This window comes from Sagittula sp. P11 (assembly GCF_002814095.1).
Taxonomy (GTDB): Bacteria; Pseudomonadota; Alphaproteobacteria; order Rhodobacterales; family Rhodobacteraceae; genus Sagittula.
In genome coordinates, this window is the sequence record NZ_CP021913.1 from 2,390,001 (window position 1) to 2,502,058 (window position 112,058).

Here is a 112,058-nt window from a genome sequence, read left to right on the forward strand (position 1 = left end):
TCGGGTTTGGCCAGACCTACACGGTGAACTTCGGAAACTCTCCGCTGTTTGCCGAGCTGCACGCGATGCCTGGTCTCTACTTCGATAACGGCGGATACGACCTCGGCGGACCGATAGAGTTCCGTTCCGGGATCGAGCTGGGATACGAAAACCGGAAGGGCTGGCGCTTCGGCCTCAGCTACGATCACCGCTCGAATGCGGGGATCTACGACAACAATCCCGGGATCGAGACCGTTGCGTTCCACGTGAGCATTCCAACCAGATAACGGTTGTCATCAGTGTCCAGTCTTGTGACGGCGTACCTTTTGTATAATGGGTCATCGACTTGGTCTATCTAGCAAGCTTAAGCCGTTAGGTGTAGGCGCAGCGAAAGCGAGTCTTAATAGGGCGTCGAGTTAGATGGATCAGACCCGAAACCGAGTGATCTAGGCATGACCAGGATGAAGGTAAGGTAACACTTACTGGAGGTCCGAACCCACACCTGTTGAAAAAGGTCGGGATGAGTTGTGCCTAGGGGTGAAAGGCCAATCAAACTCGGAGATAGCTGGTTCTCCGCGAAATCTATTTAGGTAGAGCGTCATCCGAATACCCCGGGGGGTAGAGCACTGGATGGGTAATGGGGCCCCACAGGCTTACTGATCCTAACCAAACTCCGAATACCCGGGAGTACTAGATGGCAGACACACTGCGGATGCTAACGTCCGTAGTGAAGAGGGAAACAACCCTGACCTCCAGCTAAGGCCCCCAATTCGTGGCTAAGTGGGAAAGCAGGTGGGACGACCAAAACAACCAGGAGGTTGGCTTAGAAGCAGCCATCCTTTAAAGATAGCGTAACAGCTCACTGGTCTAATCAAGTTGTCCTGCGGCGAAGATGTAACGGGGCTCAAGCCACGAGCCGAAGCTGAGGATGCGAGAGCATGGTAGCGGAGCGTAGTGTGATATAGCACTTATCTTTACTATCGCACTCGAGGTTGCACGGGCATTCGTGTCCAGGTGGCCGATAGGCGGTAGCACAAGATAAAGTGCTTTCTGTGAAGCCGGCGCGTGAGCGATCCGGTGGAGAGATCACTAGCGAGAATGATGACATGAGTAGCGACAAAGAGTGTGAGAGACACTCTCGCCGAAAGTCCAAGGGTTCCTGCTTAAAGCTAATCTGAGCAGGGTAAGCCGGCCCCTAAGGCGAGGCCGAAAGGCGTAGTCGATGGGAACCAGGTTAATATTCCTGGGCCAGAAGGATGTGACGGATTGTGGCGGCGTACGTCCCTTATCGGATTGGGGCGTATCCAAGACAGTTCCTGGAAATAGCCCTTCATGAGACCGTACCCTAAACCGACACAGGTGGACTGGTAGAGAATACCAAGGCGCTTGAGAGAACGATGTTGAAGGAACTCGGCAAAATACCTCCGTAAGTTCGCGAGAAGGAGGCCCGGTACATGAGTGCCGGGGGCACAAACCAGGGGGTGGCGACTGTTTATTAAAAACACAGGGCTCTGCGAAGTCGCAAGACGACGTATAGGGTCTGACGCCTGCCCGGTGCCTGAAGGTTAAAAGGAGGGGTGCAAGCTCTGAATTGAAGCCCAGGTAAACGGCGGCCGTAACTATAACGGTCCTAAGGTAGCGAAATTCCTTGTCGGGTAAGTTCCGACCTGCACGAATGGCGTAACGACTTCCCCGCTGTCTCCAACATCGACTCAGCGAAATTGAATTGCCTGTCAAGATGCAGGCTTCCCGCGGTTAGACGGAAAGACCCCGTGCACCTTCACTACAGCTTCGCACTGGCATCAGGCACAACATGTGCAGGATAGGTGGTAGACTTTGAAACCAGGACGCCAGTCCTGGTGGAGTCATCCTTGAGATACCACCCTTGTTCTGCTTGATGTCTAACCGCGACCCGTTATCCGGGTCCGGGACCCTGCGTGGTGGGTAGTTTGACTGGGGCGGTCGCCTCCTAAAGCGTAACGGAGGCGCGCGAAGGTTGGCTCAGAGCGGTCGGAAATCGCTCGTTGAGTGCAATGGCAGAAGCCAGCCTGACTGCAAGACTGACAAGTCGAGCAGAGACGAAAGTCGGCCATAGTGATCCGGTGGTCCCAAGTGGGAGGGCCATCGCTCAACGGATAAAAGGTACGCCGGGGATAACAGGCTGATACTGCCCAAGAGTCCATATCGACGGCAGTGTTTGGCACCTCGATGTCGGCTCATCTCATCCTGGGGCTGGAGCAGGTCCCAAGGGTATGGCTGTTCGCCATTTAAAGAGGTACGTGAGCTGGGTTTAGAACGTCGTGAGACAGTTCGGTCCCTATCTGCCGTGGGTGTAGGATACTTGAGAGGAGTTGCCCCTAGTACGAGAGGACCGGGGTGAACGATCCACTGGTGGACCAGTTGTCGTGCCAACGGCAGTGCTGGGTAGCTATGATCGGAAAGGATAACCGCTGAAGGCATCTAAGCGGGAAGCCCCCCTCAAAACAAGGTATCCCTGAGGGCCGTGGAAGACCACCACGTCGATAGGCCGGAGATGTAAGTGCAGCAATGCATTCAGTTGACCGGTACTAATGGCCCGATAGGCTTGATTTGATCCAGTAACAGCAAGGTTCATTACCCAATGTTACGGACAACAAGCATACACTTCCAAAGTGTAACTTGGACAAACGCCGCAAAAAAAATGCGGGTTGATTGTCACGATGTTTAGACAAACATCGTGGTTGGTTTTTACTCGGTTTGGTGGTCATAGCGTGAGCAAAACACCCGGCTCCATTCCGAACCCGGCCGTTAAGTGCCACCGCGCCAATGGTACTGCGTCTCAAGACGTGGGAGAGTAGGTCACCGCCAAACCTAGCAAAAACCAACAAATCTATAATACGAATGCAGTCGTCACAGAGACACGTGAATTGGCGCGGGGTGGAGCAGCCCGGTAGCTCGTCAGGCTCATAACCTGAAGGTCGTAGGTTCAAATCCTACCCCCGCAACCAAAATTACCAACAAGATATCAAACACTTAGGCCGCCCTCAGGGCGGCTTTTGTGTGTCGCGTCGTGTCGCAAGCCCGTCCCGAACTCTTCCCAAAGATTCCAAAGGCTTACGACCAGCCCCGATTCCTCCGTGCAACACGGATGCGACACGGGACAGGGGCCTTGTTCGCGGGACGTTCGCTGTTAGATGCCGCTGTTCCGGAGGCGGCGATAGGTCGCCTCCCGATCCGCGTCGATACGCGGTGGCGGATAGGGAAGCGCATCTTCATAGCCTTCCGCCACCGCTGCGCCGTCAGCGCGGAAGCGGTTGTAGACCTCCAGAAGCTCTCGACCGACATGATCTGGCAGAGGCTGTCGCCGCGACCGAAACTTGCTGGCGAACTGCGCGACAGGGCTGCCGCGCCTGACATCGTTGATCATGTGGATGAGGGTCGGAACGTCGGAAGCACCGTAGTTGTTCACGAACGTCGGGGCGCTGTCATATCGCAGCGGCATGGCCGATGGCTCCCAGGTGGCCTCGCCGAACATGCCGTGGTGAAGCATCCTGACTGGTGGAGTGACATGGACAAGCTTGATCCCCAGCTGGCCATTTTGGGCAAACGCGAACCGTGCGCCGTTGTGCTCGGTCAGCTTCTTCGGGTTCATCAGGTTCTTCCAATGGCATCCTGTGCAGCCAAAGCTTCCGAATTCCCACAGGGGATCCGTTCTCATCTCGTTCGGATCATCGAGCCGAGGCTGTCGGAGAATAACGATGACGATGCGATGCTCAGCCATCTGCAGCGGTCCCCTGAAATCTCGAGATGACATATTCGCACCACCGAGCGGCTTCATCCCGTTCGCCTGCATCAGCGATGAACTCCTGCCCTCGAGCAGCCACGTTCAGTCCGTCAGCGCCTTCCCAGCGATCCGCCCGCGCGTGATAAGTAAGGCCGACCTCTCGAAGCCATCCTGGGACTCGCCAACGACTAACCGGGCCTCCAGGCCGCGTTAGGCGAAGCTCCTCGTGCGCTGCGCTCGTGACCTGCCCGCGACCGAGATACAACGTGTTGTTGGGGTTCCATTCTCCGAGCGTGTGAGGATGACGCATCGCGAAGCCGCGCGGCTGATCATCCGCGACCGGGTGCGCCCCCAACGAGATCACATCCTCAACCTGCAGGTATCCGAAGAAACGGTGGTGTCGATCCCCGCTACCTGGCTCTGCAAACAGCCCGAAGAACAGAAAGACGTCGCCAACCCCTACGGCGTTGTTTGCGAGATGGGCTTGTGCGGCTCCGGTCTGCCCGAAGGCGCACCGGCCCTGTTGGAACATAGGATCATGATGGCAAAGGCTGGTGCCTGCGATCCGCCCCCTCGTCACGGCTTCGACAATCTCCGAAAGCCCGAGATCTGCGTACGTGGTCTCGGAGCGATGCTTGGTCGGGATGGGCAGACTGATCGGTCGGCCGTCGATAATCGGAGACGGGGCGCCGCCCGCCCCGCTGTCGAAACCCTTCCTGCTGAAAATGATCCTCACGACAATTGGCCGCCGTCCAAGTGCTATCGCAAATAGTCTCTTGGAAAAGCGGCCTGTTTGGCAACGCAATCTTCGCAGCGCTATGCCGCCGCCGTCGCCACCCCATCCAGCCGCACCGCGACGCTGGTGACGCCATTCCCGGCGGCCTCGACCGCCACGCCAATGGGGAAGCGCCCCGCTGCCGGGGTGGCCACTTCCTTCGCCGTGTTGTCCCACGCCACGCGCGCGCCGACCGTGAGCACCGCTGCGCTGGCCTTCGGCAACTGGAACATGCCGGTGGTGGAGAGCTCGACCGGGTCGCCCTCGGCCGAGGAATAGGCGGCGATGCCGAAGATGCTGCCGACGATCAGTGCATCGCCCGAGGCGATACCGCCCGCGGGCGTGGTGACGCGGACGATGTGGCCGTTCTGGAGGTAGTTCTTCATCTCAGAGCCCTTTCGAGGATTGGATGCGGACAACCGAGACGCGCCCTGCGCCGCCCGCGATCTGCCGGTTGAGGTCTGCGAGCGCGGCGGCCATTTCGCCGTCGCTCGCGTAGGTCACGCGCTTGCCGTCGTATTCGACAGTACGGATGCCCTGATAGCGCGCGGCCATCAGGGCGTCCCGCCAGGCGGTGAGCTGGGCGAGGTCGGCCATGCTCACGCCCCGGCGTTCATGAACCAGCCGCGATGGTCGATGAAGCCCGCGCCGAAATCCAGGATCACCCGGATCTCCACACCGTCCACGTCCCAGCCCGAGCGGCTCTCGACCTGCGGGCCCTCAGCGCCAGAGAGATAGGCGAACTCCAGCCCGTCGATCTCGCCGGGATCGGCGGTGACGTACCAGCGGGAGGCAGAGCTCAGGCGCGGCTCCACCACCAGCGACAGCGATCCGGAGAACGGGTTCACGTCGGCGGCCGTCGCGGGCGCAATGGTCGCCAGCCACTTCTCTGCGGTGGTCTCTAGCGCGGGCGGGACCAGCAGGTTGCGGGGCGTCACGCGGATCGTGCGGTCCTCGATGCCCTTCTGCGTACGCAGGGCCAATCGCGCCGCCGACAGCGTCGCATCGGAGATCGCCGCCCCGGTGCCCGCCTTGTTGCCGTGATCGGCATGGAACAGCGTCTTGCCGTCCCACAGGGTCGGGCCGTTGCCGCTGCCCGCCTCGAGGAGGGTGACGAGGATGCGCGCCTCGGTCTCGGCCGCGGCCTGGCCCATGCGCCGCGCGAGGTCCGCGAAGGCGCCAAGATCGTCGTTCACCAGCACTTGCCGCGTGACGCCGATCTTCCGCGCCCAGGTCTCGACCTTGTAGGCCTCGCGCGCCTCGGCCATGGTCCCGGCCTTGATCTCGCCGTGCTCGTTGAGCTTCTCCAGCAGCGGCGCCTCGCCCAGCATGATCTTGTTCACCGCGCGGAAGTCCCTCGCCGTCGTCTGGCGGCCGAGGCGGCGGACGCCCGAGGGTGCGGCCTGGTAGGCGTCGCGCAGCACGCGGCCCACCGTGTCCCCGAGGATGATCGGGAAGTCGGACGTGGTGTGCAGCGCGCGGGTGACGAGGCTCGCGGGCGACAGCGCCATGGTGGACTCGCCGCGCAGCGTCAGCAGCTCCTTCGCCATGTCCACCGGCGTGGAATAGGCGTAGCGCCGTGCGGGCTCGGAAAGCTCGTGGCGCGGGTTGATCCGGGCGTAGAGCGCCTCGCCCATCTGTCGGGCACGGAGCGCGGGGTCGTCCTCGCTCTCGCCCATCTCGACGCTGACCTGTTCCGTGCGGATCGAGGGTGCACTGCGGCTGGCCAGCGCCTCGAAGGCCGCGCGGCGGGCGGTGTCGGGATCGGCACCTCCGTCGATCTGCCCGTCGATCCAGGACTGATCGAGCCCGGCGATGCGGGCGATGGAGCGGATCTCGGCATTCGCCGCGGCGCGGATTTCGGTCTGCGCCTTAGAAGGGGCCGTGGTGGTGGTCGTGTCGGTCATCTCTGTCTCCATGCGAATGTGGGCGCCGGGGTCGGCGGGCGTCGGCACCAGGGAAATCTCGTGCGGGGTCCAGCGCACGGCAGTCAGCACGCGTGCGCCGTTCTCGGTGGTCTCGGCCCAGTCCTCGACCGAGTAGCCGACCGAGACATGGCGAAGGATACCCGTCAGCACGTCCTGCCAGACCGGCTCCACCTCGGGCCGGGCCGAGAACTGGATCAGGGCCGTGCCGCGCTTGCCGTCTACGGCGGCGCTGCGCACGGAGCCGAGCACATCGCGCACGGCGGTCTGGCGGTGCGCATCGAGGACGCTGGCGCCTTCGAGGCGCGACAGGTCCACGGCCTCGGGCGCGAGGCTCAGCCGCTCGATGTACTGCCCCGCCATGTCGCGGCGGCGCACAGGTGCACCGGTGGACCAGACCACCTCGACGGTGCGGCCTTCCGGATCGGCGGTCGCGGGCGCGAGCGTCGCGCGGCGGGTGAGCAGGCAAACGTCGTCATTCCCGACGTTTGAGCGCGTCGGTGCCGGGGTGGTCGCTGTGTCAGCCATCGGCGGCCTCCTTCTGCTGCGGCGCAGCTGTCTGGCCGAAAGCGAGCCCCAGCCCCTCAGCGCGCGCGCAGTCGGCGGCGATCTCGGCGTCTACCTGTTCGGCGTCATAGCCGCGCTCGGAGATCGCCTGGGACCGGCTCTTGAGCCCCGCGCCGATCGCAAGGATCTCGGCCTGCACGTCCTTGATCGGATCGACGTAGTCGAACTTCGGCGGCAGCCATTCGCACCCCAGGTAGGCGTCGGGGTTCCGGTCGAAATCGCGCGCGGGCAGGTCGCCGGTCAGCACCGCCAGCCGAACGAACCGCTCCCAGACCGGGCGGCAGAACAGATGGACCACAACGTTGTGCTGCAGCTGCTCGACCCGGCGGCGGAACTCGATCAGCCCCGCCCGGATCGAGGAATAGGTGACGCCCTCCAGGTCGCCCGAGACCAGCTCGTAGGGCAGGCCAAGCCCCGCCGCGACGGCGCGCAGATGGTTCTTCACGAAGGGCGCGTAGGCGTCGTGCTCGGTCGGGTTCGAAAAGCGGATGTCGGTGCCGGGCGGCAGCGGGATCAGGCTGCCGGGCTCCATGCCCACGGTCAGCGCGCCGCCGGTGTTGGTGCCCGAGAGCCCACCCGCCGTGCCGTCGGGATCGGTGATGAAGCCGGTGAACAGCGCCGCGACCTTGGCCTTCACCAGCGCGGCGTCCTCGAACTGGTCAATCTCGTGCAGCCGCAGCAGCACCGGCGCGAGCCAGGTGATGCCGCGCAGCTGGCCCGCGGCGAGCGGCTTGAACAGGTGCAGGCAATCGGCGGCGGGGACGCGGAGAGGGTCCATGCGGAGAGACCCGAGAGGATCGCCCGGGCGGGAGGACAAGACCCGGTAGGCGACCCGGCGACCGGCAGAGTCGAACTCGATGCCAGCACGGATACGCGCCCCGCCGCCGATCTCGCGGTGCAGGTCCATGGGAACCTGCTCGCGATCCAGAAGCTCGAGGTGGAGGGGGAGGCCGCTGGCGTCGCTTGCCATGCGCAGCCTGGCGAAGCTCTCGCCGCTCTCGACCATCGCGCGCACGGCCATGGCCTGCAGCCCGTAGAAATCGGCCAGCCCGTCCGGGGCGGTGTGATCGGTCCAACGCAGCCAGAGCGCCTGCAGCCGCTCCCGCACCGCGCGGTCGGGATGGGTGGATTGCGGCTTGATCCCGGCGCCGACGACATTGCCGACCAGGCTGTCCACCGCCGCCGCGACCCACGGGTTGTTCCGCGCATACCACCCGGCCCGACGCGCCGCCGTGGTCGCGCCCGCGAGGATCGCCGCGTTCAGCCCATCGACCGTCCGCGCCCCCTCCCAACGCCGCCCGCCACCCGCAGCGTCGAAGCCGCGAGCGCGCGCGAGGGCGAGAAGTCGATGGAGGAAGCTCCGCATGGGCGGGAGAATCGCCCGAAAGGGGCCCTCAAGCTATTGGGAATGTTTGGGAAGCTTCCTCGGACAACTCCGTGTCGCGTCAATCGAGGCGGCGCTTCGGCGCCGCCTTGTTCAGGCGGCGATCAGGTCGGAGTCGATCAGGGCTTCGTTGACCCGCCGAAGGACGGTCAGGACTTTTTCGCGCTGCGCCGACAGGCCACCGGCGACAGCGTCGGCATCGGTCGCGCCGCCCAGTATCACCCGAAGCCTCGGCCGCATGTCCGCAACAGGGCCCGGCTCGTCCCTTGCGGCCTCAGAAAGCCAGTCGGCGATCCAGTTCTGGGCGTCGACATCGCCGAATAGGGCACGCGCCACCAACGTCAGGGCTTCGAGCTTCGGGGCGCGGTTCGCCATACGGGCAAGAAGTTCGGCGTCTTCGTCCCCCAACGCCTGTTCAAATGCCGCCGGCAAGCTGGCAAGTTCCACCTCTTCCGCCGCCCAGATGCCAGCCCGTACGGCCAGCAGCTGCGCGTAAGCGAAGTCGGGTTCTTCGGCCAGAAATGCGGTGACCTCCGCGACGGTATCGTCGTCGGTGCCGGCAGAGAGCCGATCCGCAAGCGCATGGGCTTTCGCCAAATCGCGCAGCCGCACAACAGTGTCGCTGTCGGACCCCGCGAAATGAGCCGATCCATTCGAGTCGCGTGCCAGCGGATGGCGTTGATATCGCACGGCGGTCAGCCAAGGCACCTGGTCGCGGCCAAGCATCTCTTCGTAGTCGGTCAGGAACCGGCTCTCCGGAAACTCTTGCACCGCACTCACCACCGCTTCTCTCGCCGCTTCGATCCCGTCAAGATGCGCGGCAAGTCGGATACGGAGCGCATGCACGGCATCGGTCAACAGTCCCTCGGCAAAACACCGATCAACGACCGTCCGCGCCTCCGTGCAACGGTCCAGCGCGATCAGCATCTCAGCGAGCTGCGCGCGAGCTTCAACACTGAACGGCAGGCGCCGCACTTGCTCCCATCGCACGATCTCCGACGCTGAAACCGCACCACGCGCTTCTAGCGCATCGGCCCAGAGCGTCCACAAAAGAGTATCGAACGGCTGCCAGTGCAGGGCGACGCGCGCGAGTTCCTCCGCACGGACGCACGCCGCCTCGTCGCGCGTCTCGGCCAGAGCTGTGCCAAGTTGGTGCACCGCGGCGACCAGGTGCTGGCTTATCCCCGTCGCCCGCGCAAAGCGGACATGCGCCTGCATGAAGGTCTCGATCGCCGGCGCCACCTCGCCATAGGACGTACCTTGCAGCCGGTCGATCAGCGCCCGGCATTCGTCCGGCATCGGCGAACGGTAACCGTTCGCCGGCTGAAAATTTGGCCTACCCATAACCGCCATTTGCGGGTCGCACGACCACCAGGCCGGCGGCTCGATCTCGGCGTCGTGGTATTGCTTGGTGCGAAGCAACGCAGAGATTTCCCTCCGCCATTGAGCGGGCTGACGCGGATAGACCCGTTTTAACGCCAGCCATTCCGCCGCGAACTCCTGCTCGGACGGCTCCCGTGCCATCGCCCACTGGGCCAGCCCCGCAAGCCACGGCGCCTCGGAGGTCTGGTGCTCCATCTTCGGCAATCGACGCAGGCCCATCAGCCCGACGTCCAGGTATTCTCCCGGCAAGGCCCCACCGGCCTCGCGGCAGATATCCATCCAGAGCCGTGTCAGGTCCTCACCATCAACGACGGGCTGCGTGACCGCCAAGGTCAGAAGGAACGCCGCTCGTGCATCCCGTGCCGGCGATTGGACCAGCCGCGACGTCCAGTCCAGAAGTCGGATGCGGTTGTCATGCACCCACTGCGCAGCCCCGTCCGGCTCCAGCATGCGGATGATCTCGAAGCTCTCCGAAACTTCCCGGATCAGTCGGCCGCGCCGGCGCCGGTCAGCCGGGATCGGCTCGCGCCGGCGCGCATCTAGCCAAGCCGTGATCGCGGTGCCCAGCTGTGCGCGTGCCGGATCGTTAGCGGGCAGCGGGCCGAATATCATGCGCGCCGCGTCCGGTGCTTCGGCGCGCTCATAGGGCGCAATATCTGCGTAGCCGCGAATGAAGCGGTCATAGGCCGTAGCTGGATCGGCCTCGAATGCCGCGATCCACGGATGGCGCGCGCCGCCTGCCATGTCGGACGCCACACCCATCAGGGCATATCCTCGCCGAATTCAGGGCGCCCGTCCGCGGCTGGCTCGTCCAGCAGCGCCAGCCGGACCTTCAGCAGGTGATGGTTGCGCAAATTCTTAAGCTCCTCAGGCCCCCAAGGCCGTTCTATCAACGCCATAGCTTTAATGTGGCTTCGTTTATACTCTATTTTCGTATGTAGCAGCTCTGGCTGCAAGCTCTCCTCGCCCCCATCGGTTCGGAGAGCCATCGCTCGCCCGTAGGGGATCTCCTCAGGAGCCGGGAAGTAATACTCCCAGGGCCTGGAATCCAGCACCGTCGGACAGGTCATCGGCACGGCGTCTGCACGCGCTGCCACCGTGACCTCCTTCACCGTGTAGACCATCAGGGCCACCGGGATCGGCACGCCCGGCTGCGGCTGATAGTGCGCGAGGCCCAACCGATCTCGCAGCAGATGCTGCCAGTCGGCGTGCTCGGCGTCGTCTCTTAAGCCGTCGAGAAACGCCGCGAAAGCCGGCCGATCGTCTCTCTTCCGGTTCCATGTCGCCAAGAATTTGCTGAAGAGGGCGTTGTCCTCGGGGCTGTTGCTCCCCCACGCTGCCTTCAGCGTTTCATAATGCTCCAAGAGAGCATCGATCTCGACGGGTTCCGGAAAACCGAAATGCGCCAATAGCGGGCCACGCAATCCCTCAATGCGGACCAGCTCCTGCGCTTCGTCTCTGTCGCCCGTTCCAGAAGGCTCAAGGTCCACGCGAAACGTGTCCGGCGTCTCGCCATCGATCTCGATATTCTCCTTTACGTAATCGACATGACCGTCCAGCAGCGCTCGAGAATCTGCACAGTCGCCCAAGAGCGCCTCGAACGCCGCTTTTCGCTCGGCCGAGACTGCCTCCTCAAAGACGTAATTGTCAGCCCTCGCCCGGTCCTCTTGTGGTGTGCACAAGCGCAACGTGTCGACAGCGCTCTGGAGTGTTGTGTTGTCGAATCGCAAGGTCTCTTTCAGCCTTCATAGGAAAACGCCGTTCCGACCACTAACACGAACGTGTCCCCATTCGGAGCCCTGATCAAGCCGATGAACGCTTTGGCAACGCGCCCGCTGGCTCACGTCGTTCGCCCTTCTGTCTTCGCCCTCAACGCGGCCGCAGACTCTTGCGAGTGCCGAGCCACTAAGCCATCCATGCCGACCGGATCACGCGCCCGGCGTCGTCACCAGGCCGCACCGGCACCGCGGCCATCCCCTCCACCTCCTCGTTCAGCCTGAGCCCCATGCTGATCAGCCCATGCAGGGCGGCGTGGGCGTAGACGAAGGTGTCGAGGGCCTCGTTGCGTTCGCCGTCGCGCTTGGGCTGCCAGGAGCGGATGGGGCGTCCGCGCTCGAAGCGGGTGACGACGCGCTCGGCGGTGAGTTGGCGGAAGTAGTCGGCGTCGAGGCGGCGCGGGAAGTGGATCGCGCCGGGGCCGGGCTCGGCCAGGCGCAGGCGGGCGTAGACGGCGTCCTTCACCGCGTCCACGCCGACGATGAAGAGCGGGATCTTGCCCTTGTTCGTGCGCGTCGGGCGGCGCGGCCAAACCGGGATGCCGGGGCCGCCGCGGCCCTTGATCGCCCAGATGCGGCGGGCGAGGCGGGTGCGGCAGAACTCGTAGGCCATCTTGGTGTGGTGGCCGCCGGTGTCGATGGCGGCGGCGCGTACGGGCAGGTCGTGCCCGGCGGGATGCGGGAAGGTCGCCTGCAGCACCATGTCGAGGTCGGACCAGAGACGCGGCCCGGACGGGTCGCCCCAGAGCACGCGGTAGTCGATCACCCACGCCTCCTCGTCGCGGCCCCAGCCGAGGATCTGCACCTCGATCCGGTCGCCCTGCACGTCGACGCCCGCGGTCAGCACCGCAACCGAGGCGGGCAGCGCCTCGCCCCAGTCCTCGCGCCGCGCCATCAGCGGGTCGGCCGGGACGGTGTCGCCCGCCTGGTCCTCCCAGGACTCGCCCAGCTTGGTGTTGACCCAGACCTGCAGGCGGGGCGGGTCCTTTCGGACGCGGCCGTGCTCGGCGGCGATCTCGGCCCATGCCTCCCACGGCGAATAGAGCGCGGAGAGGTGGAAGCCCGCGGTGCGGCCGTCGCTCTCGGCGGTCGGACGCCATTCACCGGCTGCCAGCAGGCGGGGCTTCTCGTGCTCGTGATGGATGCCGCCGCAGGCCTCGCAAACCAGATGCGCCTGATCGCGCCGCCCCTCGGGCCAGCGGATGCGCGCCCAGGTGATCGGTGCCATGTCGCCGCAATGCAGGCAGGGGACGTGATAGAGGCGCCGGTCGCTGTGCTCGAAGGCCGCCTCGATGCGGGAATGGCCCTTCAGCGTGGGCGTGGAGACCATGTAGATCTTGCGGCGGCCCCGGAAGGTGGCCGTGCGCTGGATCGCCAGATCGACCGGATCGCCCTCGCCATCTGCGTCGCCGGGATAACCGTCCACCTCGTCGAGGAACAGGTAGCGGACGGGCGTGGACCGCAGGCCCACTGCGCTGTTCGCGCCCGTCATCACCAGTTGGCCGCCGGGGAAGGACTTGCGGAACAGACTGTTCCCGGCGTCGCGGGAGCGGGGATCTGCGACCAGTTCGCGGAGCGTGGGCGTCGCCTCGATCAGCGGGTCGATACGGACGGTGGTGTTCCGGCGCACCATGTCGAGCGAGGGCATGACCAGCATCGCGATGCCGGGCGCGTTCTGGATGATGTAGCCGAGCCAGTTCAGCCCGGCCTCCGAGCCGCCCGTCTGCGCGCCCTTCATCAGCACGACCCGCTCGTAGGGGCTGGCGGTCGAGAGCGCGTCCATCACGGCGCGCAGGTAGGGCGTGCGATCCGTGCGCCAGCGGCCCGGCTCGGCCGAGGTGGGCGGCAGGATGCGATGCCGGTCGGCCCAGTCCGAGACCGGGATCGGCGGTTCGGGGCGGATGCCGCGCCGCCAGGCGAGGTCGATGTCAGTCACCATCGCCAAAACTCCCCAGCGGCAGGTCGGCCAGGTGTTCGAGATGCTCGCGCATCATCCGGTCGAGGGCGGCGAAGGTCGCTCGCGGGTCGGCGCCAAGCTCGGCCGCCAGCAGGGGCGCCGTGCGCTGGACCCACGCCAGATGCGCGTCGCATTCGGCACGGGCGCGCGCGAAGACCGTGCGCCGCGCCTCGTCGGCGTCGATCAGCTTGCCCTGTTCGCGCTCGAATGCCAACCGGGCGCGCTGGACCTTGACGATCTCGTGCAGCCGCTTCGCCTCGGCCAGCGTGGCAGTGCGGGTAGTGGCAGAGGGCGCGCCGCCCTTGTAGCGGCGGGCGGGATCGAGATTGGTCTCGATCCAGGCGAGCCCCTCGGCCACGTCGATCCGCCCGTCGCTGCGCACCGGCAGCCCCTCGGCCACCAGCTGCGAGATGCGGCCCTTGGTCAGCCCGACGCGGGCGGCGAAGGCGGTCTTGGTCTCGGTCCCGTCGAGTTTAGGCATGACCGGCCCTCACGCTGGCGACGCAATGCGCTGCGGGTCCCCACATACGGATCGGCGCAGGAGGAACCGCCCGGCGACCCGCGATCCGGCAAGCCCGACCGTTCCCGACGGTTCTGAAGTTCTCGCGACCCGTTCCGGGCGTCGCCGTCCGTTGACGAGTCGTCTGGTGGGTTTGGTGGAGATCAGGGGTTTGTTTCGGTCCGCACCTGAAAACTGTCACGTCATGCGTCGCGGCGTGATGCATAGCGTCACGTGTCGCGACCTTCCACGTCGCTGACACTTCGGGCGACAAACACAGATATCGGCCGGGACAAATCCACCAAAGCCACCAAACCCACCAGACGGATCGGGAATGAACGTCACGCATCGGCACGGCTCCGGAAAGTTTCAGAACCGTCGTTGACCGGCGCGGCGTCCGATGCCGCGTGTTCCAGCTGCCAGCGCGTGTGCCCTGCCGACACGCCCGCGTTGACGAGACGAAGCCCGCCCACAATCCGGTTCTGGTGCGACCCGATCCACTTCCCGAGCCGCCGGCCGTTGATCGCGCCGCCTTCGCCAGCGACCCGCAGCAGGGCCTCGCGGAACTCGGGATGCACGAACTCGGCGCGGCCGTAGAGCTGCGGTCGCTGCTCGGTTGCGCGCTCGATCACGTCGCGGACGTTGGCTGGTTGCAGGCCGATCACCTCGCGCCAGCCTTCCAGGACCGAAGTCAGCGCCTCGAGTTTCGGGTCGGCGCCGCGCAACTCCTCCATCGTGTCGCAGGGGTCGGCCTCGCCCAGCCAGATCAGGGCGTCGCGGACCCAGCGCGACCAGTCGGTGAAGGAGCCGAGCGGCGCGCGCTGCTGCGGTCGGCCGGCGATGTGGAAGGCGCGCAGGACAGTCAGCCCGGCCGAGACGTAGTCGCCGCGCCGCTCGGTCACCATGGCGAGGGGATCGCGGTCGAAGGCGCGCAGCTCGGGCCGCTCCACACCGGCGTCGAGCGTGGCGCGGAGCGCGCGGCGGGTCATGTCGCCCTCGAAGGTCAGGTTGTTGCCGGTGGCGAAGATGGCCGCGTTGCTCGGCACCTCGGCGTTGATCGACGTCCCGAGGATGCGGACCTTGAGGCTCGTCTGCGTCATGGTCTGGCAGAGAAGCTCGCCTCCCAGCGGTTCCTCGCAGTTGTCGATGGCGATCAGCACGTCGCCCGCGATCAGCGCCGCGCCCAGCCGCTTTTCCATCTCCTCCTGGGACTTGCCCTGTGCGATCACCGGCGCGGGGCGGCCGGTGGCGATCAGGCTCGCGAGGTCCACGAGCATGGACTTGCCCGTGCCCGCCGTCGGCGCGTTGAACCCGTGGAGCGGCGCCGTGGGTAGCGAGCGGCGCACCAGCGCGGTCAGAATGGCCGAGAGGGCGACGGCGCGATCTCCTTCCGTCACGAAAGGAAAGGTCGAGATCAGCTCCTTGAGGTAGGCCAGCGCGCGCAGCGCCATGTCCCGGTCGGGATCGCGCGGGAGCACCGGGAACTGGACGTCCTGCGGATCGAACAGCAGCCCGGTTTGCGCGTCGTAGTCCGGCAGATCGAGGATCGAGCCGTCGGCGCGCAGCGTGGGCGCATTGATGATCCCGGTCAGCACGGGCAGGCGCCATAGCCCTTCGCGGGCAAGGAACGTCTCCGCGATGCGATGCGGGCAGTCGGAGTTCACCCACTTCTCGGCGCGCTTGTCGAACCGCTTGAAGCAGACGACTCGCGTGAACGCTTCGGCCATGTGATGCGCCTTGACGTGGACGAGCCGCGGCGCGTCGATCTGGCGCCCGTCAGATATCGAGACCGGCACCATCGCCGGCCGAACGACCATGCTGCCGCGCTGATAGAAGCCCTGCTTCGCCTGGAGCAGCGCGCTCTCCGACATGTCGATGATGGAGGGCATGTATCCGGCGAAGAGGTAGACGATCGGCCGCCCGTCGTCGTCGTGCGTGGGCAGCTTGTCGTCCTCTTGCGACGCGGCAGCGTCACCATCTACAGCAGTTCGGGCGCGTTGCGGTTTCGCGGCCCGCCATCCGTTCTGCCGCGCGAGCCAGAAGAGCGTGCCCACGGTCACGCTGCGGACACCGGCGAAGCTGTCCCATTTCTCGGCAGTGTATTCCGGATCGTTCTTGTCCGCCCGCGCCGACCATCCCTCCCACAGGTCGCGACCGTCCGCTCCGAGAGCGGCGTAGAGTGCGAGCCCGACCTTGATCCAGTCGTCGTAGGGCAGGTCGTCGTTGGGGATGTGGGCGACGGCCTCCTCGACCAGCGCGCGCGACGGTGCCTGGTTCCGCTTGAGCCCTGCCGCCTTGCGGCCCTCGCGCTCGATCTCGCGGCGGTCGGCGCTGCTGTAGCCGCCGACCTTCCGCAGATACTTCTCGGCCGCGGCGATGAACGCCGCGCACCGCTCCTTGGTGACCGGCGGCAGCGCGTGCAGCGGCACGTCGAGCGGCGAGCACTCGGGCCAGTGATAGGGCGCCTTGGTGTCCGGGTGGATGCCGAAGGCCACGAACTGCTGCCCGGTCGCCAGCACCTCGACCCGCGCCACCGTGCCGTCGAGCATGTGGAACTCGGGCGACTGGATCTTGTCGAAAGGCTCGTCCGTCCGGAACGTCAGCAGGATCTTCGGCGCGCGCCCGATCCGGCAGGCGGGCGTCATGCCGAGCATCTCGGTCGCGATGCAGGTCACCCGGTGGGCGTGCTGGTGGTCGAGCACGTCGATGTCGATGCCGACCAGCGTCCCGCAGAGCAGGCCGGTATTGGTGCAGTTGCGCTGCGCCTTCGTCCAGCGCGCGATCTCGGCCTCGTCGGCGCTGGCGCAGACGGTCTCCCAGCCCTTCATCATCGGCCGCTTGCCCGCGGCCTTCATGGCGACATGCGCGCCCAGCACCGGCACCGGGCGATAGCCGTGGCGATGCAGCTGCAGGCGCAGTTCGGTCGGATCCTCCGGCGCGGCCGGGGCGGGCGCCGCGGTGGACGCATCCGCCGGTGCCTCGGCGCTGGCACTGTCCTCGGTCGTGCGAATGGCGTGCTCCACGGCTCAGTCCTCCAGTTCCCAGCCCGCGAAGTCGTCCAACTCGCATTCCGCCTCGCTGGCCAGGCAGCCCGAGACATGCGTCTGGCCGGCGTAGATGTGCGGGGTCAGACGCCGCGGATCGCGCCGCAGAGACCGGGTCGTCTGGAGATGGCAGTCCATTTCCGAGCGCAGACGATCCACCGCGGCAATGGTCTCGCGCGCGATCCGGCTGGTTTCGCTGTCGGGCGGGGCGGCGGCCAGAAGGCCCATCATGGCCCCGCGGCATGCCCGCAGCTTTTCGCCCAGCACGACGTGATCCCAGGGCGTGAACCGATAGAGCGGGTCCGTCATCGCGCGGCCTCCTGACGTTCGATCCAGTCGATGAGCTTCGATTTCCGCGCGCAGATCACGTTGCCCATGCGGAACGTTGGCATCCGCACCTTGGCCTCGCTGGCGTAGTAGTAGACCTTCCGCCGCGCCTTCGCGTCTCCGAAGACGAAAAGCGCGATGGCGTCCGCGCCCCGAAGCAGATCCTCGGCCAGCGTCGGGCAAACCTCTTCCGTGGCGGGTCCAGCCCGCAAATGCTCCTGCATGTCCTGTCCTCCTAGGTGCGGATCAGCGCGCCGAGCGCGATGATCGTTCTCTGACTGACGGCGAAGCTGATCATCGCGTCGCCGCCCTCGTGAAATCCGGATGCCTCCATCAACCTTCGCAGCTGCCCCTTCGGCGGGGCAAAGCTCGCGATCAGCACGGTCCTGTCGGGCATCAGCCCGTCGCTGGACCCGGCGAGGGAGACGGATGCGGTGTGAAACCGCCGCTCGACCTCGATCTTCATGAAGGGGAGCATCACGCCGCCGAGCGCCGCGTCGAGCGCCCCATCCCGCGCCGCCGCGATCAGCCCGGCCAGCATCTCCCCGAACGTCTTTACCTGCGTCAGCGCCCGCATGGGCTCGGGCAGCGGGAGCCAGGCGTCCTGCTCGTCCTCGGGCATCGTGTCCTGGCTGTGGAGGTCCTCGACGGGGAACTCCCAGAACCGCTGCGACGCCTCGACCGCGTCCTTCACCTGATCGGCCGCCATGATCGCGAGCAGCAGCCGGGCGCAATCCTCGGGCGTCATGTCGGCGGCGCCGGGCCCGCGCCCGCCGGTGGAGATCAGCCGCTCCTTCCGCAGCGCGCGCGCGATCACCGACACCGTCTGCTCGGGCATCGGCAGCACCTGCGCGAGAGTGGGGATGAGGTCGCTGAGCTTTGCCATCGCGGCGGGGTCTCCTGAGTCTGTTTCGGACTTTAGGTTCAAAACCTCTGGCGCACAAGAGAGTTTCGGACTAAAAATCCATTACTGGCTTCCGAGGCGGTCGGTTTCGCCTCGCTATGCCGGAAGAAGAATGGCAATGCGGAAGGCTGACGATGCCCAACGCATTGTTAGGGATAGGGAAAGTCGGATGGCCACGATCCGGAAGAGAACGCTGCCCTCGGGCCTGGTGCGCTGGCAGGTGGATTTCACTGACCAAGCCGGCAAGCGCCGCTCGAAGCTGTTCCCGCGCCGGAAGGATGCCGACGTCTATCTCGTCAAGGTCCGCTCGCTCGTCGCCAACAACACCTATCTGGCCGACAGCGAGAGCATCACCGTGGCCGACGCCGCCAAGGCGTGGCTCGACCACTGCGAGGTGCGGTGCAAGACGGGGCGGCGGATGGAGCGGTCCACGCTCCGCGGCTACAGCGACTATGTTCGGCTGCACATCACGGTTCCCGAAATCGGGATCGGGGACAAGCTGATCGTCCAGCTGACCCGCCGCCATGTGAACGAGTTCCGCGACCGGCTGCTGCTGAACGGCCGGTCCGAGCATCTGACGCGGCGCGCGCTCTCGGTGCTGAAGCTCATCCTCGACCACGCCATCGACAACGGCCAGCTCTTCACCAACGCTGCGCAGGGCGTGCGGGTGATCAAGTCGAGCCGGATCGACTACAAGGCGCCGGTGCCGTCGAAGGAGACGATCCGCGCGCTGATCGAGGCGGCCGACGAGGACTTCAAACCGCACCTGATCGTCTCGGCGCTGACCGGCCTGCGCGCCTCGGAACTGCGCGGCCTGCGCTGGCGGGACGTCGATTTCGACAAGGGCTTCATCCACGTGCGCCAACGCGCCGACGCCTACAACCAGATGGGCGAGCCGAAATCGCGCGCGGGCTATCGCGACATTCCGGCCGGGCCGATGGTGCTGAACGCCCTGCGCCGCTGGAAACTGCGTTGTCCGAAAAGCGACCTCGGACTGGTGTTCCCCGCGCCGCGCGGTGGCGTTCTCCAGCACACCAACACGCAGTCCCGGTTCCGCAAGCTGCAGGAGGACATCGGCGTGAAGCTGCGCTGGCACGACCTGCGCCATTTCGCGGTGTCGCTCTGGATCGAGCAGGGCTTCTCGATCAAGGAGGTGATGACCTTCGCAGGCCATTCCTCGATCCAGATGACCATGGAGCGCTACGGCCACCTGTTCCCGTCGCCCGACCACCAGAATGCCATGGCCGAGGTCGAGGCCAAGCTGCTGGGGTGATCGATTCCGAGTGGCGGCTGCTGGATGCTTCGCCCGGTGCACCCGTATGGCCGGGATCGGCCCTCACCAACGCCCCTGTGGCGGGGCTTGGGGCCGCTCTACCGAAATGGCTCAGGCTCATAGGCCGCCTTAGCCACCACCTTGCTGGCATCCCCGCGGGATCGATAGCGGCCAATCATGTCGCCGCTGGCGGCGTCGTCGACCTCCTGCACCCGATAGAGCGTCAGGCTCTTGTCGCTGTTTCGCTTGAGCTGGAAGACCCGGCCATTCTTGCGGCAATAGAAGAATTTCGAGCCCTTGATCTGGGTCCATGGACAATCGGCGTAGGACAGGAGCCGCCGCTCCCGCTCCAGTCGCGCCTCTTCCGACCGCCGCTCGGTCTCCGCACGCTCCTCGTCGCGCAAGCGCTGCCACTGCGCGCCGACATAATCCGATATGCGCCCGATGATGGCGGGCACTTCCGTGCCAGCCTCTTTCTCGGCCTGGTAGATGGCCAGACATTCGGCCTCGAGCTTCGGTTCCGGATCTCCGAGGTATTCCTCCTCGATCATGGCCTTCATGCGCTGCTCGAGATCGGTCATCGTCAGAGCCGGACCAGGAAGGCCATTCAGGAAGGCGAGCATGTCGTCCTTCGGGATCCAGCAGTCTATCGCCGAGGCCAGGACCTTGTCCCGCGGGCCTTCCCACTTCCTCCAGACGGAGCTGTCCTGATCGAGTTTCGTGACGATCTCGAGGGCCAGTTTGGCGAGGGACCGCTGCTCTCGCATGTGGCGCAGGGAGGGGCTGCGCACGTAATCCGCCAGTAGGCTGAAAACTTCCGAGGTTCGCTGATTCATGAACATGCGGCTTTCCCGTTTCTTCCCAATGATTTGCGTCCGCTCCGTGCGACACGACGCCGACGTCGCCCACCCAAAATCTCTCTAAATATTTGCTTTTGAAAGACTATTCCGGCCCCCTCGGGTTGCCTCATAACCTGAAGGTCGTAGGTTCAAATCCTACCCCCGCAACCAAATTCAGAATGCCAGAACATCAATGAAAGCCTCCTTCGTGAGGCTTTTGTGTTTTGTGCAGCCCCATATACCGAAACCAGTGGCTATCCGCGCCAGATTTTTTCGCGACGCGGTTGACCTGCCACTGAACTTTCATCCAGCCACGACCGGAGCCCGGTTAGTGTTTACGCCGGTTGGCGCAGGTTGAGCAATCGCCCGGCGCGCGGAGCTTTCATCTCGCGCAGCGGGGCGGGCGATTGCGGTGGTCAGGGTCCGCGCGTAGGCAGCCGGGGTCTGGTAATCCAAGGCCGAATGGGGGCGCTCGGTGTTGTAGTCCGTAGCCCAGGCTGCGATCACGATCCGCGCATGGGCCAGATTGCGGAACATGGTCTCGTTGAGCAGCTCGTCGCGCATCCGGCCGTTGAAGCTTTCGACGAAACCGTTCTGCATCGGCTTGCCCGGCGCGATGTCGTGCCATTCGACCCGGTGCTCGGAACACCACCGCAGGATCGCGTTACTGGTCAGCTCCGTCCCATTATCGCTGACAATCATGCCGGGCTTGCCGCGGCGCTCGATCAGGGCCGTCAGTTCACGCGCGACACGGCGCCCTGAGATCGAGGTGTCCGGGATCGCCGCCAGGCATTCCCGGGTGACGTCGTCGACCACGTTGAGCACGCGGAAGCGCTGGCCGTTGGCGAACTGGTCATGGACGAAATCCAATGACCAACGGGCGTTCGGTCGCGCCTCGACCAGGATCGGTGCCCGCGTTCCGACCGCCTTGCGCCGCGCCTTCCGCTTGCGCACCGTCAGCCCTTCTTCGCGGTAGAGCCGATAGATCCGATTGATCCCCGAGGGCTCGCCCTCGCGGCGCAGCAGCACGAACAGGCGCCGGTAGCCGAACCGCCGACGCTCGTTGGCCAGGTCCCGCAACCGGCCGCGCAGAACCGTGTCCGGCGCGCGCTGAGATCGATAGCGGATCATCGTGCGATCCGCGCCGACGATGTGGCAGGCCCGCCGTTCCGACAGGCCATGCTCAGCCTGAAGATAGGCGACGACTTCGCGCTTCACCGCGGGCCCTACCACTTTTTTGAAACCAGATCCTTCATCGCCGCCAGATCCAGCATCTGTTCGGCCAGAAGCTTCTTCAACTTGGCGTTCTCATCCTCAAGCGCCTTCAGCCGCTTGGCCTCTGATACCGTCATGCCACCGAACTTGGCCTTCCAGTTGTAGAAGGTGCCTTCCGACATGCCGTGCTTGCGGCATAGATCGGCGCACTTCGCGCCGGCCTCATGCTCGGCCAGGATGCCGATGATCTGCTCGTCCGTGAATCTCGTTCGCTTCATTGTCCGTCCTCAGGTTGGGCCGGACTCTAATCGACGGTGGAGGAAAAATCCCGTGGCAGGTCATGCCACACGTGGATGACAGGCTGTCATTGCGCAGGGGCCGGACAGGCTCTTCTCGATCTGCGCTTGCAGCGAATGGCGACTTCGCTTCCGATCCCGAAACAGCTATGGAGCCGCGTATGGCACCACATGGCGCGTTTGAGCACACAGGAGGTGTACTTGCTGAGGAAACTCGCCCTTACAGTGGAGCCCGTTGACCGCGAGACGCTCCCGTCGCTGTTCTCGCGCATGGCAATCCTGAATGGAACAGACGCTGCCAGCTTCGCCCTCGATCTCGGGACCACCTTTCGGCGTATCCTGGAGCAGGACGAAGAGGCCGTCGCGATTTTCTCAGAACGCGCAGGGCTGTCGGCCACGCAGCTCGCCGAGTTGCTCTCCTGGACAGGTAAACGCATCGGGGACGTCCGGATGCGGTTTCGGAAGGAGGTCTTCGTCTCGCGGGCCCTGCGAAACCCGATCATTCGGGGCTGTCCACTTTGCATGCGTGAGCATGCAGCCGATCAGCCCCATCCGTTGCGGCAAATTGCCTTGCGGGGCGACTGGCTCTGCAGAGGTGTTGATATCTGCCACAAGCACCTCCATCTCCTCGTTCCCTTGTGGTCCAGCGCGCGCCCCATCGAACGGGATGATATTGGAGCGAGATTGGCGGAGATCCTGCCAGACCTGCGAGCAGGATCATTTGACTGCGTGCGCATCGATCCTACCGACTATGACCTTTGGCTTGATAAGCGTCTATCGCAGGGTATCGCTGCGGACAAAACATGGCTGGCCTCACAGCCGGTGTTTCCGGTGATCACAATCTCTGAGTTTATCGGTGGAGCCTTGCTGCGCAAACAGGGTGAGGCCCCGGACGACCGGCGCGCCAAGGCCACGGGCTTTACCTTTGTCTCGCAAGGCCCTGATGGGCTCCGAGCGGCTCTGGACATCCTTATGCGCTCTCAGGACGGTGGCTACATCGTGAATCAGGGCGAATTGGGTCCGCTCCTCCGACACCTTAGGGGCAGCTATCTTGATGACGATGCCTTTGCGGTCTTTCGCGAAATCCTTCGTGACTATTTTCTGGAAATATGGCCGTTGGCGCCAGGTGATGAACTTCTCGGACATACCGTCACAGAGCGGCGTCTCCACTCCCTTACAACAGCATCCAAGGAAACCGGCATCGGGCCGGCTGTCTTGGATGACCTCCTGAAAGAAGCAGGCGCGTTCGCGCCCAGTGACGCGCGTGCCGATGCCCGCAAGACCTTTGACGCGAAGGCCTGGCAGCACATTCTTGATGAAATCCCGACATTGGTAGGCCCACTTGCGCTACGACGAGCCATCGGCGCGACCCTGGCCGAATTGAACGGGTTGAAGGCAGACGGTGTCCTCGTCCCGAGGACCAAAGTTGCAACGATCAAATCGCCTTGGCGTATTGCGGATGGCCAAGCTCTTCTTGAGGAGTTGCAGGCCTATGCGCAGCCGGTTGCCCCAGATGAGCCAGGGTGGGAGACGATCCAACTCGTTCACAAGCGGCTGGACCTTCCTGTTGGAGAGATCATTGCGGCCATCCGGACGGGTTCTCTGCGCCTTGGTCAGCGTCCTGATGTGTTCGGTTACCACGGGCTTGTGGTGGAAATCACTGAAGTTACTGCGCTCAAGGCGAAGGTCGCCCCGAAGCGCAAGCCATCGACCAACCAGGGAGAGATGACAGCAGCGGCCTTCGCCCGGTCGGCGGGTATTCGGGGGAAAGCTCAATTCCTGGCTCTGATCGAAGGTGGCCACACGCCTGCGATGCTGGTTGTGAATCCTACGACCAGGCGTCGAGAATGGCGCATGAGCCGCGACGACATCGCTGCGTTTGAGGCCAACTACACGACACCATCGATGCTGTCGGCCGAAACTGGTGCGCATTTGAACACAATTCGGGCCGTTTTGCAGAGCGAAGGTATCGAGCCGTTCCGACCGAACGGCCTGAATGTCGGACCGGTCTATCTTCGCAACGCTGTCGAGCCGGTTGTGGCACTCCTGAAATCTCAGGAGCGAAAGTGACCGCTAGCCACCGATTATGCTGAAACACCTGTCTATCTCAGTGTGCTAGCAGAAACCTTCGATACGTCACCCCAAGCCTCTTGACAGGGGGTGTGCATGAAAGCCGCCGCAACGTGCAAGCTTATGGTGCATTGGCACCGCGAAGACAGACAAGTGGCGATCCCTGAAGGACTCGAACCCTCAACCTGCTGATTAGAAGTCAGCTGCTCTATCCAGTTGAGCTAAGGGACCGCTGCGATGTCTTTAATCCGATTGCGCAGGCAAACTCAAAGCGAAATCGATAGGGAGATGGACGATATGTCGTTCCGCGCCGGGCGCCGTCAGAAGGCGTGAAGCGTGGTGCGGGCGGGCTCCGTCCGGGCGACGACCTTGCCGTTCGAGATGACGGCCAGCCGGGCGGGGCGCAGGCGCAGCGCCTCGACCGGGTCGGGCGCGTCGAGCACGACAAACGAGGCGCGTTTGCCCGTCTCAAGGCCGAAGTCGAGGCCCATGATCTCTGCCGGCGTGTCGGTGACCATGGTGAAGGCCGCGCGCATCTGGTCCGGCGCGGTCATCAGCGCGACGTGCAGGCCCATGTGCGCCACGTCGAGCATGTCGCCCGATCCCAGCGGATACCACGGGTCCTTCACGCAGTCCTGCCCGAAGGCAACGGTCACGCCGGCGGCGCGCAGCTCCGGCACGCGGGTCAGGCCGCGCCGCTTCGGATAGCTGTCCATGCGACCCTGGAGGGTGATGTTGATCAGCGGGTTGGGGATCGCGGCGACCTGCGCCTCGGCGATCAGCGGCAGGAGCTTGGCGACGTAGTAATTGTCCATGGAGTGCATGGAGGTCAGGTGGCTGCCCGCGGTGCGGCCCTGCAGGCCGAAGCGGATAGTCTCTGCCGCCAGCGTCTCGATATGGCGGGAGAGGGGATCGTCGGATTCGTCGCAATGCAGGTCCACCCGCAGGCCCCGTTCGGCAGCGAGCGTGCAGGCGGCGGTGACGGAGGCGGCGCCATCGGCCATGGTGCGTTCGAAATGCGGAATGCCGCCCACCACGTCGACGCCCGCGTCCAGCGCGCGGACGACCTGATCCTCGGCACCGGGGGTGCGGTACCAGCCGTCCTGCGGGAAGGCGACCAGTTGCAGGTCGAGCACGTCCTTTACCGTCTCGCGAACCTCCAGCAGCGCCTCGACCGTGTTGAAGGTTTCGTCGGTGACATCGACGTGGGAGCGGATGGCGAGGACGCCCTTGCCCACCGCCTCGCGGCAATAGGTGAGGGCACGGGTGACGATGCCCTCCTTCGACTGGAGGCGCTTCAGCTCGCCCCAGAGACCGATGCCTTCCAGCAGCGTGCCGGAGGCGTTCACCCTTGGCCGCCCGTAGGACAGCGTGGCGTCCATGTGGAAATGCACGTCGCAGAAGGGGGCAGAGACCAGCTTGCCCGTGGCGTCGATGATCTCTCCCGCCTCGGCGGTGATGCCGGGTTCGATGGCGGTGATGCGGTCGCCGGTGATCGCGATGTCCGCCTGCGTGCCGTCCGGAAGGGTGCCGCCCCTGACGAGAATGTCCATCGGCGTCTCCTTATGCCGTGATCGTGTGGGCCGCGTCCGACGGCCAGCTCAGCCAGAAGCGCTGGCCGGGTTCGGGAGAGAGCCGTTCCAGCGCCTCCTCCGAGACCTGCGCCTTCAGCTCCTGGCCTTCCGCCCCTTCGAAATAGCAGATGATGCCGGTGCCCGCGAACTCCTCCGACAGGAATTCGGCAGGGATGGAAGGCGCGTCCGGCTGTGTCGCGCTGACTTGCATCCGGTCGGCGGCGACGACGATCTCCTGTCCCGGGGCGTCGCCCGGCAGGATGTTGTTGCGGCCCACGAACTCTGCCACGAAGCGGGACCTCGGCGCGCGGTAGACCTCTTTCGGCTGGCCGATCTGGGCGATCTCGCCGTGGCCCATGATGACCACGCGGTCGGCCATGGCGAAGGCTTCGGACTGCGAGTGCGTCACGTAGACGAAGGTGATGCCGAGTTCGCGCTGGAGCCGGGTCAGCACGCCCTGCATCCGGATCACGAGGTGTGCGTCGAGCGCCGAGAGAGGTTCGTCCAGAAGCAGGATCTTCGGCTCGGTCACGAGGCTCCGGGCAAGGGCGACGCGCTGGCGCTGGCCGCCGGACAGTTCGTCGATGCGGCGCTTCTCGAACCCTTTCAGGCCCATGCGGTCGAGCCAGAGCATCGCGCGCCCGTGCCGGTCCTGCGCCGTGACGCCGCGCATCTTCAGCCCGAACTCGACGTTTTCCTTCACGTTGAGGAAAGGAAACAGCGCCAGCGACTGCCAGACCATCGGCGTGTCGCGCTCGTGCACGGCCACGTTGTTCATCACCTGCCCGTCGATGGTGATCGTTCCCTCGGTCGGGGTCTCCAGCCCGGCGAGCATCCTGAGCGTCGTGGTCTTGCCACAGCCCGACGGCCCCATGATGGCGACGAACTCTCCGCGGCCGATGTCGAGGTCGATGCCTTTCACCGCCTCGAAGCCCTTGTAGGATTTGCGGACGCCGGAGAAGCGGACAAGCGGATCGGTGGTCATGTGCGGCTTTTCTTCAGGATCAGGAGCTGGGCGGCGATCACCAGCGTCATGGAGGTCAGGAAGACCACCGTGCCGATGGCGTTGATCTGCGGATCGACGTTGCCCTGCAGGATTTCGAGGATCATGACCGGGACGGTCTTGTTCAGGCCCGAGACGAACCACGACACGACGAATTCGTCGAAGGATACGGCGGCGGTCAGGCAGAAGGCGGAGATGAGTGCGGGCAGGCAGAAGGGCACGACCACGGTCTGCATGGCGCGCCACGGCGAGGCGCCGAGGTTCCACGCTGCGGATTCAAGCGCCGGGTCCATCTGTTGCAGGCGCATCCGGCAGATCGCCATGGCAAAGGGCGCGCCCATCACGGTGTGGGCGATGACGATACCGGGAAGCGTGCCCGACAGTCCCATCCGCCCGAGCCACGCCAGCATCGCCAGCCCCATGATGACAAGCGGAATGGTCGGCGGCAGCAGGGCGAGGGCGATGTAGGCGGGTTTCCAGCGGAAGTTGTAGCGGAAGTCGGTGTAGGCAGTGGCGAAGCCGAGGACGGTGGAAAGCGCCGCGGCGGACAGCGCCACGATCAGCGAGTTGCTGAAGGCCGTCCAGACCTCGGGCCGCGAAAACGCGGTCTCGTACCAGTGTGTCGTGAAGTGGCCCAGCGGCACGGTCGGGAAGCGGTCCGAGTTGAAGGAGAAGATCATCGAGGTGACGATCGGTGCGAAGACGAAGGCGAAGAGCGCCGCGAGGTAGAGGCGGGAAAGGATGTCGCCGGGCTTCATTTGCGCCTCCCGTAGGCGGCGCCGACCGCGGCGAAGGCGACAGTGAACAGCGTGACGATCATCATGATCGCAACGACGGCGGCGCGGGGCCACTGCTGGCCGGACTTTGTCGTGTCGATGATGAGGATCGACAGCGTGGGCGGCTTCGATCCGCCGAGGTAGAACGGGCTGACGAAATCGCCGAATGACAGGATGAAGGCGAACACCGCGCCGACGATCAGGCCGACCTTCGCCGCAGGGAGGATCACCTGCGTCAGTGTCGCGCGTGGTGAAGCGCCGAGGTTGCGGGCGGCTTCGATCAGGTTGCGGTCGATGGCGGCGAGCGAGAAGGTCTGCAGGATCACGACCAGCGGCAGGACGAGCGTGAGGTATCCCACCATCGCGCCGAAGCCGGAGTTGAGCATGGTGAAGGGGCCAAGGCCAAGCCCGCCGATGATGGCATTGAGCGGCCCGCTTTCCGCAAGCAGCACCTGCCAGGCGTAGACCCGCACGAGGTAGGAGGTGAAGAACGGCACGATCAGGAAGAAGACCGCCCAGCGGCGCGTCGTCTCCGAAACGCGGAAGGCCAGCGCGAAGGCCGCGGGGAAGGCGATCAGCGTGGAGAGGACCGCGGCGAGCGTCGCCCTCCAGAGCGTGACCCAATAGGCGTTCCAGAAGTAGTCGCGGCCCAGCATCCGGTCCCAGTTGTCGAAGACGAAGGCCGGCTCCATCCGGTAGTTGCGGACCAGCCAGAACGACATGGCGACCATCAGGACCAGCGGGCCGAGGAAGAACAGTCCCTGCCAGATCAGCAGCGGCAGGCGCCAGACGTAGGGATAGACTGCGGGTTTGGACATGGGGATCAGGGGCCGGTTCCTGTGGCGGGCCGCGGAGGGGGCGCTGCCCCCGCCCTTCGGGCCCCCCGAGGTATTTCGGCCAAGATGAAGGCCGGGACGTGTGCGACGGTCGGGTGCGCGCGCCGGGAAGGAGAGACCGGCGCGCGCATGCGGCCCTGCGGCCGCGTGGTGGTCAGGCGGTCTTGTATTCCGACCAGAAGTCGTTCCAGTCCTCGAGACTTTGCTGGCGCGGGATGTCGCGGAAGAACAGGCGGCCTTCCTCGAGCAGCCGGATCGGCGACTGGTCGGAGCCCTCGATCAGGCCGGAGCGCTCGGCCTCGGCCATGTTGGCCTCCTGGATGGCGGTCCAGCCGGATTTCGTCGGCGAGAGGCCGGGGTAGGCGGCCATCTGGATCGACTTCACCTGGCCCTCGGGCGAGAGCATGTACTGGATGAACTTGTTGATGATGTCGTGCTTCGTCGTGCCCTTGCCGATGGAATAGCTTTCGGTCCACTGGATGCCGCCCTCTTCGGGGATGACGGAGGCCACGGGGGCGCCGTCCTTTTCCAGCACGCCGGTGATCCAGTCGCCGATGCCGCACATGGCCAGCATCTCGCCGTTCTTCAGGGCAGCGAAGGTACCGCCGTAGTCGAAGTAGCCGCCGACCTGCGGTTTCAGGGAAAGGGTCTTTTCCTGCACCGCTTCCCAGGCTGCCTCATCGATGTCGTAGGGCGAGGGAGCGCGGTTGCCGTTCAGCAGCGAGATCTGGCCGAGGCTGGGCAGGTGCCAGTCGAAGTGGCCGACCTTGCCGGTGACCTTGGGGTTCCAGAAGGCATTGTAGGACATCGCCTCTTCGCGGGTCAGCGCCTCGGTGTTGTAGGAGACGCCGAGCAGGCCGTAGCGCACCATCACCGACCAGAGCGTGTCGTCCGTCCAGTGGCCGGGGAATTTCTGGTAGGCGGGCCAGAAGTCGTCGAAGGGGTAGAGCGAGGGGTCCATTTCCTCGATGTAGCCGGCGGCGTTGAGCTGCTGCACGAACTCGGCGTCGGAAAGGATCAGGTCGTAGGTCCCCGGGGGCGACTGGGAAATCAGGGCCAGCATGTTGTCGCCGCCCGCGTAGTACTTCGGCACGAACTTGACGTTGTTGGCGGCCTCGAACTCGGCCACGATGTCGGGCTCGGCGTGGCCGTACCATGCGAGCATGTTGATCGTCGTCGGTTCCTGCGCCCACGCGCGGTTCAGCATCGGCGCGGTCAGGGCAGCCGCGGCGGCGGTGCGCAGCAGGCTCCGGCGCGTCAGGGTGAGTGGTTTGGACATGTGTGACCCCCTTGTCGACAGGCCTTTGCGGCCGTTCTGGTGGGGAAAGCATAGGGCCGCCATTTTCGGCTTGGGAAATTTCCAGTTGGTATGGCTGTATTTGCCTGGCTTATGGAAAGCCGTTCTGACCGGATTTCCGGATATGCTCCATCAGGTGTTGGGCCAGCCCGTGCCCGGCCTTGCTGAGGGCGGCGTGTTTGTAGAACAGCCCGATGCGGAGGGGGGCGAGCGGCGGAAAACCCTCGTCTTCGCGCGCGATGCGCATGCCGGGCAGGAGGGTGGCGGGGGTCAGGGCGGTGGCTCCCAGGCCTGCGCGCACGGCGGTCTGCAGCCCGGACACGTCGCGCGATACGAGGGCGGTGCGCCAGCCTCGACCCGAGACCCGGAGGGCATTGCGCATCCGCGCGGCGTATTCGCAGGGGTCGGGGTGGCGGACGATGGGCAGCGGCGCCTTGCGGTCGGCCTGGAAGGTGTCGCGGACTACCCAGAAGGGTGTCACGGCGGTGCTTTCCACGAGGTAGGGCACGTCGCCGTCAGGCACGATGGCGGTGCAGATGTCGAGGCGGTCGGCGGCCAGTGCCTCCCGCAAGTCCTTGGACAGAAGGCTTTCAAGCTCGATCCGCACGTCCGGATGGCGGGCGGCGAAGTCGGCGATCGCGTCGAGCAGGAAGGCATGGGAGAAGTCCGTCGGCACGCCCACTCGGATCCAGCCGCTGAGCGCCGCTTCGGCGAAATGTGCGAGGATGTCGTCGTTGAGCCGGAGCATCTGCCGCGCGTAGGGGCCGAGCGCCACCCCGTCGTCGGTCAGCGCGAACTGGCGGCCCGAGGTGCGGATCAGCTTGGTTTGCAGAAGATCCTCCAGCCGTCGGATCTGCAGCGAGATGGCGGGCTGGGTGCGTCCCAGCGCTTCGGCGGCGCGGGTGAACCCGCCGAGGTCGACCACGGTGACGAAGCTGCGCAGGAGGTCGGTGGGGATGTTGCGGGCCATGCCGACATTTTCATTCCTTATGCAGGCATTGCCAGAATGAATTTCCCCAATGCTCGGGCTGTGCCTATCCAAGCGTAAATAAATCGGAGGATCGGCATGGATCGCCCAAATTTTGATCGACTGGTTAAGGACGGCCTCCCGGCGGTCACGCCGGTCATTCACGTTCTGGATGTGGGGCAGGCGCTCCGCAATATCGATACGGTAGAGGGGGCCGGTTGCCCGGGGGCGTTCCTCATCAACCACGACTTCCCGATGGAGGACTTCCTGCCGGTCCTGCGGGAGGTGCGTGCCGCGCGAACGGATCTCTGGCTGGGGGTGAACTTCCTTGCCCAAACGGGCGGCGTGGGGTTTCCGGTGCTGGGGCAACTGGCGCAGGAAGGCTGCCGGATCGACGCCTATTGGGCCGACGACGCCCGCATCGACGAGCGTGAGGAGGCGCAGGCGGAGGCGGAGCAGATCGCCCGAATCCGCGCGCAGAGCGGTTGGGGTGGCCTCTACCTCGGCGGTGTCGCCTTCAAGAAGCAGCGTCCAGTGAACCCCGAGGATCATGCCGAGGCCGCCCGCAAGGCGCTGCTCTACATGGACGTGGTCTGCACGTCGGGCATCGCCACGGGGCAGGAGGCCGACCTCACCAAGATAGAAAACTTCCGCGCGGCCCTGGGGGATGCGCCGCTGGCGCTGGCCTCAGGGATCACGCCGGAGAACGCGCATCTTTATGCGCCGCTGGTGGACATCTTCCTCGTCGCGACGGGGATCAACTTCGACGGCGATTTCCACAACATCGACCCCGCGCGGCTGAACGCCCTGCTGGAGGTCACGCGCAATGCCCGGAAAGGAGCGCACCCATGACCGATCTGAAAGGCCCCCGTGACGACCGCTGGTACCTCTCGCTTATGTCGCCCAACACCAAGGGGCCGAAGTTCGCATGGCTCGACCCGACCTCGATCTACATCAACGCGGCGGCCTTCGGCGACCTCCTGGACGATCTCTGCGCAGAGATCGACGCCGATGACGTGGACGTTGTCGCGGGGCTGGATGCCATGGGCTTCGTCCTCGGTGCGGCGCTGGCGGCCCGGCTGGGGCGGGGTTTCCTGCCGATCCGCAAGGCAAACAAGCTGTGCGTCGACACCGACAGCGTGAGTTACGGCAACTACTCCGGCCGGACGCAGGACATGGAGATGCGGACGCCTGCATTCGCGCCGGGAACGCGTGTCCTGCTCGCCGATCAATGGGTCGAGACCGGCGGCACGATGGACGGCGCCGTGCGACTGGTGGAGCGGCAGGGCGGCAAGGTCGCCGGGATGGTCGCAATCGCCATGGAGGAGAACCCGGCCACCGACGCCTACCGCTCTGCCTACAAGGTGGTCACTGCCGTGATGCAGGGATCGAAATGGCAGGCGGAATGCAATGCGCAGACGCTTTCCAGCTTCAAGACCTACCGCGCGGACCGTACCTTCCCGACGGCGGGCGTGACGGCGCCTGTCTGAACGGAAAGGCCCCACCATGTTGCTGAACCCCTTGCCCTGGCCCGACGGAAAACGTCTGGCCGCCGCGATCACATTCGACGTGGACGCCGACAGCCTGATCCGAAATGCGCGGCCCGAGGACGGCCACCTGCGGCTCGCGCCGGTCAGCATGGGGCGCTACGGGCCGACGGTGGCGGTGCCGCGCATCCTCGACACCTATCGGCGGTTCGCTCTGACCCAGACCTTCTTCATGCCCGCCTGGGTGATGGAGACCTACCCGGCCACCGTGGAGGCGATCCTGAAGGACGGGCACGAGATCGGTCATCATTCCTGGCGCCACGAGGACCCGATGGGGCATTCCGACGAGGTCGAGGCCGAGTTGTTCGGGCGTGCGATGGAGGTGCATGTCCGGCTGACGGGGCAGAAGCCGCGCGGCTATCGCGCGCCGGTCTACAACGCCACGCCGGGCGTGATCGGGCGGCTGATCGACGAGGGGTTCCTGTACGACAGTTCGCTGATGGCGGACGAGATGCCGTACCTTCTGAAGGCGCCGCAGGGCGACCTGCTGGAACTGCCGCCGCATTGGGGCAACGACGACTGGCCGCCCTTCGCGCATTTCGAAGAGATCGGCTACCTGATGCCGGTGCGCGCCCCTTCTGACGGCATCCGCGGGTTCATCGAGGAATACGAGGCGGCGCATTCCGTCGGCGGGTTCTGGATGCCTGTGCTGCATCCCTTCCTCACCGGGCGACTGGCGCGCTGGCAGGCGATGGAGCGCTGGCTGGAGGGGGTGCTGTCGTCGGGCGACGCGTGGTTCGCCCCGCTGGAGGAGATCGCCCGCCATGCCCTGACCCACAAGGACCGGCTTCGGGTCGACGAGATCTAGCGCGTCGTGACGGTCGGGATGCGCGGCGGCTCGGCCCCCGGCTGGGACCGCGCAGCGACCGCGACCATCAATGCCTGCGCAAGGCACATCGGTGCCGCCAGAGAGCGGGAGAAGGTGTAGTCATGCTCCGGCACCGCGAACAGCAGTGTCGCGGGCTTGTTCAGCGGTGAAAGCGTGCTGTCGGAGATCCCGATCACCGGGGTGCCCTTCCGGGCGGTCTCTTCCACGACGTTGACCACCTCGTTGGCGTAGAAGCGGAAGGCCACGGCGATCAGAAGGTCGGACGCGGCCATGTTCCGGGCCATGTGCGTCGCCAGCCCGCCGGAGGCATCGAGCAGCACGCAGGGTTTGCCCAGCATCGTCAGGATGTAGCGCAAAAGGACGACCACCGGCTCTGATCGCAACTGGCCGATCAGGTAGACGGTCTGGGCGTTGTCGATCATCTCGGCCGCGCGGGTCATGGCCTCCGGGTCGGTGCGGTCCAGCAGGTCCTGAAGCGAGGCGATGTCGCGCACCACGAGGTCCTGCAGCGCGTCGGGTGCGGTGCCGCCATGCTGGCGCAGGTCGCCTTCGAGCGCCCGCTTGCGCGCCTCGAACCCCGGGGCGGCGGTCGACAGGCGCCGCTGGAACAGCGCCTGCAGGTCCTTGAAACCGGAGTAGCCTAACGCCTGCGCGAACCGCACGAAGCTGGAGGCATGTATCCCACACTGCGCCGAGCTGGCGTTGACCGACAGGACGGCGACCTCGTTTGGGTTCTGCGTGAGGTACTCCGCGATCTGCTGGTAGGTCTTGCTCATGCCGTCGAATCGGTCGTGGATCAGGCGGATGAGCTCCTCGTAGTCTGCCGGGGGCGCGGTTGCCGTCATCGTCCGATCTGCGCCCGGTTGACGATCAGCGCCGGGTCGAGCGTCCCGGCAAAGAAGTCGAGGACGTTCTGCGCCGACGAGACCGCCATGCGCTGCGCCGCGCCCTCGGTCACGCCCGCGATGTGGGGCGAGAGGATCACTTGGTCGAAGCCCTTCAGCGGGTGAATCGCCGGCAGCGGTTCCGCTTCGAACACGTCGAGCCCCGCGGCAGAGACCTTGCCCGATTTCAGATGCTTCGCCAGTTCCCGTTCGTCCACGATGCCGCCGCGGGCGGTGTTCACGATCACCACGCCGGGTTTCATCGCCTCGAACTCTGCCGCGCCGATCAGGGGCCGGTCGCCCTTGGGCGCGCTGACAGAGATCACTTCGGCCCAGCCCAGTGCCTCACCCAGGTCCTCGAACGCGGGAATGCCGCCGTCCGGCCAGCCGTGGCGGTGCAGGTAGGGGTCGTGGGCGCGGATGTTCATGCCGAAGCCCGACATCATCCGGGCGGTGTTCTGGCCGATCCGCCCGAAGCCGAGGATCAGCAGGTTGCGGCCGCGGATGTCCTGCGATTCGAGCTGGTTGCGCCAGCCCCATGGCCCGCGCCGCACCGCCACGTCGGCCCGCAGCGCGCGCTTGAAGGCGGCGAGGATCAGCATGCAGGCGTGTTCGGCGACGGAGGTGGAGTTCACGTCGCCGCAGACCGCCAAGGCGATACCCCGTTCGTTCAGGGCCGCGACATCGACGGCGTCGTAGCCGACCCCGTGCCGCGAGACGACCTTCAGCCGCTCTGCCCGGTCTATGGTCGGCGAGGTCAGCGCCTGCGTGCGGATCAGCAGCGCATCGGCCTTGGCGATGTGGGGCGTGTAGCTGTCTTCCGAGATGTCGTCGATGTAGGTGGCCGTGATGTCCGGGGCGGATTCGAGGATATCGCGCCCGAGCTGGTGCAGCTTTCCGGCGACAAGGACGTGGGGCATCAGTAGGCTCCTTCGTTGCCATCTGCGCCCGCGCCGGTCAGGTCGCGGAACCGTTTGACGGAGGCGCTGGCCGCCGCGGCCAGCAGCCGCGAGTCGCCGCCGACGGTGGTCAGGTCGTAACCCCAGCCGATGGCCTGCGCCGCGTAATCCGGTGTCCCGCAATGCAGGCAGGCCTTGATGCCATTGGCCTTGCAGACCTGCGCGATGCGCTTGATGAGGTCGATCATCTCCGGTTCCTGCCGGTCGAAGCCGGGGGGCAGCCGCCCGCCCTGCGTGCCGAGGGTCAGGTCCGCCGGTCCGACGTAGATCCCGTCGAGGCCGGGGGTGGAGGCAATGTCCTCGAGGTTGTCGACGCCGCCCTGCGTTTCGATCATCGCCAGCGCCAGCACCTCGTCGTTCATCTGCGGGCCGTAGCCGGGCATGGCGAAACCCGCCCGCGTCGGGCCGAAACTGCGCTGGCCGTGCGGCGGATAGCGCATGTAGGAAACGAAGCGCTCCGCCTCTGCGCGGGAGTTGATCATCGGGCAGACGATGCCCATCGCGCCGGCATCCAGCGCCTTCATGACCGCCGCCGGATCGAGCCACGGGACACGGGCCATCAGCGTCACGCCGCTGGCGCGCATGGACTGCAGCATCGCCAGCATGTCGGCGTAGCCGATCGCGCCGTGCTGCCAGTCGACAGTCACAGAGTCGTACCCCTGCGCGGCCATGATCTCGGCCGTGAAGGGGTTGCCGATGGAGCACCAGCCGTTCAGCGCCGGTTTGCCTTCGGCCCAGAGGGCCTTGAGCTTGTTCTTCATGTCAGACGTCCTTTACCGCGATTGTCCGGGCTTCGGCGATGGAGCGGAAGCAGGCCTCGGCCAGCGCCAACGCCTTGACCCCGTCGTCCAGCGACACCTCGGGCGCGGCGGTCCCGGCGCAGGCGTCGACGAAGTTGTCGATCTCGGCGATGAAGGCGGCCCGGTAACGCTCGATGAAGAAATGCTGGAGCGGAGCGGCGTGTCGGGTGAAGCCCTTGCCCCAGACTTCTGCCGCGTTTTCCCGGTGGTTGTCGGACAGCGCCATGCCGCCCGATCCGAACAGTTCGACCCGCTGGTCGTAGCCGTAGACCGCCTCGCGCGAGTTGGTGATGATCGCCTGCTTGCCGGAGGCGGTGTTCAGGATGACCGTCACCGTGTCGTAGTCGCCGCAACGTTCCATCAGCTCGGGCGCCACCAGACGCGCGCCGGTGGCGGTGACGTGGGTCACCTCCTCGTCCAGCATGAAGCGGGCGAGGTCGAGGTCGTGGATCGTCATGTCGCGGAAGATGCCGCCGGAGGTCTCGATGTAGCCGTCTGGTGCCATGCCGGGATCGCGGGAGGTGATGACAACCTGATGCAGGTCGCCAAGCTGGCCGTTGCGGTGGGCGGCACGGGCGGCGCGGTGGCCGGGATCGAAGCGGCGGCAGAAGCCGATCATGATGGGCGCGCTGACCCCCTTCACGTCCTCGGCGCATTGCCGCGCGCGGGCGAGGTCGAGGTCCACGGGCTTTTCGCACAGCACGGCCTTGTTGGCGGCGACGGCGGCCTTGATGAAATCGACGTGGGTTGCGGTGGGCGTGGCGATCAGCACGGCATCGGCGTCGGAGGCAAAGGCGGCCTCGGGCGAGTCGTACTGCAGCACGCCCAGCCTGACGGCGACCTCCTCTGAACTGGGCGAATGCGTGTCGAAAACCCCGGCAAGCGTGGCGCGCGGGTGGGCCGCGATGATCTCGGCGTGCATGCGTCCGATCCGGCCGCAGCCGAGCAATGCGATTCTGGTCATTGGGTCCTCCCGACGTTTCTGCAATGATCGTTGCAAGGGCGTTGCATTGTCAATGATCGTTCCGTAGGTTTTTCCCCAAAGAGGAGGAGGAATCGGTATGACGGCAACAGTCCGCCTGACCATGGCGCAGGCGCTGGTGCGCTGGCTTTGCGCCCAGCACACCGAGATCGACGGCGAGCGCGTTCCGCTGTTCGCGGGCGTCTTCGGGGTCTTCGGCCACGGCAACGTGACCTGCCTGTCGGAGGCCCTCGAACAGGTTCAGGACCGGCTGCCAACATGGCGCGGCCAGAACGAGCAGTCCATGGCCCTTGCCGCGGTAGGCTTTGCCAAGGCGAAACGCCGCCGACAGATCATGGTGGCGACCTCATCGGTCGGGCCGGGGGCGACCAACATGATCACCGCGGCGGGCGTGGCCCATGCCAACCGGCTGCCGGTCCTGCTGTTGTCCGGGGACACCTTCGTCAACCGGCTGCCCGACCCGGTGCTGCAGCAGGTGGAGCATTACGGCTGCCCCTCCACATCGGTGAACGACGGCTTCCGGGCGGTGTCGCGTTTCTGGGACCGGATCGTGCATCCGGCGCAGATCCTGTCGTCGCTGCCGCAGGCGGTCACGACAATGCTGGACCCTGCCGATTGCGGCCCGGCCTTCATCGGGCTGCCGCAGGACATCCAGGAAATCGCCTACGACTACCCCGAAGCCTTCTTTGCCGAGAAGGTCTGGACCATTCCCCGGCCGCGCCCCTCGCGGTCGGAGGTCAGCGCGGCGGTGGAGTTGCTGAAGGGGGCGAAGCGCCCGCTCATCATCTCGGGCGGCGGGGTGCGCTACTCCGGTGCGGGCGAGGCATTGGCAGACTTCGCCGTGCGACGCGGCATCCCAATGACGGAGACCATCGCCGGGAAGGGCGCCGTGGTGCACGACCACCCGGCCTACACCGGCGCCATGGGGATCGAGGGGACCGATGCCTCGAAGGAGTTGGCAGAAACCGCGGACGTGGTGATCGCCGTCGGCACGCGCATGCAGGACTTCACCACCGGATCCTGGACGACCTTTGCGCCCGACGCGCGGTTCCTGAACATCAACGCGGCGCGGTTCGATGCGTCGAAACACTTTGCCCTGCCGGTGGTCGGCGACGCGCTGGAATGCATCGCCGAACTGGACGAGGCGCTGGGAGACTGGGCCTGCGATCCGGCGCGGATGGCACGCGCGCAGGAGCTTTACGCCGACTGGAACCGCGCGCTGGACGAGGGGCAGAAACCGACCAACGCGGCGGTACCCTCCTACGCGCAGGTGATTGGCGTGGTGAACCGCAAGGCCTCGCCCGACGACACCATGGTGACCGCAGCGGGCGGACTGCCGGGCGAGACGGCGAAGAACTGGCGGGTCAAGGCGCCCCACACCTACGACCTCGAGTTCGGCTTTTCCTGCATGGGCTACGAGATCGCGGGCGGCTGGGGGCACGCCATGGCGAAGAACGGCAAGGGGGTGCCCATCGTGATGGTGGGCGACGGGTCCTACCTGATGATGAACTCCGACATCTATTCGACCGTGCTGACCGGCCACAAGATGATCGTGGTGGTCTGCGACAACGGCGGGTTCGGCGTGATCAACCGGCTTCAGACCGGCATGGGCGTTCCGGGCTTCAACAACCTGCTGAAGGATACGCGGGTACAGAACCGGGATGCGCCCTTGCATGTCGACTTTGCCGCCCATGCGCGGGCGATGGGGGCAGAGGCGCGGTTCTGCGAAAGCCTCGCCGACCTCGAGACCGCGATGGACTGGGCGCAGACCACCGACCGCACCACGGTGCTGGTGATCGAGACGGACGCCCATGTCTGGACCGACGGCGGCGCCGATTGGTACGTGGGCGTGCCGGAAATCAACGAACGGGAGAGCGTCCGCAAGGCGCGCGACGGACAGGAAGCATTGCGCCGCAGGCAGCGGCAGGGGGTATGAAGATGAACCGCATAGATGGAAAGATCGCCGTCATCACCGGAGGTACGCAGGGTCTGGGTGCAGCCATCGCGCGGCTGTTCGCCGCAGCGGGTGCGGCCGGTATCGCGATTGTCGGGCGCGGCGTGGACAAGGGCCGGAAGGTCGCCGCCGCGATCACCGAGGAGACAGGCGTCCCGGTGGAAATGATCGCCGCCGACCTTGCCAATGTCGAGGACGTGCAGGCCATCATGTCCGCCGTGGACAAGGCGTTCGGCCGGGTCGACATCCTGGTGAATGCGGCCGGTCTGACCGACCGGGGCAATTTGCTGAACACCACGCCCGAGATGTTCGACCGCATGTTCGCGGTCAACACCCGCGCGCCGTTCTTCCTGATGCAGGACGCGGTCAAGTTGATGAGCAGGGAGGGTGTGAAGGGAACGATGGTCAACATCGGCTCCACCTCCGAACACGCGGGGCAGCCGTTCATCGCGCCCTATTGCGCGTCCAAGGCGGCTTTGGCCACGCTGACGCGGAACTCCGGCTTTGCGCTGATGCGCAACGGCATACGGGTGAACCAGCTCGATATCGGCTGGATGAACTCCGACAACGAGCGCGCGCTGCAGGAGGCGGAGCAGGGCGATGCAGGCTTCATCGACAGGATGGCGGCGACGATGCCCTTCGGGCGGCTGCTGGAACCGGCAGAGGTCGCCAAGGCGGTCTTGTGGATGGCGTCGGACGACAGCGGCATGATGACCGGCGCGGTGATCCACTTCGACCAGTCGGTCTGGGGCGGCTACGACGGGCAGGCGCCCGCACCGGCAGAACCGCTGACGGCGTGACCTTTGCCCGGGGCGGCGCTAGGCTGGCCCCGGACCCAAGGGGGAGGTCAACTTGCTGAACCGTCTGAGGATGCGGCATGTCCGCTGTTTCCTGACCATCGCGCGCTGCGGGTCGATGACCGCCGCGGCGAAAGAGATGAACTCCTCCCAGCCCGCCGTCTCGCGGTCGCTGGCCGAGCTGGAGGCCCTCGTCGGCCAGCCGCTTTTCGAACGAGGCGGGCGCGGGCTGACGCTGACGGAGGCGGGCGAGCGGCTGCGCCGGCACCTCGACCCGGCGGTTTCGCAGATGGAAGAGGGTGTGCGTCTGGCGGGTGGCACGGCGGCGGTGCCGCGCGTGTCGGTGGGGGTGCTGCCCAACGTGGCGCGGACCCTCGCCATGCGGTCGTCGGTCATGTTCAAGGCGGATACCCCGGACGTCGATCTGGAGCTGCATTGGGCCAACGTGTCGGAACTGATCACGCGCCTGAACCGGGGCGAGATCGACATGCTGCTTGGCCGGCTCCTGTCGCTGGAACACATGGAGGGGGTCAGCTTCGAACACCTGTACCCCGAGGACATCGTCTTTGCCGTGCACCACACCCACCCTTTCGCGGCGCGGCCCGGGGAGGTCACGCTGTCCGAGGTGGGCGCCGAACTGGTGGTGGTGCCGCTGGGCGGGACAATCATCCGGCGCGAACTGGACAAGTTCATGACGGCGCGCGGGCTGGCCCGGTTCCGCAGGCAGATCGAGACGGTTTCCTTCGAGTTCACCCGCAGTTTTCTGCGCGAGACGCCCTCCGTCGCCGCCATTCCATTGGGCGCGATCCGGCGGGAACTGGCGGAGGGCGAACTCGTGAAGCTGGGCCTGTCGGGCGAGGAACTGGCCGGGTCGGTCGGCATCTCCTTCCGCACCGGGCGGGCGCTGTCGCCCGAGGCCGCGCGCTTTGCCGAAGCGGTGCGGATCGTGGCACGGGACTATGCCTGACAACTCCGATCTATATCCGATCCGATATAGATAACGCGCAGAATCGATTTCATGTTTCCGGGACCGGTCGGTAGTTTGGTGGCATGGCGCCGTCAGAGCGCGACAGTCCAAGGGGAGGGGAACGGCGCGCATGGCGGCTCCGAAGAATATCCTGTTCATCATGTTCGACCAGCTCCGCTGGGATTACCTGAGCTGCTACGGCCATCCGCATCTGCAGACGCCGAACCTCGACCGGCTGGCGTCGAAGGGGATGCGCTTCGACCGCTGCACGATCCAGTCGCCGCTGTGCGGACCGTCGCGGATGTCGACCTACACCGGGCGCTACGTGCATTCGCATGGCGCATCGTGGAACAACGTGCCGCTCAAGGTCGGCGAGCTGACGATGGGCGACCATCTGCGCGATCTGGGCATGGGCTGCTGGCTGGTGGGCAAGACCCACATGGCGGCCGACGCCGAGGGGATGCGCCGCCTCGGACTGGAACCGGACAGCGTGATTGGCGCGCGGGTCAGCGAATGCGGTTTCGACATCTTCGAGCGTGACGACGGGATGCGCCCGGAGGGGCCGGACGGGCTCTATGACGAGGGCGGCGCGCTGAAGTACAACGAATACCTGCGCGGCAAGGGCTACGACAGCGACAACCCCTGGCACGACTATGCCAATTCGGGACTGGACGACGACGGCAACGTGCTGTCCGGCTGGTTCCTCGAAAACTCCGACCGGCCCGCGAACATCCGCGAGGAGGACAGCGAGACCCCGTACCTGACGCGCCGCGGCATCGAATTCATCGAGCAGGCGAAAGGACCGTGGTGCTGCCACCTGTCCTACATCAAGCCGCACTGGCCCTACATCGTGCCGGAGCCCTATGCGTCGATGTACGGGCCGCAGGACTTCCTGCCGCGCATAGCCTCGGAGGCGGAGCGCGAGACGGATCACCCCGTGTTCAAGGGGTTCCAGAATGCGCCCGTCGGCAAGGCGCTGGCCCGCGACGAGGTGCGGGAGAAGGTTCTGCGCGCCTACATGGGCCTTATCAAGCAGTGCGACGACCAGATGGGCGTGCTGTTCGACTTTCTCGAGCGAACCGGCCGGATGGAGGACACGCTGATCGTCGTGACCTCCGACCATGGCGACTTCATGGGCGACCACTGGATGGGGGAAAAGACCTTCTTCCACGAGGCGTCGGTCAAGGTGCCGCTGATCGTCTACGACCCTTCGCCGGAGGCCGATGCCACGCGCGGCACGACCTCTGACGCGCTGGTGGAGTGCATCGACTTCCTGCCGACCTTCGTGGAGGTGGCTGGCGGCGATCCGACGAAGCTGGACCACATCCTCGAAGGGCAGTCGCTGCTGCCGATGCTCCGCGGCGGCGCGGCGCCTGAGCGCGAGGTGGTGGTCTGCGAATACGACTATTCCAGCAGTCCGCTGGCCGGCCGGCTGGGGCTGCATCCGGATCAGTCGCGGATGTTCATGGTCGCGGACCACGACTGGAAGATGATCCACTTCGAAAGTGGTCACCGGCCGATGTTGTTCGACCTGAAGAACGACCCGCATGAGCTGGAAGACCTGGGCGCGAGCGAGGCTCACGCAGATGTCCGGGCGCGGATGTACGACCGCCTGCACGCCTGGGCGCGGCGCCCGGCGGCGCGCACAACCATGTCCAACGACGCCTTCGTGAAGGAGCGCACCGCAGGGCCGGGCCGTACCGGCGTGCTGATCGGGATCGTGGAGGAGACCGAGCTGCCGCAGGAGATCACGGCCAAGTACATCGGGCGCAAGGCCCGGGACATGCGCGGGGGGAGGCTTGGCGCACCCGGCGAATGACAAAGGAAACCATGTCTTGGGGAGGAGAACCATGAAGACATTCTTGAAGACGGCTGCCGTTGCAGGCGCCCTTGCGGTGACGGGTGTCACGGCGCAGGCGCAGGCCAACCTGAGCGCCGAAACATCGAGCGCGGGCAACTCGCCGCACCTGATGATGATGCACCTCGCCGATGTGCTCGCCCGCGAGGGTGTGGCCAACGTGCAGGTGCAGGAAGGCCAGACCGCCACGAACTCCATGGTCAACGTGGCCGAGGGCAAGTCCGACATGGTGACGGCGCCCACGATCCTCTACTTCCTGCTGGAAAACGGACGCGGGCCGTTCTCCAACATCGGTGAGGGCGGCAAGGATCTGGTGCAGAACATCCGTGCCATCGCGCCGTTCAACGCGGGCGCCTACGGGCTGTTCGCGCCGGTCGCGTCGAACATCACCTCCTACCAGGACCTGAAGGGGCGCACCGTCTGGAACGGCCCGCCACGCGGCGCGGCGCTGACGCTCGGACGGCAGACGATCCTGCTGGGCTCGGGCGGGTTCAAGGACGGCGAGGACTACACCGGCTACCAGACCAACTGGGGGCAACTGCCGACCGCGCTGGTCGATGGCTCTGCCGAGGCGTTCCTCGTCCCGATCACCTTCCCCTCCGACCGCGTGGTCATGGCGCTGTCGGCAGGTGACGTGAACATCGTGTCCTTCCCGAAGGACATCTGGGAAAGCGAAGGGATGCAGAAGTTCCTCTCGGCCCCCGGCAACAGCCCGGTGGAGGTCAAGATCGCGGACATGGGCTATGGTCCGGACCAGGGCGTGAACGTGATCTCTGAGGACGACACATTCCGCTCGCCCGGCGTGCCGTTTGCCACCTACGTGCGCGCCGACCTGCCCGACGATCTGGTGAGGGAGGTCACGGCGGCCTACATCGCCTCGATCCCCGAACTGGAAAAGCGCGCGCCCTACGCGGGCAACGTCAACTTCGACGTGCTGGATCAGCGGATCACCGGATTCTGCGGTGCGCTGACGCTGAAGTACCACCCCGGCGCCATCGCCGCATGGGAAGAAGCCGGGTACGAAGTCCCGGACTGCGCGAAGTGACCTGACAGGGCGGGCCGCGCGGTCCGCCCCCTCTGCCGGGAGATCCTGAAATGTCGGACAAGATGCCGTTCCTGAAACGTGCCGCGCAGGCGCTTGGCCTGATCCTCGTGGTCATCGGGATGCTCAACACCATTCCGTCCATCCCCGGGCTGGACGCCTGGGCGCAGGACGTGACCGGCAACCCGGCCTTCGCGATCCGGAAATTCCCCTACGAATGGCTTTATCCCATCGCCTTCGTGCTGATGATGCTGACGGTGGCGTGCAACCACTCGTTCTGGGCGGACTGGACGGTTCGCGGCTTCGGCCCGGGCCGCCGCCGCTTCGGGGCCTTCATGGACATCGCGTTGGTGACGATGGCCGTGGCGGTGTCCGCCGCCTACCTGATCGAGATCGACTCGGTCTGCATGATCGACCAGTTCACCGGCGAACGGGCCGAGCTGATCGCCCGCGCCCTGCAGGAAGAGAAGGAATTCGCCGAGCTCTACGGGCTGCCCGCCCCGACCTCGGTGGATGACCCCGCCTGCATCCGCACGCTCGGCGTCTGGATCTTCGCCATCGTCGGCGCTGGCATCGCGGTCTTCCTTGGCTACAACGTCCGGGTCTGGGGCTTCCCGCTGGTGGCCGTGGCGATCCTGATCTTCGCCTACACCCTGATCACCGTGGGCATCTGGTACTTCTTCGGGTCCGAGGACATGAACAAGTACCTCATCACCAAGCTGGGGGGAGAGCCGCGTTCGCTGATGGATGGCCGCCCCAACGTGGAGGACATCCTCGTCAACAACGCCCAGGGTCTGCTGGGCCGGTTCATGGGAATCCTGCTGTCGACGGTCTTCCCCTATATCGTGCTGGGGTCGCTCTTCGGGATTTCCGCCGGGGGCAAGTCGCTGATCAAGCTGGCGTTCCTCTGGACCCGGCGGCTGAAGGGCGGGCCCGCCCACGCCGCCATCGTGTCGAGCGCACTGTTCGGCACCATCTCCGGCGGGCCGGTGGTGAACGTGCTGTCGACCGGCGTCCTGACCATTCCCATGATGCTGCGGCGCGGGTTTTCCAAGACCTTCGCGGGGGGGTGGAGGCGGCCGCCTCCTCCGGCGGGCAGATCATGCCGCCGGTGATGGGCGTTGCCGCCTTCGTCCTGTCGGCCATGACCGTCGTGCCCTACCGGGAGGTCATCATCGCCGCGGTGATCCCCGCCGTCACCTACTTCGGCTGCCTGTTCCTGACGGTCCACTTCCAGGCCCGCAAGCAGGGCATCGAGGCCGTTGGCGACAAGACACCCGAGATGATGCTGAACGGGCAGGACCGGCTGAACCTGCTGATGATCCTGCTGCCGATCCTCCTGATTCTGATGCTGCTCATCACCCCCAAGGAGGCGGTGGGCTGCGGCATCTTCGGCACCCTGCTGGGCGTCGAGCGCAGCGGTGAGGGGGCCGCCTGCGTCGCGGAGAGCCTGCCCTTCCTGCTCCAGATCATCCAGAACTCGGCCGGCGACGCCGGTTCCGCGGGCTGGTGGGCCGTGTTGCTTCTGGTCGCTCTGTTCTGCCTGGACCCAGAGTTCCGCAAGGCGCCGCGCGCTCTGATCGGGGCCTTCGCGGATGCGGGTGTGCTGATCGCGACCCTCTACCTGATGTTCCTGTCGGTCTCCGTCATCGACTTCTGCCTGAACTTCACCGGGCTGTCGGGCTTTGTCGCGCGGGACGTGCTGGGCCTGCTGCGCGCCTTCGGAGCCGAGGTGCAGGGCGGCGGTGTCTTCCTCTTCGCGGCGCTCTTCGTGACGATGCTGCTGGCGATCCTTTTGGGCATGGGGATGCCGACGGTGCCCGCCTACGTCAACGTGGCGTTGCTGATGGGGCCGCTGGTCGTGGGGCTGGGCATCGCGACCTTCACCGCGCACATGTTCATCTTCTTCTTCGCGGTGGCGAGCGCGATCACCCCGCCGGTTGCCGTCGCGGCCTTTGCGGCGGCGTCGATCACCAAGGCGGACGCCATGGCCACCGGATTTGCCGCCGTGCGCGCCGGTGTGGTGATGTTCGTCCTGCCGTTCGTCTTCGCCTTCTACCCCGAGCTCCTGCTGATCGATTCGGCAAAGCTGGACCCCGCGGCCTCGACAGGTGCGCAGGTCTACATCGAGGGCTACGGACCGGGGATCGACTGGCTGAGCCTCGCGTCGGTCGGCGCGCGGCTGGCGCTCGGGCTTTACCTGATGGCGGGGGCGCTGGCGCGATTCGACATGCGCTCCATCGGACTGCCCGAAGCCATCCTGCGTCTCGTGCTGGCCGTGGCCGTGATGATGAAGGCAGGCGCGATCTTCCTTCCGGCGCTCGGGCTCGCCGCCGTCTACCTCTTGTGGCACGGCAGCAGGGCCATGCGTGGCGGCCCCGTCCGGGCCTGACACATATCCATTCGTGGCCTTGGCCTTTTGCGGGCTTTCGTGCAAACGTCTATGTAGAGTGGTCAATTACCGGAGTGACGACATGCACGACGTCGTTATCCTTTCCGACGAAAGGTTGGTCGGGTCCCTGGTGGAGGCCCAGGGCGCCAAGTGGCGTGGCCAGAAGGTCCAGCCGCTGGCCGCCTCCGGCGCCGACAACGCGATGTTCCGGCTCGGGGACAAATGGGCCGTTCGTCTGCCGCGGCGGCCCGAAGTCGTGCAGATGCTCGAAACCGAAGCCACTTGGCTGCCGCGCCTCGCCGATCTGCCGCTGGAAGTGCCGGTGCCCCGGTTGCTGGGCGCTCCGACGCAGCAGTTCAACTGGCCGTTCACCATCGTCGACTGGATCGACGGCGTGGAGGCAGAGGAGACCGAGGTGTCCGACATGGCCGAGGCTGTCCAGACCCTCGCCACCTTCCTGAAGGCGCTCTGGAAGAAGTCGACCCGGGACGCGCCCCTCGCCGGGGAGGCCAACAATTATCGCGGCGTCAATCTGAAGGAAGTGACACAGCAGGTGCTGACGTGCTTCTCGAAGATGGACGACGAGATCGAGCCGGAATCCGCGCGGGAGGCCTGGCTCAGCGCGCTGGACGCAAGCCCGGTGCGCAAGCCGCGCTGGCTGCACGGCGACCTGCGCGCGTCGAACATGATCGTCCGCGACGGCGAACTGGTCGGCGTGATCGACTGGGGCCGCGCGGCGGTTGGAGATCCGGCGGCGGACGTGGCCGTGGCGTGGCGCTGGGTGCCCGAATGGGAGATGTCGAACTTCCAGGAGGCCCTTGGCGCAAGCGACGACCTTTGGCGCCGGGCACGCGGCTGGGCCTTGTACGACGCGGTTGTCACCCTGGCCCACTACAAGGAGCAGCAAGGCTTCGAAGGCATCTGCGACGAGAGCCGCTGCGTGTTGGGCCGGCTTGGACTGGGCGCCCCCTGCTGACGGCACCTGTGATGGCGTTCAGCTGATGGTGTCGATGGCCTTCTGATGGCCATGCAGGATGCCCAGGTTGTCCCCCCGCACCATGCCGCGCTTCGCCGTCCAGTGGAGCGTGCCTTTTCGGGACATCACCCGCGCGGCTATGTCCCGGTTCCTGCCCGCGCTGCCGACCGCCGGCACGTCCCGGTCCAGCCCGATGTGCAGGGCGTCCCTGTCTTCCTCGGGATCCTTGCCCACCGCTTCGAGGTAGCGGGTCAGGAGTGAGATGTAATCCGAAAGCTCGTCGCGCCGCGAGCGCATCGTCTTGACCCGGGCCTGCAAAAGCTCGGTCTGCTGCTCTGAAAGCCCGTGTTCGAGGATGTGATCGAAGGCCTCCAGCGCCGGGCACAGCAATTCCTGCAGCACGGGCAGGGCCATGTCGCTCAGGCTGTGGTCCGCAGCCGGGTCGGTGCGATAGCTCTTCTGGAAAATGGCGGAGCTGTCGCCGACGCTGCGCACGAAACGGATGTTGGCAGAGGCGTGGCCGTCCCGGTTGAAATGGGTCAGCACACGCAATCCGTGCAGAGCCAGACCGGGTATCCGGACCTGGAAATCCGACTGGCTGAACACCGCCGTGTCTTCGACGCACTGAAGGTGTCCCAGAAGGATCTGCACGATCACCGGCTGGAACACCTCCTCCAGCGGCACGGGCGCGTCGGGAACCATCCGGTTGGAGTGCATCCGTCCGCGAAGACGCGCATTTGCCAGGTGCCAGATCTCGTCCGGGTCCGAGCGCAACAGCCAGAGTTCAATCGTGCCGCAGTCGTTGGGGGTGAATCCATTCATGGTTGCAACGATTCCATGCCATTCGTTGTCTTTTTCCGGCGCGCGCCCGCGTCCGAATTCGTCACGTTAAGCATGTGTAAACGATGATAGGTGAAGAATAGTTTAACGGCGATCGGAGGGCTCGGCGCGCCGTACCGGGGACACTGAATGAGCGAGACTGAACATCAGCAGACCGTGGTCGGCATCGCCGCTTCGGCCGGGGGGCTCGAAGCGATGTCCCTGCTTGCCCAGCATCTGCCGACGGATCTCAACTGCGCCTACATCCTCGCGCAGCACATGTCGCCGCATCATGCCAGCGTCCTGCCCACCCTGATCTCGAGAGAGACGCGCCTGACGGTGAAGGCTGTGCAGGAATCCCTGCCCATCGAGCCGAACACGATCTACGTCCCGGTGCCGAAAAGCGACCTGGTCGTGGAAGACGGCATGGTCCACCTGCGCACGCCGTCCGGCCTGCCGGCAGAGCCGAAACCCTCTGCCGACCGGCTGTTCCGGTCCATCGCCGAAGCCTTCGGAGAGCATAGCGTCGGCATCGTCCTGTCGGGCACCGGCAGCGACGGCAGCTATGGCGTGCAGGCCATCCGCGAGGCCGGCGGGGTCACCATTGCGCAGGACAACAGTTCGGCGAAATACGGCACGATGCCTGCCTCGGCGGTGGAGACAGGGGCCATCGACCTCATCCTGTCGCCGCGCCAGATCGGCGAACAGCTTAAGACCATCCTCGCGCACCCGCGTGACTTCTCCGAGCTGCAGGCGCTTGTCGAGCAACCGACGGAATACGACGACCTGTTCCACATGCTGCAGGCGCGGACCAAGGTCAATTTCCGCCACTACAAGGAAATCACCGTCAGCCGCCGCATCCAGCGCCGGATGATCGCCAAGGGGTTCGATGATTACGGGCGGTACGTCAGCTTCTGCCGCACCAATGTTGAAGAGCTGGACGCGCTGTTCCGCGACCTGCTGATCTCGGTCACGCGGTTCTTCCGCGATTCCGAACAGTTCGACGCGCTGCGGCGTGAACTGGGCCGCTATCTTGCCGAGGTCGGCAACCGGCCGATCCGTGTCTGGGTGCCGGGCTGTGCCTCGGGGGAAGAGGCGTACTCCATCGCGTTCCTGATTGCCGACGCGCTGAAGCTGACCGGCAAGGAGGGCGAACGCGGCGTCCAGATCTTTGCCACCGACCTTGATGCCGCGGCGCTGGCGCGCGGGCGGGCCGGGGTCTATCCGGCGTCGGCCTCTGCGGGCATCCCGGAATCCATGCTGCGCCGCTACTTCACCCTCAGCGACAACCTCCTTCGGGTGAGGCCGGAGATACGGAAGATGGTGCTCTTCTCGCACCACAACGTGTTTCAGGACCCGCCGTTCTCGGAGATCGATCTGGTCAGCTTCCGTAACACGCTGATCTACTTCGAAAGTTCGCTGCAGGAAAAGGTCATGTCGCGGATCCTCTACGCGCTGCGGCCTGGCGGACTGCTGTTCCTCGGGACGTCCGAAAACGTGGGCGCGATGGCACCCTATTTCGAACAGGTCGCCGAGCGGATGCGCCTGTTCTGCAAACGGACAAGCGCGTCGTTCGACCACAAGGCGCTGGTTCGCTTCGGCGTCCCGCCCCGCCGTCAGAAGCGCGACAAGCGCAAGGAGTATGGCAACGGCGAGTTGAACTCCAGCAGCGAGGAAATGTTCGAGGTGCTGGCCTCGTCGGTCGCGCCTGTCGGGTTCCTCGCCAACGAACAGAAGGACCTCGTGCGGATCTTCGGCGACATCAGTGCCTTCACCAAGGTGACCGACGAGGTGCGCGGACGGCTGACCACGAACACGCTGAAGGAGGCGCTGGCCTCTGAGGCGGCCAGCCTCGTCCCGCTCTGTCTCAAGTACAACAAGGCCCGCGACGGCCTTTGGCGAGAGATCCTCGGCCAAGGGTTCAACCGTGCCCGCCTGCGCTGCTATCCCATGACGCTGCCCCCGCACGGCAAGACGCGCTACGTCCTCGTGTCCATCGAGACCGACCTGGTGGAGATCAGTTCGGAACGCGAAAGCCACGGCGACGACAAGGAAACCTCTGGCTATCTTGCTTATGTCGAGAACGAGCTGGCCGATGCGCGCGAGGCCCTGCAGATCACGATGGAGGAGCTTCAGACCTCGAACGAGGAACTGCAGTCGACCAACGAGGAACTGCAATCCACCAACGAGGAGTTGCAGTCCACCAACGAGGAACTGGAGACCTCGAACGAGGAACTCCAGTCCACGAACGAGGAACTGATCACCGTCAACGAGGAACTGCTGATAAACACCGACGAGCTGAACAAGCTGGTCGTCGAACAGGTCGCGATCCTCGAGGCCTTGCCGCTGCCCCTGCTGGTGCTGGACCAGATGCTCAACATCAAGAGCGCGTCGAAGCGGGCCATCGAGATCTTCGGCCTGTCCGAACGCGCCGCCCACCTTGGCCACATCAGCCAGGTGCAACTCCCGAACGCATCGTTTCCCCGCCTCATCGACAATTGCAGCGAAGTCCTGAAGCGGCGGGAGACGGGCAAGGTCCGGTTCACCGTCGACAACGAGGAAATGTCGCTGGTGATCGCGCCGTACTTCATCCAGGACAACGAACTGATGGGGCTGACGGTCGTCCTTGAACGGGCGTCCGATACGGAGATCGTCTAGGTCGGGTCGATGACCCCCATGGTCAGCATTCTCAACGCCGTGATCGACGGGATGAAGAAGTAGTCGCCGCCGCGGCACTCCACCACCGTCTTGAGCTGGCTCATGGTGTAGGGGCAGCCACCGCCCTGCGGATCGGCGGGCAGGGCCATCCGGCGGTGCTTGTCATGGTTGCCGAGGATCGGGCAGGTGTCGTTGCCCTGATGGAAATCCAGCCCGTACTGGATCCATTGCTGCTGGATGAATTCGAACTGCCGGAAGAGCGAGGCGCAGATGATCATCATCGTGACGCCCTGTTCGGTCTTGTCGGTCTGTTGGTCGGAGGGCAGGGCGCCGTAGGGCAGGCCGCGCCGCATGATCCGGCGCCGCTTGTTCAGAGCGGTCGTGGCCTGCGGGTTGTCGCCTTCGGGCGCGTTCAGCGGATCGAGGTAATCGCGCGTGTTCACCCGCCGCATGTGCGCGCCCGGCGGTGTCCTGTACCCCTTCATGTCGTCCGCATAGCGGAAGTCGGATGACCTTGTACTCTTTATGTATGCAATCTGGTTCTCATAGGCCTTCAGCGGGTTCGGGTCGTCCATCCCGGTTTCCGCGCGGGCCTTCTGCCAGTCGGAAAACGTTGGGGCATGCGCCAGCGGAATGCCGTCCGGCCAGCGTCCGACCATCCGGGCGCGCAGGGTCACCTGTGCCTCGTCCGGCAGGATGCCCTGCACGCGGGCGTAGCGGTCGGCTTCCGTGGCGATGACCTCCCGGAAGCTGCCGACGTTCTCGTGCAGCTTGCGGTATGCCATGAAGCTGCCGTTGCGCATGAACTCAGGCGGTTTGGCGGTGGGCGGCAATTCCTGGCTTTCGTCGGGATGGCCGAGGATGAATTCTCCGGGGTTCAGCGGCTCCCACCCTTTGCCCATGCGTTTGCCGCGCCCGATGACGGCTTCCTTCTCGTCCTTCTCCGGCAGTTGCCCGGCAAAGATCGGGTCGCCGATGCCATCGGTGAAGCCGAAGTGCTCCTTGGGCGTCGGCAGCCACACGTCACCGAACCTGTCGAAGACCGCCTGCGCCGCGTGGAAATCGGCGCTGCCGTCCTGCCCGTTGCCCGGCAGGATGCGCACCCCGCCATTGGCCGCGCAGAGGTCGCGCAGCCATTGCGTCGTCTCCTCCAACTCCGGCACCGGGTCCATGCGGGTCAGCTTGGGATCGGGCTTGCCGTCCAGCGCGTGTTCGGGCGTCACGTCACGCAGCGCGTTCAGCGAGATCCAGATATGCACGTTGTCGTCGTCATACCCGTCGCCGCGCCGGTTGCGCTGCCAGATCGGGTCCCAGTGGCCGTCCCAGTTCTGCCGGTCGGCCTGATCCTCGGTCATCGTCTGGTCACGGTCGCCCAGCAGGAAGGCCCGGTCCTTCATGCCTGCGATGAACTCCTCCGGCAGCGCCTGCAATGTGCGGGTCGGGACCTCCAGCCGGAACAGGCCGAAAAAGGTGAAGCCGATGTTCAGCGTGCAGCGCGGCCTCGCGTCCGGCGTTGGCCAGCGGGCGGCGGTTGTCACGCGTTTCGACACCTCTCCGACGAACGCTCGTCCCTTCGCCGGGTCGGATATGTTGAGGAAGAAGTAGCGCGCGAACGGATATGAATACTTTCCGTATGCACGCACCACATTGCCCTGTATGTCATCGAGGTCGAGACGATAACTCATGCCGCGCCCTCCGTTGGTCTGGCGGCGCGCGGTGTCTCGAGGATCCCGGGCGGCTGGCTTGGCCCTGTCACATCCGCGGGGCGGTGCGCGGCGGACCATCTGCCGTAGGCGGCGTGGATTTCCTCGGGCGAGGCGCCTTGCATGTCGATGACCAGATCGGCAAAGCTTTGTTGCACGTAGAGCGCCTTCAGCACGGACCGCAGATCGTCGTAAGGCCCGGGCGGCAAGGGTTTCTCTCCGTTCGCGATGGCGTATCTGACCGACGCCACGAAGGCGCCGAAGGTGACCGCCCCGCCGATCAGAGCCGTCCAGATCGGATTGCCGCCGACCACCGGCATGGGCGCGCTGCTGAAGAGCGCCCATAACAAGGCCAGCAGCGTGATGATGGCCGGAATGCCGACAGCCGCTGCCAGCGCCTTGAGCGGCAGCCGGTGAAAGGCGCCGGACAGGTCGTCGATGTAGTAGTCGTGGAATGGCATCGTCGTTTCGACGTGGCAGCGGTCGAGGTAATCGGCGAACTTCTCGGCCGTGTCGATATCGTCGAAGCCCACGCAGTTGGAATAGATCGCGCTCAGCTCCTCCCCCATGGTGCGCCACAGCTCCATTGCATACGACTTGCGTACATCCCTTTGCTCGGCTGCGGTCAGCGTCGTCGGAAGGGGTGCTCCGTCCATTTTCACCGCGTCGATGTCGGCACAGAAGACGAGGTATGAGCAATTGAGGAAGTCGGTGTGCTGCGGGATCGCGGGATTGCCGGCGTCCTTGTCCCCGGTCAGGCTGCGCAGGGTCGATGCGATGGCGTCGTGCCCTTCGCGCCCGTTGTAAACCACGTCGTCCAGCACGAACATCCGCGCAAGGTGCGTGCGCATGTTGCGCGCAAAGGGGCTGGTCATGCCGGACTTGATCGTCGCGGGGCTCTGCTGGGCGGTGGGCAGTTCCATCAGTGCGTTGCGCACCCGCTGCCGCCACGATCCGTGACCGTCGGCACAGGTGCCGTCGCGGATCGGTGCAAGCGTCGTCAGGAAGATATGGCCCGAGTCGAGATCCGGCATGGCTCAGTTCCTCGCACGCCGGAGGTCGAACGTCGCCTGCGCCTTGCGGACATAGGCCTCGCGGTTCTGGTCCGCACGTTCGGTGTCGAGGCTAGCGACCGGGCCGAACCCGGGCTCGCCGAGGTTGCCCTGTACCTTCGTCATCGCCGCGCGCCAGCTTTCGGCGAACGCCTCCGGCGACTGGTCGGCATGTGCCTTGTCCAGCGTCAGGACCGCATCATAGACCTTAAGCGCCGACTTGATGTCGCGCTGCGCAGAGCCCGGCGTGGCGTTGTAGTAGTGGTCGGTGAAGATCTGGTTGTGGGTGATGTAGGTCTTGAACGGCGTGATCGGGATCGACAGCGGATACTTGGTGGCGGAGTACCAGAACAGGTCCAGACCCTTCGGAATCCCGTCCGAGAAGGCGTCGATGTACTGGTCCCAGGTGCCGTTGAAGTTCGACAGGAACAGCACGTAGTCATTGTCGAGCTGATGCTGTTCGCCCTGACCGAGGTCCGGCCAGTCCTTGCGACGGATGATGACCCAGCGGGCGAAGTGGATCAGCGACAGGCCCAGCAGGCCGGCGAGGTTCTCGGGCAAACCGCGGGCCGCCATGAACAACAGGCGGTTGACCCAGGTGATGCGGGGATGGCTGGGCGTCACCACGTTCATGGCATAGGCCTTGCCGGCAATGTTCGACATGAAAATGCCCCGGTGCTGAAAACGAATTGACGTTACGGTAACACGGGTGGGCGATTTTCCAATAGTGTTTTCATCTTATAGGGGAGTCGGGGTCAGACCAGCAGCGGCTCCTCGGTCTCCTCCGGGGCCGGATCATCCGGCGCTTCGGCCAGCATCATCGCCTCGTAGGTGCCTTCGTGGGTGTACTCGCTGCGCACGTATTCCCGCAGCACCCACTCCGTGTAGGGCTCTGCAATGGCGCCCTCGGGAGTCGTGACGGCGGAGTCGTGGGCGGCGTAGGCCTCGAACACCTCGGTCACGAGCGACTGCTGTTCGGGGGTGAAGTTCTCTTCGAACCCCCAGGATTCGTAGCCGACGTGGCTGGTGACGAGGATGTCGCCGGAATGATCGGCGATGGCCGCTTCGGCGAAGTAGGCGCTGTGCACGTGGTCGGGGTGCTCGATGTCGCTTTCGGTGTCCTGAACGTGCACCTGCCCCGGCTGGTGGGTGTCGAGCAGGCCGGACAGGACGGACACGAGGTCGTCGCGCGAATAGGTCGCCGCGTCGTCGACAGAGGTGATGGTGGCGATCTCCCCGTCCCACAGCTTCGGGAGGCTCTCGCCGCCGTAGAGGTCGGAGCCTGTGCCCGAGAAGCCGTCCGGCAGGCGCAGGAAGTAGAGGTTGAGGTTCGGCTGGTCGGCGAGCGTGGCGTGGTGAAGGTCGAAACCCTGGCCATCGTGTGTGACGGTTGCCGTCCCCTCCTGCCACGCGTCGGAGCCGGTCATGACGCTGTAGGCGTCCTTGATTCCCTCTTCCCGTCCGCCCCAGTAGGCCTCGTCCTGCCCGGCGTCGCCCGCGGTGAGGTAAATCGTGGTGACGTCGTGACCGGCGGCGAGGTGGTCCGCGATCGTCGGGTTCATGAACAGGAGGTCGTCGTCCTGGTGCGCGACGATGAACATCTGCCGGGTCAAGTCGACGGGACCGGGATCCACGGGATCAGTGGGATCGGTCGGATCGGTCGAGTCCATGGGATCGCTCGGGTCTTCGGGGGCGGTGCCGTCCATGCCGAAGGCAATCACCTCTCCGATCAGCGGCGTATCGTCGGGCCAGTTCGATTCTCCGATCAGCAGGTTGATGCGTGGCCCGGGATCGGGCACGGCTCCGTCCGCCTCGGCCAGCAGCACGCCGTCCTTCTCGATCCACATGGTGCCGTCTTCGTCGATGCCGGCACCCCATGTGGCGGTTTCGCCCTGCACGATGGCGCCCTCGGCGATGACGCGGTAGACCGTGCCGGCCTGATGCAGTTCCAGCACCATGTCCGAGGTGTTCTCGACCTGCGACAACAGGATGTTGTTGCTGTTCGGCCCGTCGCCGAAATCGAAGACCCGCTGCCAGTTGCCGCCCTGTATGTCGTCGAACCGCGCCGTGGCCGCGATGGCAAAGGCGCCGTCGATCTGGCCGATCTCGTAGGGGGCCGCCGGGTCGGTGGGGTCCGTTGGATCAGTCGGATCGGTTGGGGGTGTCGGGTCCGTGGGATCGACCGGATCTGTAGGGTCAGTCGGATCGGTGGGCTCTTCAGGCGGCAGCGTTCCGTCGGCGGTCACGGTCAGCCCGAGGATGACCCCGTCCAGATCGTCGGCGACGGAAACCGGCTCCAGAACGACAGACGGAACCTCTGCCGCCACCTCGCCCAGCCGCACGCCTTCCTGAGCCAGCCACAGCGTGCCGTCCGTATCCAGACCCGCGGAAAGGGAGGTCGGCTCTCCCGCAACCAGCGCGCCGGGGGCGGTGACGGTGTAGCTGGCCTCTCCGACCGTCAGCTGCAGGACCAGCCCGTCGGACGCGCCATCCTGCGCCAGCACGAGCGACGCGCTGCCGTCCGCAGAGCCGTAGGCCACAAGCCCCTGGTCCACCCGTCCGGAGACGTCATCGACGCGCGCGGCCAGGTCGATCCGGAACGACCCGGCAAGCGCGCCGTCGTCGTTGTCCGCAGGCGCCAGCCCGTCGTCGCCGGGCTGCACCACGTCGAAGCCCATGACCGCGCCGATCAGATCGTCGTCGTCCACCCAGTTCGACTGCCCGATGTATTCGTTGATCCGGGGCACATTGGCGGGCACGACGGCCTGTATCTCATCCTCCAGCACGCCGTCCTTCTCGATCCACATGCGGCCATCGGGGTCTATGCCGATGCGCCACGTTGCCACTTCCCCGGCCACGATGGCGTCCGGCGCGATCACCCTGTGGACGACGCCATCCTGGTAGAGGGCGAACATCATGTCGGAGGTGTTTTCCACCTGCGCGAGGATGATGTTGCCGTTCTGCGGGCCGCTCCCGAAATCGAGGATCCGCTGCCAGTAGGCACCCTGTATCTCGTCGAAGCGGGCAGTCACTTCGAGCGCGAAGGCGCCTGAGATATCGTCGATGTCGAAAACTGTATCGGCTGAAGGAACGGGCGGCATGATGCCTCCGGATTGACGGCAAGAGTTAATGAGCGCGAAGGTGGCCCCGCGATGAATCGGCTTTCCCGTTCACGATACACGAATTGCCGTAGCGTCATCCTTTGGATTTGTCTGCAAATGGAAACTTTGCGTTTCCCGGAGGTGAGATGGCCGGACTGGTGATACACGGGCGCAAGACGTCTTCGAACGTGCAGGCGGTCATGTGGGGCGCTGCGGAACTCGGGCTCGAGGTCGACCGGCGGGACGTGGGCGGACGCTTCGGCGGAACCGACACCGCGGCATTCCGGGCGATGAACCCCATGGGCCTTGTACCCGTGATGGAGGACGGCAAGCACACGCTCTTCGAAAGTGCCGCGATCCTGCGCTACCTCGTGGCGGCCTACGGGCCGGGGCCCTTCGCAGAGGGCCCAGAGCAGGACATGTGGGCGGAATGGGCGAAACACACGCTTTGCGCTGCGTTCACGATGCCGGTCTTCTGGGGATTCTACCGGACGCCGGAGGCAGAGCGGGACATGACCGCGGTGCTGGGTGCGCTTGAACGGTTCGAGGATCTGGCGGGCATGGCGATGACCCTGCGCGGCGCCGGGTCTTGGCTGGTCGATGGTCGGTTCAGCCGGGCGGACATCATGGCGGGCCACGTGCTGTTCCGGTACTTCACGCTCGACCTGCCGCGGCGACCCCCGGCGGGGCTGGAGGACTACTACGCCGCGCTGACCGAACGCCCCGCGTATCGGGAGCACGTCATGGTCGATTATTCGGAATTGAAAGGCTGACCGCGACCTGAGGGTCAGCATGGTCAGGCGTGGCCGGGGCGCATGTCCCCGGCCACGCCAAATCGGGAAATCAGCTCCCCAGGACGTCGCGGACCGCTTCGCCGGTCTTTGTCGCGACTTCTTCCGCTTCTGCCGGGGTCAGGCACAGCGGCGGGGCAAAGCCCAGGATGTCGCCCTGCGGCATGGCGCGTGCGATGACGCCCTTGGACATGAGGGCAGACGCGATTTGCGCACCGACCTTCTGCGACGGATCGAAGAAGGTCCGGTTGTCCTTGTCGTCGACCAGTTCGACGGCGCAGAGCATCCCTTCGCCACGGATATCGCCGACCTTCGCGTGGTCGCCAAGCGCATCAGTCATCGCCTTGCGGAAATGCGCGCCGGTCTCGCCCGCGTTGGCCACGAGGTTCATCTCGTCGATCAGCTTCAGGTTCGCGACACCGGCCGCTGCCCCGATGGGGTGCGCCGAGTAGGTCCAGCCGTGGCCGATCGGGCCGTTCTCGTCGGTGCCCTGCTCCAGCACCTTCCACATCTTGTCGCCGACGATGGAGCCGGAGAGCGGCGCATAGGCCGAGGTCAGGCCCTTGGCGATGGTGATGAGGTCGGGCTTCAGGCCGTAGTGGTCGGAGCCGAACATGGTGCCGAGACGGCCGAAACCCGTCACGACCTCATCCGCGATCAGCAGGATGTCGTGCTTTTCGAGGATTGGCTGGATCGCCTCCCAGTAGCCTTTCGGCGGGGGCACGATGCCGCCGGTGCCCAGCACGGGCTCACCGATGAAGGCGGCGATGGTGTCCGCGCCCTCGCGTTCGATCAGCTGCTCCAGCTCGGCGGCGCAAAAGGCGCTGAACGCCTCTTCGGACATCGCGATGTCGGGGCGGCGGAAGTAGTAGGGCGCCTCGGTGTGGATCACCTGTGCGAGTGGCAGGTCGAACTTCTTGTGGAAGAGTTCGAGCCCGGTCAGCGAGCCTGTCATCAGGCCCGACCCGTGGTAGCCGCGCCAGCGCGAGATGATCTTCTTCTTCTCGGGGCGGCCGAGGATGTTGTTGTAGTACCAGATCAGCTTGATGTTGGTCTCGTTCGCGTCCGAGCCGGACAGGCCGAAGTAGACCTTCGACATGTGGGCGGGCGCACGGTCGAGGATCATCTTCGACAGGGTGATCGACGCCTCCGTGCCGTGACCGACATAGGCGTGATAGTAGGCCAGTTCCTTTGCCTGCGCGGCGATGGCATCGGAGATCTCGGTCCGCCCATACCCCACGTTCACGCAGTAGAGCCCGGCGAAGGCGTCCAGCAGTTTCGTGCCGTCGCGGTCCTCGATGTGGCAGCCCTGCCCGGTGGTGATGACACGGGTCGCGGTCTCTCCGCGCGCGTGCTGGGCAAGGTGGGTGGAGGGATGGAAGAAGTTCTCGCGGTCCCACTGGGACAGCTGGTCGTTGGTCAGCATATGGCTCTCCTCTGATGCGGCAGCGCGCCGCCATGGAACGTTGCAAACCGGAGCCGGGAGGTCAGCGCGTCTGGCCGGGCCCGAGGCTCCGCTCTCCTCTGCAGCAGCGCGCAATGCCTTTATTGCCGAGGGTGCCTATTGGGTAACCGATCCGTCGCGGGATGACCAGTACGGGTCGGCGGGAGCATTGACCGTGCTTCCCCGGCAGGTCATTTCATGGGCAAAGGCCCGGTTTCCCGGGTGAAAGGAGCATCATGGAGCTGCTGGCACGGACCGAAGCCCTTCTGGGCGATCTCATTGCGTTTCCGACGGTGTCGTCGGACAGCAACCTCGAACTGATCGCCTGGGCGGCGAACTATCTCGAAGGATTCGGCGCCCGATGCGAGATCATGTCGGACGTGACGGGGCTGAAGGCGAACCTGCTGGCGACGTTCGGGCCGGAGGGCAACGGCGGCCTCGTTCTTGCGGGTCACACGGATGTGGTGCCGATCGGCGAGGAAAGCGACTGGAGCGGCGATCCCTTCTCCATGCGGGAGGAGAACGACCTGCTCTACGGGCGCGGCACCTGCGACATGAAGGGCTTCATCGCCTGCGTCATGGCCCTGGCGCCGGAAATCGCCCGGTGGCACCTTAAGACCCCGGTGCATGTGGCGCTGACCTATGACGAGGAAGTGGGTTGCTTCGGCGCGCGTGCGCTGGTGACGGAACTTCTGGGGCGCGGAATGCGGCCCGGTATGGCGATCCTCGGCGAGCCGACGCTGATGAACGTCGTGGACGGGCACAAGGGCTGCTACGAATACACCACCCATTTCTGCGGCTGCGAGGGACACGGATCGGCGCCCGACCGCGGGGTGAACGCGGCGTCCTGCGCCACGCGCTACGCGGGCCGTTTGCTGGAGCTGGAAGCCGCGCTTAAGTCGCGCGCTCCGGAGGCCAGCCCGTTCGAGCCGCCGTGGACCACTCTGAACATCGGCCGCATGTCGGCAGGCACGGCGCGCAACGTTATCGCCGGACTGGCCGAGATCGAGTGGGAGATGCGCCCGGTCTCTTTCGAGGATGCGGCCTGGGTCCTGTCGGAGATCGACGCCTACGCGGACCTGCTGTTGCCGGACATGCGTCGGGTCACGCCGGATGCCTCCATCGTGCGCGAAGTGATCGGCGAGGTGGCGGGCCTGATGCCGGAGCGGGACAACCGCATCGCCGAACTGGTCTGCAGCCTGACCGGCGCCAACGGGACGGAGGTCGTGTCCTTTGGCACCGAGGCAGGGCTTTTCCAATCGCTGGGCACGCAGTGCATCGTCTGCGGTCCGGGCTCCATCCAGCAGGCGCACCGGCCCGACGAATTCGTGGCGCGCAGCCAGCTTGACGCCTGCCTGACCATGCTCAGGGGCATGGAAGGCGCGCTGCACTGAGGTTCGCGGCGTCGCCGGGGGCGGTCCCGGCGACGTGTGCGGTCGTCAGACCAGCGCCATGAAGGCGGGCCATGCCTCCGGATCGGCGACGGTCTTGTCGCGGCAGGTGGCGTTGCAGAACCCGAAGGTCCGCCCGTCCATCTGCATCAGATGCGTCGGCGCCTTGCCGGAATAGGGGCAGGCGTCGTTCTCGGGCTCGCCGCTCTCCACCGCCTGTGCCGCGCGCACCGAGGGGCCGGGCCATGGCGCGGTCTGGAGGTCCTGAGCGTACCACGGCAGGGTTTCCCCCTGAACGAGGCCAAGCGCCCGCCACCGCCGGAAGGACGGGTCGGCCAGATGCGCCGCCACATAGTCGCGGCACACATCGCTGACCGGGATCGAGAAGCCCGCGATACGGGCCGCCACGGGCGCAAAGAACACGTCCGCCGCCGAATAGCTCCCGGCCAGCCAGGGGCCGCCCGACCGTTCGAGCGCATGTGTCCAGATCGTCTCGATCCGCTGGATGTTGGCCACCACCTCCTCTGACGGGCTGAACCCGACATAGGCTGTGCGCAGGTTCATCGGGCAGGCAGACCGGAGCGCCACGAAACAGGAGTGCATCTCGGCGGCCAGTGACCGGGCGAGCGCGCGCATCGCGGGATCGGACGGCCAGATCCCCGCGCCGGGATGACGATCCGCCAGTTCCTCGGCGATGGCGAGGCTGTCCCAGATCACCGCGCCGTCGTCTTCCGTCACGAGGGTCGGTACGGTGCGGGCCGGGGCAATGTCCTGCATCTGCTCTGCGACACCGGCATTCATGAAGTCGACCAACCGGCAATTGACCGCCAGTCCGAAGCGGTCAAAAAGCAGCCATCCGCGCATGGACCAGCTTGAATAGGCGTAATCTCCAATAAAAAGCGTATCGGGCATCCCGTTTCCTCTCGATTCCGTGAGCGGAAGCTAACCTATTGCCATGGATGCAGGAAATTCCGGTTCGTGACGCATGCCATAAGCGATGCACATGATGCTTGCAGGCATATAGCCCGAAAAATCATTCATCCAAATGAACCAATCACCCGTCTGACGCGTAGTACTCACAAATCCCGCTTCAAGGGTAACGCATCGACAGGGGAGTTTTCATGCCATTAGACGGATTCAACGATCAGACCCTTTCGCGTCGGGCCATGAAGGCGGAACTTCTCGATGCGGAAACCGAACTGAAGCTTGCCTACGCTTGGCGCGACGAAAAGGATGAGGCCGCGCTGCACCGCCTGATCCAGGCTTACATGCGGCTGGCGATTTCCATGGCGGCGAAGTTCAAGCGCTACGGCGCGCCGATGAACGACCTGATCCAGGAAGCGGGACTTGGCCTGATGAAGGCAGCCGACAAGTTCGACCCCGACCGTGGCGTGCGGTTTTCCACCTACGCTGTCTGGTGGATCAAGGCGTCGATCCAGGACTACGTGATGCGCAACTGGTCGATGGTGCGCACCGGGTCCACCTCTTCCCAGAAAGCTCTGTTTTTCAACATGCGGCGCGTGCAGGCGCGGCTGGAGCGCGAAGCGCAGGCCACCGGCATGCAGCTCGACAGTCACCAGCTTCGCCACATGATCGCGTCCGAGATCGGCGTGCCCCTGCGCGATGTCGAGATGATGGAAGGGCGCCTCTCCGGGTCCGACTTCTCGCTCAATGCCACGCAGTCCGTCGAGGACGAGGGCCGCGAGTGGATCGACACCCTTGAAGACGATAGCGCCCATGGCGCGGAGATCGTCGAGAATTCGCATGACACCGAATGCCTGCGCGGCTGGTTGGTGAAGGCGATGGGGTCGCTGAACGACCGGGAGCGGTTCATCGTGCGCGAACGCAAGCTGCGGGACGAGCCCCGCACCCTCGAAAGCCTCGGCAACGAGCTGGGCCTGTCGAAAGAGCGGGTCCGCCAGCTCGAGGCTGCGGCCTTCGGCAAGATGCGCAAGGCGCTTGAGGCGCAAAGCGGAGAAGTGCAACACTTCCTCGCATGAAACATGCGCTGGTCCTCGCCGCCCTCATGGTCGGCCTAGCAATCCCCGCGGCATCCGCCGACGGGGATTTCGACGCTGATGTGCTTTTCCTCGGCGAAATCCACGACAACCCCGCCCATCATGCCCGGCAGGCCGAAATCGTCGCCCGGGTTCAGCCGAAAGCCGTGGTGTGGGAGATGATCTCCGGCCCCGTCGCGGTCGGCCTGACGCCCGAGATCGTGCAGAGCGAACAGGTGCTGGAAGCGACGCTGTCATGGGAGGAAAACGGCTGGCCCGACTTCTCCATGTACTATCCGATCTTCAAGGCCGCAGAAGGTGCGCAGCACTTCGGAGCGGCCCTCCCGCGGGAGGAGGCGCGCCGGGGCATGGGGGAGCCGCCGCTCATGGTCTTCGGTGCCGACGCCTGGCAGTACGGTCTGGACCGTCCGCTGCCCGCCGATCAGCAGGCTGCCCGCGAAGCGTTGCAGAAGGCGGCCCATTGCGACGCGCTGCCGGACGACATGCTGGCCGGGATGGTCAACATCCAGCGTCTGCGCGATGCCCGGCTGGCGGCGGTCGCTCTGGAGGCGCTTGGCGTAACGGGTGGCCCGGTGGTGGTGATCACCGGCAATGGCCATGCCCGCAAGGACTGGGGCGCGCCCGCCGTGCTGGCCTACGCCAAGCCTGAGGCACGAATCTTCGCCCTCGCACAGGGGGAAGAAGGGCATGCCGCGCCGGAGGGTGGCTTCGACCGCACGGAAACCTCCCCCGCAACAGAGCGCGAAGACCCCTGCGCGGCCTTCAGAAAATAGCCCAACCTCTCATGCGATGACACCGCCTTCTTTTCCGGGGCGGTCAGACCGGGAGGGGCTTCCCGCGCCGCCGCGATCTACTGGTGATAACCGTCGATAGGGGGCGCGACGGCGTCCCGGCCAGTGCCGTGATTTTCGATGCTCACCGATCCTGCCATGGTGGCCCTTTCCATTGCCTTGGGGGCGAGGGTAGGGTGCACCCGTTAATGAAGGACCAGGCCGCGCAGGCGGCTCACGACATCGGGAAGGGACTGGGATGCTGGCGGGCAGACGGATCCTGTTGATCATCGGCGGTGGCATTGCCGCCTACAAGTCGCTGGACCTGATCCGGCGCCTGCGGGAGCGCGGCGCCGCCGTGACACCTGTCATGACCCGCGCGGCCTCCGAATTCGTGACGCCGCTGAGCGTGGCCGCCCTGGCCGGGGAAGACGTGCACGCCGACCTCTTCGACCTCACGCGCGAGGCGGAGATGGGCCATATCCAGCTGTCCCGCGTCGCGGACCTCGTGGCGGTGGCACCGGCGACCGCGGACCTCATGGCGAAGATGGCAGGGGGCCACGCGGACGACTTGGCGTCGACCCTGCTGATGGCCACCGACACGCCGGTCATGATCGCCCCTGCGATGAACGTGCGCATGTGGGACCACGCGGCCACGCAACGCAACCTCGCCACGCTGCGCGGTGACGGCATCATGGTTGTCGGTCCGAACGAGGGCAACATGGCCTGTGGCGAATACGGACCGGGCCGCATGGCCGAACCGCTGGAGATCGTCGCGGCCATCGAGGGCGCGCTGTCGGATGGACCGCTGAAAGGGCGCCGGGTGCTGGTGACCTCCGGTCCGACGCATGAACCCATCGACCCGGTGCGCTATATCGCCAACCGCTCGTCCGGGGCGCAGGGCACGGCTGTGGCCGAGGCGCTGCGCGATCTGGGGGCAGAGGTCGTCTTCGTCACCGGCCCGGCGGACGCCCCCCGGCCCACGGGTGTGCAGGTGGTCGAGGTCGAGAGCGCAAGGGAGATGCGGGAGGCCGTCATGGCCGCGCTGCCCGTCGATGCGGGGGTCTTCGCGGCCGCGGTGGCCGACTGGCGGGTAAAGTCCGCCTCTGCCTCGAAGATCAAGAAAACGGCTGGGCAACTGCCCGTACTGGAGTTCGAGGAGAACCCCGACATCCTGCGCGACGTGTCTGCGCTGATGGATGGGCGTCCCCGGTTGGTCGTGGGCTTCGCGGCCGAGACGGATGACGTGGTCGCCAACGCCAGGGCGAAACGCGCCCGCAAGGGCTGTGACTGGATCGTGGCGAACGATGTTTCGCCCTCGACGGGCATCATGGGCGGCACGGAAAACGCGGTGGTTCTGATCACCGCCGAGGGGGCCGAGGAGTGGCCGCGTGCTGCCAAGCGTGACGTTGCGCGCAAGCTGGCGGATCGGATCGCCGAGGCACTGAAGCAGGTGCAGGCATGAGCGCGCGGGACGTGGACATCGTGTTTGCATGGGAACCGGAGGCGGACCGTTCGCTGGGCCTGCCTTCCTACGCGACAGCAGGCGCCGCCGGTGCCGACCTGCGCGCCAACCTGCCCGACCGGGGCACGCTGACGCTGGAGCCCGGCGCGAGGGCGCTGGTGCCGACGGGTCTGCGCCTTGCCATTCCCGATGGATACGAGGTGCAGGTGCGGCCGCGCTCCGGCCTCGCCCTGAAACACGGGATCACCCTGCCCAATGCGCCCGGAACCATTGACAGCGATTACCGCGGACCCTTGGGCGTCATCGTGATGAATGCGGGCGACATGCCTTTCGTGATCGCCCACGGCGACAGGATCGCGCAGATGGTCGTGGCCCCGGTCGTGCGGGGCCGCTTCACCGTGGCCGAGGACCTGCCCGACACCGCGCGCGGCGCGGGCGGCTTCGGTTCGACGGGGCGCGGCTGATGCTTCTGGTTCTCAGCATCGGCGTCTTGGTCTGGGGGTTCGGCCGTCTCGTGGGGGCCAGCCGCGAGGCGCGCGCTTACATGGTGGCGCTGCTTTATGTCGGTGTCCTCGTGGTTCATGTGGTCCTGCCATTCGGCCATCCCCTGCGGATTGCCACCGGCGAAAGCGCCGCGCCCTGGCTGATCCTCGGCGGGATGCTCCTGTTTGGCCTTGCCTACGCATGGGGTGTTCGCCGGCTGAAGGAGCGCGCAGATGTCAGGGAGGCGGACGAGGCTCCGGCGCAGGATCCCGGCGCCTTCCGGCCCGGCGAACTGGAACGCTACGCCCGCCACATCGTGCTGCGCGAACTGGGCGGGCCGGGGCAGAAGCGGCTGAAACAGTCCCGCGTTCTGGTCGTGGGCGCCGGGGGACTCGGGTCGCCCGCGCTACTGTACCTCGCGGCGGCGGGTGTCGGGACCATCGGCGTGATCGACGACGATACAGTCGACAGCGGCAACCTGCAGCGGCAGGTGATCCACACCGACGCCCGGATCGGCACGCCCAAGGTGTTCTCGGCGCAGGCGGCGATGGAGGCACTGAACCCCTATGTCACCGTGCGCCCCTACAAGCGCAGGCTGGACGCCGCGACCGCGGCGGCGCTGCTGGAGGACTACGACGTTGTCCTCGACGGGACCGACAACTTCGACACCCGCTACCTGGTGAACGCGGCTTGCGTGGCGGCAGGCAAACCGCTGGTCTCGGGCGCGCTCAGCCAATGGGAAGGGCAGGTCAGCGTGTTCCATCCCAAGGGTGGCGGCCCGTGCTATCGCTGCATCTTCCCCGAGGAGCCGGCAGCCGGTCTGGCCCCGTCCTGCGCGGTGGCGGGCGTGCTGGGTCCTCTGCCCGGCGTCGTGGGGTCGATGATGGCCGTCGAATGCGTAAAGTTGATCGCAGGCGCAGGGCAGCCCCTGATCGGCGAGATGCTGATATATGATGCGCTCTGGGGCGAGACCCGCAAGATCGGGCTGAAGCCCACGCCCGGTTGCCCTGACTGCGGGGGCAAGGCGGCGTGAAACCCCGCCCTGTCTGTGCGGCGTCCTGAACCGCACGCGGCCCGATGTCCGTACGTACGGCAAGACCCCGCAAAGGGCCGGTTCGCGGCGTCCGATCCGACGGAACGGATTGAAGCGGTCCGCCCGGGCGCATAGCTTTCCTGCAAACGTCTGGAGACCGACATGACTAATCCGCTTCTGAAGACCTGGGACACGCCCTACGGCCTGCCGCCCTTTGCAGAGATTTCCGATGCCGACTTCGGCCCCGCCTTCGACGCCGCCATGGCCGAGGACCTTGTCGAGGTCGAGAAGGTGGCCACCAACCCGGAACCGCCGACCTTCGAGAATACCATCGAGGGATTGATGCGGACGGGGTCCGCGCTGGATCGCGTGGCGGGGGTCTTCTACAATCTCGCCGGTGCGGACAGCAACGACGCGCGCGAAGCCCTGATGCGCGACTATGCCCCGCGGCTCTCGGCGCATTCCTCGGCCATCTTCTCCAACAAGCCGCTGTTCGAACGCATCCAGGCGGTGTGGGAGGCGCGCGACACGTTGGAACTGACGCCGGAACAGGCGCGGGTCCTGATGCTGACCCATCGCAACTTCGTCCGTGCAGGCGCCGCTCTGGAAGGGGAAGAGGCCGCGCGTATGACGGTGGTGAAGGGGCGGCTGGCCGAGCTGGGCACCGCCTTTACCCAGAACGTGCTGGCGGACGAACGCGACTGGTACATGGAGCTTGCCGAGAAGGACCTCGAAGGGCTGCCGGCCTTCGTCGTGAACGCGCTGCGCGGGGCGGGCGAGGAACGCGGCAAAGGGCCCTGCGTGACGCTGTCGCGGTCCGTCATCACGCCGTTCCTGCAGTTCAGCCCGCGCCGCGACCTGCGTGAAAAAGCCTTCCGTGCCTGGGCGGCGCGCGGCGCCAACGGCGGCAAGACCGACAACCGCGGCATCGCCGCCGAAACCCTGAAGCTGCGCGAGGAACGCGCGGCGCTGCTGGGGCACTCGGACTTCTCCTCCTTCAAGCTGGAAACGGAGATGGCGGGCACCGCCGACAACGTGCGCGAGCTGCTGATGCAGGTCTGGACCCCGGCCCGCGCCGCCGCCCTGAAGGATCAGGAGGTGCTGGAAGGCATGCTGCACGCGGACGGCATCGACGGCCCGCTCGAGCCATGGGACTGGCGCTACTACGCCGAAAAGCGGCGCAAGGCGGAGCACGATCTGGATGAGGGCGAGATCAAGCCGTACTTCCAGCTCGACCGGATGATCGATGCGGCGTTCGCCTGTTCGGAGCGGCTGTTCGGCCTGACGTTCGAGCCGCTCGACGTGCCGCTGTACCACCCGGACTGCCGGGCATGGACGGTGCAGCGCGAGGGTGAGACGATTGCCGTCTTCATCGGTGACTACTTCGCGCGCGGCTCGAAGCGGTCGGGCGCATGGTGTTCCGCCTTCCGGGCGCAGCGCAAGTTCCCCGACGTGCAGATCCCGGTGGTGGTCAACGTGTGCAACTTTGCCAAGGGATCGCCCGCGCTCCTGTCCTATGACGACGCGCGCACCCTGTTCCACGAATTCGGCCACGCGCTGCACCAGATGCTGTCCGACGTGACCTACGAGATGGTCTCGGGCACCAGCGTGGCGCGCGATTTCGTCGAACTGCCCTCGCAGCTATACGAACACTGGCTGGAAGTGCCCGAAGTGCTGGCGGAATATGCCACCCACGCCGACACCGGGGAGCCGATGCCGAAGGACCTGCTGGACAAGGTGCTGGCGGCGGCGACCTACGACATGGGGTTCCAGACCGTCGAATACGTGGCCTCCGCGCTGGTCGACCTAGAATTCCACGCCGGTCCCGCGCCTGCCGATCCGATGCAGAAGCAGGCGCAGGTGCTGGAGGAAATCGGGATGCCTCGCGCGATCCTCATGCGCCACGCGACCCCGCATTTCGCCCATGTCTTCGCGGGCGACGGCTATTCCTCCGGCTACTACAGCTACATGTGGTCCGAAGTGATGGATGCCGACGCCTTCGCCGCCTTCGAGGAGGCGGGCGATGCCTTCGATCCGGCGATGGCGGGCCGTCTGGAAGAGTTCATCCTCTCCAAGGGCGGGTCGGTGGAGGCCGAAGACCTCTACACCGGGTTCCGGGGGCGGATGCCCGGCGTCGATGCGCTGCTGAAAGGCCGCGGGCTGGCGGCCTGAAGCGGATGGCGCGCGCCGGGGCTTTGGCTCAGAACGGCGCGCGCTCCAGTTCGAACCCTTCCTCCGCCAGGAGGTTCAGCACCCCTTCCTCGCCGGACAGGTGGGCGGCACCGAAGGCGGCGATCACCGTCCCATCGGTGCTGTCCAGCGTGTCGAGGATCACGGGAATCCATGCGCGGTTGCGGGCGTTTATCATCGCACCGTTCACGGTGTCGAAAACCGTGTCGGCCTCGGCTTCTCCCAGCGGGGTCAGGCGGGGCGACAGGACTTCCAGCACCACCTGGCTTTCGGCGTGGGCTTCTTCGAAGTACGTACTGATGATGGTCTCGAAGAGATCCTCGTTCACGTCCGCCGGCGCAAGTGCGGAGCGGATCATGGACAGCTGCGCCTCCATCGGGACGGCGGCGAACAGCGCGAGGCCCGTGTCCCAGGGTTCCAGCGACCGGGTCGGCACGCCCTTTTCCTCGGCGAGGGCTTCGAGCCGGACGTCGAGGCCGTCGTCCTGCTCCAGCAGGTCCTTCATGCAGGCGGGCACCGACAACAGCATCGAGACATACCACGGCTGCATCCGGGCGCCGACGAAGGCGGGCATCCCGCGCGCGGCCATCGCGCCCGAGAGTTGCTGCCACTCGTCCTCCGACAGAAGGTCGGGCAGGCTGCCGTCCGACAGCATGAACATGGCCGGATCGCTGGCGATGCTCGCTTCCATGGCTTCCCGGTCGGTGCCCGACATCTCGAGCAGCAGGGTGGCGGCGTCGTCCAGCAGCGGCGCGATCCGCTCGACCGGCGCGTCGAGGCGCGGGTCGGACAGGTGGATCGTGCCGACGAGGTGGATGGTCTCGGTGCCGCGCCGCGCGATCCAGTGATTGCCGGTCGGGTAGGGCATCGCGGCCACGCGGGCGTCGACCTCAGCCCTTTCCTCGGGCAGCAGGGCGGGACGGAGGTCATCACCGGTGCAACGGGCATGCGCAAGCACGGGAAGCGCGGTGAACGCCAGTCCCATGGCGAGGGACAGTGCGGTTTTAACAAGGGACATACAGGCTCCTTCGGTTGTCCCGCACTTTCTGCGCATGGGCGGCGCTGGACAAGGGGCAATGCCCGGGAAACACTGTGATCATGGAACGGGAAAGCGAGCTTTATGCACCGGTGAAGGCGTTGCTGGAAAAGCAGGGCTACACGGTAAAGGGGGAGGTCGGCGCGGCCGACTTGATGGCGGTGCGCGGCGACGATCCGCCGGTGATCGTGGAACTGAAGCTGCGCATCACCCTGTCGCTGTTCCACCAGGCTTGCGCACGCCTGAAGCTGACCGACCATGTCTATGTCGCCGTCCCCAAACCCTCGGGCAAGACGGCGCGGCGGGCGCTGAAGGACAACCGCGACCTCTGCCGGCGGCTGGGGCTGGGTTTCATCGTGGTGCTGCCGGACGCGCGGGTGGAGGTGCTCTGCGATCCCGGGCCTTACGCGCCGCGCAAGAGTCGCAAGAAATCCGACCGCCTGCTGCGGGAATTCGAGGCCCTGCGCGGCGATCCGAACGAGGGTGGCGCGACGCGGCACGGCATTGTTACCGCCTACCGGCAGGACGCGCTGGCCTGCGCGGCCTTTCTGGCGGAGGCCGGCCCGAGCCGAGGGCGGGATGTGGTGGCAGCGACCGGCGTGGCGCGGGCCACCGGGCTGATGCGCGACAATCACTACGGCTGGTTCGACAAGGTTGCGACGGGGGTCTACGCCCTGTCGGAGGCCGGTCGCGACGGGCTGGTGCACTGGGCCTATTCGTGGGAGCCGGGCGGCGCGTAGCCCCGCCCTACAAACCGTTCTGCGGCGTTGCGGCGGCTTCGTCCGCTCGTGCCCGCGCGGCGGCGGCCCGGCCCTCTCGCGCGGCAATACGCTCGCGGTGCAGGGTATAGAGGCCGGACGCCACGATGATCGCGCAGCCCACCAGCGTCCAGAGATCCGGCAGATCGGCAAAGACGATAAAGCCGTAGAAGGTGCTCCAGATGATCAGCGAGTAATGGATCGGGGCCAGCGCCACCGCCTGTGCGATGTCGAGCGCGCGGATCACCAGCACCTCGCCCACGCCCGCCGTCGCCGCGAGGCCGAAGATCACGAGCCAGAGCTGCAGCGTGTCGGGCGTCTTCCAGACGAACGGCAGGGCGAGCGCCACAAGGACCGTCGACGTGATCGAGGTGAAGGCCACGGTCGTCATCACGTTGTCGGCGCCCGACAGCGTCCGCGACAGGACCTGCCGTGTGGCAAAGAAACAGGCGGCGAGCACGATGAACCCGATGGCGGGGTGGAACACGCCCAGTCCGGGCCGGATCACGATCAGCATCCCGACAAAGCCCACCGCCACGGCGGCCCAGCGGCGTGCGCCGACGGGTTCGCGCAGGAACAGCGCCCCCATCAGCGTCACGAGGAAGGGCGCGATGAAGGTCACGGCGACAGCGTCGGCCAGCGGCACGTAGGTCACCGCCAGCACGAAGCACAACGCCGAAGACGCTGCGCAAATGCCGCGCAGGATCTGGATCGCGGGCAGTTGCGACCGCAGCAGATGTGTGCCCTTCACGGCCAACATCACGATCACGCCCATGAACAGGCCGATCTGGCGGAAGAACACGATCTGCGCGGCCGACAGGGAATCCGTCAGGAACTTTGCCTGCACGTCGCAGGCGGCGAAGGCGAAGAACCCCAGCGCCATCAGGAGGATGCCACGCATGTTCTGGCTTTCGGGGCCGCGGTTCGGGTTGGGCTTGACCGACAGAAGCGGCGTGGCCTGAGGAGAGGGCATGGCAGACTCGAATGGTTGACCGCCAGACCCTAGACGCCGCGTCGCAGAATGGAAATGGCAGGTGGCGGGCATCTGCCTTGCATATCTGCAAGGACGCTGTCTCTGCCGCGCATTTGCCATTATTCGCCCACAGGTCCCGGCGCCGCGACGGGGCCGGAGACGGCAACCGTGTCACCTGCACGCATTGCCATGCCCCGGTCTGCTGTCCAGACTGGGACGCGGCGGCAGCGATAAGGAGCGGTCACATGAGACGACTTTGGCGGGAAGCGCCGTACCTGACGGCAGGGCTGGCCCTGGCGCTGCTGGTCGCGCTCATCTTCGCCGCGCGTCTCGCCATGGGGATGGCCTACTGGTCCGATCCCGGGCACCGGGATCAGCCCATCGCGCCGTGGATGACGCCGCGCTTTGTTGCCATGTCGTGGGATGTGCCGAAGGAGGTGGTGATGGAGACGCTGGACCTCTCGCCGGACAGTTCCGGGCCGCGGCGCCTGTCCGACCTGTCCGAAGCGCGTGGCGTGCCGGTCGAGGAACTCATTGCCCAGCTTGAAGCCGCGATTGCCGCCTATCGCGCGGGTGCGCCGAATGACTGAGACGGTCTTCGAACTCGTCTCGACCTACGGGGTGTGGGTGGTGGCCATGTCGGCTTTCGTATCCTGCCTTGCCGTCCCGGTGCCGACCGCGCTGGTCATGCTGGCGGCGGGGGCCTTCGCGGCCTCCGAAGACCTGTCTTTGTGGCAGGTCTGGCTGGCTGGGTGGCTTGCCGCGCTGGCGGGCGACAACACCGGCTACCAGCTGGGCCGCTGGGGCGGGGCGCCGTTCCTGAGCTGGCTGGGTAGCCGGACAGGGCGCGCGGCACTGATCGCGCGCGGAGAGGCGCTGGTCCGCGACCGCGGCGGGCTAGGGGTGTTCTTCTCCACCTGGCTGGTGGCGCCGCTCGGGCCGTGGGTCAACGTGGTGTCGGGCGCCATGGGGCTGCCCCGCTGGCGCTTTGCGATCTGGGACACGGCGGGAGAGACCATCTGGGTCAGCGGCTATGTCCTGCTGGGGTATGCCTTCGGCGCGCAGGTCGACACCGTCGCCCGTCTGGTCAGCGACTGGGCCGGGCTGGTGTCGGCGCTGGCTGTGGCGCTGGGGTTCGGCGTGGCGCTCGTCCTGCGCCTGCGTCACCGGCACTCCGGTCAGAGCGACAACTGATCGAAAGTATCCTTGAGCAGCATGGCGGACGCTTCGAGCGCGGCGTTCTCCTGACGCGAGATGTCCGGCATCAGTTCGGCAGTCACGCCTTCACGCCCCACCACACGGGGGAGGGAGCAGGCGACGCGGCGCACGCCCGCCACGTCCGACAGGGTGGAGACGGTCAGTACCGCCTGTTCGTCCGATCCGATGGCAGAGACCAGACGGGCCAGCCCGGCGCCGATGCCGTACCACGTCGCGCCCTTGCCCTCGATGATCGTGTAGGCTGCGTTGCGGACGCCCTTGTCGATGCGCTCCCGCACCTCGGCGGTCAGCGGCGCACGGATCTGCGCCGCGAAACTTTCGATCGAGACGGACCCGGCACGGGCAGCGGTCCACGCAAGCACCTCCGTATCGCCGTGTTCGCCCAGCACATAGGCATGGACGGAGCGGGGAGCGATGTTCAGGTGCCGGCCCAGCAGCCAGCGGAAACGGGCCGTGTCGAGGATCGTGCCCGACCCGATCACACGGCCCGCCGGCAAGCCGCTGAGGGTCTGCGTGACATGGGTCATGATGTCGACGGGGTTGGAGGCGATCAGCAGGATCGCGTCGGGGGCGGCGCGGGTCACCTCCGCCACCACGGAGCGGAAGACTTCCGCGTTGCGGGACAGGAGTTCCAGACGGCTTTCCCCGGGCTTCTGCGACACGCCGCAGGCAAGGATCACCACGTCGGCGCCGGTCAGGTCGTCGTAGTCGCCCGCTGCAACCCGTGCCGAACCCGAAAAGGGCACCGCGTGGGCGATGTCCTCTGCCTCCGCCTGTGCGCGTGCCTTGTTGAGGTCCACGAGAACGATTTCAGAGGCGGCGCCCCGCATGACGCAGGCGAAGGCCGCTGCCGATCCGACCATGCCTGCGCCGACTATTCCGAGCTTCATCAAATGGTCCCTGCGAATGGTTTTACCCGAGGATAGGTCCGTGATAGCGGCGCGGGCAAAGAACTTCGACCTCTCGCGCCACGCCAGTGATGAAAATGGCGCGGGATTGTGCGTCCGGACTCCGGATACTTCACGAGTAAACAAAATCAATGGCTTAACATGGCGCCTTGGCTGCGCCTCGGTAGGGTGACTTGGAACGGTTCGGGCAGTCTGCGCAGCGCGTTCCGGCCCCTGCGCGAGCCGTTGGGTTGTTATCGGACGCATGTGCAACGATCCTGATCCGGCGGTGTTGTCATCAGGATCTCCAGACAAAAAGGCCTTTCTCATGCTCATGTCGATACACGTGACGATGCACTACCGGTTCGCCAATCCGAACATCGCCTTTCTCGCGCTGGAGGCGGCTCGGACAGACGGGCAGACCATTCTGTCGGAGAGCCTCTCCACCGGGGACGCGGAGCTGACCCGGATCGCGGGCGATGCAGACATCGGCGAGCGGATCTGGGCCCGTATTCCCGGCGAGGACCTGAAGCTCGACTACAAGGCGACGCTGGAGATCACGCGTCCCGCGCCCGCGCTCCAGACCCTCAAGGCCGCCCCGCTTCCCGAGATCCCGGCAGAGCCCGCGCCCTACCTGCGGCCCTCCCGCTATTGCCAGTCCGACAAGTTCACCGCTTTCGTCGGCAAGCGGTTCGGCCATCTGGAAGGCGGTGCAAAGGTCGCGGCGATCCGCGACTGGATCGAGGACGAGCTGGATTACGTGCCCGGCAGTTCCGACGCGGACACCAACGTGCTGGAAACCTTCGCCGGACGGCAGGGGGTGTGCCGCGACTATGCGCACCTGTTCTGCACCATGGTCCGCGCCGCCGAGATCCCGGCGCGCTGCGTGGCCGTCTATGGCCCCGACGTCACCCCGCAGGACTTCCACGCGGTGGGGCAGGTCTGGCTGGACGGGGCGTGGCACCTTGTCGATCCGACGGGCATGTGCACGGCGGATGCCCTGGCCGTAGTGGCCGTGGGTCGGGACGCCTACGACATCGCGTTCCTCGGGTCGCAGGCCCCGGCAGAACTGATCGAGCAGACCGTGAACGTGACGCGCGGCTGACGTTCCGGGGGGCGATCCGGCCTTGCCTCCGCCGCTCGGTCCGGTAGCTCTGCTGCACCCCGAAGCCTCGCCGGAAGCCCAACCCCATGAGGACGACCCGCGACCGCATCCGCCACGCGGTCCTGTTCGAGATCACCGCCCTGATGATCGTCGCCCCGCTGGGCGGCGCGGTGTTCGCCGTGCCGGTCGGGCATTTCGGGGTGGTTGCCGTGATCAGCAGCCTCATCGCGATGGGCTGGACGTATCTATTCAACCTCGGGTTCGACCACATGCTGGTGCGGACAGGGCGCCCGCTGCGCAAGACCGTGCCCATGCGGATCCTTCATGCGGTGGCCTTCGAGGTCGGGCTGACGTGCCTGCTTGTCCCGTTCATGGCGCTCTATCTCGGCGTTTCCCTTGGAGAGGCGCTGCTGATGGACATCGGTCTGACCGCTTTCTACTTCGGCTTCACGGTCGCCTACAACTGGGCCTATGACGCGGTCTTCCCGATCCCGGCGGACATCCGGCGCCCTTGATCTGCGCGGTCTTCCGCCGCACGGGCTTGGTTCGGCGGGCGGTTCTGCATATGTCCCCTGAATGCGATGCCACAGGCCCGCCCGCCCGGAAATCGCACAAAAAATCTCTTCACCTCATGTTGACACGACTCGGCAGGTTCCTTACCTCAGCGCCGTTAGCACTCTCTCCACTTGAGTGCTAACGGCCCGCTCGAAGACGAGGGGCCAAGGTTGTAACTTTGAGCTAGGAGACTCGAAGATGGCATTCAAACCGCTTCATGACCGCGTGCTGGTTCGTCGCGTAGAATCGGACGAAAAGACTGCTGGTGGCCTGATCATCCCCGATAGCGCCAAGGAAAAGCCGGCAGAGGGCGTGGTTGTCGCGTGTGGCGAAGGTGCACGCAAGGACAGCGGCGAGCTGATCGATATGGCCGTCAAAGAGGGTGACAAGGTCCTCTTCGGCAAGTGGTCGGGCACCGAAGTCAACGTCGGCGGCGAAGAGCTGCTGATCATGAAGGAAAGCGACATCCTGGGCATCATCACCGATGACGCGGCTGCCAAGGCAGCCTGAACGCCGGTTCTGATTTCCAACGACAACTTCTGAAACAGGAGACTTTCGAATGTCCGCAAAAGACGTGAAATTCAACACCGACGCCCGCAGCAAGATGCTGAAGGGTGTGAACATCCTCGCCGACGCCGTGAAGGTGACGCTTGGCCCGAAAGGCCGGAACGTGGTTCTGGACAAATCCTTCGGCGCGCCGCGCATCACCAAGGACGGTGTGTCCGTGGCCAAGGAAATCGAACTGGAAGACAAGTTCGAGAACATGGGCGCGCAGATGGTGAAGGAAGTTGCTTCCCGCACCAACGACGAAGCCGGTGACGGCACCACCACCGCGACCGTTCTGGCCCAGGCCATCGTCAAGGAAGGCATGAAGGCCGTTGCAGCCGGCATGAACCCGATGGACCTGAAGCGCGGCATCGACATGGCAACCGCCAAGGTCGTCGAGCACATCAAGAACGCGGCCCGCACCGTCGAGAACTCCGACGAGGTCGCACAGGTCGGCACCATCTCCGCGAACGGCGAGGCCGAGATCGGCCGTCAGATCGCCGACGCGATGCAGAAGGTCGGCAACGAGGGTGTCATCACCGTCGAAGAGAACAAGGGCCTCGAGACCGAGACCGATGTCGTCGAAGGCATGCAGTTCGACCGCGGCTACCTGAGCCCCTACTTCGTGACCAACGCAGACAAGATGATCGCAGAACTCGAAGACTGCATGATCCTGCTGCACGAGAAGAAGCTCTCCTCGCTCCAGCCGATGGTTCCGCTGCTCGAGCAGGTGATCCAGTCGCAGAAGCCGCTGCTGATCATCGCGGAAGACGTGGAAGGCGAAGCGCTGGCGACCCTCGTGGTCAACAAGCTGCGTGGCGGCCTGAAGATCGCAGCCGTGAAGGCACCGGGCTTCGGCGACCGTCGCAAGGCCATGCTGCAGGACATCGCGATCCTGACCGGCGGCCAGGTGATCTCCGAAGACCTCGGCATGAAGCTCGAGTCGGTGACCATGGACATGCTTGGCAACGCCAAGAAGGTCTCCATCACCAAGGACGAGACCACCATCGTCGACGGCGCTGGCCAGAAGTCCGAGATCGAGGCACGCGTTTCCCAGATCCGTACGCAGATCGAAGAGACCACCTCCGACTACGACCGTGAAAAGCTGCAGGAACGCGTTGCCAAGCTGGCAGGCGGTGTGGCTGTCATCCGCGTCGGCGGCATGACCGAAGTCGAAGTGAAAGAGCGCAAGGACCGCGTGGACGACGCTCTGAACGCGACCCGCGCAGCCGTGCAGGAAGGCGTTGTCGTCGGTGGCGGCGTGGCGCTGGTGCAGGGTGCGAAGGCGCTGGACGGTCTGGAAGGTCAGAACGCCGACCAGAACCGCGGCATCTCCATCGTGCGCATCGCACTGGAAGCGCCGCTGCGTCAGATCGCGCAGAACGCGGGTGTCGACGGCTCCGTGGTGGCTGGCAAGGTCCGTGAATCGACCGACCTGAAGTTCGGCTACAACGCGCAGACCGACGAGTACGGCGACATGTTCAAGTTCGGCGTCATCGACCCGGCGAAAGTCGTCCGCACCGCGCTGGAAGACGCATCTTCGATCGCAGGCCTGCTGATCACCACCGAAGCGATGGTGGCCGACAAGCCGCAGAAAGAAGGCGCAGGCGCCGGCGCAGGCATGCCCGACATGGGCGGCATGGGCGGCATGATGTAATCTGCCCGCTGCAGATGAATTCAGGGAAGGGCCGGTGTTTCACCGGCCCTTTTCTTTTTCCCGGGCGCATTAGGGAATGCGCGTGGCCCTTGCTCCAGTGCCCTACCGAAGATGGTTCGGGGCGCTCCCCTGCGTTGCCCGGCATTTCGGATATGCCTGACGCACAAACCTGAGGGGAATTCCCCTCGCGAAACCGGCGCCCTCTGGCTATCCTGCTGCAGCACGGAATGGGACGCGTTCATGAGTCGTCGGGATAGCAGGAAAGCGATGGAGCTGCGTCTTCCGGACGAACTCCGAAAGCGTCTGGTGTCCACCTCCGCGCAGTTCCTCCCCCTCGCTTATCTCGCGCGACAGGCCTTGCGCCGCGCGCTGGACGGAGAGGCGGGCTGGGAGGTCGATGTCACCCCCGGCAACAGCCGTCCCATCCTCCTGCAGCTGTCCACGGAGGAGCAGGCCCGGCTGGACATCTGGATGACGGCGCGCGGCGTGAACGCAGAGGTTGCCGTGCTCTCGCTGATCTCAGCCGTGGTCTGAGGGTCAGCGCACGTCCGGCGCCACGTCCGAAAAGCGGCCTTCGGGGATAGGGCGGGCCGTGCTGACGTCCCAGGTGTAGAGGTAGCACTCGGCGTCGTGGCGCGTGCCATCGTGCAGGATGACCTCGATGGTTCGGCGTACGTATTCATGCGGCTCGGGCCAGTCGGGAGAGCAGCCCTCGAAATCGTCCAGCGGGCCGAAGACCGCCTCCGGGTTGTGGATGTGGTGCAATTCGCCATGCACCCGGTCGTCCGGATCCGGAGAGGGCAGGGCGCCGGGATAGGCGTTCTGGCCGGGATCGTCCGGGTCGTCGATCAGGTAGAGCCGCGCGCGGATCGTGCCCTCGCCGACAGAGGACGCGTGCCGCCGCAAGAGCGCGCCCATCGGATGGTCCGCGGTCGTGGTCAAGGTGCCGTATACAAAGAGTAGGGTCATCGTCTGGGTTCCGTCCGCCTGGGTCCCGCTTGATAGGAAATCGGGGGCCATGGGTGAAGCCCCGTTTGCCTTTCCTTACGCGACGGTGCGCCTTTTTCGTACCGGCCGACGCGGATCGAGGCGCTTGCCGCAAGGCTCATCATGCGCTTTGAACCCCAGTATGGAGATGAGATTCGAAGAAGCGCTTTGGGCGCAGGGCATGGACCGGGTGGCAGGCGTCGACGAGGTCGGGCGCGGGCCACTCGCCGGGCCGGTCGTGGCAGCGGCGGTGGTTCTCAACCGGGTGTCGATCCCGGACGGGCTGAACGACTCGAAGAAACTGTCGATAAAACGGCGGGAGTTCCTCGCGCCACTCCTGTGGCAAAGCGCCGAGGTGTCCATCGGCCAGGCGTCCGTCGAGGAGATCGACGAGATGAACATCCTGCAGGCCAGCCTTCTTGCGATGCGGCGGGCCGTCGAAGGTCTGCCCAAGGCTCCGGACCATCTTCTGGTCGATGGCAACCGTGCGCCCGGCGGCATTCCATGTGACGCGACTTGCATCGTCGGCGGAGACGGCCGCAGCCCGAGCATCGCGGCGGCTTCAATTGTGGCCAAAATCTGGCGGGATGATGTCATGAAGAGGGCCGCGACACAGTACCCGGGTTATGGTTGGGAAACGAACGCAGGATATCCGACCAAGTGTCACAAATCTGCCCTCCGAAATCTTGGGGTTACGCCTTTCCATAGACGTTCCTTCAAGCCGGTGCGCGATATCTTGTGACAAGTCAAAACTACAACCCACTGATTCAATAAATAAATTGACCGCGAATCGGTTTGGACTCAGATTCGAAGCCAACAACTGAGCGTGAAAACACGCCGGGGACAGAGGCAGAGAATGACAACGATGACACGTGCGAAGAGCGCCGCCGCGCTCCCGATCAATCAGATATTGGCTGGTGACTGTATCGAGGTGATGGACAGTCTTCCGGAGGCGTCTGTCGACCTGATCTTTGCGGATCCGCCTTACAACCTGCAGCTCAAGGGAGAGCTGCACCGTCCCGACAACTCCCGCGTGGATGCGGTGGACGACCATTGGGACCAGTTCAGCAACTTCGCCGCCTATGACGCCTTTACCAAGGACTGGCTGCGTGCGGCGCGCCGGCTGCTCAAGCCGGATGGCGCGATCTGGGTGATCGGTTCCTATCACAACATCTTCCGGGTCGGCGCGGCGTTGCAGGACGCAGGCTTCTGGATCCTGAACGACGTGGTCTGGCGCAAGGCCAACCCGATGCCCAACTTCCGCGGCAAGCGCTTCACCAACGCCCACGAGACGATGATCTGGGCGTCGAAGTCCGAAGGCGCGAAGTACACCTTCAACTACGAAGCGCTGAAGTCCCTGAACGAGGGCATCCAGATGCGCTCTGACTGGGTTCTGCCGATCTGCAACGGTGGCGAACGCCTGAAGGACGCCAACGGCGACAAGGCCCATCCGACGCAGAAGCCGCAGTCGCTGCTGCACCGTGTGATCGTCGGCTCGACCAACCCGGGTGACGTGGTTCTGGACCCGTTCTTCGGCACCGGCACGACCGGCGCCGTGGCCAAGATGCTGGGCCGTGACTGGATCGGCATCGAACGCGAATCCGCCTACCGCGAGGTCGCGCTGAAGCGCATGGGTGACGTGCGCGCCTTCGACAAGGGCGCGCTTGAGGTCAGCACCTCCAAGCGGGCAGAGCCCCGCGTGCCCTTCGGCCAGTTGGTCGAGCGCGGCATGCTGCGGCCCGGCGAGATGCTGATCAACGGCCGTGGCCAGATGGCCAAGGTGCGCGCGGACGGCACGCTGGTGGGCGACGGCGTGACCGGCTCCATCCACCAGGTGGGGGCCAAGCTCGAGGGCGCGCCCTCCTGCAACGGCTGGACCTACTGGCATTTCCGCCGCGACGGCAAGACGGTGCCGATCGACGTTCTGCGCCAGCAGATCCGCTCGGAGATGTAAGAACACCCCCAGAGGGTTTCCCGTAATTCAAGAACACCGCCGGTGCACTGTGGGCTGCCACAGGCACTGACTTGCCCCGTCTGCCCTGCAGACGGGGCTTTTTTTGCGGGCGGGTCCGGTTATCCTGACGGGAAAGGGAGGGCTGCCCATGCGGTTGAGAGCGGACTTCACCCGGCGCGAGGTGGTGCGTCCGGAGGATTACGAATGGCGGTCGTCACCGGCGAGCGGCGTGGATCGGATGATGCTGGACCGGATCGGCGAGGAGGTAGCCCGCGCCACCACCATCGTGCGCTTCGCCCCGAACAGCGCCTTCGATCCCCACACGCACGGCGGCGGCGAGGAATACCTCGTGCTGGAGGGCGTTTTCTCCGATGAGTTCGGTGACTATCCGGCGGGCACCTACGTGCGCAATCCGATCGGCACGCGCCACACGCCGCGTATCGGCCCCGAAGGTGCGACGATCCTCGTGAAGCTCTGCCAGTTCGACGAAAATGATACGGAGCAGAAGGTCATCGACACCCGGACGGCGCAGTTCCAGCCGGGCAGGGCGCCGGGGGTGAGCGAGCTTCTCCTGCACGATGTGCCGGGCGAACGGGTCCGCATGGTGCGGTTTGCACCGGGCGCACGACTGGACACGGCCGACAAGGCGACATCCGAGGAGATCTTCGTGGTCGAGGGCGTCCTGGAGGACGACACCGGTCGCTGTCCCGCGGGGACTTGGCTGCGCAGTCCGGACGGCGCGGGCAAAAGCCGGGGATCGCAGGACGGTTGCCTGCTCTATGTGAAGACCGGCCACCTTCCGGTCTGAGCCTTCGCGCGGGGTGGCGCATAGCCCCACCCTACGGACCGTCGGGACACCCTGTAGGGCGGGGCTGTGCGCCGCCCCGGCGCGGGACCTGCGCGCCGGGCCTTTCCCTCGGTCGGCGCAGGGCCTAAGCCTTGGCGCCATGGACATGCGCGCAATACTCATGGGACTGGCCTTCGCGGCGATGTGGTCCTCTGCCTTCACCTCCGCCCGGATCATCGTCGCCGCCGCCCCGCCGCTTACGGCACTGGCGCTGCGGTTCCTGATCTCGGGCCTCATCGCTGTCGTGATCGCGTTGATCATGCGGCAAAGCTGGCGGCTGACGGCGGCGCAATGGCGTGCGACCGTCGTTTTCGGCACCTGTCAGAACGCGCTCTATCTCGGGCTCAACTTCGTCGCCATGCAGACCATCGAGGCGTCGCTGGCCGCGATCATCGCGTCGACCATGCCGCTTCTGGTGGCGCTTGCCGGATGGCTCTTCTTGGGCGAAAAGCTGGTGGGACAGGCCGCGCTGGGGCTGGTGGCCGGTGTGCTGGGCGTGGTGATCATCATGGGCGCGCGTTTCGGCGGGGGGCTCGACCTCTTCGGCGTGACACTCTGTGTGCTGGGGGTGCTGGCCTTGACCGTAGCCACCCTGTCGCTGCGGGGGGCGACCTCCGGCGGGAACTTCATGATGGTCGTTGGCCTGCAGATGCTGATCGGCAGCGCGGTGCTCTGGGTGCCTGCGCTCGCGCTCGAGACGCCGGAAATCGCGTGGTCGCCGCGGCTGATCGCGGCCTTCGCCTATACGACGCTGGTGCCCGGTCTTGCGGCCACCTTCGTCTGGGTGCTGCTGGTCAACCGCATCGGGACCGTCCGGGCGTCGACCTTCCACTTCCTCAACCCGTTCCTCGGCGTGGCCATCGCAGCCGCGCTGCTGGGTGAGAAACTGCGCCTGCTCGACCTGGTCGGCGTGGCCGTGATCGCCGGCGGTATCCTCTTGGTGCAGCTTGCGAAACTGCCCGCCGCCTCTGCCCCCGTGCCGCGCGACAGCTAAAAAACCTGCGAAAACCACGGCAGTTTGCCGAAGCCGGCGGCAGGTTTTGTTTACCCATCGCATCTAGGGTCGCGCCAAGGCCGTGGGGCGGAGTTTTCTGTCCCCGCGCGCCAGCCATCGACGCGAGGTACAGCATGAGCCGGCTCTCCATTCGACTGCAGATCTTCCTCCTGGCCGCGGTTCTCGTCGGGTCGCTGCTGGCGGTGTCCGGACTTGGCTGGGTCACCCAGCGCCAGCTGGGCGCCGTGATCCAGAGCGGCAACAACACATCCGAGGAGAGCGCGGCGCTGAATGCCCTGATGGAGGAAATCGACGAATCCGTGTCCAACCTTCTGCTGTTCGGAGTGGCACCGGACGGCAATTGGGATACGTTTGCGGAGGGTTATGCCGCGTCGCTGACGAACCTCACCGCGGCGGAGGCGCTGTTCACCAAACCGTCGGAGAAACACACCTTCGCCCGCTCGCAACTGGAAGGCGTCCGGATCGCATTGGAGCAGATCCCGCAGTATTTCGAAGAGGCGCAGAGCGAGGCGCTCTTCGGTCAGCTCGACACGATCCGCCGGGACATCCTGCCGAAACTCGACACCGCCGAGCAGCATGTCGGTGACCTCATGGACTGGATCAACGACGCGGCAGCCACGGCCCGTGCAGAGGCGGAAACGACGCTCGAGTCTGCCGAACTTCGCATCCTGCTGGCGAACAGCTTTGCCGCCGCCGTGGGCATACTCCTCGCGTATTTCTTCGGGCGCCAGCTTTCCCAGCCGATCGAGCGTGCGCGGGAACGGATCGGTCGCCTGGTCGGGAACGATTACGACAGCCCGATCGCGGATCGCGACCGCGGGGACGAGGTCGGCGCCATTGCCCGCGCGCTCGAGGACCTGCGCCGAAAGCTGGTCGATGCCGAACGCGCCGAAGAGCGTACGCGGGCCGAAAACGGGCGCAGGATCGACCTCTTCCAGGCGCTCGGTGTCTCCATGAGCCAGCTGCGCGGCGGCAAGCTGGGGCAGCGGATCGAAGCGGAGGACTGGGAGGATTTGGGCGACAGTTACGTCAAGCTGTGCCGCGATTTCAACGACCTGGCGCAGGCGCTCGAAACGTTGGTCGCTTCGCTGCGAGACAGCACCCAGACCGTGCGGAGCAACGCAACCGAGCTGTCCGGCATGTCGGAGGAGATGTCGCGCCGGGCGGAGGTGCAGGCCGCCACGCTGGAAGAATCCGCCGCGGCCCTCGACGCCTTGTCGAGCGGTGTGCAATCGGCGGCGGACAAGGCCAGGGACGCCGACGAAAAGGTCGTCGAGGGCCGGCGGCGCGCAGAGGAAGGCGGCGAAGTCATGGCCCGCGCCCTGCAAGCCATGAGCTCCATCGCGAAAAGCTCAGAACAGATCAGCCAGATCATCACGGTGATCGACGACATCGCCTTCCAGACCAACCTGCTGGCGCTCAATGCCGGGGTCGAGGCGGCGCGCGCGGGCGAATCGGGCAAGGGTTTCTCCGTGGTCGCCTCCGAAGTGCGGGGACTGGCGCAGCGCGCGTCCGCCTCCGCGGGCGAGATCAAGGAGCTCGTCATGAACAGCGTCGACCAGGTCGAGGACGGCGAGCGGCTCGTGCAGGAGACCAGCCAGACCCTGTCGCACATCGTGGACAGCGTGTCGGAGGTCTCCGGCCTCGTGTCGTCGATCGCACGGATGGCGCGCGAACAGGCGGGCGGCGTTCAGGAGATCAACGTTGGCATCGCCGAACTGGACAAGGTGACCCAGCACAACGCCGCCATGGTCAACCAGACCAGCGCATCGAGCCAGCAACTGACGGTCGAGGCGACGCGCCTGTCCGACCTTCTCGCGCAATTCACTGGCGGGACGGAAGTATCCGCATCCACCTCCGTCCCGCCGGGTGTGCCGGAACTCTTCGGAATGGATTTCACGCTTGAGACCCCTTTGGAGACCCGGGTTGGCACCGGGGCCCGTCGCCCTGCCATCAAGTCTGAGGCCGTAAGCTCCGATGACACAGCGGACGCCGGTGCGGGCACGTCAGGCGCAAAGGGCGGCGCATCTCGTGGCCGTGACAGGGCCGACGACGGGACCTCTGCCGAACAGAAAGAACGCCTGCTGCATGGCAGCTGGGAGGGGGAGAACGTCGATCCCCGCCCGGTCGAAGTCCAAGAAGAAAAGGTGGCGGTCAACGCGCCCGCCGCGGCTCGGTCCCCCGCACCGAAAAAGGTGGCCTCTGCCGCCTCCGGCCCGGTCAGCTGGGACGAGTTCTGATCCGGCCGTTCAGCCGCCGATACGTCCGCCCGCGTCGCCGATCTGGCCACGGTGCAGCAGCAGGTGGTCGAGGATGACGCAGGCCATCATGGCCTCGCCCACCGGGACCGCGCGGATGCCGACGCAAGGGTCGTGACGGCCCTTCGTGACGATCTCCGTCTCCTCGCCGGTCAGCGTGATGGTCTTGCGCGGCGTCAGGATCGACGAGGTCGGCTTCACCGCGAAGCGCACGACGATCTCCTGTCCGGTCGAGATGCCGCCAAGGATGCCGCCCGCGTGGTTCGAACTGTAGCGCGGCCCGGTGTTGGACATGAAGATCTCGTCGGCGTTCTGGGATCCGGTCAGCGCCGCCGCTGCCATGCCCTCGCCGATCTCGACGCCCTTCACCGCGTTGATCGACATCATCGCGGCGGCCAGATCGGTGTCGAGCTTGCCGTAGACCGGCGCCCCGAGACCCGCGGGCACACCGCGTGCCACGACCTCGATCACTGCACCGACGCTGTCACCGGACTTGCGCAGGTCGTCGAGGTAGCCCGCCCAGTCTTCCGCCGTCTCGGCGTCCGGACACCAGAACGGGTTCTGCTCGATCTGCGCATCGTCGTAGCGGGCGGGGTCCGCCTTCCGCGGGCCCATCTGCACCATGTAGCCGCGGATCTCCACATCCGGGGCCAAGGCGTTCAGCGCCGCCCGTGCCAGACCGCCCGCCGCCACGCGCGCGGCCGTCTCCCGCGCGGAGGACCGGCCGCCGCCGCGATAGTCGCGAATGCCGTACTTCTGGAAATAGGTAATGTCGGCGTGACCGGGCCGGAACTTCTGCGCGATGTCGCCATAGTCCTTCGACCGCTGGTCGGTGTTCTCGATCATCAGCTGGACGGGCGTGCCGGTGGTGCGCCCCTCGAACGTGCCCGACAGGATGCGCACGGCGTCCGGTTCGCGCCGCTGCGTGGTGTACTTGTTCTGCCCGGGCTTGCGCTTGTCCAGCCAGCGCTGAAGCATCGCCTCGTCGATCTCCACCCCCGGCGGCACGCCGTCGACGGTTGCCCCCAGCGCGGGGCCGTGGCTTTCGCCCCATGTCGTGACGCGGAAGATATGGCCGAAGGTGTTGAGGCTCATGGGCGGTCTCCTTTGGGCGGTGTCCTAGGGCAGGGCGCGCGGGCGCTCAAGGGGTTTCGCCTTGCCAGCCGGAGCGCACAGCCCTAGGGTCCGCCCTACCTCGGGGTGGCGGAGCACGATCCGCCTGAGATTTGCGTAGCCGCATCAACCCGTTGAACCTGAACCGGTTAGCACCGGCGGAGGGAAGGTATCGGTCTGACTCCGAATCTTGCCCTCTCGTGAGCGAAACTTGGAGGAAGATGATGAAGACCTTCACTTTTGCAGCGGGATTGTTTCTTGCCACCGGCGCCGTCACGGCTGCCGCTGCGCAGGAGGTTCTGACTGTTTATGCCCCGGACTACTTCGTCTCGGAGTGGGGCCCGGGCCCGAAGATCGAGGAACTGTTCGAGGCCCAGTGCGGCTGCGACCTGCAGTTCAAGCCGGGCGAGCTGCTGCCCCGCATCATGCTTGAAGGCGACCGGACCGAAGCCGACGTGGTGATCGGCCTGAACACCGATGTCACGCAGAAGGCGCGGGAAAGCGGCCTCTTCGCGCCGCACGGGGTCGACCTGTCGCCGCTGACCCTGCCGCTGGACTGGACCGACGAGGTCTTCCTGCCGTTCAACTACGGGCACACGGCGTTTGTCTACGACGCCACGAAGATGGAGCCGCCGGCCTCGCTCGAAGCGATGGAGACGCTGCCCGAAGGCGTGCGCATCGTCATCCAGGACCCGCGCACCTCGATCTCCGGCCTTGCGCTGGTCCTGTGGATCAAGTCGGTCTACGGCGACGAGGCTGGCACCTTCTGGGAGGCGCTGGCGCCGAACATCGTCACCGTGACGAAGGGCTGGTCGGAAAGCTACGGGCTGTTCACCGATGGCGAGGCCGACATGGTGCTCAGCTACACGACTTCGCCCGCCTATCACATCATTGCCGAGGGCGACGAGACGAAGAAGGCGGCGATCTTCCCCGAGGGCCATTACTTCATGGTCGAACTGGCGGTCAAGGTCGCGGGCAGCGACCAGCCGGAGCTGGCGCAGCAGTTCATGGACTTCATCCTCAGCCACGACTTCCAGTCGATGATCGCGACCGGCAACTGGTCGATCCCGGCTGCCCTGCCGCAAGACGAGTGGCCGGAAGGGTTCCAGCAGCTCGACCTGCCGGAAGAGGTGATCTTCTATTCCGAGGACGAGGCCGCGGCGCTCAGGGACGAGGCTATCGAGGAATGGCGGCGCGCGCTCTCCCGCTGATCGCGGGCGCGGCCCTTGCATCGCTGACGCTGGGGCCGGTCGCGGTTGTGCTGCTGCGGGCCGGGGGGCTGGGTGCGCTTGCGCCCGGCGACCTCGCCGCGCTGCGCTTCACGCTTGTGCAGGCCGCGATCTCGGCGGCGGTCAGCGTGGCCTTGGCCGTTCCGGTGGCGCGGGCGCTGATGCGGCAACGCTTTCCCGGACGTGCGGCGCTGGTCGCGCTGATGGGGGCGCCGTTCATCCTGCCGGTGATCGTTGCGGTGATGGGCCTGATCGCGGTCTTCGGCCGGAACGGACTGGTGAACGGCCTGCTGGGTGTCCTCGGCCTGCCATTGGTCGATGTCTACGGGTTCCATGGCGTGGTGCTGGCGCATGTGTTCTTCAATCTGCCGCTCGCCGTCCGGATGCTGCTGAACGGCTGGCAGGCGGTGCCGGGAGAGCGGCTGCGCCTTGCGGCCTCGCTCGGCCTGTCGCGCGGAGCGATGTGGCGGGTGATCGACGCGCCGGTCGTGCTGCGCGTCGCGCCGGGCGCCTTCGTGGTGATCTTCGTGATCTGCCTGACCTCTTTTGCCGTGGCGCTGACGCTTGGCGGCGGACCGCGTGCGACGACCGTCGAGCTGGCGATCTACCAGGCGATGCGCTTCGATTTCGACCTCGGGCGGGCGTCGGTCCTGGCGCTGGTGCAACTGGCACTTGGTCTGGTCGCCGGGCTGGCGGCGCTGAAGATCGCGCGGGGCGAAGGGTTCGGCGTGGGCCGCGACCGCATCGTGCCGCGCAGCGACGGCAGGGGGTGGGTCCGGGGTGTGGACTACGCCTGGATCGTGGCGGCGGCGCTTTTCCTGCTGGTGCCGCTGGGCACCGTCCTGACACGGGGGGCGCCCGGCTTGCTGCTGCTGGGGCCGGACACCTTCCGCGCGGCGGGTCATTCGATCGCCGTGGCGCTGGCCTCCACCGTGCTGTGCATGGCCTGGGCCATGGCGCTCGCCAACCGGCGCGGAGAGCTGCTGGCGCTGGCGGCCATCGCCGTGTCGCCGCTGGTGCTGGGCACCGGGCTGTTCCTGATGCTGCGGCCCTTCGTCAACCCTTTCAGCATGGCACTGCCGGTGACGGCGCTGGTCAATGCGCTGATGGGGCTGCCCTTCGCGCTGCGGATCATCGTCCCGCAGGCAGAGGCGGTGGAATCCGGCTTTGGCCGACTGCGCGCCTCGCTGGGCATGACGGGGTTCGCGTGGTGGTGGCTGGTCTGGCTGCCCCGCCTGCGCCGTCCGCTGGGGTTCGCGTCGGGGCTGGTGGCGGCCTTGGCGATGGGCGACCTGGGGGTCATCGCGCTTTTCGCGGACCCGGACCGGGCGACGCTGCCGCTGCAGGTCTACCGGCTGATGGGATCCTACCAGATGGAGGCTGCGGCGGGCGCGGCCCTGTTGTTGCTGGGGCTCAGCCTTGGCGCGTTTGTCATGCTCGACCGGGGAGGGCGCCTTGCTGACGCTTGAAGCACTGCACGCCGACATGGATGGCACCACGCTGTCGGCCGATCTGTCATTGTCGCCGGGGCGGCGTGTGGCTGTGCTGGGGCCGTCCGGCGCGGGCAAGTCCACTCTGCTCGACCTCTTGGCCGGGTTCCGGACGGCACGGAGCGGCTGCATACTTTGGGACGGGCGCGACCTGACGACGGTGCCGCCCGAGAAGCGCCCGGTGTCTATCCTCTTCCAAGACGGCAACCTCTTCCCGCATCTCGACGTGGGTCGGAACCTCGGGCTGGCGCTGCGCCCGGACGGGCGGCGCCCCGGCCCGGAGGACACCGCGCGCATCGAAGAGGCGCTGCGGCGCGTAGGGCTGGAGGGCATGGCGGCGCGCAAGCCCGGCACGCTGTCGGGCGGGCAGCAATCGCGGGCAGCCCTTGCGCGCGTACTGCTCATGGCCCGGCCGATCCTTCTGCTGGACGAACCTTTCGCCGCGCTCGGTCCCGGCCTCAAGCGCGAGATGCTGGCGCTGGTGGGCGAGGTTGGCGCAAGCCTTGGCGCGCTGACGATCATGGTCACGCACGACCCGGGCGATGCGCGCGCCTTTGCCGAGGAGGTCGTGCTGGTGGCGGACGGTAGGGTGCATGCGCCGGTCGCGACGGATGCCTTCTTTGCCGCGCCGCCGCCCGCGTTCCGGGACTACCTCGGGGAGTGAGGGGTTCCTGTGCCGTTGCCGGTCCGGTTATCCTCGGGCCAACTAAGGTGCGGGGGTGAGAGCATGCACAGACGGACTTCATTCCGGCTTTCCGAGCGGGTGATGGGCATGGACGAGGCCACATGGGCGCGCCATGCCAACCCGTGGAGCGCGTGGTCGCGCGTCACGATCCTGCCGCTGCTGGCGCTGGCGATCTGGAGCCGTGTGTGGATCGGAGCTTGGGCGCTGCTGCCGGTCGCCGCCGTGCTGCTGTGGGTCTGGCTGAACCCTCGGCTGTTCCCGGTGCCCCGGACAACGGACGCCTGGATGACGCAGGCCGTGCTGGGTGAGCGGGACTGGCTGGCGCAGGGCGACGCGCCGGAGGTGGCGCATCATTGGACCATGGTGCGCCTTCTGACCGGGGCCAGCGGCATCGGGAGCGTGGTGCTGATCGTCGGGCTGGTCTGGCTGAACGTCGCCTTGACGCTGGCGGGCCTTGTCCTCGCCATGGGCGGCAAGCTGTGGCTGATGGACGTGATGGTGCGCGCCCGCCGCGATCTGCAGGCAGCGGGGCGGGAGACGGTCAGTATTTGAGACCCGTGTCGCAGAGCACCGTTACCACGGTCGCGTCGCGCGCGAGACGGCCCGACGCCAGCAGCTTGGCCGCCGCGCAGACATTGGCTGCGGCGGAGTAGCCCACGTAGAGCCCCTCCTGCGCGGCGAGGCGGCGGTGCCAGTCGGTGACCTCTGCGTCGGTGACGGTCATCCCGAAGTTCATCAGCGTCGCGTCCCAGTGTGGCGGCACGAGGCCGTAGCCGGTGCCCTGCAGCATGTGCCGGGTCTTCACCACGGGTTTGCCTGCGAGCGGTTCGCTCCCTTCCGGTTCGACCGGCGCGCAAAGGGTCGCGGGGTTCGCGGCTTTCAGCGCCTTCGCGATGCCAACGTATGTGGACCCGGTGCCCACCGCCGCGACGAAGGCATCCACCGGGCCGTCTGCCTGGGCGAGGATCTCGGCGCCGGTGATCTCGTGGGCGGCGATGCCCTCGGTCGCGTTGAACTGGTCGACGTAGAAGGCGCCTTCGATGGTGGCGAGGCGCTGCGCCTCTTCCGCGGCGGCGGCGACATCGGCGCCCGTGACCTGCCCGGGGACGCCGTCGACCTGCGGCACCAGCACGACACGCGCGCCAAGGCCCTCCATCATGCGGGCACGGGCGGGGCTGTTACCGGCCGACATGGTCGCGATGAATGGATGGCCGAGGGCGGCGCAGACGACGGCCAGACCGGCACCCATGTTGCCGGAGGTCATCTCCACCACCGGCATACCGGGCTGCAGGCGTCCGTCGGCGCGGGCGGCGCGCAGGATGGCCAGCGCGGCGCGGTCCTTGACGCTGCCGCCGGGCATCAGGAACTCCGCCTTGGCCAGGATACGCCCCGGCCCCTCATGGCAGCGCGTCAACTCGACAAGGGGGGTGTTGCCGATGAGGTCGAGGACGGAGACGGGCATGGGCGGGCCTTTCGTGGTTTCCCGATGGGTAACGGGTCGCGCGGGCGGAGGCAAAGGGCCACAGGCGGCGCACCGCTCCAAAAGCAGAAAGCCCCGCCGGTTGGGGCGGGGCTTTCCGTTTCACTGTCCGATCAGGATCAGGCGTGCGGCTTGCGCTTGATCGGTGCCCAGATGCGCTTGTTCACGAGGTAGAGCAGCGCGGACATGATGATCAGGAAGAACACGCCGATGAAGCCTGCTTCCTTGCGGGCCATCATCTTCGGTTCCGCCGCCCACATCAGGAAGGCCGCGACGTCCTGCGCCTCGTGGTGCAGGGAGTTGGAGTGGCCGTCGTCAAAGTCGACGTCCTCGCCGTAGAGCGGCTGCGCCATGCCGATCCAGCTGCCCGGAACGGTGTGGTTGCCTTCCTCGTCGAGGCACTCTGCCGGGTAGCCGCCCGCGGTGAAGACCGTGTTGTAGCTGCCGGAGAAGTCCTCGGGCGCACATTCCGGTGCTTCGTGGTAGCCGGTCAGCAGCGAGGCGATGTATTCCGCGCCGCCCATGCCCTTGAGGAACTGGTTGATGCCGAGGCCGTAGGGACCGTGGAAACCTGCCCGTGCCTTCGCCATCAGCGACAGGTCGGGTGCGCCGGCCGACGTGACACGCGGGAAGTTGTCCGCGGGACGGGCGGGACGGAAATCGCCGTCGCCATCGGCCAGTTCCTCGTCCCAGACCTGGAAGTTCTCGGCATAGGCGAAGACCTGGTCCTCGTTGTAGCCGAGCGCCGACAGGTCACGGATCGGCACGTACTGCAGGCCGTGGCAGGCCGAGCAGATCTCCGTGTAGACCTTGAGGCCGCGCTGGAGCTGCATCTGATCGTAGGCGCCGAAGGGGCCTTCGAAGGAGAACGCGAAGTCCTCGACGTGGGACTCTCCCCCGGCGGCATGTGCGCCGGAGGCAAGACCGATGGCCGTCAGGGCCGCGAAGGTGAGCTTCTTGAACATCTCTTGCGATCCTTTCGAGGTCATTCCGCCGGAGCGTTGGCGGTTTGGCCGGAAGTGTCGGATTTCGGCGGGTAGTGCGCGTCGAAATCCTCTTCGATGGTCGTCGGGCGCGGAAGCGGCTTCTCGATCACGCCAAGCAGCGGCAGGATGACGAGGAAGTACGCGAACCAGTAGGCCGAGGCGATCAGCGAGAAGGAGGCGTAGGGCTCCTCTGCCGGCATCGCACCGAGCCACATCAGCGCCATGAAGTCGATCACCAGCAGCCAGAACCACCACTTGAACATCGGGCGGTACTTGCCCGAGCGCACGGAGGAGGTGTCGAGCCAGGGTGCCAGTGCCATCGCGAGGATCGCGCCGAACATCGCCAGCACGCCGAAGAACTTCGCATCGACGATGCCGCCGGTGATGAAGCTGGCGATTTGAACGACCCAGACCTCGGACGTGAACGCGCGCAGGATGGCGTAGAACGGCAGGAAGTACCATTCCGGCACGATGTGCGCGGGCGTCGAGAGCGGGTTCGCCTCGATGTAGTTGTCCGGGTGGCCAAGGTAGTTCGGCATGAAGCCGACGATGGCGAAGAACACGGCCAGGATCACCGCAAGGGCGAACAGGTCCTTGATCACGTAGTACGGCCAGAAGGGAACGGTGTCTTTCTGCGCTTCGGCCTTCGACCCGCGACGCACCTCGACACCGGTCGGGTTGTTGTTGCCCGTGGTGTGGAACGCCCAGATGTGCACGGCCACGAGGGCGGCGATCACGAAGGGCAGCAGGTAGTGCAGCGAGAAGAAGCGGTTCAGCGTGGCGTTGTCCACGGCGGGTCCGCCCAGCAGCCAGGTCTGGATCGGCTCACCGATGAACGGGATGGCGCCGAACAGGCCGGTGATCACGGTCGCACCCCAGAAGGACATCTGACCCCAGGGCAGAACGTAGCCCATGAAGGCGGTGCCCATCATGCAGAGGTAGATCAGCATGCCGATGATCCACGTGATCTCGCGCGGGGCCTTGTAGGAGCCGTAGTAGAGACCGCGGAAGATGTGCGCGTAGACCGCGACGAAGAACAGCGATGCGCCGTTCATGTGCAGGTAGCGGATGAAGTGGCCGCCGTTCACGTTGCGCATGATGTGCTCGACCGAGGCGAAGGCCAGGTCGACATGCGGCGTGTAGTGCATCACGAGGATGACGCCGGTGGCGATCTGCAGAACGAGGCAGAAGGTCAGGATGATGCCCCAGATCCACATCCAGTTGAGGTTCTTGGGGGTCGGGATCATGATGGTGTCGTAGAGCAGGCCGATGATCGGCAGGCGCGAATGCACCCAACGCTCGGCGCCGGTCTTCGGCTCGTAATGATCGTGCGGGATTCCAGCCATGGTGCGCGCTCCTTAACCCAGCAGAATGGTGGTGCCATCGACCCAGGAGGTCGGCGGGATGTGCAGGTTCTGCGGTGCGGGGCCTTTGCGGATCCGGCCCGACAGGTCGTAGTGCGACCCGTGGCAGGGGCAGAACCAGCCGCCGAAATCGCCGGAGTCGCCAAGCGGCACGCAGCCCAGGTGGGTGCAGACGCCCATCTGCACCAGCCAGCTCTCGGCGGCCTCGTCCGAACCCTCGGGGCTCGGCATCGTGCGGTTCATGTCCGTCGCGGGAGCGTTCGGATCGATGTTCTCGTTCCGGGCCAGCGGATCGACGACGCTGACGCCTGCCGCAAATTCCTCGTCCTGCGCCTTGGCCCGCTCGATTTCCGCTTCGGTGCGGTGGCGGATGAAGACCGGCTTGCCCAGCCATTTCACCGTCAGCTGCGAGCCCGGAGCCACGCCGGACACGTCGACGCGGATGGTCGACAGCGCCCGCACGTCGGCGGAGGGGTTCATCTGGTTGACCAGCGGCCAGACCGCGGCGCCCGCTGTGACGGCCCCGGCGCCGGCAGCGGCGTAGTAGAGGAAGTCCCTGCGGGTGGCATCATGATCGTCTGCGTGAGACACGATTGTCGCTCCCTTGTTTCGGGCCCGAGGAAGCGCCCTCCGGCCGAGATACGTCCAATGAAGGGAACGAGTCGGTCGACTCTCCCGTACATTTCAGAGCGGTATCTACCCGTCACCTTTCAGGTGGTAAAGCGTGCAAAAGCCACAGATTGCCGTTCGTGCGCATGTGTCGCGGTTGAAAGCCCGCTTTCAGGGGTTTAGATGAGGACCCGAGCAGAGGGAGAACACCCCATGAAGCGTCTGATTCTCGCCGCGGGGTTGTCCTGCGCAATGGCTGCCCCGGCAGCGGCCGAAACCGAGTTGTCCTTTTACCTGGGGTGGCAGACCCTCCCGCACAGCCGCATTTCGGGCGACCTGCCCAACGGCGGCGGATCGTATGACGAGCTGGTCGGCTGGGAAGGCAAACCCTTTGAAATGCCGCCCTATTACGGTGCACGCGCCACGTGGTGGCGGGCCGATAACCTGGGCTTCGGCGTCGAATACACCCACACCAAGGCCTATGCGCCCGACGACACGATGGATGCGCTCGGCTTTTCGCGGTTGGAGTTCACCGATGGGCACAACGTGGCGACGGTCAACGTGATGAAGCGCTGGCCGGAGCTGTGGGGCAAGACAACACCCTATGTCGGCGGCGGTCTGGGTGTGGCTTTCCCGCATGTCGATGCCAAGCACGACTCCGGCTCGCGGACCTACGGGTTCCAGGTGACCGGCCCGGCGGCGCGGTTGATGGCGGGTGCGAGCTATCCGATCAACGACCGGTTCTCCGTCTTCGGGGAATACCAGTTCACCTATTCGTCGAACGAAGGTGAGTTCGACGAGGGCGGCACCTTCGAGACCGACATCAAGACGAACGCGCTGAACGTCGGCATCTCGATGAAGTTCTGAAGGATTTCGAAGGGCGGGCGGCGCATAGCCCCGCCCTACGAAAATCCCGTTTCTTTCCAACAGCTTTCACATGACCTAACGGGCCTGCAAGGCGGCGCGCAGCCCCGCCCTCCGATCCGTACCGCCGGTCAGGCGGTGGGCTGCGTGGCCTTCATCGACTCGCGTTCGGAGAAGCGGGCGTACCACTGGGCCAGCGCGTCGTGGCCGGTGCGCCAGCCGCGGACGTCATGGCGGAAGTCGAGGTAGCCCAGCGCGCAGCCGACGGCGATCTGGCCCATGTCGAGGGGGCCGTTCAGGTGGCTCATCCAGCGGGTTTCCAGAGCGTCGAGGGCGCGGGAGACCTTGCCCCACTGGCCTTCGATCCACTCCATCGACGCGTTCTCGGGCGAGCGGAAACGTTCCTCGTAGATGATGAGGAGGGCGGCTTCGAGGATGCCGTCGGCGGTCGCCTCGAGCGTCAACGTGTCCCAGATTCTGCTTTCGGGATAAAGGTTTGCCCCGGCCTTGGCGTCGAGATAGCGGCAGATCACCCGGCTGTCGTAGAGCGCGGGGGCGTTTTCGCGGATCAGGGCGGGGATCTTGCCCACCGGGTTGGCGGAGGTCAGGGCCGGGTCCGGCGCCATGGGAGAGGCCACCACGTCGATCTGTTCGACATCCCCGATCTGTCCTGTCTCGTGCAGGGTCACGACGACCTTGCGCACAAACGGCGACGGGCCGTGCTTCAGAAGTTTCATGGGGGTTCTCCGCAAATTGCCTGCGCCCATGATTGGCAGAGCGCCCCCGGGGTCTCAAGGGCCTCCGCGCGGCATGGCGTTAACCCGCCCTGCCGGGGTCTTGCCGGTTAATGCGGCGCCCGCCGGGGTAACGGGGCGCACGGTGCGGACAGCCACAGCATTTGGCGGCAGCGGACACAGCCCACCACAACGGTTTAACGGAAGTTTACCGATGGCCCCGGGGCATTAAGGGACGAACCGGCCGATTGGACCCCGATTCCCGGCCGGTTGTTAACCTTTGGCAGATTCGGCCGCCGCAAAACCGTTGCGCGGCGATTTTTCCTGTTAACCTGCCCCGGAAAGCCCCTGAACGCCGCCCAAGGCGCGGGCCACGCCACCTTCACGATGGCGTTGGATCGGCGCGGGACCCGTTCCCTTCGGCGCGGAATGACCCATACTCCCTTGCAGAGGTGACACACGCGGGCCGCGCGTCTGCCGCGCGGCCGCACCGACCGACAGGAGGCACCGCCATGACCCCCCGCCCCAGGGCTTTCGGCCCGATGACCCGCCGCAGCCTGATCCTGACCGGAGCCGCCGGACTGGTGTCCGGCCTGAGCGTGCCCGCCCGCGCGGCGGGTGTCGCGCCGACCCCGTCGATGCGCGGCGGGGCGAACAACTACCGTCCCGGCGCGCCCATAGTCGAGCGGATCGGCGGGGGCGGTTTCCTGATGTCCGGCACGGTGCGCCGGGCCGGGGACGGCGCGCCGCTGAAAGGCGTGCGCATCCAGATCTGGGCGCACACCACCGAAGGCCACGAGCGCGATCCCCAAAGCCACGGCGCCACGCTGACCGACGAAAACGGCGTTTTCCGGATGGACATGCCGCAGATCGTGCCGGCCTTCGGCCAGGCGCACGGGCACCTCGCCTATGACAGCGGCGATTTCGAGACGGTGTTCCTGCGGCCGGTGATGCGCAGCGCAGAGGAGACGAGCCTGACCGCCGACTTCGTGCTGCAACCGGCGTGACGCGCGCCTTTCCATGATACGATACCTGATCTGGGGCGGGCTGGGCCTGATCGCAGTGGCCGCGATCCTCGAGGCGGCGTTCAGCCCCCTGCTTCAATGGCGGCAACCGGTCTACATCGCCGCGGGCTTTGCCGGGATCGTGGCGATGCTGCTGGTGCTGGCCCAGCCGCTGCTGGCGGGCGGTCTGCTGCCCGGCGTGCGGATGCAGGCGGGGCGGCGGGTGCACCGCTGGACGGGTGCCGCGCTGCTGGTGGCCGTATTGATCCACGTGGGCGGGTTGTGGGTGACTTCGCCGCCGGACATGGTGGATGCGCTGACCTTCACGTCGCCCACGCCGTTTTCGCCCTGGGGCGTGGTGGCGATGTGGGCGCTGTTCGCCACGGCGGTTCTGGCGCTACTGCGCGACCGGCTGAGCGCGCGGGGCTGGCGGCTGGGCCATTCCGCGCTGGCGCTGGCGATCGTCACGGGCAGCGTCGTGCACGCCCTGCTGATCGAGGGGACCATGGGCACCCTGTCGAAGGTGGCGCTGTGCGCCGTCACCGTGGCGGTGCTGCTGCGGGTGCTGATGCGGCTTAGGGTGTGGCGGCTGGTGGCGCGCTAGGATCAGCCCGCCTTGGGATGGCAGGCATCGTAGATCTTCATCAGGTGGACCTGATCGACGGCGGTATAGGCCTGCGTGGTCGAGAGGCTGGCGTGGCCCAGCAGTTCCTGGATCGCGCGCAGGTCGCCGCCCGCGTGCAGCAGGTGCGTGGCAAAGCTGTGGCGCATGGCGTGCGGCGTGGCCGTGGCGGGCAGGCCAAGCTGCATCCGGGCCTGTTCGGTGACCTTGGCGATCAGGCGCGCGTTCAGCGGGCCGCCGCGTGCACCCCGGAACAGCGCGAGGTCCCGTTCCGGCGGATACGGGCAGAGGCTGAGATAGGTCTCGACCGCGCGGCGGGCGACGGGCAGGACCGGGACGATGCGTTCCTTGTTGCCTTTGCCGACGATGCGCAGGCTGTCGGTCAGCGGCAAATGGCGCCCGGTGAGCGAGAGCGCCTCGGATATCCGCAGGCCGCAGCCGTAGAGCAGCGTGACCACGGCGGCGTCTCGGGCGCCCTGCCAGCTTGTTGTGGACTGAAGCTCTACCGTGTCGATCATGGCGCGGGCGGCGTCCTCGGACAGCGGGCGGGGGAGCTTCTTCTGGAACTTCGGCGCGCGGGTGGCGAGCACGGCGGTCGGTTCGAAGCCCTCGCGTTCCGAGAGCCAGCGGTAGAAGGTCTTTACCGCCGAAAGTTTGCGCGCCATGGAGCGCGAACTGATCTGGGTGCGCCGCAGGTGGGCCATCCATGCGCGCATGTCGGCGGTGGTGACGCGCGCCAGCGGGGCGAGGCCCTGCGGTTCCGCGTGATGCTGGGTGAGGAAGGCGATGAAGTCGACGACATCCGCGCGGTAGGCGGTGATCGTGTTGTTGGAGGCATCGCGCAGCGCCTTGGCGTGTTCGAGCCAGTCGGCGAGCGCGGTGCGGGCGGCGGGTGAAATCTCGAGCGTCATGGCGCTGCCTTTCGCATCTGTCCCCCGGGGTACTGTGGTCAGGCTGGCAGCGCCTGTGGTCGTGCGGGCGATGTGCGCCCGCGGTGCGGTCAGTTCAGCCAGCGCCGCATGGAGCGTTCGAAGACGCCCGCGAAGAAGGCGAGCAGGTCGGTGCCCTGCTGCGGCGTGAACTGGTGCGGGTCCTCGGAACCCATGACCAAGAGGCCGGGCAGGCGGCCGGGGCCGAAGTCGAGTTTCAGGCAGGCTTCGGACCGGATGAACTCTGCCCGGGTGCCGTAGACCCGGCCGTCGCCGTGGCTGACCTGACGAAGCGTGACCGCACGGATCGGTGCCTCTCGGCCCGAGGCGATGAAATCCTCGACAAAGCCCGGTTCGGCGACCGACAGCACCTCGCCCAGGCGGCGGATCACCGGCTCGCGGTCGTTCTGCTTGCTTTCGAGGACCAGCTTGATGACGTCGACGCGCAGGATCTGCGCGACCTCGCCGCCGAGGTCCTTGAGGAAGGGCTCGAATTCCAGCGGGTCGAGCATGCGCAGGATCGCGCGGTGGATCTGGTTGGTGCCTGCGAGGTTCTCGTAGGCGGCGGCGATGACGGAGCGGTGCGTGTCCTCGAGCCGGTCGAGCCGGGCCTCGAGCCGTTCCATGGCGATGCCGCGCAGGTCGACGATGTTGCCGCCCATGGCCCGTTCGTTCGCCGCGATCAGGGCGTGCATGAGATCCTTGTCGTCGAGGATCATGTCGGGCCGCGAAATGATCGTCTCGCGGAGCGACTCCTCGATTCGTGCAATGCTGCTCATGCTGTGCCTGTCCCGTGATGCTGCCCGTGGCGCGTTTGCCGCGCCGGTTTTGATGGATTGGAGGTTTTGTGTCCCAAGGGCGCCGCCGCTGTCAAGATTTTAAGGGATAATCCGGGGTGTTAACCGGGTGACGGGACACTTGGGACACGGCGCGTGCTGTGCAAAGCTGGGGGCAGGAGGACCACACCCATGCCCGAGATCAGACAGACCACCGACCGCCAGACGGTCATCACCACGTTCGAGACCAGCCCCGGCAATTGCGAGGACCTGCTGGACGCCCTGAGGGAGGCCTATGCGGGCTTCATCTCGAAGCAGCCGGGGTTCGTTGCGGCGGCGCTGCACGTCAACGACGCGCAGACGCGGATCGCCAACTATTCCCAGTGGCGGCACCGCGAGGACTTTCTCAAGATGCTGCGGTCGGAGGAGATGCGCGCGCACAACAAGCGGTTCAACACGCTCTGCCGCAGCTTCGAGCCGGTGCTTTACGAGGTGGCGGCGACGTTCTGACCTTTGCCGCAGCGGCGGGCCGGGTCAGCCGTGGGAGGGCCAGGCGCGGTGTTCGTCGTCGATGACGAAGACGTGCCGGTGCCGCTTGTGTCCGTAGGCCTTCAGGTGCGGATGGTCGGGCGGCAGGTCCGGGTGGTCGTGCGCCAGTTCGGACGGGTCGCCTGCGGGCCAGACACGTGCGCCTGTCAGCACGCCTGCGGCCGCCAGCCCGCCCAGCAGCAGAAGCGCCGGGGTCATGCCGAAGGCGTCGCCGACCCACCCCGCCAGCGGGTAGGTCAGCAGCCAGCAGGCGTGGGACAGGGCGAATTGCGCGGCGAACAGCGCGGGCCGGTCGCCGGACGCGGAGGACCGGCGCAAAAGCCGCCCCGAAGGCGTCAGGATCGCGGAGTAGAGCATCCCGTTCACCGCCCAAAGCGCGAGGAGGGCGGCCCAGGGCACGGCGCCGCCGGTCAGGCGCCAGAGGCCGTGGCCCAGCGTGACCGCCGCCAGAAGCGTCGCCGCCGTCATCATCACCGGGCGGTCTGCCAGCCGGTCGAGCAGGCGCGGCAGGGCCAGCGCGGTCAGCATCGAGCCCACGCCGAAGGCGGCGAGCGCATAGGCCACGTCGGCCTCTGTCCCGGCAAAGGCGGCGCGGACGATCACCACGGTGTTGACGATGACGAAGGCGCCGCCCGCCGCCGCCGCGAGGTTCAGCGCCAGAAGCCCGCGCAGCCGGGGCGTGGCGAGGTAGATGCGCGCGCCCCGGGTCAGCCGGTCGGCAAAGCTGCGGCGGTGGTCTCGCCGCGCGCGGGCAGCGGCGTGACACCGACCAGCAGCGCGGAGGCGAGGAAACCCGCCACGGTGCCCGCGAAAAGGCCGTGGTAGCTCATCACCAGCAGGAGCAGGCCCGCGATGGTCGGGCTGACGAGGTTTTCGAGGTCATAGGCCAGCCGCGACAGCGAGAGGGCGCGGGTATAGGCGGCCTCTTCCGGCAGGATGTCGGGGATCAGCGCCTGGAAGGCGGGGGTGAAGGTGGCGGAGGCGGCCTGAAGCACGAAGATCAGGACATAGACCTGCCAGACCGCGTCGATGAAGGGCAGCGCCAGCGCCACGGCGGCGCGCAGGAGGTCGGCGCCGATCAGCACGGCCTTGCGGGGCAGGCGTTCGGCGGCGGCGTTGGCCAGCGGAGCAAGGCCCACGTAGGCGATCATCTTGATGGCGAGCGCGGTGCCCAGCACGGCCCCGGCGCGGTCCCCGGCTAGGTCGTAGGCCAGAAGGCCGAGCGCCACGGTCATCAGCCCGGTGCCGAGCAGGGCGATGACCTGCGCGGTGAAAAGGCGGCTGTAGACGGGGTGGGCGAGGACGCTCAGCATGTCCGGACCCTAGCACAGGGCCGGGGTCCGGATCATCGGGGATCTGCGTCCTTGCGGCGTCGTTTCACGACCCCGGCCAAGGGTCTTGCCGATCAGGCGGGGATCAGGCCGCGATCGGGGTGACGAGGTCGGCGGCGGCAAATCGGAAGCCGGAGCCGCGCACGGTTTCGATGTCCACCGCCCCGTCCGCCGCCGCGAGGCAGGCGCGCAGGTTGCAGACGTAGACGTCGAAGACCCGGGCGTCGGGCTCGTTCTCAAGCCCGTAGATGTGGGACAGCAGTTCCGACCGCGTGACCAGCCGCCCCGGCCGCAGCGCGAGGTATTCGAGCAGCTCGTAGAGCTTCGGCGAGAGCTTGATCGGGCAGGCCAGCAGGTAGGCCTTGCGGGTCAGCAGGTCGATGCGCAGCGGGCCGTGGAGGATCTGCGGACGGCCCAGCCCGCGCGACCGGCGGGCGACGGCCTGCAGGGTGACGACGTTCTCTTCGGCGGGGCGGGCCGAATCGAGCACGCAGTCGGCGCCGCCGTCGAGCAGCGCGGCGATCTGTTCCGGCGTGGGCCTCGGCGTCACGAGGGCCACGGGCATGTCCGGCGCGGCACGGCGGATCGCGGCGAGCGACAGGCCGCGCGGCCCGAGCTGGTCGGCGGCGACGATCAGCAGGTCGGCCTCGCCATGGCGCATGAAGTGGGGGATGTCCTCGATCCGGTCGGTGCGCGTCATCAGCGTGCCGTTCGCGGCAAGCTCGGCGGCGAGGGTCATCAAGGTCCAGTCGGTTTCGGCAATCAGGTAACGCATCGGTCTCCTCACTCTGATCGGGAGCGTGTCCGCTGCGGCTGGCCCGGAGCGGGCCACGCACATGGCAGTCGGTGCGCGCACGGGAGGAGCCGTTTTGGCCGCCGGGCGCGGAGGGAGGTGCGTTCTGTCACCTGCTTAACGGGTTACGTGTGCAATGTGTGCGTATTGTGGCCGCTTTCCGGCGCGGGCGCGGCATGACCTGAATCAAGGCGGGTTGCGGCGGCCGGGCGCAGGATGAGCCCGAGAGCCGGCCCGGCGGGCGGGCGGCGGGGCAGGAGGCCTTTCCATATATCACAACATTCTGGTTCCGGTCGCGCTCGACCAGGCGGGGGGGCCCGCGGTCCCGAAGGTGCTGGAGGTGGCGCGGCGGCTGGCGGGCGAGGACGCGACGATCACCGTGCTGCACGTGGTCGAGGAGGTGCCGGGCTACATCGAGGGCTACCTGCCGGCGGGTTATCTCGCCGAGGCGCGGCAGCGGATCGCGGAGGAGATCGCGCATCTGACCGAGGAGGTGCCGGGCGGCGTGCCCGCCGTGATCACCGGCCACGCGGGGCGGTCCATCGTCGACTGGGTGGAGGATCACGGCGTGGACCTTGTGGTCATGGCCTCGCACCGGCCGGGGATGCAGGACCTGCTGATCGGCTCGGTCGCGGCGCATGTTGTGCGTCATGTGACCTGTGCTGTGCACGTGGTGCGTTGACAAGGACCCCTGCGCGCCCAGATGTGCGCGTATGGACAAGCTTTACGATCTGACGGAACGGGACGGGCTGCCGGAGGCGCTGAGGGTGCTTCTGGAGGCGTTCCCGCGTGCCGACTGGCAGGCGCACCCCAACTTTGCCGGACTGGTGGCCTTCTGGCTGGACCGGCACGAGATGTTCCGCCAGCTCTGCGAGGTGATGCGGACCGATGCGGAGGGCGTGGTCGACGGCCAGATGGACCCGCGCGAGATGCAGGCCCGGCTGAGCCGCTACGGCGGGATGCTGGTGCAGAACCTGCACGGTCACCACCAGATCGAGGACATGCATTACTTTCCGGTGCTGAAGGCGCGCGAGGCGCGGCTGGACCGGGGGTTCGAGATACTCGACCGCGACCACCACGCGATGGACGGGCTGATCGCGCGATTCGCCGATGGCGCCAACGGGGTGCTGCGCGGCCAGCGCGAGGCCGGGACCTTCCGCGAGGACGTGATCGGCTTCGAGACGCTGCTGCGCCGGCACCTCGCCGACGAGGAAGACCTGATCGTGCCGGTGATCCTGAAACACGGACCCGACGGGCTGCACTGAGCGGCAGGCCGGGGGAGGCGGCGCAAAGCCCCGCCCTACGAGCCGGTGCGCGGGACAGGTGCGATTGCCATGTCCGTGCCGTTGCAGGCCCCCGCGAGCGCCGGGGCCAGCGTCAGGAGCTGCTCAAGCCCGCAATTGCCGCGCGTCAGGTCGTCGAGCGTCACGCGGTCGAGCTCGTGATAGAAGGCGTCGAGCGCGCGTGTCAGGAAGCCGCGCAGGCGGCAGGCGCCGGTCAGCGGACAGGTGTTGGACACGGGGTCGAAACATTCGGCAAAGGGGATCTCGGTCTCGAACAGCCGGAAAACCGTGCCGATGGAGATGGCCGCCGGGGGGCGGGCCAGTTGCAGCCCGCCGCTGCGCCCGCGCTGGGTGTCGAGGAAGCCCTCGGCCTGCAATTGCTGCACCACGCGGGCTATGTGGTTGGCGGAGGCATTGCAGGCGGCGGCGATCTCGGCGCTGCGGACCCGCGTGCCGGGATTGACGGCGCAGAACATCAGGACACGTGCGGCAAGGTTGGTTCGTGTGGTGAGACGCATGGCCGCTCCTCTGGCTGGGCGTCTTTCTTGCATCCGCGGTGCGGAATAACCTTGATCCAGATCAGGGCGCGCGGCGCGGTCCCGGGCCACGGCACGGGGCGGAGCGGAATGCCGCGGACGGAGGGTGACGATGCGGAACGGACAGGCGGCCTCGCTGGCGCAGGCGCTGGTGTGGCCGGTGCAGGCCTGGCTGCTGGCGGCGCTGCTGGCCGACCTGCTGGCCGGGACCGGCGCGCTGCCGGTCTGGGGCATGGCGGGCGGCTTCGTGGCGCTGGGCGCGGTGCGCGCGGCCCTCGAACAGGTGGCGCAGGCGCAGCTTTCGGCGCTGGCAGAGGCCCGCATCGGCGCCGCCCGGGCCGAGATCGTGGAGGTGGAGGCGAAGGCCGCCGCGCCGTCGGCCCTGGGCGGACCGGGCGCGCTGGCCGCGCTTCTGGCGGAGAAGCTGGAGGCGCTGCGCCCCTACCTCATGCGCTACCGCCCCGCCCGGCTGCGCGCCATGGTCGTCCCCCTGCTGATCCTCGCCATCGCCGTGTCGCAGTCCTGGGCCGTGTCGCTGATCTTCCTGATGGCGGGGCCGTTGATCCCGGTCTTCATGGCGCTGGTCGGCTGGGCGGCGAAAGAGGCCAGCGCGCGCCAGATGGTCGAGATCGGCGACCTGAGCGATTTGCTGGTGGACCGGCTGTCGGCGCTGGCCGACCTGCGGCTGGTCGGGGCGGGCGGGCCGGTGGTGAGCGGCTTCGCGGCGTCCTCCGAAGGGTTGCGGGCGCGGACCATGGCGGTGCTGCGCATTGCCTTCCTGTCCTCCACCGTGCTTGAGCTGTTCGCGGCGCTGGGCGTGGCGATGGTGGCGGTCTGGACCGGCTTTCACCTGCTGGGTGTGATCGGCTGGGGCACCTGGGGCGGCGCGCTGTCCCCGGCGGCGGGCATCTGGCTGCTGCTGCTGGCGCCGGAGTTCTTCCAGCCGCTGCGCGACCTTGCCGCCGCGTGGCACGACAAGGCCGCGGCTGAGGCGGTGGAGGCGGAACTGACCGCGTGGCGCGCCGAGACCCGGCCGGAGCTGATGCGCGGCGGTGAGCATGTGCCGCCCGCCGGGCCGCTGTCGCTGCGCGGCGTGGTGGTGCGGGGCATCGCGCTGCCGGAGATGGAGGTGGCCCCGGGCGAAAGCGTGGCCGTCATGGGCCAGAGCGGCGCGGGCAAGACGACGCTGCTGCGCGTGCTGGCGGGGCTTGAGCGGCCTTCGGCGGGCGAGGTGCTTGTCGGCGGACGTCCCTTGCCTGAGGTGATCGACGGCTGGCGTGCGGGGCTGGGATGGATGCCGCAGGCGCCGCATTTCCTCGACCGGTCGCTGCGGTACAACGTGGGTTTCGGCGCGGAGGTGCCCGGCGACGTGGTGGCCCGCGCGCAACTGGCGGAGGTGCTGGCGGCCCTGCCGCGCGGCGCGCTGACCGTGCTGGGCGAGCGCGGCGCGGGCCTGTCGGGCGGAGAGGCGCGGCGCGTGACGCTGGCCCGCGCGCTGATGGCGGGCCGGGGCGCGCTGCTGGCGGACGAGCCGACCGCGGACCTCGACAAGGCGACGGCAGAGGCGGTGGCGGGCGCATTGCTGTCCTTCGCGCAGGCGGGCGGCACGCTGGTCGTGGCGACACATGACGCGGGGCTTGCGGCGCGCATGGACCGGGTCGTGACGCTGGAGGCCGGGTCATGAGGGCGTTGTGGCGCATCGTCGGGCCGCTTGTGGCCGGAGAGGTCCGGGCCGTGCTCAGGGGCTTCGCGCTGACCGTGCTGGTGCTGGTCATGGGCGTGGCGCTGCTGGGCGTGTCGGGCTGGTTCATCACGGCGGCGGCGGTGGCCGGTCTGGCGGGCACGGGCGCGCTGTTCAACGTCTTCGTGCCCTCGGCTATGGTGCGGCTGCTGGCGCTGGGGCGGACGGCGGCGCGGTATGGCGAGCGGGTGCTGACCCATGACGCCACCCTGCGCGCCCTGTCGCGGCTGCGGGTGCGGCTGATGCAGGGGCTGGTTGCGGCGCCCTGGCGGCGGCTGGAGCGGCTGCGGGCGCGGGCCGTGCTGAACCGGCTGGTGGCCGATATCGACGCGCTGGACGGGGTGATGCTGCGGCTGTTGCTGCCGGGGCTGGCGGGCGGCGCGGTGATCCTTGCGAGCGGGCTGGTGCTGTCCTGGCTGGTGCACCCGTGGGTCGGGCTGTGGGTCGCCTGCGGGTACCTCGTGGGGCCGACACTGGTGTTCCTGTTCGGGGCGCGGCTGGCGCGGCGCCCTGCGCGCCGGGCGGAGGCGGCAATGCAGGCGATGCGGTCGCGGCTGGTGGACATGGTGGGCGCGCGCGAGGATCTGGCGGTCTTCGGGCAGCTGGACCGCGCGGCAGAGGCGGTGCAGGGCGCGGTGGCCCGCCATGCGGAGGCGCGGGCGGAGGTCGACCGGGTGGAGCGACGCATGGGTTTCGGCCTCGACCTGATCGGCACGCTGGTGGTCGGCGGGGCGCTTGGCCTTGGTGCGACGCTGGCGCGGGCCGGGGAAATCGGCGCGCCGGAGGTGGCGATCGGGACGCTGGCGGCGCTGGCGCTGGGCGAGACGGTGGCCCCGGTCCGGCGGGCGCTGGCGGAGGTCGGGCGCATGATCTCTGCCGCGCGGCGGGTGGCGCCGGCGCTGGATGTGCCGGAGGAGACCGGGGGTGTGGCGCCGTCCGGAATGCTGGTCCTGGAGGACGTGACATTCGCGCAGGGGCAGGGGCGGGCGCTGTTCGCGCCGGTGTCGCTGCGGGTCGCGGCGGGCGAGACGGTGGCCCTGACCGGGCCGAGCGGCAGCGGCAAGAGCACGCTCCTCCTGATGGCGGCGGGGGTGCTGGCGCCGGTCGGCGGGCGGGTGACGCTGGGCGGGACGGATGTTTCGGCGGTGCCGGAGCGCGCGTTGCGCCGGACGGTCGCGATGGTCCCGCAGCGCCACGCGCTGATCGCCGGAACCGTGGCGGAGAACCTGCGGCTGGCGGCGCCGGAGGCCACGGAGGCGGACCTGACGGCGGCGCTGGAGGCGGTGGCGCTGAGCCGTGTCGTCGCAGGCAAGGGCGGGCTGGACGCGCCGCTGGGGTTCCACGGCGCGGGCCTGTCGGGCGGCGAGGCGCGGCGGTTGGTGCTGGCCCGTGCGCTGCTGCGGCGGCCCGAGGTGCTGCTGCTGGACGAACCGACAGAGGGTCTGGACCGCGCCACGGCCGAGCGTGTCATGGCCGGTCTGCGCGCGGCGCTGCCCGATGCAGCGATCCTTCTGGCGGCCCACCGGCAGGCCGAGATATCGGGCGCCGACCGGGTGGTGACGCTGCGTCCGCCCGCATCCTGAGACCCGCGCCAATCTGTGACATTCCCCTCCCGGGCGAGTGGGCTAATGTCGTAACCGTGATGCGGAATTTGACCTGTGTCAATTTCGTATCGTGAATGTGGAATATATAAGCGCCACGAATTCCGCATCCCGGATGCGGAAAAAAACACCAAGGAGCTCTCTCATGGAGATCGGACTGGTCGAGCTGTCGCGCCTGCAATTCGCTTTGACGGCCATGTATCACTTCCTCTTCGTGCCGCTCACGCTGGGGTTGTCGATCATCGTCGCCATCATGGAGACCGTCTACGTCATGACGAACCGCCCGATCTGGCGGCAGATGACGAAGTTCTGGGGTACGCTGTTCGGCATCAACTTCGTGCTGGGCGTCGCGACGGGCATCACGATGGAATTCCAGTTCGGCATGAACTGGTCGTACTACTCGCACTACGTGGGCGACGTGTTCGGCGCGCCGCTGGCCATCGAGGGGATGATGGCCTTTTTCCTTGAGGCCACGTTCGTCGGGCTGTTCTTCTTCGGCTGGGACAAGCTGTCGAAGGTCGCGCATTGCGTCGTCGCCTGGCTGGTGGCCATCGGGTCCAACTTCTCGGCGCTGTGGATCCTGATCGCCAACGGCTGGATGAACAACCCGGTCGGCGCGGAGTTCAACCCCGAGACCATGCGCATGGAGATGACCGACTTCTTCGAGGTGATCTTCAACGAGGTGGCGCAGTCGAAGTTCGTGCACACGGTGAGTGCGGGCTACGTGACCGCCTCGCTCTTCGTGCTGGGGGTGTCGGCGCTTTACCTGCTGCAGGGCCGGTTCACCGACCTCGCGCGGCGGTCGATCGCGGTCGCCTCGGCCTTTGGCCTCGCCTCGGCGCTGTCGGTGGTCGTGCTGGGCGACGAGTCGGGCTATTCCGCCGGACAGGTGCAGAAGATGAAGCTCGCCTCCCTCGAGGCGATGTGGGAGACGCATGAGGCGCCCGCGCCTTTCACGCTGGTGGGCCTGCCCGACCAGGAAGCGCGCGAGACGCATTACGCCGTGGAGATCCCCTGGCTGATGGGGCTGATCGGCACCCGCAGCCTGACGGAGGAGATCCCCGGCATCAAGGATCTGGTGGCCGAGAACAAGGAGCGCGTGCGGCGGGGCATCATCGCCTACGACGCGCTGATGACCGTGCGCGAGAACCGCGGGGATGTCCCGCCCGAGGCGCGCTTCGTGTTCGAGCAGAACTCCATGGACCTCGGTTATGCCTTCCTGCTGAAGCGCTATGTCGACGACCCGCGCGACGCCACCGAAGAGCAGATCGACCAGGCGGCCTGGGACACCGTGCCGGGCGTCGCGCCGCTGTTCTGGGCGTTCCGGATCATGGTGGGCCTCGGCTTCAGCTTCATCCTGCTGACGGCGTATTTCTTCTGGCGCGCGTCCTTCCGGCGGATGACCTTCCCGCGGTGGGCCCTGTGGGGCGCGGTCGCGTGGATACCCATGCCGTGGATCGCCGCCGAGATGGGCTGGTTCGTGGCGGAGTTCGGCCGCCAGCCCTGGACCGTCTCGGGCGTGCTGCCCACGGCGATGTCGGTGTCGCACCTCAGCGTGGCCGACGTGCTGTTCACGCTGGCAGGCTTCATCCTGTTCTACACGGTGCTCTTCGTGATCGAGGTGAGCCTGATGGTGAAATACATCCGCAAGGGTCCGTTCCAGGACGTTGCGGAGACCGAAGACTGGAAACGGCGGCACGAGGCGCGGTTGCGTTCGCGCGGCGTCGTGTCCCCGGCGGAGTAAGCGACATGATCCTTTCGGACCTGATAGATCTCGAGACGCTGCGCGTCATCTGGTGGGGCCTTCTGGGGGTGCTGCTGATCGGCTTTGCCCTGACGGACGGCTTCGACATGGGCGTGGGCGCGCTTCTGCCCTTCGTGGCGAAGACCGACGTGGAACGCCGGGTCGTCATCAACACGGTCGGCCCGGTGTGGGAAGGCAACCAGGTGTGGTTCATCCTGGGCGGCGGGGCGATCTTTGCCGCCTGGCCGCCGCTTTATGCCGTGTCGTTCAGCGGGTTCTACATCGCGATGTTCGTGATCCTCGCCGCGCTGATCGTGCGCCCGGTGGCGTTCAAGTACCGCTCCAAGCGCGAGGACCCGGCCTGGCGGGAACGCTGGGACTGGGCGCTGTTCGCGGGCGGCGCGGTGCCGGCGACGCTGTTCGGCGTGGCGGTGGGCAACGTGCTTCTGGGCGTGCCCTTCCACCTGACGCAGGACCTGATGCCGATGTACGACGGGTCGATGCTGGGCAAGTTCGTGGGCCTGCTGCGCCCCTTCGCGCTGCTGGCGGGCGTGGTGTCGATGGCCATGCTGCTGATGCACGGCGCGGCCTGGCTGTCGGTGAAGGCGGAGGGCGCGGTGAAGGACCGGGCCCGCGCCATCGGCGTGACCGCCGGGATGGTCGCCGCGGGCGGCTATGCGCTGGCCGGGCTGTGGCTGGCGGTGGGCGTCGACGGGTTCGCCTTTGCCGGAGAGGCGGTGACGGACGGCCCGTCGAACCCGCTGCTGAGCGAGGTGGTGCGCGGCGGTTCGTGGCTCTCGGCCTATGCGGAGCGTCCGTGGATCGCCGTGGCGCCGCTGATGGGCTTTGCCGGGATCGCGCTGGCGGTCATGGGGCTGAAGGCCGGGCGCGAGGTGACGACGCTGCTGGCGTCGAAGCTGGGCATCCTCGGCGTCATCTCCAGCGTCGGGCTGACGATGTTCCCGTTCATCCTGCCGTCCACCGTGGACCCGGACAGCTCTCTGACGGTGTGGGACGCCTCGTCCTCGCACCTGACGCTGTTCATCATGCTGGTCTGCGCGGTGATCTTCATGCCGCTGATCCTGATGTACACCGCGTGGGTCTACCGGGTGCTCTGGGGCAAGGTCACCGAGGACGACGTGACCGGAAATTCCGACGCGCTGTACTGAACCGAGGAAAGGAGACGGGATATGTGGTATTTCGCTTGGCTTCTGGGCCTGCCCCTGGCCGCGCTGTTCGCGGTGATGAACGCGATGTGGCTCGAACTGCGTTCCGACGCATGGACCGCCGAGGACGCGGACCGCGAGGAGGACGAAGCGGCGCGCTGAGGCTGTGGCGTGACGTGGAAAAGGCCCCGGGGTGATCCGGGGCCTTTTGGTATCGGGTGCGGGGGGAGATCGGACGGGCCGGTGCGCTGGTTCGAATTGCCGTCCGTGAAGATTTCTCCGCTTCTCAGGAAGCGTTCGCAGTTTCGGCTGCCTTGCCACATCCGGAAAGGGCGGGAAGCGGTCATTCGCTACGCATACCACTAACGTCAGCTTTGGTTCCCAAAGCTACCGAGCGCTGCACTTGAAATGAGTTTCGGCTTTCACCTGTTCAACGCAGTCAGTCACAAGAACTCTTGTGTCTGCATTTCTTCCATGTTGTCTTGCGCTTGGCAGATCAGACAAAGACCGAACGGAGAGTGCCAAACACAATGGGTTTCAACGTTTCCTATTTGGCGACGCGATTGTCTGCGGCCGAGCTTGCCTCGAACTACCGATTGGAACTTGGCCCTCCTGAGCCCGAGGTCCCCAGCAGTGCGAAGCCCTTTATTGCGGAGCTTTCCAACGGATGGACGATTTGGTGGAGCCAAGAACCGGACAGCTTCCAACTTAACAAAATCAATCCGCATTTGGGCTGCAAGCAAGGGCAGCACTGTTATGTCGTATCGGTTTCTGAATTTTGCATGCATTCGAGCATCGCCAAATACACGCCGATTTCTAAACGCTGGAGCGTCGCACATCACGGTGATGGGAACGACCCGGTACACCTTAAGATCACAGGCCAACCGCCGAAGATATTCTCCGAAATACGTGACGAAGTCTTACAACGGCAAAGAAACCAGATTGTCGATGCGGTAAAAGTTGATGCCGTTCCCGATGAACTTAAGGCTATTGCAGAGCGGATTGGTGGCTCGGTTAAACCTTGGGGAAGCAGTTCGGTGGACTATGCCTTCGATATCCCCATGCTGTTAGGCAGACATTTCTTTAACTTCATCTACGGTCAATTGCCTGAGAAAGGCACAATTTTGCAGTGCTACGAGGTCTTGGAAAATACGTCAGCCAGTCCGGGCAAGCGTAGTTTTCGGCAGCGAATTTTCGGACGTTGAGGTGCAGCCGCAGCGAAAGCAAACTTCGTCCGCATAGCCGACTTCAACGGTGTCGAGGTTGCCGCGCGAAAGTGCCAACGGCAGCTTCAGGAAGAAGGCACCGCAGCATCGGCACCCTGCGTGAATGTCGGCAACGGGCCGTATTTGGCAAGGCATACTCTGGCCGGTCGAGATCCGCTCCCACACAAAAAAAGGCCCCGGATCGCTCCGGGGCCCTTTGTGTCGCGCCTTGGCGCCCTGCCTCAGCCGAGGTCGCTGGGGAGGAGGGCGTCGGGCATGTTCTGGTAGCAGACCGGCCGCAGGAAGCGGCGGATGGAGAGGGTGCCGACGGAGGTCGCGCCGAAGTTCGTGGAGGCCGGGTAGGGGCCGCCGTGGACCATGGCGTCGGCCACTTCGACCCCGGTGGGGAAGCCGTTCACCAGGATGCGGCCCGCCTTGCGTTCCAGCACGGGCATCAGGCGCTTGCCGAGCGCCGTGTCGCCGTCGTCCATGTGCAGCGTCGCGGTGAGCTGGCCTTCGAAGCCCTTGGCCAGGGTCTCCATCTCGTCGGGGCCGGTGACGCGCACCACGAGGCCGAGCGGGCCGAAGACCTCTTCGCCCAGGGCGTGGTCCTGCAGGTAGTCGGAGGCGTCGGTCTCGTAGAGGTTGGGCAGCGCGTTGCGGCCCTCGCTGTCGGTGACCAGCACCGGGCGCACGGCGTTGCGGCCGTCGAAGCGCTTCTTGCCGTCCTTGTAGGCCTGCGCGATGCCGTCGGTCAGCATGCACTGGCTGCTGGCGCCCTTCAGCGCCTCGGCTGCGGCCTGCACGAAGGCGTCGCCCTCGGGGCCTGCCTCGACCACGGCGATGCCGGGGTTGGTGCAGAACTGGCCCGCGCCCATGGTCAGCGACCCGGCCCAGCCTTCACCAATCTGCGCGCCGCGGGCCTTGGCGGCCTCCGGCAGCAGGAACATCGGGTTTACGGAGCCGAGCTCGCCGAAGAAGGGGATCGGTTCGGGACGCTGGGCGCAGAGGTCGAAGAGCGCGCGACCGCCGCCGAGCGAGCCGGTGAAGCCCACGGCCTTGATCAGCGGATGCTGGACGAGGGACTGGCCCACGTCGCGCTTGCCGCCCTGGATCAGGGAGAACACGCCCTTGGGCATGCCGCATTTCTCGATGGCGGCGTGGATCGCCTCGGCCACGATCTCGCCGGTGCCGGGGTGGGCGGAGTGGCCCTTGACCACGACCGGGCAGCCCGCGGCCAGCGCGGCGGCGGTGTCGCCCCCGGCGGTGGAAAAGGCCAGCGGGAAGTTCGAGGCGCCGAACACGGCCACCGGGCCGATCGGGCGCTGCACCATCTTCAGATCGGGGCGGGGCAGCGGCTGGCGGTCGGGCAGGGCCTCGTCATGGCGACGGTCGAGGTAGTCGCCCTTCTGGATGTGTGTGGCAAACAGCCGGAGCTGGCCGGTGGTGCGGCCGCGCTCGCCCTGGAGGCGTGCCTCGGGGAGGCCGGTTTCCTGCGTGCCGATCTCGGTGATCTGGTCGGCGCGGGCCTCGATCTCGTCCGCGATGGCGTTGAGGAAGGTGGCGCGCTCCTCGCGGGTGGTGTAGCCGTAGGTCCAGAAGGCTTCTTCCGCCGCCTCGCAGGCGCGGTCCACGAGGTCGGGCGTGCCGACGGCATACGCATGGGCCGGGCCGTGCGCCGGTTCGGACTGGAACGTCTGGTCGGAGGCAATCCATTCGCCTGCGATCAGGTGCTTGCCGTGGGGGGTGAATGTGTCTTTGGGCATAGTTCTCTCCCTTTGTGGTCGGTGCCTCAGCCGGTCACTCCGATCGGCCATGGGGCAAATTCATCTGCGCCGACGCCTGCGGCTTCGCTTTTCGTGGCCTCGCCGGATGCGGTGGCGAGGATGCGGGCAAAGATCGTTTCACCCAGGGCGTCGAGCGTGGTGGCGCCATCAATCACGGTTCCGCAGTTGATGTCCATGTCGCCGAGCATCTTCGTGTACATCGGCGTGTTGGATGCCAGTTTGATCGTCGGTGCGGGGTAGGATCCGAAGCACGACCCCCGCCCGGTGGTGAAGGCGATCAGGTTGGCGCCGCCCGCGATCTGTCCGGTGGCGGCGACAGGGTCGTAACCGGGTGTGTCCATGAGGACAAGCCCGTGCGCGGTCACCGGCTCCGCGTAGCGGTAGACCGCCTGAATGCCGGAGGAACCGCCTTTTTTCGCGCCGCCGAGCGCCTTTTCGATGACGTTGGCCAGCCCGCCCTGCATGTTTCCGGGGCCGACGACGCCCTGCATCTGCACGTCCTTGCCGTCGGTGTAGTCGAGCCACCACCTGATCCGGTCGAGGATGGCGCGGCCCGTGGCCTCGTCCTTTGCGCGGGCGGTCAGGGTGTGTTCGATGCCGTAGAGTTCGGGGAATTCCGACAGGATCGCGGTGCCGCCGTTGCGGGTCAGCAGGTCGACGGCGCGGCCGAGCGCGGGGTTGGCGGAGAGGCCGGAGAACCCGTCGGAGCCGCCGCATTGCAGGCCCACGGTGATGTGTTCGGCGGACTGCGGCGTGCGGGTGGCTGTGTTCGCTTCGGGCAGCATCGCGAGGATGGCGGCCTTGCCCTCGGCGATGGCGGCGGCGGTGCCGCCCACGTCCTGCATGCGGACGGTGTGCAGCATCTTGCCGCTTTCCAGCGCGGTGTCGCGGAAGAAGCGGTCGAGGTTGTTGCGTTCGCAGCCGAGCGAGACGACCAGCGCGCCCGCGACGTTGGGGTGGCGGATGTAGCCCGCCAGCGTGCGGTGCAGAAGGTCCATCGCCTCGCCCGTGCCTTCCATGCCGCAGCCCTGCTGGTGGATGAAGGGCACGACGCCGTCGACGTTGGGAAAGTCCGCGAGCCGGTCCTCGTCGAAATGCGTGGCGATCCTGCGGGCGACGGTGGCGGCGCAGTTCACGGTGATGAAGACGCCGATGTAGTTGCGGGTGCCGACGCGGCCGTCGCCCCGTGCGTAGCCCAGGAAGGTGGCGCGCTGTTCCGGCGGCAGCAGGTCCGGGGCGCGGTAGTCCTGCGCGAAGCGGTAGTCCTTCTGCACCTCGTCCATCAGCACGTTGTGGGCGTGCAGATAG

General features: G+C 66.4%; 98 protein-coding genes, 2 tRNA genes, 2 rRNA genes, 2 pseudogenes and 1 riboswitch (2 of these 105 cut by a window edge). Of the genes and pseudogenes, 53 read left to right on the plus strand and 51 right to left on the minus strand.

Features of this window, described 5'->3' with window-relative positions:
- The 3 genes from CDO87_RS11535 to CDO87_RS11545 form a co-directional block, all read left to right on the plus strand.
- A 23S ribosomal RNA gene (locus CDO87_RS11535) occupies positions 1-2,571 on the plus strand (it extends 876 nt beyond the left edge of the window).
- 143 nt (positions 2,572-2,714) lie between these two features.
- A 5S ribosomal RNA gene (gene rrf / locus CDO87_RS11540) occupies positions 2,715-2,829 on the plus strand.
- Between the two features lie 60 nt (positions 2,830-2,889).
- A tRNA-Met gene (locus tag CDO87_RS11545) sits at positions 2,890-2,966 on the plus strand.
- Positions 2,967-3,148: 182 nt separating this feature from the next.
- Here the strand turns inward: CDO87_RS11545 and CDO87_RS11550 are convergent.
- The 14 genes from CDO87_RS11550 to CDO87_RS11615 form a co-directional block, all read right to left on the minus strand.
- Positions 3,149-3,811: a hypothetical protein gene (locus tag CDO87_RS11550; protein WP_157814974.1), complete on the minus strand. Its 663-nt coding sequence runs from the start codon at positions 3,809-3,811 to the stop codon at positions 3,149-3,151.
- The gene (locus tag CDO87_RS27585) at positions 3,732-4,478 is read right to left on the minus strand and encodes a hypothetical protein (RefSeq protein WP_100928916.1); all 747 of its coding nucleotides are present in this window, start codon (positions 4,476-4,478) and stop codon (positions 3,732-3,734) included. Before CDO87_RS27585 ends, CDO87_RS11550 begins: the two co-directional genes overlap by 80 nt.
- 80 nt (positions 4,479-4,558) lie before the next feature.
- Positions 4,559-4,903, minus strand: a complete 345-nt coding sequence (locus tag CDO87_RS11560) for a DUF2190 family protein (protein WP_100928917.1) — start codon at positions 4,901-4,903, stop codon at positions 4,559-4,561.
- A gap of 1 nt (position 4,904) precedes the next feature.
- Entirely contained in the window at positions 4,905-5,114 is a 210-nt protein-coding gene (locus CDO87_RS11565) for a phage head-tail joining protein (protein WP_100928918.1), read from the minus strand.
- A 2-nt stretch (positions 5,115-5,116) separates the two neighbouring features.
- Positions 5,117-6,970: a prohead protease/major capsid protein fusion protein gene (locus CDO87_RS26735; RefSeq protein WP_198521703.1), complete on the minus strand. Its 1,854-nt coding sequence runs from the start codon at positions 6,968-6,970 to the stop codon at positions 5,117-5,119.
- On the minus strand, positions 6,963-8,375 hold the full coding sequence (locus tag CDO87_RS11575; RefSeq protein ID WP_100928919.1) for a phage portal protein: 1,413 nt from the start codon (positions 8,373-8,375) through the stop codon (positions 6,963-6,965). The genes CDO87_RS26735 and CDO87_RS11575 overlap by 8 nt, the downstream gene beginning before the upstream one ends.
- A gap of 111 nt (positions 8,376-8,486) precedes the next feature.
- The gene (locus tag CDO87_RS11580; protein WP_100928920.1) at positions 8,487-10,538 is read right to left on the minus strand and encodes a hypothetical protein; all 2,052 of its coding nucleotides are present in this window, start codon (positions 10,536-10,538) and stop codon (positions 8,487-8,489) included.
- Complete coding sequence (locus CDO87_RS11585; protein ID WP_100928921.1) at positions 10,538-11,506, minus strand: hypothetical protein; 969 nt, start codon at positions 11,504-11,506, stop codon at positions 10,538-10,540. The genes CDO87_RS11580 and CDO87_RS11585 overlap by 1 nt, the downstream gene beginning before the upstream one ends.
- A 175-nt stretch (positions 11,507-11,681) precedes the next feature.
- Entirely contained in the window at positions 11,682-13,490 is a 1,809-nt protein-coding gene (locus tag CDO87_RS11590) for a phage terminase large subunit family protein (RefSeq protein WP_254698076.1), read from the minus strand.
- A complete protein-coding gene (locus CDO87_RS11595; RefSeq protein WP_100928922.1) occupies positions 13,480-13,989 on the minus strand; it encodes a hypothetical protein in 510 nt (169 codons plus the stop codon). Before CDO87_RS11595 ends, CDO87_RS11590 begins: the two co-directional genes overlap by 11 nt.
- Before the next feature lie 359 nt (positions 13,990-14,348).
- Entirely contained in the window at positions 14,349-17,030 is a 2,682-nt protein-coding gene (locus tag CDO87_RS11600; protein WP_100928923.1) for a PriCT-2 domain-containing protein, read from the minus strand.
- 3 nt (positions 17,031-17,033) lie between these two features.
- The gene (locus CDO87_RS11605) at positions 17,034-17,360 is read right to left on the minus strand and encodes a hypothetical protein (RefSeq protein ID WP_100928924.1); all 327 of its coding nucleotides are present in this window, start codon (positions 17,358-17,360) and stop codon (positions 17,034-17,036) included.
- Positions 17,357-17,602 carry a hypothetical protein gene (locus tag CDO87_RS11610; protein ID WP_254698078.1) on the minus strand — a complete coding sequence of 82 codons (246 nt, stop codon included), beginning with the start codon at positions 17,600-17,602 and terminating at the stop codon, positions 17,357-17,359. Before CDO87_RS11610 ends, CDO87_RS11605 begins: the two co-directional genes overlap by 4 nt.
- Positions 17,603-17,613: 11 nt before the next feature.
- Complete coding sequence (locus tag CDO87_RS11615; RefSeq protein ID WP_100928925.1) at positions 17,614-18,264, minus strand: hypothetical protein; 651 nt, start codon at positions 18,262-18,264, stop codon at positions 17,614-17,616.
- Between the two features lie 187 nt (positions 18,265-18,451).
- Here CDO87_RS11615 and xerC point away from each other — a divergent pair, with 187 nt between their 5' ends.
- Positions 18,452-19,555 carry a tyrosine recombinase XerC gene (xerC, locus tag CDO87_RS11620; RefSeq protein WP_100928926.1) on the plus strand — a complete coding sequence of 368 codons (1,104 nt, stop codon included), beginning with the start codon at positions 18,452-18,454 and terminating at the stop codon, positions 19,553-19,555.
- Between the two features lie 98 nt (positions 19,556-19,653).
- Here the strand turns inward: xerC and CDO87_RS11625 are convergent, their stop codons facing one another.
- Together CDO87_RS11625 and CDO87_RS11630 are read right to left on the minus strand one after the other, a co-directional pair.
- Positions 19,654-20,391, minus strand: coding sequence for a hypothetical protein (locus tag CDO87_RS11625; RefSeq protein WP_198521704.1), 738 nt, complete (start codon positions 20,389-20,391; stop codon positions 19,654-19,656).
- A 306-nt stretch (positions 20,392-20,697) separates the two neighbouring features.
- Positions 20,698-21,887 (minus strand): IS3 family transposase gene (locus tag CDO87_RS11630; protein ID WP_100928245.1). Its coding sequence is split into 2 segments (ribosomal slippage): positions 20,698-21,635 and positions 21,635-21,887, totalling 1,191 coding nucleotides; the frame shifts between segments, so codons are not numbered across the junction.
- Between the two features lie 219 nt (positions 21,888-22,106).
- Here CDO87_RS11630 and CDO87_RS11635 point away from each other — a divergent pair.
- On the plus strand, positions 22,107-23,975 hold the full coding sequence (locus CDO87_RS11635; RefSeq protein ID WP_157814976.1) for a TniQ family protein: 1,869 nt from the start codon (positions 22,107-22,109) through the stop codon (positions 23,973-23,975).
- A gap of 154 nt (positions 23,976-24,129) precedes the next feature.
- Here the strand turns inward: CDO87_RS11635 and CDO87_RS11640 are convergent.
- The 7 genes from CDO87_RS11640 to CDO87_RS11670 all read right to left on the minus strand — a co-directional run bounded on the left by CDO87_RS11640 (position 24,130) and on the right by CDO87_RS11670 (position 30,431).
- Positions 24,130-24,206 (minus strand) — tRNA-Arg (locus CDO87_RS11640).
- Positions 24,207-24,295: 89 nt separating this feature from the next.
- Positions 24,296-25,528 carry a cytosine deaminase gene (locus CDO87_RS11645; RefSeq protein ID WP_100928928.1) on the minus strand — a complete coding sequence of 411 codons (1,233 nt, stop codon included), beginning with the start codon at positions 25,526-25,528 and terminating at the stop codon, positions 24,296-24,298.
- Between the two features lie 10 nt (positions 25,529-25,538).
- Positions 25,539-26,534: an ABC transporter ATP-binding protein gene (locus tag CDO87_RS11650; RefSeq protein ID WP_100928929.1), complete on the minus strand. Its 996-nt coding sequence runs from the start codon at positions 26,532-26,534 to the stop codon at positions 25,539-25,541.
- Positions 26,531-27,310: an ABC transporter permease gene (locus CDO87_RS11655; RefSeq protein ID WP_100928930.1), complete on the minus strand. Its 780-nt coding sequence runs from the start codon at positions 27,308-27,310 to the stop codon at positions 26,531-26,533. The genes CDO87_RS11650 and CDO87_RS11655 overlap by 4 nt, the downstream gene beginning before the upstream one ends.
- Positions 27,307-28,146, minus strand: a complete 840-nt coding sequence (locus CDO87_RS11660) for an ABC transporter permease (RefSeq protein WP_100928931.1) — start codon at positions 28,144-28,146, stop codon at positions 27,307-27,309. The genes CDO87_RS11655 and CDO87_RS11660 overlap by 4 nt, the downstream gene beginning before the upstream one ends.
- Before the next feature lie 172 nt (positions 28,147-28,318).
- Positions 28,319-29,443, minus strand: a complete 1,125-nt coding sequence (locus CDO87_RS11665; protein WP_198521705.1) for a spermidine/putrescine ABC transporter substrate-binding protein — start codon at positions 29,441-29,443, stop codon at positions 28,319-28,321.
- Positions 29,444-29,552: 109 nt separating this feature from the next.
- On the minus strand, positions 29,553-30,431 hold the full coding sequence (locus tag CDO87_RS11670) for a LysR family transcriptional regulator (RefSeq protein WP_100928932.1): 879 nt from the start codon (positions 30,429-30,431) through the stop codon (positions 29,553-29,555).
- 96 nt (positions 30,432-30,527) lie between these two features.
- Here CDO87_RS11670 and CDO87_RS11675 point away from each other — a divergent pair, with 96 nt between their 5' ends.
- Genes CDO87_RS11675 through CDO87_RS11685 form a run of 3 tightly spaced genes read left to right on the plus strand, consistent with a single transcriptional unit; the run spans position 30,528 to position 32,783 of the window.
- Positions 30,528-31,280: a BtpA/SgcQ family protein gene (locus tag CDO87_RS11675; protein WP_100928933.1), complete on the plus strand. Its 753-nt coding sequence runs from the start codon at positions 30,528-30,530 to the stop codon at positions 31,278-31,280.
- Positions 31,277-31,918 (plus strand): phosphoribosyltransferase family protein, encoded by a 642-nt coding sequence (locus CDO87_RS11680; RefSeq protein ID WP_100928934.1) that lies wholly within the window; start codon positions 31,277-31,279, stop codon positions 31,916-31,918. The genes CDO87_RS11675 and CDO87_RS11680 overlap by 4 nt, the downstream gene beginning before the upstream one ends.
- Positions 31,919-31,934: 16 nt before the next feature.
- The gene (locus tag CDO87_RS11685; protein ID WP_100928935.1) at positions 31,935-32,783 is read left to right on the plus strand and encodes a polysaccharide deacetylase; all 849 of its coding nucleotides are present in this window, start codon (positions 31,935-31,937) and stop codon (positions 32,781-32,783) included.
- Here CDO87_RS11685 and CDO87_RS11690 read toward each other — a convergent pair.
- From CDO87_RS11690 to iolG, 4 genes are read right to left on the minus strand one after another with little or no spacing between them, the layout of a single operon-like run.
- On the minus strand, positions 32,780-33,649 hold the full coding sequence (locus CDO87_RS11690) for a MurR/RpiR family transcriptional regulator (protein WP_100928936.1): 870 nt from the start codon (positions 33,647-33,649) through the stop codon (positions 32,780-32,782). The two genes, CDO87_RS11685 and CDO87_RS11690, sit on opposite strands and share 4 nt — an antisense overlap.
- Positions 33,646-34,608, minus strand: coding sequence for a hydroxyacid dehydrogenase (locus CDO87_RS11695; protein ID WP_100928937.1), 963 nt, complete (start codon positions 34,606-34,608; stop codon positions 33,646-33,648). The genes CDO87_RS11690 and CDO87_RS11695 overlap by 4 nt, the downstream gene beginning before the upstream one ends.
- A complete protein-coding gene (locus CDO87_RS11700) occupies positions 34,608-35,408 on the minus strand; it encodes an HpcH/HpaI aldolase/citrate lyase family protein (RefSeq protein ID WP_100928938.1) in 801 nt (266 codons plus the stop codon). Before CDO87_RS11700 ends, CDO87_RS11695 begins: the two co-directional genes overlap by 1 nt.
- A 1-nt stretch (position 35,409) precedes the next feature.
- Positions 35,410-36,411, minus strand: a complete 1,002-nt coding sequence (iolG, locus tag CDO87_RS11705) for an inositol 2-dehydrogenase (protein ID WP_100928939.1) — start codon at positions 36,409-36,411, stop codon at positions 35,410-35,412.
- Between the two features lie 97 nt (positions 36,412-36,508).
- On the opposite strand from iolG, the gene iolD reads away from it, so the two are divergent.
- From iolD to CDO87_RS11740, 7 genes and pseudogenes are all read left to right on the plus strand, one after another.
- Positions 36,509-38,365 (plus strand): 3D-(3,5/4)-trihydroxycyclohexane-1,2-dione acylhydrolase (decyclizing), encoded by a 1,857-nt coding sequence (gene iolD / locus CDO87_RS11710; protein WP_100928940.1) that lies wholly within the window; start codon positions 36,509-36,511, stop codon positions 38,363-38,365.
- 2 nt (positions 38,366-38,367) lie between these two features.
- Positions 38,368-39,183: an SDR family oxidoreductase gene (locus CDO87_RS11715; protein ID WP_100930940.1), complete on the plus strand. Its 816-nt coding sequence runs from the start codon at positions 38,368-38,370 to the stop codon at positions 39,181-39,183.
- A 52-nt stretch (positions 39,184-39,235) separates the two neighbouring features.
- Positions 39,236-40,147 carry a LysR substrate-binding domain-containing protein gene (locus CDO87_RS11720; RefSeq protein WP_254698079.1) on the plus strand — a complete coding sequence of 304 codons (912 nt, stop codon included), beginning with the start codon at positions 39,236-39,238 and terminating at the stop codon, positions 40,145-40,147.
- Positions 40,148-40,277: 130 nt separating this feature from the next.
- The gene (locus CDO87_RS11725; protein WP_100928942.1) at positions 40,278-41,966 is read left to right on the plus strand and encodes a sulfatase-like hydrolase/transferase; all 1,689 of its coding nucleotides are present in this window, start codon (positions 40,278-40,280) and stop codon (positions 41,964-41,966) included.
- Positions 41,967-41,997: 31 nt separating this feature from the next.
- On the plus strand, positions 41,998-43,050 hold the full coding sequence (locus CDO87_RS11730; RefSeq protein ID WP_100928943.1) for a TAXI family TRAP transporter solute-binding subunit: 1,053 nt from the start codon (positions 41,998-42,000) through the stop codon (positions 43,048-43,050).
- Between the two features lie 692 nt (positions 43,051-43,742).
- Positions 43,743-45,439 (plus strand): annotated as a pseudogene (locus CDO87_RS11735) (TRAP transporter permease).
- Between the two features lie 82 nt (positions 45,440-45,521).
- On the plus strand, positions 45,522-46,415 hold the full coding sequence (locus CDO87_RS11740; protein WP_100928944.1) for an aminoglycoside phosphotransferase family protein: 894 nt from the start codon (positions 45,522-45,524) through the stop codon (positions 46,413-46,415).
- A gap of 18 nt (positions 46,416-46,433) precedes the next feature.
- Here CDO87_RS11740 and CDO87_RS11745 read toward each other — a convergent pair whose 3' ends face one another.
- Positions 46,434-47,237, minus strand: a complete 804-nt coding sequence (locus tag CDO87_RS11745; protein ID WP_100928945.1) for a hypothetical protein — start codon at positions 47,235-47,237, stop codon at positions 46,434-46,436.
- A gap of 147 nt (positions 47,238-47,384) precedes the next feature.
- Here CDO87_RS11745 and CDO87_RS11750 point away from each other — a divergent pair, with 147 nt between their 5' ends.
- A complete protein-coding gene (locus CDO87_RS11750) occupies positions 47,385-49,892 on the plus strand; it encodes a chemotaxis protein CheB (protein ID WP_100928946.1) in 2,508 nt (835 codons plus the stop codon).
- On the opposite strand, the gene CDO87_RS11755 is transcribed toward CDO87_RS11750, so the two are convergent.
- The 4 genes from CDO87_RS11755 to CDO87_RS11770 all read right to left on the minus strand — a co-directional run bounded on the left by CDO87_RS11755 (position 49,889) and on the right by CDO87_RS11770 (position 55,748).
- Positions 49,889-51,577, minus strand: a complete 1,689-nt coding sequence (locus CDO87_RS11755) for a peroxidase (protein ID WP_100928947.1) — start codon at positions 51,575-51,577, stop codon at positions 49,889-49,891. The genes CDO87_RS11750 and CDO87_RS11755 overlap by 4 nt on opposite strands.
- Positions 51,574-52,629, minus strand: a complete 1,056-nt coding sequence (locus CDO87_RS11760) for a hypothetical protein (RefSeq protein ID WP_100928948.1) — start codon at positions 52,627-52,629, stop codon at positions 51,574-51,576. Before CDO87_RS11760 ends, CDO87_RS11755 begins: the two co-directional genes overlap by 4 nt.
- Positions 52,630-52,632: 3 nt before the next feature.
- Positions 52,633-53,310, minus strand: a complete 678-nt coding sequence (locus tag CDO87_RS11765) for a hypothetical protein (RefSeq protein ID WP_100928949.1) — start codon at positions 53,308-53,310, stop codon at positions 52,633-52,635.
- 92 nt (positions 53,311-53,402) lie between these two features.
- Entirely contained in the window at positions 53,403-55,748 is a 2,346-nt protein-coding gene (locus CDO87_RS11770) for a PIG-L family deacetylase (RefSeq protein ID WP_100928950.1), read from the minus strand.
- 146 nt (positions 55,749-55,894) lie between these two features.
- Here CDO87_RS11770 and CDO87_RS11775 point away from each other — a divergent pair, with 146 nt between their 5' ends.
- The gene (locus CDO87_RS11775; protein ID WP_100928951.1) at positions 55,895-56,521 is read left to right on the plus strand and encodes a glutathione S-transferase family protein; all 627 of its coding nucleotides are present in this window, start codon (positions 55,895-55,897) and stop codon (positions 56,519-56,521) included.
- A gap of 70 nt (positions 56,522-56,591) precedes the next feature.
- Here the strand turns inward: CDO87_RS11775 and CDO87_RS11780 are convergent, their stop codons facing one another.
- A complete protein-coding gene (locus CDO87_RS11780) occupies positions 56,592-57,965 on the minus strand; it encodes an aspartate aminotransferase family protein (protein WP_100928952.1) in 1,374 nt (457 codons plus the stop codon).
- Positions 57,966-58,219: 254 nt separating this feature from the next.
- Between CDO87_RS11780 and argE the strand changes: the two genes are divergently transcribed.
- Positions 58,220-59,377, plus strand: coding sequence for an acetylornithine deacetylase (gene argE, locus CDO87_RS11785; protein ID WP_100928953.1), 1,158 nt, complete (start codon positions 58,220-58,222; stop codon positions 59,375-59,377).
- 45 nt (positions 59,378-59,422) lie between these two features.
- Here argE and CDO87_RS11790 read toward each other — a convergent pair whose 3' ends face one another.
- The gene (locus CDO87_RS11790) at positions 59,423-60,286 is read right to left on the minus strand and encodes a glutathione S-transferase (protein WP_100928954.1); all 864 of its coding nucleotides are present in this window, start codon (positions 60,284-60,286) and stop codon (positions 59,423-59,425) included.
- A 209-nt stretch (positions 60,287-60,495) separates the two neighbouring features.
- Here CDO87_RS11790 and CDO87_RS11795 point away from each other — a divergent pair, with 209 nt between their 5' ends.
- From CDO87_RS11795 to CDO87_RS11820, 6 genes are all read left to right on the plus strand, one after another.
- Entirely contained in the window at positions 60,496-61,374 is an 879-nt protein-coding gene (locus CDO87_RS11795; protein WP_100928955.1) for an RNA polymerase factor sigma-32, read from the plus strand.
- On the plus strand, positions 61,371-62,165 hold the full coding sequence (locus tag CDO87_RS11800) for a ChaN family lipoprotein (protein WP_100928956.1): 795 nt from the start codon (positions 61,371-61,373) through the stop codon (positions 62,163-62,165). Before CDO87_RS11795 ends, CDO87_RS11800 begins: the two co-directional genes overlap by 4 nt.
- A 256-nt stretch (positions 62,166-62,421) precedes the next feature.
- The gene (gene coaBC, locus CDO87_RS11805) at positions 62,422-63,627 is read left to right on the plus strand and encodes a bifunctional phosphopantothenoylcysteine decarboxylase/phosphopantothenate--cysteine ligase CoaBC (RefSeq protein ID WP_100928957.1); all 1,206 of its coding nucleotides are present in this window, start codon (positions 62,422-62,424) and stop codon (positions 63,625-63,627) included.
- The gene (gene dut / locus CDO87_RS11810) at positions 63,624-64,091 is read left to right on the plus strand and encodes a dUTP diphosphatase (RefSeq protein WP_100928958.1); all 468 of its coding nucleotides are present in this window, start codon (positions 63,624-63,626) and stop codon (positions 64,089-64,091) included. Before coaBC ends, dut begins: the two co-directional genes overlap by 4 nt.
- Positions 64,091-65,143 (plus strand): HesA/MoeB/ThiF family protein, encoded by a 1,053-nt coding sequence (locus CDO87_RS11815; protein WP_100928959.1) that lies wholly within the window; start codon positions 64,091-64,093, stop codon positions 65,141-65,143. The genes dut and CDO87_RS11815 overlap by 1 nt, the downstream gene beginning before the upstream one ends.
- Before the next feature lie 162 nt (positions 65,144-65,305).
- Entirely contained in the window at positions 65,306-67,315 is a 2,010-nt protein-coding gene (locus tag CDO87_RS11820) for a M3 family metallopeptidase (RefSeq protein ID WP_100928960.1), read from the plus strand.
- A gap of 28 nt (positions 67,316-67,343) precedes the next feature.
- Here CDO87_RS11820 and CDO87_RS11825 read toward each other — a convergent pair whose 3' ends face one another.
- The gene (locus CDO87_RS11825; protein WP_157814977.1) at positions 67,344-68,351 is read right to left on the minus strand and encodes a TraB/GumN family protein; all 1,008 of its coding nucleotides are present in this window, start codon (positions 68,349-68,351) and stop codon (positions 67,344-67,346) included.
- 80 nt (positions 68,352-68,431) lie between these two features.
- Here CDO87_RS11825 and CDO87_RS11830 point away from each other — a divergent pair, with 80 nt between their 5' ends.
- The gene (locus CDO87_RS11830) at positions 68,432-69,109 is read left to right on the plus strand and encodes a DUF2161 domain-containing phosphodiesterase (protein ID WP_100928962.1); all 678 of its coding nucleotides are present in this window, start codon (positions 68,432-68,434) and stop codon (positions 69,107-69,109) included.
- A gap of 7 nt (positions 69,110-69,116) precedes the next feature.
- Here the strand turns inward: CDO87_RS11830 and CDO87_RS11835 are convergent, their stop codons facing one another.
- Positions 69,117-70,100 carry a DMT family transporter gene (locus tag CDO87_RS11835; RefSeq protein ID WP_254698082.1) on the minus strand — a complete coding sequence of 328 codons (984 nt, stop codon included), beginning with the start codon at positions 70,098-70,100 and terminating at the stop codon, positions 69,117-69,119.
- 245 nt (positions 70,101-70,345) lie between these two features.
- Here CDO87_RS11835 and CDO87_RS11840 point away from each other — a divergent pair, with 245 nt between their 5' ends.
- Entirely contained in the window at positions 70,346-70,690 is a 345-nt protein-coding gene (locus tag CDO87_RS11840) for a hypothetical protein (RefSeq protein WP_100928963.1), read from the plus strand.
- A complete protein-coding gene (locus CDO87_RS11845; protein WP_100928964.1) occupies positions 70,683-71,294 on the plus strand; it encodes a DedA family protein in 612 nt (203 codons plus the stop codon). The genes CDO87_RS11840 and CDO87_RS11845 overlap by 8 nt, the downstream gene beginning before the upstream one ends.
- On the opposite strand, the gene CDO87_RS11850 is transcribed toward CDO87_RS11845, so the two are convergent.
- Positions 71,279-72,208, minus strand: coding sequence for an L-lactate dehydrogenase (locus CDO87_RS11850; RefSeq protein ID WP_100928965.1), 930 nt, complete (start codon positions 72,206-72,208; stop codon positions 71,279-71,281). The genes CDO87_RS11845 and CDO87_RS11850 overlap by 16 nt on opposite strands.
- 325 nt (positions 72,209-72,533) lie before the next feature.
- Between CDO87_RS11850 and CDO87_RS11855 the strand changes: the two genes are divergently transcribed.
- From CDO87_RS11855 to CDO87_RS11875, 5 genes are all read left to right on the plus strand, one after another.
- Positions 72,534-73,310: a transglutaminase family protein gene (locus tag CDO87_RS11855; protein WP_100928966.1), complete on the plus strand. Its 777-nt coding sequence runs from the start codon at positions 72,534-72,536 to the stop codon at positions 73,308-73,310.
- Between the two features lie 86 nt (positions 73,311-73,396).
- Positions 73,397-73,825, plus strand: coding sequence for a PACE efflux transporter (locus CDO87_RS11860; protein ID WP_100928967.1), 429 nt, complete (start codon positions 73,397-73,399; stop codon positions 73,823-73,825).
- Between the two features lie 238 nt (positions 73,826-74,063).
- Positions 74,064-74,375: a co-chaperone GroES gene (locus tag CDO87_RS11865; protein WP_005854733.1), complete on the plus strand. Its 312-nt coding sequence runs from the start codon at positions 74,064-74,066 to the stop codon at positions 74,373-74,375.
- A 49-nt stretch (positions 74,376-74,424) separates the two neighbouring features.
- Positions 74,425-76,068 (plus strand): chaperonin GroEL, encoded by a 1,644-nt coding sequence (groL, locus tag CDO87_RS11870; protein WP_100928968.1) that lies wholly within the window; start codon positions 74,425-74,427, stop codon positions 76,066-76,068.
- Positions 76,069-76,335: 267 nt separating this feature from the next.
- Positions 76,336-76,602, plus strand: coding sequence for a hypothetical protein (locus CDO87_RS11875; RefSeq protein ID WP_100928969.1), 267 nt, complete (start codon positions 76,336-76,338; stop codon positions 76,600-76,602).
- 3 nt (positions 76,603-76,605) lie between these two features.
- Here the strand turns inward: CDO87_RS11875 and CDO87_RS11880 are convergent, their stop codons facing one another.
- Positions 76,606-77,037 carry a gamma-glutamylcyclotransferase gene (locus tag CDO87_RS11880; protein ID WP_100928970.1) on the minus strand — a complete coding sequence of 144 codons (432 nt, stop codon included), beginning with the start codon at positions 77,035-77,037 and terminating at the stop codon, positions 76,606-76,608.
- A gap of 160 nt (positions 77,038-77,197) precedes the next feature.
- Here CDO87_RS11880 and CDO87_RS11885 point away from each other — a divergent pair, with 160 nt between their 5' ends.
- The 5 genes from CDO87_RS11885 to CDO87_RS11905 all read left to right on the plus strand — a co-directional run bounded on the left by CDO87_RS11885 (position 77,198) and on the right by CDO87_RS11905 (position 83,111).
- Entirely contained in the window at positions 77,198-77,797 is a 600-nt protein-coding gene (locus CDO87_RS11885; RefSeq protein WP_100928971.1) for a ribonuclease HII, read from the plus strand.
- A 114-nt stretch (positions 77,798-77,911) separates the two neighbouring features.
- Positions 77,912-79,009 carry a site-specific DNA-methyltransferase gene (locus tag CDO87_RS11890; protein ID WP_100928972.1) on the plus strand — a complete coding sequence of 366 codons (1,098 nt, stop codon included), beginning with the start codon at positions 77,912-77,914 and terminating at the stop codon, positions 79,007-79,009.
- Positions 79,010-79,157: 148 nt separating this feature from the next.
- Positions 79,158-79,817, plus strand: a complete 660-nt coding sequence (locus tag CDO87_RS11895) for a cupin domain-containing protein (RefSeq protein WP_198521706.1) — start codon at positions 79,158-79,160, stop codon at positions 79,815-79,817.
- A gap of 139 nt (positions 79,818-79,956) precedes the next feature.
- Positions 79,957-80,850: a DMT family transporter gene (locus CDO87_RS11900; protein ID WP_100928973.1), complete on the plus strand. Its 894-nt coding sequence runs from the start codon at positions 79,957-79,959 to the stop codon at positions 80,848-80,850.
- Between the two features lie 134 nt (positions 80,851-80,984).
- Positions 80,985-83,111 carry a methyl-accepting chemotaxis protein gene (locus CDO87_RS11905; protein ID WP_100928974.1) on the plus strand — a complete coding sequence of 709 codons (2,127 nt, stop codon included), beginning with the start codon at positions 80,985-80,987 and terminating at the stop codon, positions 83,109-83,111.
- A 9-nt stretch (positions 83,112-83,120) separates the two neighbouring features.
- Here the strand turns inward: CDO87_RS11905 and aroC are convergent, their stop codons facing one another.
- A complete protein-coding gene (aroC, locus tag CDO87_RS11910; protein WP_100928975.1) occupies positions 83,121-84,224 on the minus strand; it encodes a chorismate synthase in 1,104 nt (367 codons plus the stop codon).
- A gap of 91 nt (positions 84,225-84,315) precedes the next feature.
- Positions 84,316-84,426: riboswitch (TPP riboswitch) on the plus strand.
- Positions 84,427-84,466: 40 nt separating this feature from the next.
- Between aroC and CDO87_RS11915 the strand changes: the two genes are divergently transcribed.
- The 4 genes from CDO87_RS11915 (at position 84,467) to CDO87_RS11930 (ending at position 88,198) form a co-directional block, all read left to right on the plus strand.
- The gene (locus CDO87_RS11915) at positions 84,467-85,453 is read left to right on the plus strand and encodes a thiamine ABC transporter substrate binding subunit (RefSeq protein WP_100930943.1); all 987 of its coding nucleotides are present in this window, start codon (positions 84,467-84,469) and stop codon (positions 85,451-85,453) included.
- The gene (locus CDO87_RS11920) at positions 85,429-86,940 is read left to right on the plus strand and encodes a hypothetical protein (protein WP_100928976.1); all 1,512 of its coding nucleotides are present in this window, start codon (positions 85,429-85,431) and stop codon (positions 86,938-86,940) included. The genes CDO87_RS11915 and CDO87_RS11920 overlap by 25 nt, the downstream gene beginning before the upstream one ends.
- Positions 86,927-87,625, plus strand: coding sequence for an ATP-binding cassette domain-containing protein (locus CDO87_RS11925; protein ID WP_373418409.1), 699 nt, complete (start codon positions 86,927-86,929; stop codon positions 87,623-87,625). The genes CDO87_RS11920 and CDO87_RS11925 overlap by 14 nt, the downstream gene beginning before the upstream one ends.
- A gap of 63 nt (positions 87,626-87,688) precedes the next feature.
- On the plus strand, positions 87,689-88,198 hold the full coding sequence (locus CDO87_RS11930; protein ID WP_254698084.1) for a DUF6653 family protein: 510 nt from the start codon (positions 87,689-87,691) through the stop codon (positions 88,196-88,198).
- On the opposite strand, the gene CDO87_RS11935 is transcribed toward CDO87_RS11930, so the two are convergent.
- From CDO87_RS11935 to petA, 4 genes are all read right to left on the minus strand, one after another.
- Positions 88,188-89,108, minus strand: coding sequence for a PLP-dependent cysteine synthase family protein (locus CDO87_RS11935; protein WP_100928979.1), 921 nt, complete (start codon positions 89,106-89,108; stop codon positions 88,188-88,190). The genes CDO87_RS11930 and CDO87_RS11935 overlap by 11 nt on opposite strands.
- Before the next feature lie 137 nt (positions 89,109-89,245).
- Entirely contained in the window at positions 89,246-90,091 is an 846-nt protein-coding gene (locus CDO87_RS11940) for a cytochrome c1 (RefSeq protein ID WP_100928980.1), read from the minus strand.
- Positions 90,092-90,111: 20 nt separating this feature from the next.
- Positions 90,112-91,458 carry a cytochrome b gene (gene petB / locus CDO87_RS11945; protein ID WP_100928981.1) on the minus strand — a complete coding sequence of 449 codons (1,347 nt, stop codon included), beginning with the start codon at positions 91,456-91,458 and terminating at the stop codon, positions 90,112-90,114.
- Between the two features lie 12 nt (positions 91,459-91,470).
- Positions 91,471-92,067 carry a ubiquinol-cytochrome c reductase iron-sulfur subunit gene (petA, locus tag CDO87_RS11950; protein ID WP_100928982.1) on the minus strand — a complete coding sequence of 199 codons (597 nt, stop codon included), beginning with the start codon at positions 92,065-92,067 and terminating at the stop codon, positions 91,471-91,473.
- 231 nt (positions 92,068-92,298) lie between these two features.
- Between petA and CDO87_RS11955 the strand changes: the two genes are divergently transcribed.
- Positions 92,299-92,952, plus strand: coding sequence for an outer membrane protein (locus tag CDO87_RS11955; RefSeq protein ID WP_100928983.1), 654 nt, complete (start codon positions 92,299-92,301; stop codon positions 92,950-92,952).
- Positions 92,953-93,080: 128 nt separating this feature from the next.
- On the opposite strand, the gene CDO87_RS11960 is transcribed toward CDO87_RS11955, so the two are convergent.
- Complete coding sequence (locus tag CDO87_RS11960; protein ID WP_100928984.1) at positions 93,081-93,686, minus strand: glutathione S-transferase; 606 nt, start codon at positions 93,684-93,686, stop codon at positions 93,081-93,083.
- Positions 93,687-94,195: 509 nt separating this feature from the next.
- Here CDO87_RS11960 and CDO87_RS11965 point away from each other — a divergent pair.
- The gene (locus CDO87_RS11965; RefSeq protein ID WP_100928985.1) at positions 94,196-94,690 is read left to right on the plus strand and encodes a twin-arginine translocation pathway signal; all 495 of its coding nucleotides are present in this window, start codon (positions 94,196-94,198) and stop codon (positions 94,688-94,690) included.
- Between the two features lie 13 nt (positions 94,691-94,703).
- The gene (locus tag CDO87_RS11970; RefSeq protein WP_100928986.1) at positions 94,704-95,291 is read left to right on the plus strand and encodes a ferric reductase-like transmembrane domain-containing protein; all 588 of its coding nucleotides are present in this window, start codon (positions 94,704-94,706) and stop codon (positions 95,289-95,291) included.
- Positions 95,292-95,293: 2 nt separating this feature from the next.
- Here the strand turns inward: CDO87_RS11970 and CDO87_RS11975 are convergent, their stop codons facing one another.
- Positions 95,294-96,220 (minus strand): tyrosine recombinase XerC, encoded by a 927-nt coding sequence (locus CDO87_RS11975; RefSeq protein WP_100928987.1) that lies wholly within the window; start codon positions 96,218-96,220, stop codon positions 95,294-95,296.
- A gap of 89 nt (positions 96,221-96,309) precedes the next feature.
- The gene (locus tag CDO87_RS11980) at positions 96,310-97,017 is read right to left on the minus strand and encodes a DUF484 family protein (protein WP_100928988.1); all 708 of its coding nucleotides are present in this window, start codon (positions 97,015-97,017) and stop codon (positions 96,310-96,312) included.
- Positions 97,018-97,206: 189 nt separating this feature from the next.
- Here CDO87_RS11980 and CDO87_RS11985 point away from each other — a divergent pair, with 189 nt between their 5' ends.
- Positions 97,207-97,524, plus strand: coding sequence for an antibiotic biosynthesis monooxygenase (locus tag CDO87_RS11985; RefSeq protein ID WP_100928989.1), 318 nt, complete (start codon positions 97,207-97,209; stop codon positions 97,522-97,524).
- Between the two features lie 24 nt (positions 97,525-97,548).
- Here the strand turns inward: CDO87_RS11985 and CDO87_RS11990 are convergent.
- Both CDO87_RS11990 and CDO87_RS11995 read right to left on the minus strand, forming a co-directional pair.
- A pseudogene (locus CDO87_RS11990) lies at positions 97,549-98,876 on the minus strand (MFS transporter).
- Positions 98,877-98,979: 103 nt separating this feature from the next.
- Positions 98,980-99,669: a response regulator transcription factor gene (locus tag CDO87_RS11995; RefSeq protein WP_100928990.1), complete on the minus strand. Its 690-nt coding sequence runs from the start codon at positions 99,667-99,669 to the stop codon at positions 98,980-98,982.
- A 349-nt stretch (positions 99,670-100,018) separates the two neighbouring features.
- Here CDO87_RS11995 and CDO87_RS12000 point away from each other — a divergent pair, with 349 nt between their 5' ends.
- On the plus strand, positions 100,019-100,369 hold the full coding sequence (locus CDO87_RS12000; protein WP_308213884.1) for a universal stress protein: 351 nt from the start codon (positions 100,019-100,021) through the stop codon (positions 100,367-100,369).
- A gap of 31 nt (positions 100,370-100,400) precedes the next feature.
- Complete coding sequence (locus CDO87_RS12005; protein WP_100928992.1) at positions 100,401-100,952, plus strand: hemerythrin domain-containing protein; 552 nt, start codon at positions 100,401-100,403, stop codon at positions 100,950-100,952.
- A 35-nt stretch (positions 100,953-100,987) separates the two neighbouring features.
- On the opposite strand, the gene CDO87_RS12010 is transcribed toward CDO87_RS12005, so the two are convergent.
- Positions 100,988-101,488 carry an Rrf2 family transcriptional regulator gene (locus CDO87_RS12010; RefSeq protein WP_100928993.1) on the minus strand — a complete coding sequence of 167 codons (501 nt, stop codon included), beginning with the start codon at positions 101,486-101,488 and terminating at the stop codon, positions 100,988-100,990.
- A gap of 130 nt (positions 101,489-101,618) precedes the next feature.
- Here CDO87_RS12010 and CDO87_RS12015 point away from each other — a divergent pair, with 130 nt between their 5' ends.
- The 6 genes from CDO87_RS12015 to CDO87_RS26740 all read left to right on the plus strand — a co-directional run bounded on the left by CDO87_RS12015 (position 101,619) and on the right by CDO87_RS26740 (position 108,963).
- The gene (locus CDO87_RS12015; protein WP_100928994.1) at positions 101,619-103,190 is read left to right on the plus strand and encodes an ABC transporter ATP-binding protein/permease; all 1,572 of its coding nucleotides are present in this window, start codon (positions 101,619-101,621) and stop codon (positions 103,188-103,190) included.
- The gene (locus CDO87_RS12020) at positions 103,187-104,830 is read left to right on the plus strand and encodes an amino acid ABC transporter ATP-binding/permease protein (RefSeq protein WP_100928995.1); all 1,644 of its coding nucleotides are present in this window, start codon (positions 103,187-103,189) and stop codon (positions 104,828-104,830) included. The genes CDO87_RS12015 and CDO87_RS12020 overlap by 4 nt, the downstream gene beginning before the upstream one ends.
- Before the next feature lie 163 nt (positions 104,831-104,993).
- On the plus strand, positions 104,994-106,592 hold the full coding sequence (locus CDO87_RS12025) for a cytochrome ubiquinol oxidase subunit I (RefSeq protein WP_100928996.1): 1,599 nt from the start codon (positions 104,994-104,996) through the stop codon (positions 106,590-106,592).
- Positions 106,593-106,597: 5 nt separating this feature from the next.
- Complete coding sequence (cydB, locus tag CDO87_RS12030; protein WP_100928997.1) at positions 106,598-107,761, plus strand: cytochrome d ubiquinol oxidase subunit II; 1,164 nt, start codon at positions 106,598-106,600, stop codon at positions 107,759-107,761.
- A 21-nt stretch (positions 107,762-107,782) separates the two neighbouring features.
- Positions 107,783-107,920: a cytochrome bd-I oxidase subunit CydX gene (gene cydX, locus CDO87_RS12035; RefSeq protein ID WP_100928998.1), complete on the plus strand. Its 138-nt coding sequence runs from the start codon at positions 107,783-107,785 to the stop codon at positions 107,918-107,920.
- Positions 107,921-108,288: 368 nt separating this feature from the next.
- Positions 108,289-108,963 carry a hypothetical protein gene (locus tag CDO87_RS26740; RefSeq protein ID WP_157814978.1) on the plus strand — a complete coding sequence of 225 codons (675 nt, stop codon included), beginning with the start codon at positions 108,289-108,291 and terminating at the stop codon, positions 108,961-108,963.
- Between the two features lie 242 nt (positions 108,964-109,205).
- On the opposite strand, the gene CDO87_RS12040 is transcribed toward CDO87_RS26740, so the two are convergent.
- Positions 109,206-110,729 carry an aldehyde dehydrogenase (NADP(+)) gene (locus tag CDO87_RS12040; protein WP_100928999.1) on the minus strand — a complete coding sequence of 508 codons (1,524 nt, stop codon included), beginning with the start codon at positions 110,727-110,729 and terminating at the stop codon, positions 109,206-109,208.
- A 26-nt stretch (positions 110,730-110,755) separates the two neighbouring features.
- Positions 110,756-112,058, minus strand: the 3' portion of a protein-coding gene (locus tag CDO87_RS12045; RefSeq protein ID WP_100929000.1) for a UxaA family hydrolase. The gene runs 251 nt beyond the window's last position; the window shows 1,303 of its 1,554 coding nt (coding positions 252-1,554); its start codon lies beyond the right edge, outside the window — the gene reads right to left on this strand; its stop codon occupies positions 110,756-110,758.

Bases quoted from the DNA above. Each gene is read 5' to 3' on its own strand.
- CDO87_RS11905 (WP_100928974.1), top strand. From the start codon at position 80,985: ATGAGCCGGCTCTCCATTCGACTGCAGATCTTCCTCCTGGCCGCGGTT.
- CDO87_RS12040 (WP_100928999.1), bottom strand. From the start codon at position 110,729: ATGCCCAAAGACACATTCACCCCCCACGGCAAGCACCTGATCGCAGGC.
- CDO87_RS11695 (WP_100928937.1), bottom strand. From the start codon at position 34,608: ATGCCCCACGTCCTTGTCGCCGGAAAGCTGCACCAGCTCGGGCGCGAT.
- CDO87_RS11730 (WP_100928943.1), top strand. From the start codon at position 41,998: ATGAAGACATTCTTGAAGACGGCTGCCGTTGCAGGCGCCCTTGCGGTG.
- CDO87_RS11715 (WP_100930940.1), top strand. From the start codon at position 38,368: ATGAACCGCATAGATGGAAAGATCGCCGTCATCACCGGAGGTACGCAG.
- argE (WP_100928953.1), top strand. From the start codon at position 58,220: ATGGAGCTGCTGGCACGGACCGAAGCCCTTCTGGGCGATCTCATTGCG.
- CDO87_RS11680 (WP_100928934.1), top strand. From the start codon at position 31,277: ATGACCGATCTGAAAGGCCCCCGTGACGACCGCTGGTACCTCTCGCTT.
- CDO87_RS11755 (WP_100928947.1), bottom strand. From the start codon at position 51,577: ATGAGTTATCGTCTCGACCTCGATGACATACAGGGCAATGTGGTGCGT.
- CDO87_RS11865 (WP_005854733.1), top strand. From the start codon at position 74,064: ATGGCATTCAAACCGCTTCATGACCGCGTGCTGGTTCGTCGCGTAGAA.
- CDO87_RS11775 (WP_100928951.1), top strand. From the start codon at position 55,895: ATGGCCGGACTGGTGATACACGGGCGCAAGACGTCTTCGAACGTGCAG.
- CDO87_RS11580 (WP_100928920.1), bottom strand. From the start codon at position 10,538: ATGGGTGTGGCGTCCGACATGGCAGGCGGCGCGCGCCATCCGTGGATC.
- CDO87_RS11855 (WP_100928966.1), top strand. From the start codon at position 72,534: ATGCTCATGTCGATACACGTGACGATGCACTACCGGTTCGCCAATCCG.
- CDO87_RS11820 (WP_100928960.1), top strand. From the start codon at position 65,306: ATGACTAATCCGCTTCTGAAGACCTGGGACACGCCCTACGGCCTGCCG.
- CDO87_RS11975 (WP_100928987.1), bottom strand. From the start codon at position 96,220: ATGACGCTCGAGATTTCACCCGCCGCCCGCACCGCGCTCGCCGACTGG.
- CDO87_RS11625 (WP_198521704.1), bottom strand. From the start codon at position 20,391: ATGAATCAGCGAACCTCGGAAGTTTTCAGCCTACTGGCGGATTACGTG.
- CDO87_RS11890 (WP_100928972.1), top strand. From the start codon at position 77,912: ATGACAACGATGACACGTGCGAAGAGCGCCGCCGCGCTCCCGATCAAT.
- CDO87_RS11610 (WP_254698078.1), bottom strand. From the start codon at position 17,602: ATGCAGGAGCATTTGCGGGCTGGACCCGCCACGGAAGAGGTTTGCCCG.
- cydB (WP_100928997.1), top strand. From the start codon at position 106,598: ATGATCCTTTCGGACCTGATAGATCTCGAGACGCTGCGCGTCATCTGG.
- CDO87_RS11960 (WP_100928984.1), bottom strand. From the start codon at position 93,686: ATGAAACTTCTGAAGCACGGCCCGTCGCCGTTTGTGCGCAAGGTCGTC.
- CDO87_RS11900 (WP_100928973.1), top strand. From the start codon at position 79,957: ATGGACATGCGCGCAATACTCATGGGACTGGCCTTCGCGGCGATGTGG.
- CDO87_RS11700 (WP_100928938.1), bottom strand. From the start codon at position 35,408: ATGAAGAACAAGCTCAAGGCCCTCTGGGCCGAAGGCAAACCGGCGCTG.
- CDO87_RS11880 (WP_100928970.1), bottom strand. From the start codon at position 77,037: ATGACCCTACTCTTTGTATACGGCACCTTGACCACGACCGCGGACCAT.
- CDO87_RS11685 (WP_100928935.1), top strand. From the start codon at position 31,935: ATGTTGCTGAACCCCTTGCCCTGGCCCGACGGAAAACGTCTGGCCGCC.
- CDO87_RS11790 (WP_100928954.1), bottom strand. From the start codon at position 60,286: ATGCCCGATACGCTTTTTATTGGAGATTACGCCTATTCAAGCTGGTCC.
- CDO87_RS11590 (WP_254698076.1), bottom strand. From the start codon at position 13,490: ATGGTGACTGACATCGACCTCGCCTGGCGGCGCGGCATCCGCCCCGAA.
- CDO87_RS11845 (WP_100928964.1), top strand. From the start codon at position 70,683: ATGACTGAGACGGTCTTCGAACTCGTCTCGACCTACGGGGTGTGGGTG.
- CDO87_RS12005 (WP_100928992.1), top strand. From the start codon at position 100,401: ATGGACAAGCTTTACGATCTGACGGAACGGGACGGGCTGCCGGAGGCG.
- CDO87_RS11690 (WP_100928936.1), bottom strand. From the start codon at position 33,649: ATGACGGCAACCGCGCCCCCGGCAGACTACGAGGAGCTCATCCGCCTG.
- CDO87_RS11885 (WP_100928971.1), top strand. From the start codon at position 77,198: ATGGAGATGAGATTCGAAGAAGCGCTTTGGGCGCAGGGCATGGACCGG.
- CDO87_RS11840 (WP_100928963.1), top strand. From the start codon at position 70,346: ATGAGACGACTTTGGCGGGAAGCGCCGTACCTGACGGCAGGGCTGGCC.
- CDO87_RS12025 (WP_100928996.1), top strand. From the start codon at position 104,994: ATGGAGATCGGACTGGTCGAGCTGTCGCGCCTGCAATTCGCTTTGACG.
- CDO87_RS11675 (WP_100928933.1), top strand. From the start codon at position 30,528: ATGGATCGCCCAAATTTTGATCGACTGGTTAAGGACGGCCTCCCGGCG.
- CDO87_RS11575 (WP_100928919.1), bottom strand. From the start codon at position 8,375: ATGCGGAGCTTCCTCCATCGACTTCTCGCCCTCGCGCGCGCTCGCGGC.
- CDO87_RS11825 (WP_157814977.1), bottom strand. From the start codon at position 68,351: ATGTCCCTTGTTAAAACCGCACTGTCCCTCGCCATGGGACTGGCGTTC.
- CDO87_RS11665 (WP_198521705.1), bottom strand. From the start codon at position 29,443: ATGTCCAAACCACTCACCCTGACGCGCCGGAGCCTGCTGCGCACCGCC.
- CDO87_RS11615 (WP_100928925.1), bottom strand. From the start codon at position 18,264: ATGGCAAAGCTCAGCGACCTCATCCCCACTCTCGCGCAGGTGCTGCCG.
- CDO87_RS11995 (WP_100928990.1), bottom strand. From the start codon at position 99,669: ATGCGTTACCTGATTGCCGAAACCGACTGGACCTTGATGACCCTCGCC.
- petB (WP_100928981.1), bottom strand. From the start codon at position 91,458: ATGGCTGGAATCCCGCACGATCATTACGAGCCGAAGACCGGCGCCGAG.
- CDO87_RS11965 (WP_100928985.1), top strand. From the start codon at position 94,196: ATGACCCCCCGCCCCAGGGCTTTCGGCCCGATGACCCGCCGCAGCCTG.
- coaBC (WP_100928957.1), top strand. From the start codon at position 62,422: ATGCTGGCGGGCAGACGGATCCTGTTGATCATCGGCGGTGGCATTGCC.
- CDO87_RS11670 (WP_100928932.1), bottom strand. From the start codon at position 30,431: ATGGCCCGCAACATCCCCACCGACCTCCTGCGCAGCTTCGTCACCGTG.
- CDO87_RS11860 (WP_100928967.1), top strand. From the start codon at position 73,397: ATGAGGACGACCCGCGACCGCATCCGCCACGCGGTCCTGTTCGAGATC.
- CDO87_RS11930 (WP_254698084.1), top strand. From the start codon at position 87,689: ATGCACAGACGGACTTCATTCCGGCTTTCCGAGCGGGTGATGGGCATG.
- CDO87_RS11955 (WP_100928983.1), top strand. From the start codon at position 92,299: ATGAAGCGTCTGATTCTCGCCGCGGGGTTGTCCTGCGCAATGGCTGCC.
- CDO87_RS11550 (WP_157814974.1), bottom strand. From the start codon at position 3,811: ATGCAGGCGAACGGGATGAAGCCGCTCGGTGGTGCGAATATGTCATCT.
- aroC (WP_100928975.1), bottom strand. From the start codon at position 84,224: ATGAGCCTCAACACCTTCGGCCATATCTTCCGCGTCACGACATGGGGC.
- CDO87_RS11560 (WP_100928917.1), bottom strand. From the start codon at position 4,903: ATGAAGAACTACCTCCAGAACGGCCACATCGTCCGCGTCACCACGCCC.
- CDO87_RS11815 (WP_100928959.1), top strand. From the start codon at position 64,091: ATGCTTCTGGTTCTCAGCATCGGCGTCTTGGTCTGGGGGTTCGGCCGT.
- CDO87_RS11595 (WP_100928922.1), bottom strand. From the start codon at position 13,989: ATGCCTAAACTCGACGGGACCGAGACCAAGACCGCCTTCGCCGCCCGC.
- CDO87_RS11875 (WP_100928969.1), top strand. From the start codon at position 76,336: ATGGAGCTGCGTCTTCCGGACGAACTCCGAAAGCGTCTGGTGTCCACC.
- CDO87_RS11745 (WP_100928945.1), bottom strand. From the start codon at position 47,237: ATGAATGGATTCACCCCCAACGACTGCGGCACGATTGAACTCTGGCTG.
- CDO87_RS11770 (WP_100928950.1), bottom strand. From the start codon at position 55,748: ATGCCGCCCGTTCCTTCAGCCGATACAGTTTTCGACATCGACGATATC.
- CDO87_RS26740 (WP_157814978.1), top strand. From the start codon at position 108,289: ATGGGTTTCAACGTTTCCTATTTGGCGACGCGATTGTCTGCGGCCGAG.
- CDO87_RS11605 (WP_100928924.1), bottom strand. From the start codon at position 17,360: ATGACGGACCCGCTCTATCGGTTCACGCCCTGGGATCACGTCGTGCTG.
- CDO87_RS12020 (WP_100928995.1), top strand. From the start codon at position 103,187: ATGAGGGCGTTGTGGCGCATCGTCGGGCCGCTTGTGGCCGGAGAGGTC.
- groL (WP_100928968.1), top strand. From the start codon at position 74,425: ATGTCCGCAAAAGACGTGAAATTCAACACCGACGCCCGCAGCAAGATG.
- CDO87_RS11660 (WP_100928931.1), bottom strand. From the start codon at position 28,146: ATGTCCAAACCCGCAGTCTATCCCTACGTCTGGCGCCTGCCGCTGCTG.
- cydX (WP_100928998.1), top strand. From the start codon at position 107,783: ATGTGGTATTTCGCTTGGCTTCTGGGCCTGCCCCTGGCCGCGCTGTTC.
- CDO87_RS11940 (WP_100928980.1), bottom strand. From the start codon at position 90,091: ATGTTCAAGAAGCTCACCTTCGCGGCCCTGACGGCCATCGGTCTTGCC.
- CDO87_RS26735 (WP_198521703.1), bottom strand. From the start codon at position 6,970: ATGGCTGACACAGCGACCACCCCGGCACCGACGCGCTCAAACGTCGGG.
- CDO87_RS11985 (WP_100928989.1), top strand. From the start codon at position 97,207: ATGCCCGAGATCAGACAGACCACCGACCGCCAGACGGTCATCACCACG.
- CDO87_RS11915 (WP_100930943.1), top strand. From the start codon at position 84,467: ATGAAGACCTTCACTTTTGCAGCGGGATTGTTTCTTGCCACCGGCGCC.
- CDO87_RS11645 (WP_100928928.1), bottom strand. From the start codon at position 25,528: ATGGACATTCTCGTCAGGGGCGGCACCCTTCCGGACGGCACGCAGGCG.
- CDO87_RS11895 (WP_198521706.1), top strand. From the start codon at position 79,158: ATGCGGTTGAGAGCGGACTTCACCCGGCGCGAGGTGGTGCGTCCGGAG.
- CDO87_RS11920 (WP_100928976.1), top strand. From the start codon at position 85,429: ATGGCGGCGCGCGCTCTCCCGCTGATCGCGGGCGCGGCCCTTGCATCG.
- CDO87_RS11565 (WP_100928918.1), bottom strand. From the start codon at position 5,114: ATGGCCGACCTCGCCCAGCTCACCGCCTGGCGGGACGCCCTGATGGCC.
- CDO87_RS11725 (WP_100928942.1), top strand. From the start codon at position 40,278: ATGGCGGCTCCGAAGAATATCCTGTTCATCATGTTCGACCAGCTCCGC.
- CDO87_RS11740 (WP_100928944.1), top strand. From the start codon at position 45,522: ATGCACGACGTCGTTATCCTTTCCGACGAAAGGTTGGTCGGGTCCCTG.
- xerC (WP_100928926.1), top strand. From the start codon at position 18,452: ATGGCCACGATCCGGAAGAGAACGCTGCCCTCGGGCCTGGTGCGCTGG.
- iolD (WP_100928940.1), top strand. From the start codon at position 36,509: ATGACGGCAACAGTCCGCCTGACCATGGCGCAGGCGCTGGTGCGCTGG.
- CDO87_RS11800 (WP_100928956.1), top strand. From the start codon at position 61,371: ATGAAACATGCGCTGGTCCTCGCCGCCCTCATGGTCGGCCTAGCAATC.
- CDO87_RS11935 (WP_100928979.1), bottom strand. From the start codon at position 89,108: ATGCCCGTCTCCGTCCTCGACCTCATCGGCAACACCCCCCTTGTCGAG.
- CDO87_RS11970 (WP_100928986.1), top strand. From the start codon at position 94,704: ATGATACGATACCTGATCTGGGGCGGGCTGGGCCTGATCGCAGTGGCC.
- CDO87_RS11835 (WP_254698082.1), bottom strand. From the start codon at position 70,100: ATGCCCTCTCCTCAGGCCACGCCGCTTCTGTCGGTCAAGCCCAACCCG.
- CDO87_RS12010 (WP_100928993.1), bottom strand. From the start codon at position 101,488: ATGCGTCTCACCACACGAACCAACCTTGCCGCACGTGTCCTGATGTTC.
- CDO87_RS11780 (WP_100928952.1), bottom strand. From the start codon at position 57,965: ATGCTGACCAACGACCAGCTGTCCCAGTGGGACCGCGAGAACTTCTTC.
- CDO87_RS11650 (WP_100928929.1), bottom strand. From the start codon at position 26,534: ATGACCACCGATCCGCTTGTCCGCTTCTCCGGCGTCCGCAAATCCTAC.
- CDO87_RS11655 (WP_100928930.1), bottom strand. From the start codon at position 27,310: ATGAAGCCCGGCGACATCCTTTCCCGCCTCTACCTCGCGGCGCTCTTC.
- CDO87_RS11980 (WP_100928988.1), bottom strand. From the start codon at position 97,017: ATGAGCAGCATTGCACGAATCGAGGAGTCGCTCCGCGAGACGATCATT.
- CDO87_RS11830 (WP_100928962.1), top strand. From the start codon at position 68,432: ATGGAACGGGAAAGCGAGCTTTATGCACCGGTGAAGGCGTTGCTGGAA.
- CDO87_RS12015 (WP_100928994.1), top strand. From the start codon at position 101,619: ATGCGGAACGGACAGGCGGCCTCGCTGGCGCAGGCGCTGGTGTGGCCG.
- CDO87_RS11750 (WP_100928946.1), top strand. From the start codon at position 47,385: ATGAGCGAGACTGAACATCAGCAGACCGTGGTCGGCATCGCCGCTTCG.
- CDO87_RS11850 (WP_100928965.1), bottom strand. From the start codon at position 72,208: ATGAAGCTCGGAATAGTCGGCGCAGGCATGGTCGGATCGGCAGCGGCC.
- CDO87_RS11760 (WP_100928948.1), bottom strand. From the start codon at position 52,629: ATGCCGGATCTCGACTCGGGCCATATCTTCCTGACGACGCTTGCACCG.
- CDO87_RS11795 (WP_100928955.1), top strand. From the start codon at position 60,496: ATGCCATTAGACGGATTCAACGATCAGACCCTTTCGCGTCGGGCCATG.
- CDO87_RS11765 (WP_100928949.1), bottom strand. From the start codon at position 53,310: ATGTCGAACATTGCCGGCAAGGCCTATGCCATGAACGTGGTGACGCCC.
- dut (WP_100928958.1), top strand. From the start codon at position 63,624: ATGAGCGCGCGGGACGTGGACATCGTGTTTGCATGGGAACCGGAGGCG.
- iolG (WP_100928939.1), bottom strand. From the start codon at position 36,411: ATGACCAGAATCGCATTGCTCGGCTGCGGCCGGATCGGACGCATGCAC.